The organism is Rathayibacter sp. VKM Ac-2856, assembly GCF_013205055.1.
GTDB lineage: Bacteria > Actinomycetota > Actinomycetes > Actinomycetales > Microbacteriaceae > Rathayibacter.
In genome coordinates this window covers 112,302-226,699 of record NZ_JABMLF010000004.1, presented here as the reverse complement: position 1 = coordinate 226,699, position 114,398 = coordinate 112,302, and the positions used below count along the sequence as shown (strand labels likewise).

Below are 114,398 nucleotides of genomic sequence, written 5' to 3'. Positions count from 1 at the left end.
CGCCTTCCCGCTCTACCGCAACCTCGAGCTGAGCCTGAAGGACTACACGGTCCGCTCCTTCGTCCAGGGCAACGCCCCGTTCGTCTGGTTCGACAACTACGCGCAGGTCTTCCGGGACCCGACGTTCGGCCCGGCGCTGCTGCACACCGCGGTGTTCACGGGGGTGTCGCTGATCTTCCAGTTCACGCTGGGGCTCGCGCTCGCCGTGTTCTTCTACCGCCGCTTCCCGCTCGCGAGCACGCTCCGGGCGCTGTTCCTGGTGCCGTGGCTGCTGCCGCTGATCGTCTCGGCCTCGACCTGGTCGTGGATGCTGAACAGCGACTCCGGGATCGTCAACGCGTTCCTCGAGTCGTTCGGGATCGGCCAGATCAACTGGCTGACCTCGCCGGCGACCTCGCTGATCGCGGTGCTGATCGCCAACATCTGGATCGGCATCCCGTTCAACCTGGTCATCCTCTACTCCGGGCTGCAGAACATCTCGCAGGACCTCTACGAGGCGGCCTCGCTCGACGGCGCGACCGGCGCGCAGCAGTTCTGGCGGATCACGCTGCCGCTGCTGCGCCCGGTGTCGGCGATCACGATCCTGCTCGGCCTCGTCTACACGCTGAAGGTGTTCGACATCATCTGGATCATGACGAAGGGCGGGCCGGCCGACTCGTCGACGACGCTCGCGACGTGGACCTACCAGCTCGGCTTCGGCTCGATGCTGCCGGACTTCGGCCCGGCCGCGGCGGTCGGCAACCTGCTGATCATCCTCGCGCTGGTCTTCGGCCTCGTGTACATCCGCGTCCAGCGCAAGCAGGCCGACGCATGACCGCGCGGCGCCCCTGGTGGCTGACCGCCGTCGGCGTCCTGCTCACCGCGGTGATGCTGTTCCCGGTCTACTGGATGATCAACGTCTCGCTCACGCCGACGGGGTCGATGCGCAAGGATCCGCCGGACTGGTTCCCCTTCGCCCCGACCTTCTCGGGCTACCAGGCCGTGGTGAGCGAGCAGCTGCCGTACCTCGGCACCAGCCTGATCGTCGGGCTCGGAACCGTCCTGCTGACCGTGGCGATCGCCGCTCCGGCCGCGTACTCGCTCGCGAAGCTGCGGCCGCGCGGCGGGCAGGGCCTCTCGTTCGTGCTGCTGATCGCGCAGATGATCCCGGCGATCATCATGGCGATGGGCTTCTACGCCATCTACCTCAACCTCGGGCTGCTGAACTCGATCCCCGGGCTGATCGTGGCCGACTCCACCATCGCGGTGCCGTTCGGCGTGCTGATCTTCACCGCGTTCATGTCGGGCATCCCCGACGAGCTGACCCAGGCCGCGCGGATGGACGGCGCGAGCGCGTGGCGCACCTTCACCTCGGTGATCATGCCGATCAGCCGCAACTCCGTCGTCACGGTGTCGCTCTTCGCGTTCCTCTGGGCCTGGTCGGACTTCATCTTCGCGTCGACCCTCGACAGCGGCGGGAAGCTCCAGCCGATCACGCTCGGCATCTACAAGTACATCGGCAACAACAACCAGGAGTGGAACTCGATCATGGCGACCGCCGTGGTCGCCTCCCTCCCGGCCGCCGTCCTCCTCGTCGTCGCTCAGCGGTACGTCTCGGCGGGCGTCACCGCCGGCGCCGTCAAGGACTGACCCTCTTCCTCCCTAGGAGATCCCGTGACCCTGACCACCTCCGTCGCCCTCGGCGGCCCCGTCGCGCCGACCGCCGGCGTCCTCCGTCCGCTCCGCCAGGACGAGATCCGCCTGACCGGCGGCTTCTGGCAGCACTACCAGCAGCTCGGCGCCGAGGCCGTGATCGGCCACTGCCTGAGCTGGATCGAGCGGGTCGGCTGGGCCGGCAACTTCGATCGCGCCGCGGCGGGCACGATCTCGTCGGCGTCCGGCGGCGACCAGCACGCGGGGATCGAGTTCGTCGACTCGGAGGTCTACAAGCTGCTCGAGGCGATGGCCTGGGAGCTCGGCCGCTCGCAGGATCCGGCGCTCGCCGCGCAGTACGACGCGCTGGTGCGGCGCGTCGCCGCTGCCCAGGACGCGGACGGCTACCTGCACACGAGCTTCGGCCGGCCGGGGCAGCGCGCGCGCTACTCCGATCTGGAGTGGGGGCACGAGCTGTACAGCTTCGGGCACCTGATCCAGGCGGCCGTGGCGCGGCTGCGCACCGGTCACGACGACCTGCTGCCGGCCGTCGCGCGGCGTCTCGCCGACCACGTGATCGACGTGTTCGGGGCGGAGGGGCGGATCGCGGTCTGCGGGCACCCCGAGATCGAGCCGGCGCTCGCCGAGCTCGCCCGCGCCACCGGCGACGGGCGCTATCTCGAGCAGGCGCGGCTCTTCGTCGAGCGACGCGGCACGGGGACGCTCGGTGCGGTGCAGTACGGGGCCGAGTACTTCCAGGACGACGTGCCGGTGCGCTCGGCGGACGTGCTGCGCGGCCACGCGGTGCGCGCGCTGTACCTGGCCGCGGGGGCGCTCGACGTCGCCGTGGAGACCGGCGACGCGGAGCTCGAGGCCGCCGTGCAGCGGCAGTGGGCGGCGACGGTCGCGCGGCGCACCTACCTGACCGGCGGGATGGGCTCGCACCACCAGGACGAGGCGTTCGGCGCCGACTACGAGCTGCCGCCGGACCGCGCCTACGCCGAGACCTGTGCGGCCATCGCGTCGAACATGCTGAGCTGGCGGCTCCTGCTGCGCTCGGACGACGCGGCCTACGCCGATCTGATGGAGCGGACGCTGCTGAACGCGGTGCTGCCCTCGACGCGCGAGGACGGGCGCGCCTTCTTCTACACGAACACGCTGCAGCAGCGGGTCGACGGGGTGGCGCCGGACGAGAGCGTGGAGACCGACCGGGCGCAGTCGAGCCTGCGGGCGCCGTGGTTCTGGGTGTCCTGCTGCCCGACCAACATGGCGCGGACCCTCGCGAGCGTCGAGCTGAGCTTCGCGACGGCGACGGACGACGGGGTGCAGCTGCACCAGTACGGCGCGTACCGGGTGACCACGGGCGACGTGGCGCTCGAGGTGGTGACGGACTACCCGGAGGACGGGGAGATCGCGGTGCGGATCCTGGCGGATGCGGAGTTCGCGCTGACGCTGCGGATCCCGCCGTTCGCGCGCGGGTCGGCGCTGCTGGACGGGCGGCCGGTGGACGGCGCCCTCTCGACGGTGACGGTGCGGCGGGCGTTCGCGGCCGGCGACGTGGTGCGGCTGTCGCTGCCGATGCCGGCGCGCTTCGTGACGCCGCACCCGCGGATCGACGCGGTGCGCGGCCAGGTCGCGGTGGAGCGCGGGCCGTTCGTGCTGGCGCTGGAGTCGCTGGAGCTGCCCGACGGCCTCGACACGGAGCACGTCGCGGTCGACCCCTCGGTGGAGCCGGTCGCAACCGGCGACGGCGCCCGGGTGGCGCTCGTCCGCCGCGACACCGCGGCGTCCGCGTGGCCCTACTCCGTGCCGACCGAGCTCGGCGACCACTTCACCGCGGACTTCCGCCCCTACTACCGCTGGGCCAACCGCGGCCCCTCCACGATGCGCATCTGGACCCCGACCCTCTGACCCCCTGCCTGCCCTCTCCCTCCCCGCGAGATGCCACTTGTGCTCGCCTTTCACGGCGTGTCGCGCGCACAAGTGGCATCTCGCGGCGCGGGGACGGGTGGTGTGGGCGGGGGCGGGGAGCGCGTGAGGGAATCGGCGAGCGACCGAGCTTGTTTTCACGCTGAAAGCATTCTTTTCTGTACAGTGAAAAAATGCGATCGCTGGACGACGTCGCGCACGAAGCGCTTGCACAGGCACTGCCGGAGTCGGTGGCGGTGCTGGAGACCGAGGGCGCAGGCGCTGTCGTACGACTCCGCACCGGCGAGCGGATCCCCGTTCTCGTCCGGTGGGCAGGAGCCGGCTACCCGAGGGACGTCGACCGCGCGTTGAGAAGCGGACCGACCGATCCACCTCTGCTTCTCGTTGCGGAAGCGATCTCTCCCGGAGCGCGAGAGATGCTGGCCGAGCGCGGAGTGGGGTGGGTCGGCCTCGACGGATCGATGCTGATCGAGCTGGACGGAAAGGTGTACATCGAACGCAGAACGGCCGCGGTCGACACGGGAGCGCGCCGTACTGGGGCCGTTCGATGGACGCCGTCCACGGCGGATGTCGCCGAGACTCTCCTGTCGAGCCTCGTGCCGACGGAGCCCGGCCGGCCGGCCGGTGATGTCGTCCCACTCGTGCAGTACCTCGCCGGTCGCTCTGCTCGCTCCCTCGGTGCCGTGTCCAGGGCGCTCCGGGATTTCGAGGATCAGGGCTGGATCGTCCCCTCTGACGAAGGAGCCGTGCGCTCGCGAGGACGGCGTCCGGCTCGCAGGATCGACGATCCGGGTGCGCTGCTGGACGCGTGGGCGGGCTATGAGAGAACCCTGTCGGGGGGTCGAGGCTTCCATGTCCTCGAACGCGACCCCGAGACGACCGCGGCACGCATCGCTGAGCTCTTCGGCGATGACGTCGTCTTCGGGGGCCTCCTCGCCGCGGACCGGATCGCGCCGTACTCGACCGGAATCTCGGTCGTGCGGTGTCATATCGACGGGCGGATCAACTCGCAGTCGTTCGACGAGCTGGCCAGGGAGGCAGGACTGACGCCGACGAGGGCTGGGGCCAGGGTCGTCGTCTCGACGGCTCGCCCTCCGGTCTTCACCGCTTCGACCGTCGACAGCGGGCTTCGCATCGTCGATCCGATCAGGGCCTACGTCGATCTGCTCCGCGACAGCATTCGCGGGGAAGAGCCCGCCGAGCACCTCCGACGTCTCGCGATCGGGTTCTGATCCATGACGCAGGCGGAGCGGAATCGTCGCACTCGCACCCTGGCGGAGAGGGCGCTGCTCCGCCTTCTCGATGCTGCGGGAGAGCATTGGCGGGATCTGGTCGTCATCGGCGGTCTCGTCCCTGACCTGATCGTCGAGTCCGACGACGTGCACCAGGGGACGAGTGACGTCGACGTGGTCCTCGACGTGGGGGTCGTCTACGACCGCGACGAGAAGGACTTCTCCTGGTTGGAGGCGGCGCTCGGTGCAGCCGGTTTCCTGCCCGTCGATGCTGCGGGGGACTGGAACGGGACGACGGAGGTCGAGGGCGCTGTCGTCGTCCTCCAGGTGCTCGTCGATGTCGACGACTCGCTGCTGCCGATCGTCCTGCCGGGTGCTCCGCGGGTCAACGCCATGAACGTCCGTGGCCCTCGTCCTGCGCTCCGCGACGCGCAGGTCGTCTCGCTCGCGGGACGGCAGGTGCGCGTCGCCGCGCTCGGCTCCTATCTCGCTGCGAAAGCAGCCGCGATCCTGGGCCGAGATGCCGAGAAGGACCTCTACGACTTCGCGTTCGTCATCATCCAGGCCGAGCGGTCGGATCCCGGTCGCGCGGCTCGGGCGGTGTCGGCGGCGACGGAGCATGATCGGCTGCTGCTCGTTCTCGCGGCGTGCGATCCCTTCGCCTCCGCTTCCGGTGACGGGAGTGAGGCGTACGCGCGGCTCGCCGCCGCCGCCGGCGTCCAGGACGAGACGGAGGCACTCGCGCTCGACGCGTGGGCCGCCGTCACGGCGTTCCGCTCGGGTCTCACCGCTTCGTGAAGCAGGATCACCTCACTTCGAGGGCCGATCGCACTGTCCGACAGGCAGGCGCACTCCCCGCGAGATGCCACTTGTGCACGCCTTTCACGGCGTGTCGTGTGCACAAGTGGCATCTCGCGGCGGGGGACGGCTCGCGGCGGGTGGGCGGGTGGGGGGGTCAGCGGTCGACGTCGGCGGGGGTCTCGAGGGGGGCGTCCTGGACGGTGGCGCGGTCGGACTTGGAGCGGTCGCCGCGGGTCTTCAGGAGGCTCGCGATCGTGGCGACGGCGATGGTGCTGCCGATGAAGGTGAGCGAGAACCAGATCGGGATCTCGGGGACCCAGAGCAGGGGCTCGCCGCCGTTGATGAAGGGGACCTCGTTGACGTGCAGGGCGTGGAAGACGAGCTTGACGGCGATGAAGCCGAGGATGACGGCCAGGCCCTGGCTGAGGTAGACGAGGCGCTCGAGGAGGCCGCCGATCAGGAAGAACAGCTGGCGCAGGCCCATCAGCGCGAAGGCGTTCGCGGTGAAGACGATGTAGGCCTCGCTGGTCAGGCCGTAGATGGCGGGGATCGAGTCGAGCGCGAAGACGAGGTCGATGAAGCCGATGGCGACGATGGTCAGCAGCATCGGGGTGACGAAGCGGCGGCCGTCCTTCTTCACGGTCAGCCTGTCGCCGTGGTACTCGTCGGTGACGGGGAGGACGCGGCGCACCAGGCGCATGAAGGCGTTGTCGGCCGGGTCGCCGTGGTCGCCCTTGATCTGCTGATAGGCGAGCACGAAGAGCAGGGCGCCGAAGAGGTAGAAGACCCAGGAGAAGTTCTCGATCAGGGCCGCGCCGACCGCGATGAAGCCGCCGCGCATGATGAGCGCGATGACGATGCCGATCATCAGCACCTTCTGCTGGTAGATCTTCGGCACCGCGAAGCCGGTCATGATGATGAGGAAGAGGAAGAGGTTGTCGAGCGACAGCGCCTTCTCGGTGAGATAGCCGGCGAAGTACTCGCCGCCGTAGCGCCAGTCGGCGACGAAGCCGATTCCGACGCCGAAGAGCAGCGCGAGGCCGATGTAGAAGGCCGACCAGCGGGCGGACTCCGCGATGGTCGGCTCGTGCGGCTTCCGCACGTGCGCGAAGAACTCGTAGACGAAGAAGGCGATCGTCACGGCGATCGTGATGAGCCAGATGAGGGGCGTGATCTGCACAGGGTGCTCCAAGGGGGTGGTCGACACGGGACCAAGGTCTCCTCCACTCCGGCCGACGACCTCTCGGAGGTGGTGGCGGAGCCGATGGCCCGGGATGCTCTCTCGCATCCGTAATGACGGGCTCACCGCAGACGGGAGTACTCCCCTTGCTGCCTGCGATTCTACTCAGGGACGGCGAGCGCGAGCCTGGGAGAGTACCGACACGTCGCTTCTGGATCCACCCGGGCCTATATTGGATCCAGCGACAGGGAGTCGCGGGGGAGGCGACGTATGGCGATCCAGACGGTCCTCGGCCCGATCGAGCCCGCGGGCCTCGGCGCCGTCTCGATGCACGAGCACCTGCTGACCGATGCGAGCGCGCTGCAGCGGCCCGGTGTCGAGGCGCTCGATCCGGACGCGCCGGTCACCGCCGGGCTCGCCGCCGCCCTGCGCTGGAGCCAGCTCGCGCTCGCCGACAACCTCCGTCTCGACGACGTCGAGCTGCTCGCCGACGAGCTGCGCCTCGGTGCCGCCGCCGGTCTCGGCCTGGCCGTCGACCTCAGCTCGCTCGGCTTCGGCCCCGACCGCACCCGCCTGCCCGAGCTGGCCGAGCGCTCCGACGTCGCGATCGCGGCCGGCTACGGCGCCTACCTCCCGCGGCTGCTGCCCGAGTGGTACCTCGCGCTCGACGTCGACGGCCGCACCGCGCTGTTCCTCCGGGCGCTGACCGAGGCGATCCCCGGGACCTCCTACCGCGCCGGGCTCCTCGGCCTGATGGGGACGACCGGCGCCTTCGCGACCGCCGAGGGGGAGCAGGAGCGGATCAGCCTCACCGCCGCGGCCCGCGCCGCCGCCGCCACGGGCTCGGCGATCACCGTCCGGCTCGCCGCCGACGCCCGCAACGGACTCGAGGTGCTCGCGCACGTGGTCGCCGAGGGAGTCGCGCCCGACCGCGTGGTCTTCAGCACGGTCGACGAGTTCCTCGACCTGGCCTACCTCCGCGACCTCGGCGGAGCCGGCGCCGTGCTCGAGCTCTGCTTCGGCAACGAGGGCGCCCACGTCGGCCGGATCCGCAACGCGAGCGACCCGCAGCGCCTGGACGCACTGCTGGAGCTGCTCGGCACCGACCCCGGCATCCGCTGGGTGCTCGGCCACAGCACCTGGACGAAGGGCCAGCTGCGCCGCTTCGGCGGGCACGGCTTCGACCACCTCGGCGCGCGGGTCCTCCCGGGGCTGCGCGCCCTCGGCGTCGCGGACGACCTGCTGCGCCGGATGAGCGTCGAGGAGCCGGCCCGGCTGCTGGACCGGCCGTGACCGCGGTCCGCGGACCCGACGACCGGCGGTGCCCGATGACGCCGACTCAGCTGACGCCGACTCCGATGACCGCCGATGCCGACCGATGCCGATGACCACCGATACCGACGACGGCCGCCGCCGATGACCGCCGCTGCCGGTGACCACCGATCCCGATCACGCCCCCGATGAGAGAGACGCAGACCCCATGAGAGACACGCTCGCCCCGCTCGCGCCGATCGAGCCCTTCCTCGTCGACGGCGCGTGGCTCGCGCCCGAGGGGGCGGAGATGCTCGACATCGTCGACCCCGCGACGGAGGAGCTGCTCACCCGCGTCCCGCAGGCCGGCCCCGCCGAGATCGAGGCGGCCGTCCGCGCCGCCCGCCGCGCGCACGACGACGCGCGCTGGAGCGGGATGAGTCCGCACGACCGCAGCCGCATCCTGAACCGCGTCGCCGACCTGATCGAGGAGCGCCTCGAGGAGCTCGCGGTGCTCGAGACCCGTGACAACGGCAAGCCGATCGAGCGCTCGCGCGCCGACACCGCGACGTCGGCGCGCGTCTTCCGCTACTACGCCGGCGCCCCCTCGCGTCTGACCGGCACCGTCGTGCCCGTCGACGCGCAGCACCACGTGTACACGACGCTCGAGCCGGTCGGAGTGGCGGCGCTGATCCTGCCGTGGAACTTCCCGATCATGACGGCGAGCTTCAAGCTGGCGCCGGCGCTCGCCGCGGGCTGCACCGTGGTCGTGAAGCCGGCGGAGCAGACTCCGCTGACCATGCTGCGCCTCGCGGCCCTCTGCGAGGAGGCGGGCGTCCCCGCGGGAGTCGTGAACGTGCTCACCGGCGACGGGCGGGTGGGCGCGGCGCTCACCGAGCACCCGCTGGTCAGCAAGGTGTCCTTCACCGGCAGCACCGAGGTCGGGCGGAAGGTGATGCGGGCCGCGAGCGAGGACTTCACCCGGCTGACCCTGGAGCTCGGCGGCAAGAGCCCGAACATCGTGTTCGAGGACGCGGACCTGGACGCGGTCGTGCTGACCGCGATGCGGGCGTCGTTCGGCCACTCCGGCCAGATGTGCACGGCGGGCAGTCGGCTGCTGGTGCAGCGCTCGATCCTCGAGGAGGCAACGGAGCGGCTGACCGCGGCGGTGCGGCGGGTCGCGCTCGGCGACGGGCTGGCCGGCGGCGTGACCGTCGGGCCGCTGGTGTCGGAGGAGCAGCGGCAGCAGGTGCTCGGCTACATCGCGCAGGGCGAGGCGGAGGGCGCGGTCGTCGCGGTCGGCGGCGGAGTGCCGGACCGGCCGGGCTTCTACGTGGAGCCGACGCTGTTCACCGGCGTGACGAACACGATGACCATCGCGCGCGAGGAGATCTTCGGACCGGTCGTCGGCATCATCCCCTTCGAGGACGAGGACGAGGCGGTGGCCCTCGCCAACGACCAGACCTACGGCCTCGCGGCGGGCGTCTGGACCCGCGACCTGTCGCGGGCGCACCGGATGGGCCGGCGGCTGCGCGCGGGGACGGTGTGGGTCAACACGTACAACCTGTTCGACCCGGCGCTGTCGTTCGGCGGCGTGGGGGAGTCGGGGCTCGGGCGCGACCTGGGCGAGGAGGCGCTGCGCTCGTTCTGCGAGCTGAAGAGCGTGGTCGTCGCGCTCTGAGCCTCGGTGCTCTGCCGCCTGTCCGATCTGCAGGCGATCCCCGCGGGAACGCGGTCTCCGCCGCGTCCGCGCGTCCCGTGCGCGGCGGATCGCCTGCACATCGGACAGCACGCCGCCGCGCTCCGACGTGCTCGTCCGATGTGCAGGTGCTCGTCCGATGTGCAGGTGCTTGTCCGTTGTGCAGGTGAGGACGGGGGCGGGAGGCGCGGATCGCCTGCAGATCGGACAGCACGCCTCCGTGCTGCGGGGTGCTCGTCTGTTGTGCAGGTGATCCGGCGTGGAAGCCGTTTACCGGTGCGAGGGCGGGAGGCAGGAGGCGCGGATCGCCTGCAGATCGGACATGCCGCCTCCACGCTGCGGCGCGCTCGTCCGGTGTAGGTGCTGGTGCGTTGTGCAGGTGCTTGTCCGGTGTGCAGGTGATCCGCCGGGGAAGGCGTGTGCCGGCGCTAGGGCGGGAGGCAGGAGGGGTGGATCGCCTGCAGATCGGACAGCACGCCTCCGTGCTGCGGCGTGCTCGTCCGGTGTGCAGGTGCTGGTGCGTTGTGCAGGTGCTCGTCGGTTGTGCAGGTGATCCGGCGGGGAAGGCGTGTGCCGGCGCTACGGCGGGAGGCAGGAGGGGTGGATCGCCTGCAGATCGGACGCCGGGTGGACGGCGGGGCGGCGGGTTGCGGGACGGCGGGGCTGCGGGTCAGATCCAGCCGTTCTCGCGGGCCTCGATGACCGCGCGCTGCCGGGTGTCGACGTCGAGCTTGCGGAGGATCGACGAGACGTGGTTGCGGACGGTGCCGGAGGAGAGGTGCAGCGCCTTCGCGATGGCGCCGGTGGTCTCGCCGCGGGCTCCGGCGCTCAGCACGTCCAGCTCGCGGTCGGTGAGCGGGCTGCGCGTCGTCGCGAGGGCGTCGGCGGCGATCTCGGGATCGACGTAGCGGCGGCCCGCGGCGACCTGGCGGATGACCTCCGCCACGTCCTCCACCCGCCGCGACTTGGGCAGGAAGCCGCTCACGCCGACGGCCAGCGCGCGACGCAGCACGCCGGGCCGCGCGTGCCGGGTGACGACGATGACGCGGGTCGCCGAGACGCGGCGCAGGCGCTCGGCCGCCTCGATGCCGTCCATCCCGGGCATCTCGACGTCGAAGAGGCAGACGTCGGGCTCGAGCCGCACCGCCTCGGCGACCGCCTCCGCGCCGTCGCGGCACTCGCCGACGATCTCGAGGTCGGGCTCCAGCCGGAGCAGGGCGGCGAGGGCAGTGCGGATCATGTCCTCGTCGTCGGCGAGGAGCACGCGGATCACGCGGCACCGCCGGGCACGCGCGCGTCGAGCTCGAAGGAGCGGCGCACCGTCCGGGCGCGCAGGGTGCCGCCGGCCCGCTCGATCCGCTCGGTCATGCCGACGACGCCGGAGCCGCCGGTGCCGCCGGTGCCGCCGGTGCTCCGCGTGCCCCCGGAGCTCCCGGTCGCCCCGGAGCCGCCGATCGCCGCCGCCTCCGCTCCCTCCGGCACGTCGTTCACCGCCTGGAAGCGCCACGACCCCGCCTCGCGCGCCAGCCGCAGACGCGCGGACTCGCCGCCGCCGTGCTTGAGGATGTTGGTCGTGCTCTCGCGGATCACCGGCCCGAGCACGTCGGCGGGCGCGCGGTCGGCGTCGGGATCGACGGCCAGCTCGACCCGCAGGCCCGCCGAGCGGAGGAGGTCGGCGGCGTTGGCGAGCTCGTCGGCGAGCGAGACGCTGCGGAAGCGGGTGGCCAGCTCGCGGGTGCCGGTGCGCGCCCCGTCGACCGAGCGCTGAGCGGCGCGCAGCTGCTCGAGGGCGCCGTCGGGATCGTCGCGGAGCAGCCGCTCGGCCAGCTCGAGCTGCAGGGCGATCACCTGCAGATGGTGCCCCTGCAGATCGTGCACGTCGCCGGCCAGGATGAGCCGCTCCTGCGCGGCCGCGAGGCGCCCCTCCGCGAGCCGCGCCCGGTCGAGCTCGCGGACGATGTCCCACCACCAGAGCATGCTGACGATCGAGAACGGCAGCCCGATCGCGAAGGCGAACAGCACCGGCGCGGCCTCGGGGGCGAGCGACAGCGGGGCGTCGCCGGTCACCCGCTCGAACTCGAGCCAGGCGCTCAGCAGGAGCAGGGCGGTGAGGAGCACCGTGACCCGCCAGCGGACCCCGCGCGGCCACGGCAGGAGCCCGACCAGGACGAACACCAGCGAGAGCGGCAGCGTCGTGCTGCCCGTCGCGAGACCGGTCGCCGCGGCACCGGCGACACCGAGCGCCGCCACTCCGAGCGCCCGCGCGCCGACCGCCCGCGCGCCGACCTGCGGGGCCTCGCCGTCGGCCCGGCGGTAATGCTGCGCGGAGACGGCGAACACCGCCGTCCAGACCGCCGCGCCGGCGAGGTAGCCGAGCACCCGCCACGGCTCCGCTCCGCCGACCAGCAGGGGCACCGCCCAGCCGAACAGCACCGCGAGGACGAACGAGCCGGCCGAGAGGAGCGTGTACCACCAGGTCGCGGAGACCCCTTTCCCGGAGGGGGGAGCGGCGGTGGTGTCGGCGGGGGCGGGCAGCGCGGTCGGCATGCGGCCCAGGCTACGACCATGACAGATGTCACCCCTCGGTCGGTCGTTCCTCCCGAGTCGCGGTGACGGGAGGGCACTGCCGGGCACCCCTCGCCGCGGGCTGGGATGGACACGTCCCGAACGACGGGGCGGCGGCCCGGCCGCACGGGAAGAAGGAGACAGCACCATGTCGACCATCGTCAGCGACGCGATCCTCGGATTCCAGGGACTCCTCCAGGAGGTCCCCGACCTCGTCCAGCCGCTCGTGGTGGCGCTCGCCGGAGCCGTGCCCTTCATCGAGGGCGAGGGCGCCGCGACGATCGGCATCGTCGGCGGCATCCACCCGGTCGTCGCCGCGGTGTCGGCCGCCGCGGGCAACTTCCTCTGCGTGGCGCTGCTCGTGCTGCTGGGCGCCGGCGTCCGCTCGGCGATCACCGGCGGGAAGCCGCGCACGCGCACGACCGCCCGCCGCGAGAAGTTCCAGCGGGCGTTCACCCGCTACGGCGTCCCCGGCGTGAGCCTGCTCGGCCCGCTGCTGCTGCCGACGCACTTCACCGCGGTGATGCTCGCCGGCTCCGGAGTCGCGAAGGGCCGCGTCCTGCTCTGGCAGGCCGTCGCGATCGTCCTGTGGACGACGGTGCTGACGGTGATCGCGACGCTCGCGCTGAGCGGCGCCGGCCTGGCGTGACGCGCGGGCTCCCCGCCCCGCCGCCCCCCCCACTCTCCAGAAGTTGTCGCACTCGACGCCCGAGTACGACAACTCCTGGAGGGTCGAGCGTCGGAGCGGCGGCGGGTGGCCTCGAGCGCGCAGGAGTTGTCGTAGTGGGAGGGCGAGTACGACAACTTTTGGAGCGTGGGCGTGGGCGTGGGCGTGGGCGTGGGCGTGGGAGCGGGAGCGGGCGCGGGCGCGGGGCGCGCGGGCTCAGGAGGGCGGCGGCTCCGCGGAGGCGACGAGGCGGCGGACGGCGTCGCGCGGGGCGTCGGCGACACGGGAGGACTCGGCGAGGAGGAGGGTCGCGCCGGACGGGGCGTACTCCGGCCAGTCGGGGCCGGGGTCGCCGGTGGCGGCGAAGGCGGACCAGCGGCGGGTGAGCTCGTCGCGGAGGGAGGCGGGGGCGTTGTCGCCGACCTCGGCGGGGGCGGCGGCGGAGTCGAGGGTCCGGAAGAGGAACGGCAGCTCGAGGGAGTGGCCGGCGCGGCGAGGTCCCGCGGCGGCGGGCTGCTCCCAGGTGAAGAGGTAGGCGCGGGTGGAGCCGGTCGCGCCCGCCCGGGCGTCGAGGAGGCGCCGGCTCGGCTGGCGGTAGATCGTCTCGGCGAGGCAGGCCTCGAGCTGCTCGGCGCCGGACACCTCGCGGCCGAGGTCGGCGCGCAGGGCGGCGGCGAACGCCTCCGTCCGGCTGCCGCGCACCGCGGGCCAGTGCGGCAGGAGCAGCGCCAGCTCGCGCTCGAGGAGCTCCGGCGCCGGGTCCGGGCCGCCCGGATCGACGAAGCCGGAGCCCTCGTTCACGTTCGTGCCGATGATCAGATCCACCGAGGAGGACGCACCGGCGGCGACCGCGTCGACCGGCGCGGCGGGCAGCACGCGGCCGTCGAGACTCGGACGGAAGACGGGCGTCGGGTTCGGGTGGCCGGCCGAGCGCCGCTCGATCAGCCGCTGCTGGGCGGCGACCACGTCCTCCCACGGCAGCGTGAGCAGCCGCGACGGCTCCTCCTCCGCGCCGAGGAGCGACAGCAGCTCGGCGGTGACGCCCTCGCCGTACTCCCGTGTGCCGATCCGCTCCGGGTTCCCGCTCTGCAGCACGGCGCGCGAGAGCAGACCGGCCGCGGCGGGGGCGGCGAGCAGCGCCGAGACCAGCACCGCCCCCGCGGACTGCCCGGCCAGCACGACCCGCGACGGGTCGCCGCCGAACGCCGCGACGCCCGAGCGCACCCAGCGGAGCGCGGCGATCACGTCGAGCAGGGCGAGGTTCGCGGAGTCGGCGTAGTCGGCGCCGAGGAGGTGCTCGAGGGTCAGCATCCCGAGGGCGCCGAGGCGGTGATTCACCGAGACGACGACCATCCGGCCCGCGGCGGCGAGGCGCGCGCCGTCCGACAGCGGCTCGGCGTTGGACCCGACGATGTGCAGGCCGCCGTGCACCCAGACGAGCACGGGCAGGTCGCGGGCGGCGGGCTCGGGGGTCCAGATGCTCAGATGCAGGGAGTCCTGCTCGGAGACGTTCGCATCGGCGAACGGCTGCGGCGCGACGGGCCCGGGCGAGGTCGCCGCACGCACGCCCGCCCACGGCTCCACCGCGACGCCGGGCCGGAAGCGCTCGGCCACCCGCTGATACGGCACGCCGAAGAAGGCGTGCGCCGCTCCGTCGGGCGTCGCGACCACCCTGCCGCGCACGACCCCGCCCGGAGTGACGACCTCGGTCATGCGGGCTGGTGCAGCACGGGCCCGTGGCCGGGCGAGAGGGTGCTCTGCAGCACGAGGGAGGAGGCGCCGATCGCCGCGGCGTCGCGCGGATTGGCGGACAGCTCGACGCTGATCGGGTGGGCGCGGCGGGCGAAGCGGCGGCTCTCGAGCCGGGAGCGCAGCGCCCGCGTGTAGATCGAGCCGGCGATCGCGACGCCCGGACCGGTCAGCACGAGCGCGTCGAGGTCGAAGAGGTTGGCGAGGGTGACCGCCCCGTCGGCGAGGTGCCCGGCCGAGCGCTGGAGCAGCTCCTCCGCGGCGGGGTGGCCGTTGATCGCGGCGAGGCTGAGCACGTCGAAGTCGCGAGCGTTCTGCTCGACCTCGAAGGTGAGGTCGAGGTCGGCGAAGGCGCTCCGATCCGCCGCGGCGTCCTCGACCACGACGGACGGTGCGGCGTAGCGCTCGAGGCAGCCGATGTTGCCGCAGAAGCACTCGCGGCCGCCCGGGGCGATGGTGATGTGGCCGATCTCGGCGGCGTTGGAGCTCGCGCCGCGGAAGAGCGCGCCGTCCAGGACGACGCCGGCGCCGATCCCGGTGCCGACGTAGATGCTGCCGAAGGTCTCATGCCGCGAGACGCCGCGGCTCCAGAACTCGCCGATGGCGGCCGCGGCCGCGTCGTTGTCGAGCAGGATCGGGATGCCGAAGCCGGCGCCCAGCTCCTCGCGCAGCGGGAAGTCGCGCCAGCCCTGCAGGGTGGGCGGCCCGAGGATCCGACCCGCGGCCTGGTCGATCGGACCCGGCGCGACGACGGCGACGCCGGCCAGGGCACGGCGGTCGAGGCCGGTGCCGCGCACGAACGCGGTGTAGCCGTCGACGATCCGGCGGGTGACCTCCTCGGGTGCCGCGAGGGCCGCACCGCGGATCTGCTGGCGCGCGATCACGCCGCCGCCGGCGTCCGTCGCCACGAAGGTGATCGACTCGAAGCCGAGCTGGACGCCGACGCCGATCCGCGCCCGGGTGTTGATCTCGAGCATCTGCCGGGGCTTGCCGCCGCTGGCCGTGGACCCGGTCTCGCGGACGATGCCGTCGGTCAGGAGCTTGCGCACGATCAGCGAGATCGACGGCTGGGTCAGCCCGGTCGCCGAGGTGAGCTCGACGCGGCTGATCGGACCGGAGGAGCGGATGATGTCGACGACGAGGGCGCGACTGCCCGGGGACGCCGGGGTCGCCTCACGACGCGCCATGCCTGCTCCTCACCGTCCGACCGACAGCGTACGGGACCGCGGCGCGGGGCCCCGCTCGCCGCCCGCGCCTACGCTGGTGCTGCCCGTTCGAGAGAGAGCTGCCATGACCGATCCGAGACCGCCGCGGCCCCTCGGGCTCGCCCTCGTCCGCGCCACCGAGATCATGGGCGCCGAGCCCTACTTCCACGAGTTCATCGCGGGCGTGGAGCACGCGGTCCGCCCGGCGGGGCACTCGGTGCTGCTGAACGTGCTGCCCGACCGCGACGCCGAGATCGAGACCTACCGGCGCTGGAGCCGCGACGGCGAGGTCGACGGAGTGGTGCTGGTCGACCTCGAGGTGGACGATCCGCGGCCGGCGCTGGTGCGCGGGCTCGGGCTGCCCGCGGTGATCGTCGGGCCGCCGTCCGCCGCGCGGGAGCTGCGCGCGGTGTGGACGAACGACGACGACGCGATGCGCGACGCCGTGCAGTTCCTCGCGGACCTCGGGCACGAGCGGATCGCGCACGTCGGCGGGCCGGAGGAGCTGCTGCACACGCGGATCCGGCGCGAGTGCTTCCTCAAGGAGTGCGCCGCTCGCGGGATCGAGGCGCTCGAGCGCTCGGGCGACTACTCGCGGGAGTCCGGCGCCCGCGCGCTGCACTCGCTGATCGCGGAGGCGCAGCCGCCGACGGCGACGATCCTCGACAGCGATCTGATGGCGATCGGCGCGCTCGACGGGGCCCGGCAGCTCGGTCTCGACGTGCCCGGCGCGATGTCGCTGCTGGCGTGGGACGACTCCGCGCAGTGCCAGCTCAGCGAGCCGCCGCTGTCGGCGGTCTCGCACGACGTGCAGGTGATCGGGATGCTGACCGGCCAGGAGCTGCTGAGCGAGATCGCGGCGTCGGCGAGCGGATCCGTCGCCAGCCCGCCGGTCGTCGTCGTGGCCCGCGGGACGACGAGCGCACCGGCGCAGGCCGCTGTGCAGCACGACGCGCAGGTCGACGCGCACTGAGCCGGACACCGGGCCGCGCACCGGGCCGCAGACCGAGCCGAGCCCTCCCGGGGAGCCGCGTCGTCGCAGATTCGCCATGCCTGATCTTTACATAAATTATTAATCTTTGTACTTGACGCGGGGCAGGAGCATCAGCGACTCTGGGCACGTCGCCGCGGTGATCGACTCCCGATCGGCTGCGGCGCCGAGACACGTCACCGGTCGAAGGAGCCTGGCTAACCCATGACACGTGCCCACAGCACCCCCTCCGCGTTCTCGCGGATCCCTCTGCGCCGCTCCCTCGCCGGAGCCGCCCTGCTGGCCGTCACGGCCGGCTCGCTGGTCGTCCTCGCCCCGGCGGCTGCGCCGTCGGCCTCGGCACGGACCGCCGCCGCACAGCCCGCCGCCCCCGTCGACTGGACGAGCGAGAACACCGCCTTCGTGCAGCGCGACGGCAGCGCCCTGACCCTCGACGGCGAGCGGTTCTGGGCGAGCGGCACCAACATCTACTGGCTCGGGCTCGACGAGAACGTCGGCGGAGTCGACTACCCCACCTACTTCCGGATCAAGGACGCCCTCGACACCGCGGCGCAGATGGGCGTCACGGTCGTCCGCTCGCACATGATGACCTCGACCGGCCAGAACGACGAGGACCCGCTGGCGCTGATGCCGCGCCTCGGCGAGTACAACGAGGAGGCCTTCCGCACCATCGACTTCGCCGTCGCCTACGCGGGCACCCTCGGCATCCGCCTGGTGCTGCCCCTCACCGACGAGTGGGCGTACTACCACGGCGGTCACCGCGACTTCACGACCCCGCTCGGGCTCGAGTCGGCGGACTTCTACTCCGACCCCGCCGCGATCGCCGCGTACCAGGACTACGTCGACGTGATCCTCGGCCACACCAACACGATCACCGGGACGCGCTTCGTCGACGACCCGACGATCATGGCCTGGGAGCTGGGCAACGAGCTCGAGGGGATGACCCGCGACTGGATCGACGCGCAGGTCGCGCACATCAAGGAGCAGGCGCCCGAGCAGCTCGTCGCCGCCGGCCGCCGCTTCGACATCGACCCGGACACCCTCGCGGCGCCGGACCTCGACATCGTCGACGTGCACTACTACCCGCCGACCGCGGAGCGGGTCTCGGCCGACGCCGCGACCGTCGCCGGCGCGGGCAAGGTCTACATCGCCGGCGAGTACGCCTCGACGGCGGCGAGCGAGGACCTGCTCGGCGCGGCGGCGGCGGACCCGAACGTCTCGGGGACCTTCTTCTGGTCGCTCTTCGGCAACAACGACCGCGGCGGCGTCGTGCCGCACGACGACGGCTTCACGCTGCACTACCCGGGCGGGACCCCGCGCGAGCGGGAGAGCGTCGACGCGATCGAGCAGTACGGCCGCGCGACGGGCAGCACGCCCGGCGAGCTCGAGCTCGGCTCACCGCTGATCACCGCGATCGACGAGGACTACGGGATCAACGAGATCTCGTGGCGCGGCACCGCAGGGGCCACCGGCTACCTCGTGCAGCGCTCGACCGGCGGCGAGTGGAGCGACGTGACGGACGGAGCGGTCTCCGCCTCGGCGTCGCCCATCACCGACTACGACTCCCCGGCCGGCGCGCGCTACCGCGTCGTCCCGGTGGGCGACGACGACCGTCGCGGCCCCGCCTCCGACGCGGTCGCCGCCTCCGCGGGCGGCGCCGTGCTGGTCGACCCGCTGCAGAGCTGGCTGCTGACCGCGGGCCACGAGAACGCGGAGATCGCACCGACTCCGACCGGCGGCGTCGTCATCGCGACCGGCGACGCGAGCGTCACCTGGCAGCGCGACGGGATCAGCGCGGCGGAGTTCGTCGTCTCGGACCCGTCCGCGGTCACCGTGGCGACGAGCAGCGACGGCGCGACCTGGACCGACGCCGCCACCACGACCACCGAGCGCGACGGTGCGAGCGTCGTCGCCGCGACCGGCCTCTCCGGCGAGCAGGTGCGGGTGAGCTGGAGCACCGGCACGCTGCAGCGGGCGACGATCACGAGCACCGCGGCGCGGGTGGCGCTCGTCGACCCGCTGAACGACTTCTCCCGGACGGCGGCGCACACCGGCAGCCTCTCCTTCGACACCGGCAACCCGGGGCTGTTCGGCGGGGACGCCTCGCGGGTGAAGCGCGACAGCGCCGATCCGGCGAGTCTCGAGTACGCCTTCGACGACATCAGCGGAGCCGACATCACGGCCTGGTACTGGCCCGACCAGCCGGTCGTGCCGCTCACGCTCGAGGGATCGGCGGACGGCACGACCTGGACGCCGCTCGCCGTCGAGACGCGCGGCGGCACCGGGAACTGGCGCGAGTACACGTACTCGGTCCGCGACCTGACCGGGGTCGACCGGCTGCGGATCTCCTGGCCGCAGGGGGCGGGCGAGGTCTGGACCCCGCAGATCGGCGCGGTCAGCCTGTACTCGCCGAACGCCGCGCCGTTCGGCCTGCCCGGGAGCCCCGTGCTCGCGGCGCCCGCCGACGGCACGGCGGACGTCACCGCGACGCCGACCTTCTCGTGGGAGCCGGCCGCGGACGCCGCCTACTACCGCTTCGTCCTCTCCGCCTCGAGCGATCTGGCGGACCCGCTGGTCTCGACGACCGGGCTCTCGGCCACCGCCTACCGCCCGCCGGTCGAGCTCGATCCGGAGACGCCGTACTTCTGGCAGGTCTCCGCGGTGAACGGCCTCGGCGCCACGGCATCGGCGACCCGGACCTTCAGCACGGCGGCGCTGCCGACCGAGCCGGTCGTGGTCGAGGACTTCGAGGGCTACGCCGACGACGCCGCGCTCCAGGCCGCCTACGTCCGCAACACCGGCGGCGGCGCGATCGCGCCGACGCTGGTGCCGGACGCGGCGACCGGCTCGACCGCGGCGCGCTTCGACTACGACACCGGCACGGCCGGTTACGCCGGCACGGTGCGGACGTTCGGCGCCGCGCAGAACTGGTGGGGCTACTCGGGCCTGTCGCTCACGGTCGACGCCGACCGGGCCGTGCCGCTCGCGGTGCAGTTCGTCGCGAACGGCGCGTACTGGGAGGCGACGGTCACCCCGTCCGCCGAGGGCGTGCAGCGGATCGAGATCCCGTTCGAGGACTTCGCGCCGCCCGCCTGGGCGCCGCAGGCCGACCTCGACCTCACCTCGGTCACGCAGTACGCGCTCTACATGAACGGCTCGGGCAGCGGCTCGCTGCTGCTCGACGACGTGAAGACCGTCGTGGCGGAGGCGACCACGCCGACGCCGACGCCGACGCCGACGCCCACCGCGACTCCGACCGCGACGCCCACGGTCGGCCCGACCGCGACGCCGACCGCGACGCCGACCGCGACGCCGACGGTCACGCCGACCGCGACGCCCACCACCCCGCCCACCACGACCCCGTCGCCCACTCCGACCCCCGCGCCCTCCGTGCCCTCGTGGCTGGAGTCGCTGGTGAAGAAGTACCTCCCCGGCCTCTGGCAGTGGTGGCTCGGCCGCCACTAGTCCCGACCCGCACCCCGCACCACCCCGCACCCCGCACCACCCCGCACCACCCCGCACCACCCCGCACCACCCATCCGTCCGCTTCACCACCTCCCGTCGCCGAAGGCGGCGACGGCCCACCGAGGAGAGATCCCGTGCACCGACCCACCACCCGCCGCACCACGCTGATCGGCCTCGCCGTCGCCGCGTCGGCCTCGCTCGTCCTGACCGGCTGCTCCGCCGGCGCGAGCAACGACTCCGGCGAGCCGGCCGGCGAGATCACCGTGCTGACCAACCGCACCGACCTCGTCGACACCACGTTCGCCGACTACGCCGCGACCTTCGAGGAGCAGTACCCCGGCACGACCGTGACGTTCGAGGCGCTCACCGACTACGAGGGCGACACGAAGATCCGCCTGAACTCGAAGGACTACGGCGACGTGCTGCTCATCCCGAGCTCGAACGTCACCAAGGACGACTACGCGGACTACTTCGAGCCGCTCGGCTCGACCGACGAGCTCTCGGAGAAGTACCGCTTCACCAACGAGGGCTCGTTCGACGGCACCGCCTACGGCATCTCGACCTTCGGCTCCGCGATGGGCTACGTGTTCAACCGCGACGTCTGGACCGCCGCCGGCGTCACCACTCCGCCCACGACGGAGGAGGAGTACCTCGCCGCCCTCGAGAAGATCAAGGCGACCGGCGTCACTCCCTATTACACGAACTACAAGGACGGCTGGCCGCTCGCGACCATCGAGGGCAACCTCGGCACGGTGCAGGGCGAGGACGTCCGCACCGAGATGATCAACGACGACGCGCCGTGGACCGAGGGCAACGACCAGTACAACATCGACGGTCTGCTCTACGACACGGTCGCGGCCGGCCTCAGCGAGGACGACCCGACGACCACGAACTGGGAGGAGTCGAAGGACCTCCTCGCCCAGGGCGAGATCGGCTCGATGGTCCTCGGCTCCTGGGCCGTCTCGCAGATGCAGGACGCCGCCGAGAAAGCCGGGAAGCCCCGCGACACGATCGGCTTCTGGCCGATGCCGTGGACACAGGACGGCGCGTTCACCTCGGTGACCGCCTCGGACAAGTTCCTCGCGATCAACAAGAACTCCGACAACAAGGCGACCGCCCGGGCCTGGATCGACTGGTTCACCGAGGACTCCGGCTTCGCCGCGAGCCAGGGCGCGATCAGCCCGGTGATCGCCGACCCGGCGCCCGACACCCTCTCCGACTTCGACGCGCTCGGCGTGACCTACCTCGAGCTCGCCCCCGACCCGGTGGGCGAGGAGGCCGTGATCAACGACATCGCCAACGAGGCCGAGATCGACCTCTTCGGCAACTCCTACCGCCAGAAGCTGATCGACGCGGCCCGCGGCGCCGGCGACGGCGACAAGCAGTCGCTCTTCGACGACCTCAACGCGCGCTGGGCCGCCGCCCGCGCCGAGGTGGCGGAGTAGCCACCGCCCGCTGAGGGGCGGTCCGCCACCCGCGGGCCGCCCCCTCCCCACCCCCTCACGACCGCATTCCCCGGGATGCCGAAAGGATCGACATGGCGATCACCGACGCTCCGCCCCTCGAGGTCGGAGCGAGCAAGCGGGCCGGCGGCACTCGCCGCGGCGACAGGCCGCCCGGCCGCCGGCAGCGCCTCACCGGGCGCCGCAGCACGCCCTGGCTGTTCCTCGCCGTGCCGCTGGCGTTCCTCGTCGTCCTGACCTACATCCCGGTCGCGAACATGTTCTGGTACAGCGTCACCGACTGGGACGGCCTCGACCCGGACAAGACGTTCGTCGGCCTCGAGAACTACGTCGAGATCTTCACCCGGCCCGAGATCTTCCAGGTCTTCTTCGTCAGCCTCTTCTACCTGGCCGGCGCGGTCGCGCAGCTCGGGCTCGCGCTGTTCTTCGCGACGCTGCTGAGCTTCCGGACCCGGTTCCGCAACTTCTTCAAGGGCGTCATCTTCTTCCCGTACCTCATCAACGGGGTCGCGATCGGGCTGATGTTCCTCTACTTCTTCCGGCCCGACGGCACCCTCGACGCGGTGCTCGGCGTCTTCGGCGTGCAGGACACCCCGCAGTGGCTCGGCGACCCCTCGGTCGTCAACGTCTCGCTCGCCGCGACCTCGGTCTGGCGCTACATGGGCCTGAACTTCGTGCTGTTCCTCGGCGCGATCCAGTCGGTTCCGGAGGAGCAGTACGAGGCCGCGGACATCGACGGCGCGACGTCGTTCGACAAGTTCCGCTTCATCATCGTGCCGAGCATCCGCCGGATCCTCGGGCTGTCCTTCATCCTCGCCATCGCGGGCGCCCTCTCGGCGTTCGAGATGCCGTACATCATGACCGGCGGCGCCAACGGATCCGAGACCTTCGTGATCCAGACCGTCGACACCGCGTTCCGCTACTCGAAGGTCGGCCTCGCCTCGGCGATGGCCGTCGTCCTGCTCGCGATCGTGCTGATCATCACCGCGGTGCAGCGCCGCGTGTTCCCCGACGAGAAGGCGGGCCAGGAATGACCACCACCCGGCCCCGGGCGGAGGCCGTCACCGGCCTGCCCGTCACCCCCGCCCGCCCCTCGCGCCGGCCCCGGCGCGGCTCGCTCCTCGGCGCGATCGGCAAGTACGCCTCGCTGATCGTCGCCTGCCTGTTCGCGCTCGTGCCGATCGTCACGATCGTCATGCTCGCGTTCAAGACCTCGACGGAGTACCGCAGCACCGGCCCGCTCGACCCGCCGAGCAACTGGTTCAACCTGGAGAACTTCGCCATCGCCTTCAGCCGGGGCGGGATGGTGACCGGGTTCCTCAACACCGGCATCATCCTGCTGGTGTCGGTGGCCGGGACCATCCTGATCGGCACCATGGCCGCCTACGCGCTCGACCGCTTCCGCTTCCGCGGCCGCGGTCTGGTGACGGGCCTCTTCCTGCTCGCGACCCTCGTGCCGGCGGTGACGACGCAGGTGGCGACCTTCCAGGTGATCAACGCGCTCGACCTGTTCAACACCCGCTGGTCGGCGATCCTGCTCTTCACCGGCACCGACATCGTGGCGATCTACATCTTCCTGCAGTTCATGCAGTCGATCCCGGTCTCGCTCGACGAGGCGGCGATGCTCGACGGCGCCAGCCGCTTCACGGTCTACTGGCGGATCATCCTTCCGCTGCTGAAGCCGGCGATCGCCACGGTCGTGATCATCAAGGGGATCGCGGTCTACAACGAGTTCTACATCCCCTTCCTCTACATGCCCTCGCAGGACCTCGGGGTCATCTCGACCTCGCTGTTCCGCTTCATGGGCCCCTTCGGAGCGCAGTGGGAGGTCATCGCCGCCGGCACGATCCTCGTCATCGTCCCGACGCTGATCGCCTTCCTCTTCCTCCAGCGCTTCATCTACAACGGACTGACCTCAGGAGCCACCAAGTGACCCACACCAGCACCGAGCGCCTCACGGCCACCCACCGCCCCCTGCACGACGGCTGGAGCGTGCGCGCCCTCCGCGGCCCGATCCCCGCGGAGATCGCGGGCGCGTCGGTCCCGGCGACCGTCCCCGGTCTCGTGCACACCGACCTCCTCGCGGCGGGCCTCATCCCCGACCCCTACCTCGATCAGAACGAGAAGAAGGTCACCTGGATCGGCGAGACCGACTGGGAGTACGCGTCCTCCTTCGCCTGGTCGCCCGACGGCCACGACCGGCACGAGCTGGTCTTCGAGGGCCTGGACACCGTCGCGACGATCACCCTCAACGGGCACGTCGTGGCGAGCACCCGCAACCAGCACCGCACCTACCGCTTCGCCGTCGACGGCCTGCTGGTCGAGGGCGACAACGAGCTCGTCGTGCGCTTCGCCTCGCCCGTCGCGGAGGCCGACCGCGCCAGCCTCGAGATCGGCTACCGCCCGCACACCTACTCGCACCCGTTCAACGCGCTGCGGAAGGCGGCCTGCAACTTCGGCTGGGACTGGGGCCTGGACGCCGCCTCGGTCGGGATGTGGAAGCCGGTCGCGCTGCACTCCTGGAGCGGCGTGCGCCTGGCCGCCGTCCGCCCGGTCGTGACCGTGGACGGCACGACCGGCCGCGTCGCCGTGCACGTCGACCTGGAGCGGACGGCGGAGGACGAGGTGGAGCTGACGGCGAGCGTCGACGGCGTCACCGCCTCCGTCACCGTGCCGGCCGGCGAGAGCTCGGCGACGCTCGAGCTCGCCGTGGAGGACGCGGCGCTGTGGTGGCCGCGCGGCTTCGGCGAGCAGCCGCTGTCGCTGCTGGACGTCGAGGCGAGCATCGGCGGCGCCGCGGTGGACGGCCGCACGCTGCGCATCGGCTTCCGGACGATCGAGGTGCAGCTGGACCGCGACGAGGAGGGCACCTCGTTCCGCTTCGTCGTCAACGGCGAGCCCGTCTGGATCCGCGGCGCCAACTGGATCCCCGACGACGCCTTCATCACCCGGGTCGACCGCGCGCGCCTGGCCCGGCGGATGGACCAGGCCGAGTTCGCGAACATGAACCTGCTGCGGATCTGGGGCGGCGGCTACTTCGAGTCGGACGACTTCTACGAGCTCTGCGACGAGCGCGGCATCCTCGTCTGGCAGGACTTCCTCTTCGCCTGCGCCTCCTACGCCGAGGAGGAGCCGCTGTGGAGCGAGGTCGAGGCGGAGGTGCGCGACAACGTGACGCGGATCATGCCGCACCCGAGCCTCGCCCTCTGGAACGGCAACAACGAGAACATCTGGGGCTACGAGGAGTGGGGCTGGGAGAAGCGCCTGCAGGGCCGCACCTGGGGCCTCGGCTACTACCTCGACCTGCTGCCGCGCCTCGTCGCCGAGCTCGACCCCGAGCGCTCCTACACGCCGGGCAGCCCCTGGTCGGGCGACACCGCGATCTTCGCGAACGACGTCGACCACGGCTCCGTGCACCTCTGGGAGCTGTGGAACCGGGTCGACTACCCGGCCTACCGCGACATCCACGCCCGCTTCGTCGCCGAGTTCGGCTGGCAGGGCCCGGCCTCGTGGTCGACGATCCGGCGCTCGATCTCGGACTCGCCGCTGACCCCCGAGTCGCCCGGCATGATCCACCACCAGAAGGCGGCCGACGGCAACGACAAGCTGACCGACGGACTCGTCGCGCACCTGCCGCTGCCCGACGACACCGAGGACTGGCACTGGGCGATGTCGCTCAACCAGGCGCTCGCCGTCACCCTCGCGATCGAGCACCAGCGCTCCGAGAGCCCGCGCTGCATGGGCTCCGTGGTCTGGCAGCTGAACGACTGCTGGCCCGTGACCTCCTGGGCCGCGGTCGACGGCGACGGGACGGCGAAGCCGCTGCTCTACGCGCTCAAGCACGTCTACGCGGACCGGCTGCTCACGGTGCAGCCGCGCGGCGACGGCCTCGCGGTCGTCGCGGTGAACGACGGCGTCGAGGAGTGGGCGGGCGAGGTCGTCGTGCGCCGGCTGCGCTTCGACGGCACGGTGCTCGCGGAGGAGCGGCAGGACGTGTCGCTCGCGGCGCGGTCCGTGGCCACGGTGCCTGTCGGGGTGGGCGCGGCCGAGGACGCGGCGGGCGAGCTGCTCGTCGCCGACTTCGCGGGCGAGCGCGCGTACTGGTTCTTCGCCGAGTACCGCGACTCCGCGCTCGAGGCGGCGCGCCTGAGCACCTCGGTGCGCGCGGTCGAGGGCGGCGCGGAGGTGACGGTCACCGCGGAGAATCTCGTGCGCGACCTGACCCTCCTCGTCGACAAGGTCGACCCGTCGGCCGTCGTCGACGACCAGCTGGTCACGCTGCTGCCGGGGGAGTCGGTGACGTTCCGGGTGAGCGGCGCCGGGCTCGACGCCGAGGCGCTCGTCTCGCCGAGCGTCCTGCGCACCGCCAACCAGCTCGTCGCCGACTGGGGCTGACGACCCGCACTCCGCGGCACTCGACGGAGCCGACCGGGACCGGCGCACGCCTCCCGGTCGGCTCCTCCGCGCCGCCCAGCACCTTCCGGAGGAAGAGATGACCCCGCAGCTCGCGCTCGCCGTCGACGTCGGCGGCACCAAGATCGAGGCGGCCCTCGTGCGCGCCGACGGCACGCTCGTGGACGGGTCGCGCCACCGGCGCCCGACCGGGGCGGCGCTGACCCCGGAGGGATTCGCGGCGGCCGTCGACGGGTGCGTGGGGGAGGCGCTGGCCGCGGCGGGCGGCTTTGGCAGCGGCTCCGTGATCGGCGCGGGGATCGGCTCCGCGGGGCCGGTCGATCTCGCCGAGGGGCGGATCCGGCCGAAGAACCTGCCGCTGCTGCACGGGTTCGCCCTGCGCGCCGCGGTCGAGCGGCTGCTGCCCGGGCGGCCGGTCGCGCTGCGGCTCGACGGCACCTGCATCGCGCTGGCCGAGCACTGGGTCGGCGCCAACCGCGGCGCCGACTCCTCGGTGAGCCTGGTCGTGTCGACGGGGGTCGGCGGCGGCATCGTGCTCGACGGGCGCGCGCTCGCGGGCCGCTCCGGCAACGCGGGGCACGTCGGGCAGATCCACGTCGGCGACGCGGAGGCGGCGGAGGGGAGCGACGGCACCCTGGAGAGCATCGCCTCCGGACCGAGCACCGTCGCCTGGGCGGTGCGCCGCGGCTTCGCGGGCTCGACCGGCGAGGAGCTGGGGCGGGCGGCCGCGGCCGGCGACCCGGTGGCGCTCGCCGCGGTGGCGCGCTCGGCCGCCGCGGTCGGCACGGCGATCGCCGACGTGGCGACGCTGCTCGACGTGCGCGACTTCGCGGTCGGCGGCGGCTTCTCCGGAGTGACGCCCGGCTACCTCGACCTCGTGCGCGCCGCGGCCTGCGACCGCGCGGTCTTCGACTACGCGCGCGGCCTGTCGATCCGCGCCTCCGGCCTCGGCGGCGCCGGCCCCCTCGTCGGCGCGGCGGCCCTCGTGCACCTGCCGGCCGGACCCATCGGTCTCGATACGCCCGCCGCCGGCGGGCTACTCGACCAGCATGAAGTGGTCGCAGCAGAGCTGCGCGACGTTCATGGTGCGGTCGCAGCGGAGCTGCGCGATGCTCAGGCCGGCCCCGTTCATGCTGATCGAGTAGCCGGCTCCGCCGGCGTATCGAGATCCACGCGTGCAGACACTGCCCACCACCCCCGCACGCCGTGACCGCGCGCGCCGCCGTCATCGACGCCGAGCACCCGCTCCGCTCCGCGCTCCGCCCGTCCCGAGGCCGCCTGGTCGTCGCCGCGCTCGCGTTCGCGGTCAAGGACAGCCCGCTCTGGATCCTCCCGCTCGTCACGGCCGCGGTCGTCGACGCCCTCGTCGCGGGCGATCCGCCCGAGGCGCTCCTCGCTCCGGCTGCCGCGGGCGCCGCCACCATCGCGATCAACATCGCCGCCAACGGCGTCTTCGTCCGCTTCTTCTCCTCCTCCGTGCGCTCGATGGGCGCCCGGCTGCGCGAGGCGCTGGCGGTGCGGCTGCAGCTGCTCTCGTTCGGCTACCACTCCCGCGGCAGCGCCTCCGTGGTCCAGACCAAGATCGTCCGCGACGTGGAGAACCTGGAGCTGATGCTCCAGCAGGCGTTCGGCCCGCTGCTCAACGCCGTGGTGATCCTCGTCGGCGCCGGCGTCGCGACGGCGGTGCGGGTGCCGCAGTTCCTGCCCGTGCTCGCGCTGACCCTGCCGCTGGCCGCCGGGCTGATCCTCTGGCTGCGCTCGCGCACCGCCGCGAGCAACGAGACCTTCCGCCTCGACGTCGAGACCATGTCCTCGGCCGTCGGCGAGATGTCCGCTCTCCTCGAGGTCACCCGCGCGCACGGCCTCGAGCAGGTCTCGGTGCGGCGGGTGGTCGACGCCGCGCACCGGGTCGAGCGGGCGGGCACCCGGCTCGACCGGCTGAACGGGCGCTTCGGCGCGCTGTCCTGGAGCAGCTATCAGGCGATCACCCTCGGCTCGCTCTTCGCGGCGGCGGCGGCGAGCGCGACCGGAGCACTCCCGATCACCGTCGGCGAGGTGGTGCTGCTGAGCACCTACTTCGCCCTGCTGACCGGCGCGATCACCGGCGCCTTCCAGACCGCGCCGCTGATCACCCGCGGCCTCGCCTCGCAGCGCTCCATCGCGGGCGTGCTGACCGACCCCGATGTGGAGTGGAACGAGGGCGGCGCCGTGGTCGACGCGCTCGAGGGGAGCCTCGCGTTCGAGGGCGTCTCCTTCTCCTACGGCGAGCGGCCGGTGCTCTCCGACGTGAGCCTCGGCATCGCCGCGGGCGAGACGGTGGCGTTCGTCGGCGCCTCCGGCTCGGGGAAGTCGACGCTCACGCGGCTCGCGCTGGGCTTCCTCCGGCCCTCGGCGGGCCGGGTGCTGCTCGACGGCCGCGACATCGCGACCCTCGACATGCGCACGGTGCGCCGCTTCGTGTCGGTGGTGCCGCAGGAGTCGGTGCTGTTCCGCGGGAGCATCCGCGACAACATCCTCTACGGCGCCGAGGAGCCCGACGACGAGCGCCTCGAGGCGGCGCTGCGGGCGGCGAACGCGGGCTTCGTCCTGGAGCTGCCCGACGGCTGGGACACGACGGTCGGCGAGCGCGGCGCGCAGCTCTCCGGCGGCCAGCGCCAGCGCCTCGCGATCGCCCGCGCGCTGATCCGGGACCCGCGCCTGCTGATCCTCGACGAGGCGACCGCCGCCCTCGACCCGCGCGCCGAGGCCGAGGTGCGCGGCGCCCTGGAGCGGCTGCGCGCCGGCCGCACGACCCTGATCGTCGCGCACCGCCTCAGCACCGTCCGCTCGGCCGATCGCATCGTCGTCCTCGACGGCGGCCGCGTCCTCGAGCAGGGCACCCACGAGCAGCTGCTCGCCGCCGGCGGCCGCTACGCCCGCATGACCGCCACGTCCTGACGCCGCCGCATCGAGATCCACCCTCTTCGAAACGACCCCCCCCCCGACGCGGCTCATCCGTCACGAACGGCTGCCGCTCCCGCCGGGAGGCAGCCGTTCGTGACGGATGGACGGGTGCCGCCGGGTCAGGGGAGCGTGAGCTCGCCCTGGTTCAGGACGCGCGGGTGGAAGTAGGCGCTCTGGATGGCGGCGTTCGTGTTGCTGCCGCGCAGCTGCTCCGACCAGATCATGAAGTACGACCAGCGCGTCTGGCTCTGCAGCAGCGACGCGTCGGGCACCTTCCCCATCTCGGCGATCGCGATCGGCTTCGATCCGGCGATCGACTGCATCTGCTGGTAGTCGCCGGAGCTCGGGAAGCCCTTGTACCAGACGTCCAGCGACACGACGTCGACGTAGTCCGCACCCGGGTAGTAGTCGGCCCAGCCGCCCGCGGGGTTGTCCTGCACGTTCCAGACCCAGATCAGGTTGGTCAGGCCCTGCGAGTCGAAGTAGTCGCGCATCTGCTGGTAGATCTTCGCGCCGCCGTTCGCGCCGGGCCGCGCGCCCCACCAGTTCCAGGACTCGTTCATCTCGTGGAACGGCCGGAACAGCACGGGCACGCCGGCGTCCTTCAGCTGCCGCAGGTACGGCACGACCTCGGCCATCCGCTGCTTCCAGGTGGCGTTCAGCGCGGTGCCGCCCGTGACGACCTGCTGGAACTGCGCGTCGCTGATGCGGCTCTTCACGCCGCCCTCGAACGTGCAGGTGCTCGGCCCGGTCGGCGGGCACACGTGCCAGGCGAGCGTGACGAGCGAGCCGTTGGCCCACTCCGTCTTCGCCTGGTCGACGACGCGCTGCCGATTCGCGGCGTCGGAGGCGGTGAAGAACAGGTCGCCGCCCCACAGCCCGGGGTACTGCCCGGTGATGTCCTTCACCTGCTGCGTGTACTGGGCGGGCGCGCTCGCCGGCTCCTTGTTGTGCTGGCCCGAGACGATGCTCGTGCCGGTGATCGACCGCAGGTACTGGAGGACGGTCGCCTTGGACGTCGCGGGGAACGCCTGCGCCGCATCGGGCGACGGCGCGACCAGCGGGGCGAGCAGGGCGGCGCCGAGCGCGGCGGCCAGGAGGGTGCGGCGCAGCGGGACGTGGCGGGCGCGGGCGGCGCCGGTGGCGCGAGCGGCGCCGGTGGTGACTCGTCGTCGAGTCATGGTGGTCCTCTCCGCGGACCCTCGTCGGTGAGCGCCCGCACGGTCACCCTCACCCCTCCGCGCGAAGCGGTCAACCCTTACATCGTTTATTAATGATTTCTCGCCCGGCGGACCCGCACCGCCGTCCGCCCCTCCGAATGTCGCCGAGCCGCTTGACCCTCTCACTAGTGGCAAGGTTCGAGACTGGAGGGACGTCACGACAACGGAAGGCACTCCCCATGAAGATCGGAATCATCGGCAGCGGCATGATCGGCGCCACCCTCGCGCAGCGTCTGGCCGGAGCGGGACACGAGGTCGCGATCGCGAACTCCCGCGGCCCCGAGACCATCGAGGGCAGGGCCCTCAGCACGGGAGCGCGCGCCGTCGAGGCCGAGTCCGTCGCGGACGGCGTCGACGCCCTCATCGTGTCGGTGCCGCTGAGCCGGCTCGACGACGTCGCCCCGATCGTCGCCGGAGCTCCGGAGGGCGCGGTCGTCCTCGACACGTCGAACTACTACCCGATGCGCGACGGCGCGATCGCGGAGCTGGACGGCGGGCAGGTCGAGAGCCTGTGGGTCGTCGAGCGGCTGGGGCGCCCCGTGATCAAGGCGTGGAACGCGATCATCGCGCAGTCGTTCGCGGATCACGCGTCCGCGGCGGGCGACGCCGACCGGATCGCGATCCCCGTCGCGGGCGACGACCCGGCGGCGAAGGCCCTGGCGCTGTCCCTGGTCGAGGAGACCGGCTTCGAGGCGCTCGACGCCGGCGCGCTCGCCGACTCGTGGCGCCAGCAGCCCGGCACCCCCGCCTACTGCACGGACCTCACCGCGGATCAGCTGCGCGACGCGCTCGAGCGGGCCGACGCGGAGCGGTCCCCGCGGCGCCGCGACCTCGTGATCGCCGTCGTGACGGAGCGGATGGAGGCCGAGGGAGCCGTCAGCGGCGACCGCCTCGTGCGCCTCAACCGCGCCGTCTACTGAAGCCCGACCGGGCGCTGCGCAGGCGCCGCTCGGTACTGTGGAGCGCGTCCCCGCACCACCCGCCCCGCCGAAGGAGCCCCCATGCCCACCACAGTGAGCGGCGTCATCGCCCGGTCGAAGGGGGCTCCCGTCGAGCTCGTCGACATCGTCGTCCCCGATCCCGGACCCGGCGAGGCCGTCGTCGACATCGAGACCTGCGGCGTCTGCCACACCGACTACCACTACCGCGAGGGCGGGATCAGCGACGACTTCCCGTTCCTGCTCGGCCACGAGGCCGCGGGCCGGGTCAGCGCGATCGGCGAGGGCGTCACCCACGTCGCGGTCGGCGACTTCGTCGTTCTCAACTGGCGCGCCGTGTGCGGCGAGTGCCGCGCCTGCGTCCGCGCGGAGCCCTGGTACTGCTTCAACACCTTCAACGCGGACCAGAGGATGACGCTCACCGACGGCACCGAGCTCAGCCCCGCGCTGGGCATCGGCGCCTTCGCCGAGAAGACGCTCGTGCACGCCAAGCAGTGCACGAAGGTCGACCCGGAGGCGGACCCGGCCGCGGTCGGGCTGCTCGGCTGCGGCATCATGGCGGGCCTCGGCGCCGCGATGAACACCGGCACCGTCACCCGCGGCGACTCCGTGGCCGTCATCGGCTGCGGCGGAGTCGGCACCGCGGCCGTCGTCGGCGCGAAGCTGGCCGGCGCGAGCACGATCATCGCCATCGACCGCGACCCGAAGAAGCTGGTCAAGGCCGAGGAGCTCGGCGCCACCCACGCGATCGACTCGAGCGGACTCGACGAGGACGGCGTCGTCGCGGCCGTGCAGGCGCTGACGAACGGCTTCGGCGCGGACGTCGTGATCGACGCGGTCGGCCGCCCCGAGACCTGGCGCCAGGCGTTCTACGCGCGCGACCTCGCCGGAACGGTCGTGCTGGTCGGCGTCCCGACTCCCGAGATGACGCTCGAGATCCCGCTGCTCGACGTCTTCGGCCGCGGCGGCTCGCTCAAGTCGAGCTGGTACGGCGACTGCCTGCCCGAGCGCGACTTCCCGATGCTCACCGACCTCTACCTCCAGGGCCGCCTGCCGCTCGACGAGTTCGTCACCGAGCGCATCGGCATCCGCGACATCGAGCAGGCCTTCACCACGATGGCCGGCGGCGACGTGCTCCGCTCGGTGGTGGTGCTCTGATGGCCGCCCGCATCGACCACGTCGTCACCAGCGGCACCTTCAGCCTCGACGGCGGCACCTGGGACGTGGACAACAACGTCTGGATCGTCGGCGACGACGCGGAGTGCGTGGTCATCGACGCCGCCCACGACGCGGGGGCGATCCTCTCGGCCGTGGGTGACCGCGCCGTCCGCGCGGTGCTGCTCACGCACGCGCACGACGACCACATCGGCGCCGTCGAGGCGCTGAGGGCCGCGACCGGCGCGCCGGTGCTGCTGCACGAGGCGGACCGGATGCTCTGGGACGCCGTCCACCCCGACTCCGCCCCGAGCGGTCCCCTCGAGAACGGCCGGGTCGTCCGCGTCGGCGGCACCGAGCTGGAGGTGCGGCACACGCCCGGGCACACCCCCGGCGCGGTCTGCTTCGTCGCCGCCGAGCTCGGCACCGTCTTCACCGGCGACACGCTCTTCCAGGGCGGCCCGGGCGCGACCGGCCGCTCCTACAGCTCCTTCCCGACGATCATCGACTCGATCACCGACCGCCTGCTGACCCTCCCGGACGCCACCGTCGTCCGCACCGGCCACGGCGACTCCACCACCATCGGCGCCGAGAAGCCCCACCGCGAGGAGTGGATCGCCCGCGGCCACTAAGCAGTGTGGACGATGTCGTCGTTTGTGCTCTCCAACGAATTGGAGGGATGGGCCGCGTCAGCCCACCCCTCCAATTCACTTTGACCAGGGATCTCCTGCCTGCAAGGCCTCAGGAGCGCTTGCGCTCCTCTCGCGCTCGAGCGGTGCCGATGAAGGTAAATGCGGTTGCTAGCAACATTCCTCCAATGCTGAAGGCGACGTTGCCGAGGGCAAAGCCCCAAATCATCAAGCAGCCCCATAGAGCTGCGAGAACAAAAGCGGCGATAGGTGTCAGGTTTGTTTTCATGAGATTGTCGAGCACCCCCACGCGGTGACAGCCAGTCCAGCTATCGCCCAGCCGACGGGCCCGCCCGCTGAGGCGGAAGCGGCGGTGAGACCGAGGGATGCCAGACATGCGCCAATTGCGCTGCGCTGACTCGCAGACACGATGTCACCTACCATGGTGTAGTTCTTTCCCGCGATCGTGACGCACCCAACCGACGGAGAACAGTAACCCGAGTTCGGGGTGAACTTCAGAATGCCGCATCCGCTCCTGCTTACAGGGCAGAACGAACTAGCAGGCGCCGTCACGCACTTTTTCGGCGAGCAGACGCGAATGGTGGTCCCTCCTTCGTCCACCCTTCTCGTCCCCACGCGCGCCAAACCAGGCGATTGTGTCGTGGAAGCCGAGGGCATGTCTGTATGGGCAGTGCTTGATCTCGAATTGATCGACGCTGCCTCTGCTGGCCCGGCTACCGCTAGGGGTGTCAGCAGAAGGATGGAGAGAAGAGCCAACTTTGTTATTCGTGCAAATTTTTCCACTTGATCACTCCGTTGTGAATGACGCTCCACAATCTGTGGTAGCGGCGAAGGGATCGGTTTTGCAGGCGGTCATAATCGATCGAAAGTCCGATGCTTTCCGGACGGCGATGACAAGAGATCGACTGGCTACCGCCGCCGATTTCTCGTTCGAGCCCAAGCTAGAGGTAGAAGTCGATGCAGGGTTAAAATGGCGCCGAATCGAGTGTCTGAGGCGGTCTGCGCAGGAATTTTGGTCGAATCGGTCGATTAATGCGGTTAGCTGACGCCGACGGTGGGCTGGTGCGAAATGAGCGCCGGGCCGGCGCCGACCGCCCGGCTCGGGCGGCGAAGCGAAGTGAATGAGATACGACTCGATTTTGATCGAGTGCAGAAAGCAGAATCGGTCGCGGAGACTGGCCGGTAGCTCCTGCGTTGACTCAGCCGGCTCCACGCGACAACGCGCTCCGCGCTGTGGAGGCAACTTTTCGTGAGCGATCAGCGTCGGCGGTGTGCCCGTCGACGCAAGACAACGGCGAGAAGGGCGAACGCGGCAGCCATGACGAGCCCGCCGATTAGGAACGGGGTGCTGCCGCTCGCCGCGCCCCAGGCGGCGAGCGCAGCCCAGAGCGCGGCGAGCACGAATGCGGTCCGGGGATTCATAGTGGTCCTCATGCCTCGATCCAACTCCCTAGGTACCGTATGCGCGACGTCGGGCGCCATCGATCCGTCACGAACGGCGGTGTCCGCGCGGCTCGGGCGACCGATCGTGACGGATCGCGGGACGCCTCAGCGGTTCGGGCGACCGTTCGTCAAGGATCGCGCGGTGCGAGGCCGGGTCAGCCGACCGTGACCGGGGCGGCCGACGGGCGGCGCCCCTCCTTCATCCAGACGAAGAAGCCGAGCAGGGTGAAGGCGCCGTAGAAGACGTACATCAGGCCGGACGCGTAGTAGCCGGCCGAGAACAGCAGCGGCACGCCGACGATGTCGACCGCCACCCAGATCAGCCAGAACTCGACCCAGCCCTTGGCCATGCCGTAGGTCGCGAGGAGCGAGCCGACGAAGATCCAGGCGTCGCTCCAGACCGGCTCGTAGGAGCCGAGCGCGCGGAACACCGGGGTCAGGATCGCGGTGCCGCCGACCATGCCGAGCACCAGCAGGCCGCGGGTGCGCCAGGAGGCCCAGCGCGGCGAGATCAGCGTCGTCTCGTCGCTGGGGCGGTGCGTCCAGCGGTACCAGCCGTAGATGCTGACGATGATGAACATGATCTGGCGGCCGGCCTGGCCGAGCAGGTTCACCGGGTTCGGGGTGTCGAACAGCGCGCCCATGAACACGGTGAAGAGCAGCGCGTTGCCGACGAGGCCGACGGGCCACGCCCAGACCTTGCGCCGCATGCCGCCGAGGGCGCTGAGCAGCCCGAAGACGTTGCCGATCACCTCGCGCCAGAGCACCGTCTGGTCGCCGATCACGATCTGCGCGTCGAACAGCCAGTCCACGATCTGCACGGGGAGCCTCCATCGGGCGTGTCGGAGCCCACCGGTGCAACCGCCGGCGCGGTCCCGCCATTCCGCGTGGCGCCGATCCGACGCTCACCGGTCGGTTCTGCAGGGCGACGGTCCGTTGTGCAGGCGATCCGGCGCGGGTAGCGCCTGCCGGGTGGGCGCCGGCGCGTTGTGCGCGGGATCACCTGCAGATCGCACCGGGTGGCCGCGCGTCGTGCGGTGGCAGTCCGGCCGATCCCGTCCGATCTGCAGGTGATCCGGCCTGAGCAATGCCTGCCGGGTGGTGCTCAGCGCGTTATGTGCACCATCGCCTGCAGATCGCACCGGGTGGCCACGCATCGTGCGGCGGCAGTCCGATCGATCCCCGTCCGATCTGCAGGCGATCCGGCCTGAGCAATGCCTGCCGGGTGGTGCTCAGCGCGTTATGTGCACCATCGCCTGCAGATCGGACCGGGGCGGCTGCGCGTCGTGCGGGTGGCGGTCCGTTGTGCAGGTGATCCGGCACGAGTAGCGCGTACCGGGCGGGGCTCAGCGTGTCATGCGCGAAATCGCCTGCAGATCGGACCGGGGGACCGGGTGCCGTCGGGGCCGCGGTCTGTTGTGCAGGTGATCTGGAGGGGGGAGTGCGTGCCGGGTGGGGCTCGGCGCGTTGTGGGCGCGATCGCCTGCAGATCGGACCCGGTGGCTGTTTGTTGCGGGGGTAGCGGTCTGTTGTGCAGGTGATCCGGCATGAGGAACGCCTACCGGGTCGGGCTCAGCGTGTTGTGCTCGCCATCACCTGCAGATCGGACCGGGTGGCCGCGCGCAGTGGCGGTGGCGGTCTGATGTGCAGGCGATCCGGCTCGGGGAGCGCGTGCCGGGTGGCGTTCAGCGCGTTGTGCGCGGGATCACCTGCAGATCGGACCGGGTGGTGGGGCGCCGTGGGGGTGGCGGTCTGATGTGCAGGCGATCCGGCTCGGGGAGTGCGCGCCGGGTGGGGCTCAGTGCGGCGTGGCTGGGATCGCCTGCACATCGGACGAGGATCGGGTGGACGCGGCGCGGGTGGACGCGGCGTGGGAGGACGCAGCGTGGGTGGACCTCCGCAGGACCAGGGCGGGGGGGGGGGCTACGCCGCGACGAGCGCGTGGGCCTCCGCCAGGAGCGCGACCGACCGGAGGCGGGCGGGCGTCGCGAGCGAGGCGTGGGCGACGATGACCTCGTCGGCGTCCGCGGTGCGGGCGAAGTCGGCGACGTACTCCGCGACCTGCTCGCCCGTGCCGACGCCGGTGTAGTGCGTCATGCTCGCGACGTGCGCGCCGACGGGGGCGCTCAGCAGGTGGTCGAGCTCCTCCTCGGAGAACTGCTGGTCGACGGGGATCTGGCCGCTCTGGCGCAGCAGCATCATCAGGCGGGCGCGCTTCATCTGCGCGAACTGCTCCTCCGCGTCCTCGGCGGTGTCGGCCGCGATGGCGTTCACTCCGGCGATCACGTAGGGGGCGTCGAGCTGCTCGGAGGGGCGGAATCCGCGGCGGTACTCGGCGACGGCCTGGTGCAGCGCGTCGGGCGCGAAGTGCGAGGCGAAGGCGTAGGGCAGGCCGAGGGCCGCGGCCAGCTGGGCGCCGAACAGCGACGAGCCGAGGATGTAGAGGGGGACGCGGGTGCCGGCGCCGGGCGTCGCGCTGACGCCGGGGATGCGGGACTCGCCGGCGAGGAAGCCCTGCAGCTCGACGACGTCCTGCGGGAAGCGCTCGGACGAGTCGTGCTCGCGGCGCAGGGCGCGGAAGGTGGCCTGGTCGCTGCCGGGGGCGCGGCCGAGGCCGAGGTCGATGCGGCCGGGGTGCAGGGTCTCGAGGGTGCCGAACTGCTCCGCGATGGTGAGGGGGGAGTGGTTGGGCAGCATGACGCCGCCGGAGCCGAGGCGGATGGTCGAGGTCTGCGAGGCGACGTGGGCGATCAGCACGGACGTCGCGCTCGACGCGATCGAGGCCATGTTGTGGTGCTCGGCGTACCAGACCCGCCGGTATCCGCTCCGCTCGGCCTGCTGCGCCAGAGCGACGGAGGCGGCGAAGCTGTCGCGCGCGGTCTCTCCGGGAGCGATGGGGGCGAGGTCGAGGATCGAGAGGGGAACGGTCATGAGAGAGCCAACGCGGGCGGCGCCCTCCGTGTTCCCGCGGCGGCGCGATCGGGCGACGGGGTGCCCGGCGGAGTAGCCTCCGGCTCGCGGAATCGGCTCCGGCTCGCCGGATCGGCTGGTTTCGGTGTGCCGGAGGTGGTTTCGCGTGCCGGAGGTGCGGGGTGCGGCCGGTGGGTGATGTCGGGCTCGCGGAATCGGGTCGGGCTCGCTGGATCGGCCCGATTCGACGTGCCGGAAGTGGTTTCGGGTGCCGGAGGTGCGGGGTGCGGCCGATGGGAGATCTTCGGCTCGTGAATCCCGGTCGGGCTCGCTGGATCGGTCGGTTTCGGCGTGCCGGGTGTGGTTTCGCGTGCCGGAGTCACGCGGTGCGGCCGATGGGGGGATGTTCGGCTCGTGATTCCGGGTCGGGCTCGCCGGATCGGCGGGTTTCGACGTGCCAGGGGTGGTTTCGCGTGCCGGAGGTGCGGGGCGCGGCCGATGGGGGGATGTTCGGCTCGTGATTCCGAGTCGGGCTCGCCGGATCGGTCGGTTTCGGCGTGCCGGGGGTGGTTTCGCGTGCCGGAGGTGGGGAGGCGGGAGGGCGGCGGCGAGGAGGCCGCGCAGCACATCAGCTGGGAGGCGGTCTCATCGCTGATGGGGGATGAGGGGGGCTCTCGGCTGATGTTCTGCGGCGCACCGAGGCCGCGGCGCCGCAGGACCGCCGCCGCCCGCCGCGGGTCAGCCCTCGATCGGCAGCAGGATGCCCTTCACCGTCTCGTCGGTGGCGAGGAACTCCTGCACCGCCGGGTCCTGGAAGGCGGCGACCAGCTTCTCGATGTTGGGGGTGTCCTTGTACTTCGAGCCGATGGTGAGCTGGCCGGCGAAGTCGTCGGGGGCCTGCGGCGCGAAGATCTGCTTCTCGATCGGGATGCCGGCGGCGAGGTAGTACTCGGTGTAGCCGACGGCCGCGTCGAGGTCCGGCAGCGCGCGCGACTGGGCGGCGAAGTCGAGCAGCGTGAACTTCAGGTTCTTCGGGTTGGACGCGATGTCGTCCTGGGTCGCGGTGCCCGGCTCCGTCCCCTCCTTCAGCGTGATCAGGCCGGCCGACTGCAGCAGCCAGAGGCCCTGGGCCTCGTTCGCCGGGTCGGAGTAGAGCGAGATCGTGCCGCCGTCGGGGATCTCGGAGACGTCGCCGTACTTGTCGCTCCAGAGGCCGAAGCCCCAGCGGAAGACGGGGGTCGCCGCCTCCTCCTCGAAGTCGGGGTTGGCCTCGAGCACCTGGCCGAGCCAGAGCTTGTGCTGGTACACCGTCGCGGCGACCTCGCCCTCGCTCACGGCGCGGTTGATCGTGTTGCTGTCCGAGAGTCCCTTGAAGGCGACGGTGATGCCGTAGCGCGGCGCGACCTCGTCCGCCACGAACTGGACCAGCGCCTGCTCCGACGCGTTGCCCTCGGCGGTCGCGACGTAGAGGGTCGCGCCCTCCTGCTCGTTCGCGGAGACGGCGGGCGCGAGCAGCGGGACGGCGACGACCGCGCCGATGCCGACCACGGCGACGGCGGCACCGGCGATCCAGGGCCAGCGGCGCTTCTTCTTCAGGGTGAAGCCGAGGTCCTCGGTGCCGGCGGTGCCGGGGTTCCCGGTGCCGGACTTGTCGGGGCCGACGTTCTCAGGGCCGTGATTCTCAGTGGACATGGCAGTGCCTTTCGAGCGGTCGCGGGCCGGAGCGCGGCGCGCGGGAGGGACGCCCGGGCGGAGGGCCCGGGGCGGGATCAGGGGGGAGGTGCGGCTAGACCGCGACGGCGACGCGCGGCGTGCGGCGCGAGCGCGAGGCGCTCGGCGTGGTCGCGCGGACCAGGGCGTCGCCGGTGAGCTGCACGAGGGCGACGGTCGCGACGAGGATGACGATCGTCGCGAGCATCACGGTGGTGTCGAACCGCTGGTAGCCGTAGGTCACGGCGACGTAGCCGATGCCGCCGGCGCCGATCGTGCCGGCGATGGCGGAGTACTCGATCATCGCGATGGTGTTGATGGTGAGACCGCCGAGGATCTGCGGCACCGCCTCGCTCAGCTGGGCCGTGCGGATCACCTGCAGCCGCGACGCTCCGGAGGCGCGGGCCACCCGGGTCAGCGCGAGCGGCACGCTGCGCAGCGCGTTCTCGACGATGCGGGTGAAGAAGGCGATGCCGGCGATCGACATCGGCACGACGGCGGCCGCGATCCCGATGTTGGTGCCGGTGATCAGCCGGGTGAACGGCATGATCGACGCCATCAGGATGAGGAACGGCAGCGAGCGGCCGATGCTGATGATCCAGCTGAGGCTCTGGTGGGCGGCGCGGCTCTCGAACAGCCCGCCCGGAGCGAGGTTGTGCACGGCGGCGCCGAGCGGGACGCCGACGAGGACGACGATCAGCATCACGATGCCGACCATGATCAGCGTCTCGCCGAGCGCGGGCAGCACGAGCGCGGGGATGTCGGCGATCGGGACCTTGTTGTCCAGGTGCAGGGAACCGGCCAGCAGCGCGCTCATGCCGCCGCCTCCTCGACGAGCGCGTCCGACCGGACCGCGCCGCGCCGCACCGACAGCCCGAGTCCCCCGGCCGCCTGCGCGAGCCGGTGCTCGTCGACCGGACCGAGGCCGATCGTCGCGTGCCCGACGGCCCGGCCGTCGACCGTCTCGATCGCCGCGCCGAGCAGGGCCACCGGCCCGACCGCGTCGGACAGCCGCGTCACCCAGTCGGCCGGCACTCCGTCGCGGGAGTAGCCGACGACCCACTCGTCCAGCCCGGCGGCGGGCAGCACCGACGGGCGGACGGGGTTCAGCGCGAGGCCGAGCGGCGAGGAGGCGTCGCGCAGCAGATCGACGAGGCGTCCCGACTCCACGATGCGGCCGTGATCGAGGCGCGCGACGGAGTCGGCGACCTGGCGGACCGTCTCCATCTCGTGCGTGATGAAGAGGATCGACAGGCCGAGGTCGTCGCGCAGCTCCTTCAGGAGCGTGGTGATCGCGGTGGTCGAGGCGGGGTCCAGGCCCGAGGTGGCCTCGTCCGAGAGCAGGACCGAGGGCCGCAGCGCGAGGGCGCGGGCGATCCCGACGCGCTGGCGCTGGCCGCCGGAGAGCTGGTGCGGGTAGTAGCGGGCGCGGTCGCTGAGGCCGACGCGCTCGAGCAGCTCCGCGACGCGGCGCTTCGTCTCGGCGGCGGTGACGCCGAGGTACTCGAGGGGGAGCGCGACGTTCTGCTCGGCGGTGCGCCGGCTGAAGAGGCCGTCGGACTGGAAGACGGTGCCGATGCGGCGGCGGGCGACCCGCAGCTCCTGCTCGGACAGCTGCGAGAGCGCGTCGCCGTTGACGACGACCGAGCCGGAGGTGGGCCGCTCGAGCAGGTTGACGCAGGCGGCGAGGGTGCTCTTGCCGGCGCCGCTCGGCCCGACGACGGCGAAGATCTCGCCGGTGCCGACGGAGAAGTCGAGGCGGTCGAGCACGGTCACGGCGTCGGCGCCCTGCCCGTAGACCTTGGTGAGCTGCTCGAGGCGGATCATGGCGTCGGTCCTTCCGGGAGGGGTGCGCGGGCGCGCCGGAGAGCGCCCGGTGCGGGGTGGGAGAGGGAGGGCGGAGCGCTCGGAGGAGGCGTCTGCGTCGTCGTGCTGATGATGATGGCGCGCCTCCCGGGCGGGCGCGACGCCGGCCGACGCTCGCCGTAACAGAGTCGCCGACGACTGTCGGCCAGCGCGGCTGCGGAGCGGCTTGCGAGACCGGCTCAGCGCGGAGGCGCCTCCGGAGCGCTCGCCGCAGCGCTCGCCGGACCGCCCGAGGACGCTCGGACGACGAGCGTCCCCTCCAGGAGCGTCGAGCCCGTGACCCCGCCGACCAGCCGGTCGAGGGCGGCCGTCGCCAGCTCCTCGAGGGGCTGGCGGAGCGAGGTCAGCGGCGGCGCGCTGTACTCCCCCTCCCAGGTGCCGTCGACGCTCGCGACGGCGACGTCGTCCGGCACGCGGAGCTGTGCGTCCCGGAGCGCGCGGAGCACGCCGATCCCGATCAGATCCGAGGCGGCGAAGACGGCGTCGGGCAGGGGCGACAGCCCGGCGAGGACGCGGCCGGCGGCCCAGCCGCCCTCCCGCGAGTAGGCGGCGGGGAGCGCGGGACCCGCGGGCAGGCCGGCGCCGAGGCACGCCGCCTCCCAGCCGCGCCGGCGCGCCTCGAACCGGCCGCTGTCGTCGCGCTCGACGTCGCCGACGAAGGCGATCCGGCGCCGGCCCGTCTCGAGGAGGTGGCGGGTCACCGCCGCCGCGCCGGCCTCGAGGTCCACGCCGACGCCGTTCGCCGCCGTCTCGTCGCTGCTGTTCAGCTGCAGCCAGGGGACGCCGTACGCGTCGATCGAGCTCCGCTCGACGCGGTCGCCCGCCAGGAGGAGCACCCCGGCGATCTGCCGGGCCGTGAGATCGCGGAGGCGGGCGTGCAGGGCGTCGGCGTCCGGGATCGACGTGACCACGAGCAGATCGAGCTCGCGGGCGCGCGCCGCGTCCTCGACGGCGCTCGCCAGCTCGGTGAAGAACGGATTGGTGAACACCCGCACGCTGCCGACCGGGGCGAGCAGCGCGATGGTGCGCGAGGTGCCGGTGCGCAGGGCGGCCGCGGTGGCGTTCGGCCGGTAGCCGAGCTCGGCGATCGCCGCCCGCACGCGCGCCGCGGTCGCCTCGGCGACGGGCGCCTTCCCCGTGAGCGTGTACGTCACGACGGCGTCGCTGACGCCGGCCAGGCGGGCGACGTCGCGTCGAGTGACCCGTCGCGAGGAGTTCATCTCAGCGAACCTACCCCGCCCGTGCCCAGCCCGCCCGCACCCGCCTGGGCCCGCGCCTCCCGAGCCCAGCCCCGCCCAGCCCGCCTCAGCTCGCGGCCGGCCGCACGCTCCCGACCCACGTCACCTCGTAGAGCACGCCCCGCTCCGGATGCAGCAGCGGCGGCACGAGTCCCGCCCGGCCGAGCAGGGCCCCGGACAGCTCGAAGGCCTCGCCGTCCTGCGGCCACCAGATCGCGTCCCGGACCGCGAGGCCCCGCGCGCCGACGACGACGGGGGCGACCCGGTAGACCGACTCGGGGTCGAGCCCGGGCAGGCGGACCCGCCCCGGCGAGACGACGCCGGCCCGGGCGAGGGAGACGTACGCGAAGACGGCCGCCGAGCGGTCGGGAGCGACGACGCCGTGCACCGCGATCGTCTCGTCCGGGTGGTCCAGCCGGACGAGGTCGCCGCCGTGCAGCAGCGGCCGGAGCCGCTTGTGCAGGGCGATCCACTGGCGCAGCTCCTCGAGCTCCTCGTCGCTCGCCGCGCGCAGGTCCCACTCGACGCCGAGGTGGCCGAACAGCGCCGTCACCGCGCGGAAGGACAGGTCGTGCACGCGGCCCGTCGTGTGCGAGGCGCCCGACGCGATGTGGGTGCCCATCAGCTCGGGCGGCAGCAGCTGGGTGGTCCAGCGGTTCATCTGCTGGCGGTCGAGCGGATCGATGTTGTCGGAGACCCAGACGCGGTCGGTCCGCTCCAGGATCTCGAGGTCCACGCGCGCTCCGCCCGAGGAGCAGGACTCGATCTCGAGCTCCGGGTGCAGGGCGCGGATCTCGTCCATCAGCCGGTAGACCGCGAGCGTCTGCCGGTGCACGCCCGGCGCTCCGTCCGGTCGCCGGCCCGCGTCGGTCAGGTCGCGGTTGTGGTCCCACTTGATGTAGCCGATGTCGTACTCGTCGAGGATCGCGAGGATCGCGTCGCGGATGTGCGCGAAGCAGTCCGGATCGCCGAGATCCAGGACCTGCTGCCAGCGCGACTCCGGGGGCATCCGGTCGCCGGTCGAGAGTATCCACTCGGGGTGCGCCCGGGCGAGGTCCGAGTCCGGGTTGACCATCTCGGGCTCGAACCAGAGCCCGAACTGCAGGCCGAGGGAGCGCACGTGGTCGACCAGGGGGTGCAGGCCGTCCGGCCAGACGTCGTCGGAGACGGTCCAGTCGCCGAGCCCGGAGTGGTCGTCCCGGCGGCTGCCGAACCAGCCGTCGTCGAGCACGAAGCGCTCGATGCCGAGGTCGGCGGCGCGGTCGGCCAGCTCGACGAGGGCGCCGAGGTCGTGGTCGAAGTAGACGGCCTCCCAGACGTTGATCGTGACGGGGCGCGCCGAGTGCGGGTGGCCCGGCCGGGCGCGGAGCTGCCGGTGGAAGCGCCGCGCCACCTCGTCGAGTCCGTCGCCGTAGACGGCGTGGATCCACGGCCCGGTGTAGGTCTCGCCGTGGGCGAGGCGGACCTCGCCGGGCAGCAGCAGCTCGCCGCCGCCGAGGGTCTGCACGCCGGTGTGGACGCGCTCGACCTGGTGCACGTGGTTGCCGGACCAGGCGGTGTGCACGCCCCAGACCTCGCCGCGGGCGAAGCCGAAGCCGGGCTCGCCGACGCTGAGCAGGGTCGCGGCGTCCGCGCCCGTCCGACCGTGCCGGCCCTCGCGGCGGTGCGCGCCGATGGTGACGGCCGAGCGCTGCGGCACGCGCTCCTTGCCCCAGCGGCCGGCGAAGTCGAGGATCTCGCTCGCCGCGGGCGGGGTGGGCAGGCTGAGCAGCAGCTCGTCCACCTGGTAGCCGTCGCCGCCGAGATTGGTGAGCGCCGCGCGCATCCGCAGCACTCCGGAGGGGTCGAGGACGATCACGATCTCGAGTCCGAGCTCCGCTGCGTCGTCCCGGGCGCGGACGACGAGGGTGCCCGCGCCGGAGTCCGCGACGACTCCGGCCGGCAGCTCGGCGCCGTCGAGCTCGAGCGCCGTCGTGCGGAAGGACGGTGACCAGGCCGCCCCCGCGCGGGAGCCGCTGAGGCCGGGCCGGCCGGTCCAGCCGGTGGAGTGCTCGAGGAGCAGCGCCGGGCGGATCGGCTCGTCGATGTCGTTCGGGCCGACCGGCGCGGTGCCCGAGAGCACCAGCGCGTCGAACGCCGCCCGATCCAGCGGTCCGCAGTCCGCGCCCCAGTGCGCGACCATCGGCAGCCGGGAGTCGCTGAGGTCCAGCACGAGGGCGACTCCGGCGGAGCGGAGGACGACTCCGGTCGAGGGGGTGGCGAGTGTCACGGTGGTTCCTGTTCTGCCCGGATCGGGGCGGACCCGTCCGAGCTGTTCTGCCCGATCAGGGCGCGAGCGGTCTGCAGCCGCAGGACTCCCGGAGGAGCAGCTCCCCGCGGAACAGCGTGTGGCGCGCCTTCTCGGGCGTGAAGTCGATGATGGTGTCGATCGCGGCGCGGGCCATCTCGCGGACCGGCTGCTTGAAGGTGGTGAGGCGCGGCACGCTGAACGCGGACTCCGCGGTGCCGTCGTAGGAGATGATCCGGAGATCCTCGGGGACCCGGAGCCCGAGATCGGCCGCGCCCCGGAGGACGCCGATGCCGAGGAGGTCCGAGCCGGCGAAGACGGCATCCGGCCGGTTCGGGGTGTCCAGGAGCATCCGCGCCGCCTCGATCCCGCCCTCGCGCGTCCAGGTCGTGGTGACCACCGGTCCGGGCTCGAGGCCGATCTCCTCGATCGCCTCCGCCCAGCCGAGCACGCGCGGATCGGTGGTGTCCTGCGAGCTCGCGCCGATGACGAGGCCGACGGAGCGGCAGCCGTGCACCTCGGCGAGGTGCCGGACCACCGTCCGCGCGCTGTGCCGGATGTCGACCCCGACGCTGGCGGCGCCGTCGGCCGGGTGGAACGCGTCGATCCACATCACGGGGACGGGGATCGCGTCCAGGGAGGAGCGGTCGCTCGCGTGCCGGACGCTCGAGAGCATCACGCCGTCGACCCCGCGCTGCGAGATCTCGTCGAGGAGCCGCACCTCCGTCTCGAGGCTCTCGTGCGAGTTCGCGATGAGCAGCGCGTAGCCCCGCTCGGTGGCCGCGGTCTCGAGCTGGAGGGCGTACTCCGAGAAGAACGGGTTGCTCACGTCGGCGACGATGAGCGCGAGGGTGTGCGTCCGGCCGGTGCGCAGGGCGCGAGCGGTGGAGTTCGGCCGGTAGCCGAGCTCCTCCATCGCGGTCCGCACGCGCTTCGCCGTCTCGGGAGTGACGTGCTTGGCCCCCGTCATCACGTAGCTGACGACGGCCGAGCTCACCTGCGCCCGCTCCGCGACGTCGTTGCGGGTCGGGCGCTTGCGCGGGGTGGTGATGTCCGGCACGGGGTGCCTCCTCGAGTAGAGCGACGACTGGCGGAGAGGGGGTCACGATCGCCCCTCTCCGCCAGTCTGGCCGACGGCCTACTGGAACAGCGCGTTGACCTGATCGTTGGCCGAGGACAGCGACGACGGGTCGGCCTGTCCCTCGAACACCGCGTCGACGGCCGGCACCATGATGCCGTTGATCTTCGCGGCGTTGTCCGAGATCGGGAAGAGGAACGTGGTCCCCTCGTCGACCTGGCCGGTGAAGGCCGTCACGTCGATCCCGCGCTCCGCGAAGGCGGCCTGGGCCGCGTCCGAGCCCGAGGGGATGGCCGGGAAGACGACACCGGCGGCGCCGATGACGTCCTGGCAGTCGGCGGAGGCCATGTACTCGACCCACTTGGCCGAGGCGGCCTTGTTGTCGGAGCCGGACCAGATGGAGTCGGCCAGGCCGTTGAACATCGTGGCGCGCGAGCCGTTGGGGCCGGTCGGGGTCGGGGCGGTGCCGACCTCGATGTCCTTGAGGCCGTAGAACGAGTTGATGTTCCACGAGCCGTTGGTGATCATCGCGTACTTGCCGGCGCCGAAGGTCTGCGTCGAGTCGCTGCCGGTGACGGCCGCGAGGGAGGGCATGTAGCCCTCGTCGATGACCTTCGCCATCCAGCCGATGGTCGCCTGGAAGCGCTCGTCGTCGTAGTTGTACTTCGTGCCCCAGGGGTTCTTGTCGGTGTAGGTCCAGCCGGTGGTGCCGGCGTACATCGACCACTGCGTCTGGCCGTTGCCGCCGCCGGACTGGCCGTCGAGGCCCAGGCCGTAGACGGCGACGCGGCTCTTGTCGAAGCCCTCCTCGTCGCCGCGGACGCCGTTGACGTCGACGGTGAGGTGCGCGATGGCCTTCTCGTAGCTGCCGCCGTCCTCCGGGTTCCAGTCCAGTCCGGCGATCTGCTCGGCGGTGTAGCCGCCGTCCTCGACGAGGGTCTTGTTGTAGAAGATCGCGGTGGTGTCCCAGTCCTTCGGCAGCCCGTAGCGCTCGCCGTCCTCGCCGACCCAGAGGTCCGCGAGGCCCTTCTGGTACTGCGAGACGTCGACGCCGTCCTTCTCGACGACGCCGTCGAGCGAGACGACCTGGCCGTTGTTCACGAAGTCCGCGAACTTCGAGAGGTGGTCGGTGAACACGTCGGGGGCCGTGCCGGCGACGAAGCCGTTGGTGAGCTTGGTCCAGTAGTCGTCCCAGGAGTACTGCGAGATGGTGACGCTCACGTCGGGGTTCGCGGCCGTGAAGTCGTCCGCGCACTGCTGGTAGGCGGCCTTCTGGTTGTTGTCCCACAGCCAGTAGTCGATGGTGCCGGAGGCGGAGCTGGTGTCGATGTCGGCGCTGTCGGCGCCGCCGGACGCTGCGCCGCCGGAGCCGCCGACGCAGCCGGTGAGGCCGAGGGTGAGGACGGTGGTGCCGGCCAGGACGGCGGCGGATCGTCGGAGGATGCGGGTCATGGTGCTGGTTCCTGTCTGCTGCTTCATTGCGAGGGAAGGGAGGTGGGCGAGGGAAGGGAGGTGGGCGAGGGAAGGGAGGTGGGGGAGAGGGGACGGGGACGGGGGAGGGGGCGTCACTTGACGCCCGAGAAGCCGATGGAGTCGACGATGCGACGACCGAAGGCGAGGAAGAGGAGGAGGACGGGGACGGCGGCGACGAGGGTCGCGGCCATCAGCCCTGCCCAGTCGGGGCTGCCGCCCGGGGTCTGCGAGCGGAAGACGCCGAGGGCGACGGTGAGGACCCGGCTCTCCTCGGTGTTGCCGGCCAGCAGGGGCCAGAAGTAGTCGTTCCAGGTGTTGATGTAGGTGAGGATGCCCAGCGTCGCGAGCGGCGCCGTGCTCATCGGCACGATCAGGCGGAAGAAGATCCGCAGCTTGCCGGCGCCGTCGAGCTCCGCCGCCTCCTCGATCTCGCGGCTGATGCCGAGGAAGAACTGGCGGAGGAAGAACACGGCGAAGGGGGTCATCAGCAGCGTCGGCAGCGAGAGCCCGATGAACGAGTTCAGCAGCCCCAGGTCGCGCATCAGGACGAAGTTGGGCAGGGCGGTGAAGATCGGCGGGACCATCAGCGCGGTGAGGAAGAGGAAGAAGACGGCGTCGCGGCCGGGCCAGCGCAGCCGGGCGAAGGCGTAGGCGGCGAGGGAGCAGAAGAGCAGCTGGCCGACGGTGACCAGGGTGGCGTAGGCGACCGAGTTGCGCAGGTAGAGCCAGAAGTTCACGGAGGCGCCGGACCCGCCCTCGGCCAGGGCCTGCTCCTGGGTGGAGAAGCCCAGGACCCGGGCGAAGGCGCCCCAGGTGAAGTCGACGGGCAGCAGCGAGGTGGTGTCGGTGGCGAGGGCGTTCCCGGTCGAGAACGCGGTGCGCACCATCCAGAAGAAGGGGAAGAGGGTGACGACGAGGGCGAGGATCAGCGCCGCCCAGGCGACGACGCGGCCGAGGGAGGGTCGGCGGGCCGGGCGGGTGCGCGGGGGAGCGGGCGCCGGGGAGGCGGCGGCGGCGGGATCGAGGGCGACGGGAGCTGCAGTGGTCATCGGCGTTCCTTACGCGAGGTCGGACTGATCGGCGCGCAGCAGCCGGAGCTGGATCAGCGCGACGCCGGCGAGGATGACGAGGAGGACGACCGAGATCGCACTGGCGTAGCCGAAGTCGTTCTCGCCGAAGCCGACCTGGTAGATGTAGTACTGCATGACCCTCGTGGCGTTGACCGGGCCGCCACGGGTGGTGACGGCGACCGTGTCGAAGACCTGGAACGAGCCGGTCACGGTGACCACGAGCACCAGCGCGAGCACCGGCCGCAGCAGCGGCAGGGTGATCTTCCAGAACGAGCGCCACTCGCTCGAGCCGTCGATCGCGGCGGCCTCGTAGACGTAGCTCGGGATGAGCTGCAGGCCGGCGAAGACCAGCAGCGCGGTGTAGCCCATGTGCCGCCAGACGTTGACGAGCGCGATCGTGGGGATCGCCCAGTTCGAGTCGGCGAAGAACGGGATGCGGGTGAGCCCGAGGCTCTCGATGACGCTGTTGACGAGGCCGAGCTGGTAGTCGAGCAGGAGGAACCAGATCATCGCGGCGATGACGTTCGAGATCAGGAAGGGCAGCAGGATCGCCCCGCGGATCACCACGGACTGGGTGAGGCGGTGCATCAGGACGGCGAGGCCGACCGCGACGACCGTCTGGACGACGATGTTGATCAGGACGTACTCGAGGGTGACGCCGACCGAGTTCCAGAACAGCGGGTCCGTCGCCAGGCGCACGTAGTTGTCGAACCCGATGTACGACGGCGCGCTCATCAGGTTGTAGTCCGTGAAGCTCAGGTAGATCCCGCGGATCGTCGGGACGACGTAGAACGCGCCGAAGCCGACGGCGGCCGGGAGGATGAAGGCGAGCGCGACGAGCAGCTCGGAGCGGCGGGCGCGGCGCCGGCCGGTGGACATCGTCGGGCGGAGGCGGACCGCGTCGGCGCTGCGGCGGGTGGTCCCCTCGCGGAGAGCCGTCATCGTGCGCACCCGGTCCGTGCGCACCCGGTCGGTGCGCACTCGGTCCGTCGCGCGTTCGAGCGTCGTGAAAGCAGCAAGAGATGACTCCTTCGTCATTGTCCGAGCAGGTGGTGAGGCGCCCGATCCGCGGTGAGGGGGAGCGTGCTGGAGAGGAAGCTACACGAGTAACCGGGAGGGAATCAACACTTGGGTGAATGTTCGGACATGACTACAGTCGTGCACGGTCCCGAGCAGTGCTGCCGGGCCGGAGAGAGGGCACCGATGACGACTCCGCTCGTGGATCCCGCACGCATCGCCGTGCAGATCGAGCCCGACGGCGCCTTCGTCGACGTCCCGGGCTCGGGTGTCGACGTCCGCCTCGGCGCGACCGCCACGGGCGGTCTGCGGGTCGACGTCGGCGCCGCCGCCGCCGTGTCGCGGGTGCGGCTGCGGTGGTCCGCGACGATCCCCGAGGACGGCCTGGTGCTCGGCGACGCCTGGGAGCGCTCCTACGGCGAGCTGGAGTGGCGCGCCGTCCGCGCCGAGCGGGTCCTCCCCTGGACGGCCCTCGTGCACCACCCCCGCACGGGCGCGACCGACGGCTGGGGCGTCGAGGTCGGCGGCGCGTCGCTCGCCTTCTGGCAGGTCGACCGGCGCGGGGTCACCCTGACCCTCGACCTCCGTAGCGGCGGCGCGGCGGTCGTCCCGGGCGACCGGACGCTGACCGCGGCCGTCGTGCACGCCGTGTCCGGCGGCGAGGGGGCGCTCGCCGTCCAGCGCTCGCTCCTGCGGCGGCTCTGCCCGGCGCCGCTCACGACGAACGGCCCCCTGGTCGGGGCGAACAACTGGTACTACGCCTACGGGCGCGACTTCGGCCTCGCCGCCGTCGTCCGCGACGCGCGCACGATCGCGGACCTCGTGGGCGACCACGCGGTGCGCCCGTTCGGAGTCGTCGACGACGGCTGGAGCTCAGCGGGGACGGCCGACGGCCTCGCGGCCTCGGCCGGCCCCTGGCGGGCGGGTCGACCCGATCGCTTCCCCGACATGGCCGAGGCCGCGGAGGCCGTGCGGGCCCAGGGCGTGCGGCCGGGGGTCTGGTTCCGTCCGCTGCTGACGCGGGACGGGTCGATCGAGGGCGTGCGCGCCCGGCGGGACGGCGCCCTCGCTCTCGACCCCAGCTCGCCCGCCGTGCTCGAGCTCGTCGAGGAGGACACGGCGCGCCTGAGCGGCTGGGGCTTCGAGCTGATCAAGCACGACTTCTCGACCTACGACCTCCTCGGCGCGTGGGGTCCTGACTTCGGCGCGGCGCCCGGCTCCGGGCCCGCGCTGCACGATCCGTCCGTCACCACCGCCGAGGCGCTCGTGCGCTTCTACGCGACGGTGCGCGCGGCCGCCGGCGACGCGATGGTGCTGGGCTGCAACGTCGTCGGGCACCTCGCCGCCGGGCTGGTGCACGCCCAGCGGGTCGGCGACGACACCTCGGGCCTCGACTGGGACCGCACGCGCCGCGTCGGCGTCAACGCGCTGGCGTTCCGGCTGGCGCAGCACGACGCGTTCTTCACCCTCGACGCGGACTGCGTGCCCAGCACGACCGGCACCGACTGGGCGCTCAACCGCCGCTTCCTCGATCTGATCGCCCGGAGCGGGACCGCGCTGTTCGTCTCCGTCGATCCCGCCACGCGGACCGACGCTGTGGACGCCGATCTCGCGGCGGCGCTGCGGCTGGCGCTGGACGGCGGCACGCCCGGGGGCGTCGCCCCGCTCGACTGGCTGCACTCGCCGACGCCGTCGCGCTGGTCGGCGGGCGAGGACGTGCTGGAGTACGACTGGCTCGGGCCGGATGGCGCCGACGCCTTGGAGCCGTTCGTCAGCGCGAGCCCGGACCCGGCGGTCTGACGCCGCGGGTCCGGGCTCGCGCTGCTCGGAGCCTCGGAGTCGTCAGAGCTTCGCGGCCACCGGGAGCGGCGCCCCGACGGCGACGGGGGCGTCGCCGTGGTCGGGGATGGGCAGCCGCGCCCCGTTCTGCCGTGCCGACTCCATCGCGACGAGCCCGGGCAGGGTGTAGCGGGCGGCGACCCAGGCGTTGACGGTCGGCAGGGTGCCGGTCGAGACGGCGCGGACGAAGTCGTCCACCAGGAGGTGGTGCGAGCCCTCGTGCCCGTTCGGCGCGCCCTCGAGCTCGCTCGGCAGGCGGGCGGCCTCCGCCTCGTGCACCGGCGCGTGGCCGCTGACGAAGGCGGCGCGCAGCGCGGGGGAGACGTTCTCGAGGCGCGGGTCGTCGTCCGCCATCGTCGCGGTCGTGGCGAGCTGCTCGGTGACGTCCTCGACGCCCTCGCCGGTCTGCCAGACGCTCGTCTGCACGAGCTGCTCGAAGACGCCGGTCGTGCCGAAGAAGCGGAAGCGGCTCTCGCGGAGGAAGGAGGGGTAGCCGACCCGGCGGAACTCGTTGATGCGCATGGACCCGCCGCCGTCGAGCTCGAACAGCGCCGTCATGTTGGAGAAGTCGTTGTCGAACATGCTCACGTCGGTGTCGAAGACCCCGTCGTCGAGGTGGTCGCGCATGCCCGTGCAGCTCACGCTGGTCGCGTGCATCGGCACGGCTCCCAGCACGCCGCCGATCGAGTGCGTCGGGTACCACATGGGCGGGTAGCTGGCGGTCGCCTTCCAGTCGTCGCCGCCGCTGTAGCGGTAGGCGTCGTAGAAGCCGTGGTCCATGTCGTGGAGGTAGTCGCCCTCGAGGTAGAAGACGCGGCCGAAGGCGCCCTCCTCGTGCTTCTTCCGCGCGAAGACCGTGGCCGGGTTGTACTGGCTGGTCTCGCCCATCATGTAGGTCAGGCCGGTCGAGGAGACCAGGTCGATGATCTCCGCGATCTCGTCGGCGTCGCTCGCCATCGGGACGGCCGAGTAGACGTGCTTGCCGGCCCGGAGCGCCCGGGCGACGAGGGGACCGTGGGTCCAGCGCTGCGTGAACAGGGCGACGGCGTCGACCGCCGGATCGGCGAGCATCGCCTCGAAGCTCTCGTGCGTCCCGGCGAGCCCCTCCGACTCGACGAGCGTCTCCGCGCGCCCCTCGAGGACGTCGGTCACGGTGATCGCACCGACTCCGGGGTGGCGGTGGAAGAGGTCGGCGAAGTGGCGGCTGAACTGGCCGGCACCGACGATTCCGAGCGTGAAAGTCATGGGTTTCTCCTTCGGCCGACGACGATCTGCGGCGCGGCGGATCCAGCAGAACACAGGGGTTTACTCGTGTCAATGTTTTGGCGCGGCTCTGCTGCGAATGAGGGCGCGGCCCATCAGCGGAGCGCGGCGAGGACGTCCTGCTCGGCGAGCGGGTCGAGCCCGGACCGGCGGCTCCGGTCGATGCCGCGGGCGCGCTCGTCGTCGAGCACGCGGTGCAGCGTCTCCTGCCAAGGCCGGTGCCGCCCGCCCGCGCGCAGGAACGAGCCGGTGCTGCGGCTGCTGAAGCCGATCGCGTCGGCGGGCAGCCACAGCGGGAGCGAGCGCGGCCCCGCCCAGTAGCGGACGTCGTGCGCGAGCAGCGTCTCGTCGTCGACGTGCACGACGTGGCCGGAGAAGCCCGCGAGCGCGGCGGCCTCGGCGAGGAACTCGCCCAGCGGGACGACCGGGCCGACGGCGTCGACCGCCCCGGTCGCTCCTGCGGTCCCGGCCGCGTGCAGCCGACCCGCCAGGTCGTCGACGTCGATCGCCTGCACGGTGCGGCCCGTCGTCTCGGGGGCGAGGACCGTGCCGCCGCGGGCGAAGCGGGCCGGCCAGTAGCCGAGGCGGTCGCTCGGATCGCCGGGCCCCGCGATCAGGCCGGGCCGCGCGATGAGGAGACGGTCCCCGAGCGCGTCGGCGGCGGCCCGCTCGGCCAGCACCTTCGCGTCGGCGTACTGCTCGGGGTCCGCCGGCTCGACCAGGGCGGCGGACTCGTCGGCGCCGGGCCGCGTGACGTCGACGTAGACCGAGACGGAGGAGACGAGCGTCCAGTGCGCCGCAGCCGACGCGAGGCGGTCGAGCGCCGGCCCGACGAGCCCGGGCGCGTGCGCGAGCTCGACGACCTCGTCCCACTCGCCGCGCACCCCGCCGTACGCGTCGCGGTCGCGCCGGTCGACCCGGACGTGGCGCGCGCCGTCCGGAACCGCCCCCGCCTCGCCGCGCGCCAAGCAGGTGACCTCGTCCCCCGCGGCGACCGCCCGCTCCGCCAGGCGGCGCCCCAGCCACCCGCTGCCACCGAGGACCAGGACTCTGCGCATCCCTCCACTGAACCGGACGGCATGCAGGCCGCGCACCCCTGTCCGCGCCCAGCGGAACGGCGGCCGCCCCTTGCGGAAGATCCTGGCGCGATGGATCCTGCCCGGACACGGAGAGCCGCGCCCGGGCGCCGCGGTCGCCGACCGACCGATTCCCGCCGACACGGATGTTGCACCGCCGCCGCAGCCGGACATGTACCTGTGACTCCGCGGAAGGGGAACCATGAGCATCCGCTCCCGAGACGACTTCTCCGAGCCGCGCAACGTTCAGCGAGTCAAATTAAACCCGGTTTAGGAATAGCACCGTCGACCCCAGCGACCAACGGCACCTACTCGAAGAACCTACCCACGGCTGTAGTCAGCTGCGGCGAGAGTGAGTCGGGTCTCGCTGCCAGCCTTCGTTACTTCCGTTAGGGCCGAGAGTGGCAGTCGGCTTGCCCGTGCGAGATACTCGGCGCTGTAACCCGCGTCGGCGAGCATTTCCATCGCCCGCCCGAGGGCGGCCGGTTGCTCGCGTGGTCCTAGGTTGCCGCGTTCGGGGTTGCCCTCTAGAGAGAGCTGTTTGTTCGCCCGCATGTAGGCTGCGTCGGTCCAGAGGCCTAGACGGTGCGCCCTGAAAACGAGTGCACGGAGGCTGATCTTCCATTTGGCCTTCGCCTCGAGCAGGGCGCTCCAATCGAGTTTGATGGGCAAGTCGTGCACGAGCTGATCGTCAGGTGCAAGAAATTGCGAGGCGAAGGTCTGGGCTTGTTCCTCGACAATTTTTGATCCTGGCTCAACGTCCGGGTGCATCACGAGATGACCGAGCTCATGCGCGGCATCAAATCGACTCCGCGCTCGGTCATTCTTCCCAGGCGAAAGGAGTACCAGGGGACGTTGCCCCGTGTCCGTCGAGAAGGCGTCAACCTCTCGCGAGTCGACGTTCTCCGGCATCGCAAGCACAATAACACCGGCGGCCTCGAGCGTTCGAACGACGTGGTTGATCGGGCCGGGCCCAATTTTCAGCGCCCGACGAACGTCGTTGGTGATGTTTGCGATCTCAGCGCTCGAGACGGTGCTGTCGACCACATGCGTCTCGATGTTCAACTCGGGAAAATCGACGTACTCTTCAAGGACGGTGACGACCGCAGCCGCAAGTTCCGCGAAAGCGAGCGCACGATCACGGCTGATAGCCGGCGTAGATCGTAGAGAGCGGAAGTGAGCATTCTGAGCCGGAATTCGTGGCACAGGCAGACCCTCTTCAAAAAAGTCCAGTGGCACTCCAAGAGCCAGGGCGAGCTTTGCGGCAACGGCCCGGGTGGGGTTGTTCTGTTCACGCTCGAATTGTGTGATGGCCGATGCGGAGACCCCCGCCTCCTGCGCCAGCGCCGTTCTCGGTAGTCGAGCCAGGCGACGCGCCAGTGAAAGTCTCCCCCCGTCGAAGTCAGTCATCGTCCCAGAGGAACGCCGAGCCCGAGCCCGCTGCAGGGCGTCCGACTCAGACGGCATCAACATGCTCCGATCTCCGCGCTGCCTTCATCTTGATCGGGACGTCTGGCTCCGTCTCGTCAGACGGGGCGTCATCCAGTTCGACCGGTGTGGCCAAAGTCGAACCACCGCCCTCGTCAAACCAGATCTTTTCGTGCGCGAGAACCTGCGCGTCCCTCAGGGTAGGCACCACGATCCAGCCTGCCGTCAGCGGGTTCTCGTCGAGTTCGCCAGCCCAAACAATGATGAACTCGTTGATGTCGTCGGCATTCCCGTACTCACCCAGCCCATCAGCGGAGATGAGCGGCTCCATACCGGTCTCTTGCACTGGGGTCGGGCGGACCTCGTCGACCCGCGCCGCAGCGTCGGCGCGGACGTTGCTCTGACTCGCCCAGGGGAAATCATGGTGCCAATCGGGTCGCCGTCGCGAGTCCTGGGGAACCTTTGCCAGATGGATCCGAAGACCGCGGTCTTCGATGAGGAGCGATCCACGGACGAACGTCACGGTAACCCCTGTGGCACGCCAGCGCTCAGACTCCTCCATGAGACGGAGCAGTCGAACGGTCAGGTTCTCCGCCGACTGAGTTGCGATGACCCGGACGTTGTCTCCGAGATCGCGATCGAATCTCGCCACATTCTTGTGCCATACATCTCGGACCAAATCGCCGAGGAGAGCCGCGAAGCCGTTGGCCTCGAGCATCTCGCGTGCCGCGACCAGCCGTACCTGAACCGCATCATCAGTCGTCATAGTTACACGGTACATCCAGCAACTCCATTCGGAGCGTGACACGCCGCGAAGCAGATCGGTGGCTAGGTTGTTGAGATATCAAGCAGGTGGGTGGTCCAACAAGCTGTTGGACTCCGCCCCGGGGTTACATCGTCCTGCTGTAGAAGCTCGACGATCCCGACGCCCGCCTCTGGTACGCGGCGGCCGCCGCCGAGCACGGCTGGTCCCGCAACGTGCTCGCGAACCAGATCATGAATCGCACCCGCGAACGGATCGGCTCCGCTTCCTCCAACTTCGCCGGCCAGCTCGCCCCCGCCGACTCCGACGTCGCGCGCCAGCTCGCGAAGGACCCGTACGTGTTCGACGTCCTCGTTCTCCCGATCATCCGGGCAGTTCTGCGGAGCGACGTCCGGCGCCAGGAGAACCTGCGTCTCCCTGCTTCATGATCGGCTTCTCCCCTGGACGGTCGCGGCTCGATGCGCGTCGATGCGGATCGTCGCCGCCTTCCCCGCAACGCCGCCGAGCTGGCGATGAGACGAGAACGAGGAGGTCGGTCGGCATGACCGAGGAGACGATCGCAGCCCGAGCGCGCCGCGAGGGGCGCTGGTGGGTGTTCACCATTCCCGCACTCACGAGCGAAGGTCCGACCGGCGCGGAGATCGTGGCGATGGGGCAGTCGCGCTCGCTCAAGGAGCTCGACGAGGACGTGCGCGACGCCGCGGCGCACTGGCTCGGAGTGGACAGCTGGGAGGGTGCGATCGACGTCGTGATCGAGCTGCCCGCCGAGGTATCGGGTCTTCTCACTGAAGCCGAGCACGCCGAGAGCGAGGGCCGTGCGGCGATGGCGCGCAGCGCTCGTCTGCGCCGCGAGGCCGCCCGAACCCTGCTCGCCGATCACCGGCTGACTCAGGCGGAAGCGGCGCGTGTGCTCCGTGTCACGCCGCAGAGGATGAGCCAGCTCGTCGCGCAGCGGAAGACGCCCGACGAGTCGCCCCGCTGACCCCGTCCCGGCGTTCCGCCGCGCCCGCCCTCAGCGCGCGAGCAGCTCGCCGTGCGGCATCGACAGCCAGCCGTCGTCGTCGCGGGCCCAGGCGCGCCAGGCCTCGCTGATCGCCTCGAGCTCGGCCTGCGTCGCGAAGCCGCGCTCGAGGGCGGTGGTCGCGAAGGAGGAGGAGACCGAGCGGTCCGCCCACATCCCGCCCCACCAGGCGCGGTCCTCGGCGTTCTCGAACACCCAGAGCGAGGCCGTGACCTCGACGGAGTCGAAGCCGGCCGCCCGCGCCCAGGCCTTCAGGCGGCGGCCCGCGTCGGGCTCGCCGGAGGAGGCGCGGTGCACGCGCTGGTAGAGCGCGGCCCAGGCCTGCAGGCCCTCGGTGAAGGGGTGGATCAGGACGCCGGCGTAGTCGACGTCGCGCGCGGCGACGAGGCGGCCGACCCGGCCCCACTCGCGCAGGGCGTCGACCGGGCGGGTGAGGTGCTGCAGCACCTGGTGGGCGTGCACGACGTCGAAGGAGTCGTCCGCGTACGGCAGCGCGTAGGCGTCCGCCACCTCGAACTCCGCGGGGGAGTCGAGCGCGGTGGCCTGCGCGATCACGTCGGCCGAGGCGTCCACTCCGACCACGCGGCCCGGGGCGACGCGCTCGGCGAGGTCGACGGTGATGGTCCCCGGGCCGCAGCCCACGTCGAGGATCGAGACGCCGGGCGCCAGGTGCGGCAGCAGGTACGCCGCGGAGTTCTCCGCGGTGCGCCAGCGGTGCGAGCGCAGGACGCTCTCGTGGTGGCCGTGCGCGTACCGGCCGGTCGCGGCGTCGGCGTCGGCGGGCGGGGCGGCCGCTGTGGGAGCGTCGGCGGGCGGGCGGGTCTCGGCATCCATGCCCGTCATTGTGCCGGGCGGCGCGGTGCCGACGCCACGCACGCTCCTGCTGCTCGCGGCGACGAGCGAGGCCAGCGCGATGATCGCCGCGCAGCAGAGCAGGACCGCCTCCGTGCCGACGAGCTCGGCGAGGGGGCCGACGAGCGCCTCGCCGAGCGGCACGGCGAGGAAGGAGCCGACCATGTCGTACGAGTAGACCCGCGCGAGCGCCTCGCGGGGGACGTGGGTCTGCAGCGACTGGTCCCAGGCGATGGCGAACACCTCGAGCGCGACGCCGCCGAGCGCGAAGGCGACGATCAGGGCGGGGAGCGCCGGGACGACGCCGAGGGCCGCGACCGGGACCGCGGTCACCGCCATCAGGGCGACCCCGATCACCAGCGCGCGCCGCGGTCGCCAGCGCAGGGCGATCACGGCGCCGATCGCGAGCCCGACTGTCTGCGCGGCGACGACCAGTCCCCAGGCCGCGCGCCCGAAGGACTGATCGGCGATCACCGGCCCGAGGACGGTGGTCGCCCCGACGAACGCCGCGTTGAGGACGGTGAACTGGGCTACGACGATCCAGACCCAGCGCCGGCGGGTGAACTCCCGCCAGCCCTCGCGGAGGTCCGCGAGCACCGAGCCGCCCGCGAGCACCGAGCCGCCTGCCCCCGCAGGCAGGCGCAGCCGCGAGTACAGCAGAGCGGCGAGCGCGAAGCCGGCCGCGTCGACCGCCAGTCCCCAGCCGGGCCCGACGAGCGCCACGACGCCGGCTCCGCCCGAGGCGCCGACGACCGTCCCGGCGTTCAGGCCCAGGCGGAGGAGCGCGTTGGCGGGCCGCAGCTCGCTGGCCGGCACGGTCTCGGGCACGAGGGCGGCCGCGGCGGGCAGGCTCATCGCCGCGACGGCGCCGTTCAGCACGCCGAGCACGACGAGAGCGGGGATGCTCGCGGTCCCGGTGATCACGAGTGCGGCGACGACCGCCTGGGTCGCGGCGGCGGCGAGGGAGGTGCCGACGAGGATCACGGAGCGGGGCAGCCGGTCGGCGAGGACTCCGCCGAGCAGCAGGACGGCGACGTTGGCGAGGGAGCGCGCGGCGACGACGAGGCCGAGGTCGGCCGGCGAGCCGGTGAGGTCGAGGACGGCGAAGGCCAGGGCGATCGGGGCGACGGCGTTGCCGAGCACGCCGGTCGTCCGGGCGGCGAGCAGCCAGCGGAACGGCGCGTGCGCGAGGGGCCCGGGCCGCCGCCCCACGGACGGCGCGGTCACGGCCGCCGCAGCGGGAACATCGCGGTCGTCATCGACACCGGGGCCGTCCCGGGGCTGCGCGGCGGGCGGGCCGCCGCATGCAGCAGCGCCGACGCCTCGCCGACGTGGCGGACGACCCGCCGCCAGGTCTCCGGATCGACCCAGAGCTCGGCGTCCGTCGACAGCTGCGGACCGTCGGCGCGCGCCGCGGACCGGCGCCGCAGCTCCTCGATCAGCGCGTCCAGGTGCAGCTGCCGCTCCTCCCGGGGCCCGGCCTCGACGGTCGCGGTCACGTCGAACGGCTGCCCGGAGGACTCGTGCCGGTAGCGCTTCGCCTCGCCGCCGCGCAGCCGCACGGTCTCGACGACGCTGACGAGTCCCGCCCGCTCGAGGACGCGGAAGTGGTAGCTCGCGGTCGCCTGCGAGAGCCGCAGCTCGCGCGCGGCCTCGGCGGCGCTCATCGCCGCCCCCGTCACCAGCGAGAGCAGCCGGAGCCGGATCGGGTGGGCGGTGGCGCGCAGCTCCTCGAGAGTGGACATGCGGCCATCGTCCTGCCCGGCTCCGCGGACCGTCAAACGGGCCTTTGGGGGTCGGGCGGCGGGGTCGCGCGCAGCCGCTCTACTGCGAGAGCTCCCGGTCGAGCCGGTCGAGCAGCACCTCGAGCGAGATCTCGAACTCCTCGTCGCTGTGGTCCTCGCTGAGCAGGCCGCGCAGCCGCCGCACCTCGGGCGCGACGTCGAGGGAGACGTTCCCGTCGCCCTGCGGGATGGTCGCGTCGCCCTCGTCGAGCGGGAGGTCCGTCGGCGAGGTCTCGGCGCCCTGGACCACGGCCTGCAGCAGCAGCTGGCCCAGCAGGAAGCTGCTGAACGAGCGGTAGGCGCCGACCGCCTGGGCGTCGGTCAGGCCGCTGCCGGTGAGGGAGCGGAGGAACGTGTTGACGGCCTCGATGCTGCGCAGCGGCGGGCGGAGCCACGGGGCCGCGGGGTGGCGGGTCGCGACCAGCGGGAAGGCCCTGGGGTGGTCGGTCGCGATGCGGCGGACCTCGTGGGCGGCCGTCTGCAGGAACTCCTGCCAGTGGTGGCTCTCGGCCTCGTCCAGGCGCACGGTCAGCTCCTGCATCAGCAGCGCGATGACGCCCTCGAGGAGGTCCTCCTTGCCGTGGACGTAGCGGTAGAGCGACATCGCCTCGACGCCCAGCTCCTGCGCGAGGGTCCGCATGGACAGGGCCTCGGGGCCGGTGCGGTCGATCATCTCGAGGGCGGTGGCGACGATCAGCTCGCGGCTGAGCTTGCGCGCGGGGGAGCCGCTGCGGCGGGCCCTGTCGTTCGAGGACTTCTCGCCGCCGGCCTTGTCGGCCGGGGCCTTCTCGTCGCCGGCCTTCTCGCTGCCGCTCTTGTCGCTCTCGGTCATGCGCGCCTCCTGGAACGCCCGCCCCGCCCGGATACCAGGTGCGGTGCCGCGGTGGCAAGCACTTCCACCGTAACAACGCTTACACCGTAAGCTCTGCCGAGGCTTACGCTGTAAGTGCGCCGCTGCCGGATCGAGATCCCCGCGATCCCCGCGCCGGTCCGCCTCGTTCCGCTTCGCCTCCGCACCGCCCTGCACCGCCCCCGGTGACCCCCGCCACCAGCGATCCCCGCGGCTCCGTCCCGGGAGAGAAGAGAGAGCACCATGATCGACAGCAGCAGCATTGACACCCTGATCGGCGCCGACGTCCACGGCACCGACGACGCCAAGATCGGCACCGTCGGCCAGGTCTACGTCGAGGACAGCACGCAGACCCCGACCTGGGTCACCGTCCGCACCGGCCTGTTCGGCTCCTCGGAGTCCTTCGCGCCGCTCGCGGATGCGAGCTTCGAGGGCGGCGTCCTCCACGTCGGCTACGAGAAGGCCTTCGTCAAGGACGCCCCGCGGATCGACGACGACGGCTCGCTCTCCGCCGACGAGGAGCAGGCCCTCTACTCCTACTACGGGCTCGGCGGCACGACCGCGCCGACCGAGGCGCCCCTCTACGACCAGGACGCGGACCGCGGCGTCGACGTCGACCGCTCCGTGGACACCGACCGCGGCACCGACCGCGGCACCGAGGGCCACGACACCTCCGGCCCGACGACCGACGACGCGATGACCCGCTCCGAGGAGCGCCTGCGCGTCGGCACCGAGCGGGTCGAGGCCGGCCGCGCCCGCCTGCGCAAGCACATCGTCACCGAGCAGGTCTCGAAGACGGTTCCGGTCAGCCACGACGAGGTCACCCTGACCCGCGAGCCGATCACCGAGGCGAACGCCGGCGACGCGCTCGCCGGCCCCGACCTCAGCGAGGAGGAGCACGAGGTGATCCTCACCGAGGAGCGCGTCGTCACCGCGAAGGAGACGGTCCCCGTCGAGCGCGTCTCGCTCGGCACCGAGACCGTCACCGAGCAGCGCACCGTCGAGGCGGACGTCTCGCACGAGGAGATCGAGCTCGTCGAGCCCGACGCCGACGGCACCCGCACCCGCACCGACACCACCCGCACCGACGAGGTCGTCGTCGACCGCGACGCGCGCTCCTAGCGCCACCCGGCGGCCGGTGCCCAGCGCCGGCCGCCACCCCCGCACGCCCTGCACCACTCCGCCCGATCCCGCCCGAAAGGCCCACCCATGGACTTCCCCGCCGCCCTGCAGAACGGACTGGCCGCGATCATCGCGTTCGTCCCGCTCGCGCTGCTCTTCCTGCTCATCCTCATCGTCGGCCTGATCGTCGCCAAGCTCATCGAGAAGGGCCTCTCGCGCCTGCTCACCAAGGTCGGCTTCGACCGCGCCGTCGAGCGCGGCGGCATCAAGAAGGCGCTGGCGAACTCGACCCTCGACGCGTCGGACATCGTGTCGAAGATCATCTACTGCACGCTCGTGCTCTTCGTGCTGCAGTTCGCCTTCGGTGTCTTCGGCCCGAACCCGTTCAGCGATCTGCTCCAGGGCATCATCGGCTTCCTGCCGATCATCATCGTCGTCCTCGCCGCCGCGATCGCCGCCGGGGCCAAGGGCCTCATCCAGAACACTCTGGGCGGCCTCTCCTACGGCAAGGTCCTCGGCAACATCGTCGCTATCTTCATCCTCTTCCTCGGCGTCACCGCGGCGCTGAACCAGATCGAGGTCGCCACGACGGTGACCACGCCGATCCTCATCGCCGTCCTCGCGATCATCGCGGGCGTCATCATCGTCGGCGCGGGCGGCGGGCTGATCAAGCCGATGCAGCAGCGCTGGGAGGCGATCCTCACGAAGGCCGAGGAGGAGGCGCCGAAGATCCAGCAGCAGGCGCAGAACGCGCCGTCCGTCACCGAGCAGGCCAAGCGCGCCGCCGACCAGGCGAAGCAGGCCGCCCCGGCGACCACCGCGCGCCGCCCCCGCTGACGCGCACGACCGCGGCAGCACCCGCGGCCGGCTCCGCTCGCTCCGAGCAGGGCCGGCCGCGGCCGCATCCGCTTCCCCCTCCGCGTCCGCATCCCCACCCGCACCCGCACCCGACCGAGGGGACCGCATGAGCGAGACACCGACCGAGCCGACCGCGACCGAGCCGACCGCCGAGGTCGTCCTGCACGAGGAGCGGCTCCTCGTCGGCACGCGCCGGCACGCGACGGAGCGGGTCCAGCTGCAGCGGGTCGTCGTGACCGAGCAGCGCACCGTCACCGTCGAGGTGCGCCGGGAGGAGCTGCGCGTCGTCCGCGAGCCGATCGCCGAGGGCCCGCCGCTGCCCGCCGCGATCGCGACCGCCCCCCAGGAGCCGATCGTCGTCGTCCTGCACGAGGAGCGGATCGACGTCGTCCGGACCGTCGTGCCCGTCGAGCGCGTGACGCTCCGGGTGGAGTCCGTCGCCGGGGCCCGCGAGGTCACGGAGGAGCTGCGCCGCGAGGTCGTCGACGTCGAGTCGTCGACGGCGCGGCAGCCGGAGGGCCCCGACCTGTTCTGATGTCGGACCCGGCCGCTACGGTCGGGCGATGACCTCGACACGACCCGGCTCCCCGGTCCCCGCCGTCACCGCGGAGGAGTGGGCCGACCTGCGCGAGCGCGTCCGCCGAACCCGCTGGTCGCCCGAGTGGCCGGTCGAGGGCTGGTCGGCCGGCACCGACCAGGCCGAGCTGCGGCGGCTGGCCCGGCGCTGGTCGGAGGAGTTCGACTGGCCGGCCGAGGAGCGGCGGATCCGCGAGCTGCCCTGGGCGCAGGCCGACCTCGACGGGACGCCCGTGGCCTACCTGCGCTTCGACGCCGAGACCGACGCGGAGACCGACGCGGAGACCGACGCCGGGACGCCGGGCCGCCTCCCGATCGTCCTGACGAACGGCTGGCCCAGCACCGCTCTCGAGCTGGTTCCCCTCGCCGAGCGCCTGTCCGCCCCGTCCCGCTTCGGCGGCGACCCGGCCGAGGCCGTCACCGTCGTCGTCCCCGCGCTGCCCGGCTTCCCGATCTCGCCGCAGCGGCCCGGACCCGACGAGCAGACGCACGAGCTCTGGCACCGCCTGATGACGGAGGAGCTCGGCTTCCCCCGCTACACCGCGCACGGCGGCGATCTGGGCGCGGGCATCACCTCGCGCCTGGCCGAGAGCCACCCCGAGGCGGTCGCCGGGATCCACCTGCTCGCCGTCGCCTCCCCGCGGCACGTCGACGAGACGACCCTCACCGACGAGGAGCGCGAGCACCTGGCGGAGCAGCGCACCTGGTTCGCGGACGAGGGCGCCTACGAGCACCAGCAGCAGACCCGGCCGCTCACCCTCGCGCCCGCGCTGTCCGATTCGCCGGTCGGCCTGCTCGCCTGGATCCTCGAGAAGCACCGCGCCTGGAGCGACTGCGGGGGCGATGTCTCGACCCGCTTCGACGACGACCACCTGCTCACCGTCGCGTCGCTCTACTGGTTCACCGACTCGATCTCCACGTCCCTCCGCCCCTACTGGGAGTACGCGACCGGCCGGACGGCCCGCGTCGGCCGGGTCGCGGTGCCCACCGCGGTCGCCGTCTTCCCCTTCGACCTGGTGCACCCGCCGCGCAGCTGGGCCGAGCGCAGCTACGACGTCGTCCGCTACACGCCGATGCCCCGCGGCGGCCACTTCGCCCCGCACGAGGAGCCGGATCTGCTGGCCGCCGACATCCGCGCCCTGCTGGCCCTGGTGCAGTAGCGAGCTCTCGCGGGTCGGCAAAAAGCCAACAGCCTGTTGGCCGATTGGGAAAGCGCGTGATTCAGGCGCCGCACCCTTCCCTTGCGGCCGCCCCCGCCCCGCGCGTACCGTCGAGGGGTACCCCGTCGCGAGCCGCGGCGTCGGCGCGGCCACCTCACCGGCCGGCGGATCGGCTCGCGGACACGGGGGCTCCCCGCAGGAAAGACGGTCTCGTGCGCATCAGCACCGGTACTGCGTCCACGACGCAGCAGCTGCCCTCGCACTGACGACCCCTGCTCCCGCCCGCTGACCCGGGTGGACGCGCGCTCCCGCCTCGGCGGAGCGCGGTGGTCGTCGTGCGCCGACGCGACCACCGGGAGCACCGTGCCCATCTCCTCACCGACCCCTCCGTCCCTCGTCCTCACCGACTGCTCGTTCGCCTGGCCGGACGGCTCGATCGTCCTCGACCGCGTCACCGCCGCCTTCGGCCGCGGCCGCACCGCCCTCGTCGGGGCGAACGGCGCCGGCAAGTCGACGCTCGTGCGGCTGCTCGCCGGCGAGCTCGCGCCCACGGCGGGCTCCGTCAGCACCACCGGCGCGGTCGATCTGCTGCCGCAGCGCCTGCCGCGCGGTGCCGACGACACCGTCGCCGATCTGCTCGGCGTCCGCGGGCGGCTCGACGCCCTGCACGCGATCCTCGCCGGCGACGTCGGCGCCGAGCGCTTCGAGGCCCTCGCCGACGACTGGGACGTCGAGTCCCGCGCCGTCGCCGCGCTGGGCGCTGCCGGCCTCGAGCTCGACGCCGGCGACCTCCTCCGGCCCGTCTCGATGCTCTCCGGCGGGCAGGCGGTGCTCGCGGCGGTGACCGGAGTCGCACTGCGGGGCCGACCGATCGCGGTGCTCGACGAGCCGACCAACGACCTCGACCGCCGCTCCCGGCAGCTGCTGCTCGCGCTGGTCGACGGCTGGCGCGGCACCCTCGTCGTCGTCAGCCACGACCGGGAGCTGCTCGAGCACGTCGACGAGATCGCGGAGCTGCGCGACGGCGACCTGCGCACCTCCGCGGGGACCTTCTCCGACTTCGAGGAGCGGCTCGCCGTCGAGCGGGCGGCCGGCGAGCGCGACGTCCGCGCCGCCGAGCAGGTGCTGCGGGCCGAGAAGCGGCAGCGGATCGAGGCGCAGACGACGATCGCCCGGCGCGCGAAGGCGGGGGAGCGGTCGGCACGGTCGATGCCGAGGATCGCCGCGGACTACCGCCGCGGCCGCGCGGAGGCGACGGCCGGGCGGCTCCGCTCGGGTCACGCCGACGCCGAGGCGCGCGCCCGGGAGCGGGTGGACGAGGCGTCCGGGCGCCTGCGCGACGACGACGCGGTGCGGCTCGACCTGCCGGATCCGGGGGTGCCCGCGTCGCGCCGGCTCGCCGAGCTGACCGTCCGCGGCCGGACCACGGTGCTCCAGGGTCCGGAGCGCCTCGGCCTGATCGGCGCCAACGGCACGGGGAAGACGCTGCTGCTCGAGCAGCTGGTCGGAGCGGAGCCGCGTCGCCCGCATCCGCTGCCCGACACGCACGCGCGGGCGCTCACCGACCGCATCGGCCACCTGGCCCAGCGCCGGGAGGACATGCTCGACGAGGACCGCACGGTCCTCGAGCACGTCGCCCGGGCCGCGCCCGACCTGCCGCTCCCCGCCGTCCGCGACGCCCTCGCGCGGCTGCTGCTGCGCGGCGCGATCGTCGACCGCGCGGCGTCGACGCTCTCGGGCGGCGAGCGGTTCCGGGTGGCGCTCGCCGGGATCGTCCTCGCCCGTCCGGTGCCGCAGCTGCTCGTGCTCGACGAGCCGACCAACGACCTCGATCTCGCGACGACCGACCACCTGGTGGACGTGCTGCGGGCCTGGCGCGGCGGGCTCCTCGTCGTCAGCCATGACGACACGTTCCTGGAGCGGCTGGACCTGGACGGGCGGGTGGTGCTGGACGGGCGGGTGGTGCTGGACGGGCGGGTGGCGCTGGACGGCGGGCGCGCCTAGGCGGCGGCCCCTCGGCCGGCCTCGCCGCCGAGGCCGAGCGCGGAGACCACCTCGGCGACCCGGGCGCGGGCGGCTGCGTCGAGGCCGCGGATCGGTCGGGGCAGGCAGCCCGGGGCGGCGAGGCCGAGGTGCTCGGCGACCGCGGCGATCACCCGGTAGCTGCCGCCGTGCTCGGCGAAGAGGTCCCAGAGCGGCTGGAGGCGGGCGGACTCGGCCTCGGCGGCCGCGTGATCGCCCGACTGCGCGGCCCGCGTGATCCTCAGCGCGGGGCCGGGGAGCGTGCCGCCGATCACCGAGTACCAGGCACCGCAGCCGGCGATCAGGCCGCGGGCGCCGGACGCGTCCCCGGAGACGCCGATCGTGACGCCCGCGCGCACGTGCTCCCGGATCGTCCGGACGCGCTCGGCCGCCGCGGCGGGGTCGGCGGGGACGCCGGGGATCTTGATCGAGGCGACCCGGGGCAGCTCGGCGATCGCCGCGTACAGCGCGTCGGTCATCGTGACGCGGGTGGTGCCGGGGTTGTCGTAGACGACGAGCGGGACGGACAGCTGCGCGGTGACGTCCTCGTACAGGCCGAGGACGTCGTCGTCGGTGAGCGGCTGGTAGCTGACGGGGGCGAGCAGCACCGCGGCGGCGCCCGCCTCCTGCGCGTCCTCGGCCAGCGCGAGCACCTGCGAGGTGCGCAGGGCGCTGATCCCGACGACGACCGGCACGGACCCCGCGTGCCGGACGGCGAGCGCGGCGACGCGGCGGCGCTCCCCGCGGTCGAGGTAGGCGGCGGAGCCGGTCGAGCCCAGGGCGCCGATCGAGTCGACGCCCGCCGCGGCGAGGCGCTCGACGAGGGTGGCGAAGGCCGGCTCGTCGACGGCGTCGTCGCGCAGCGGAGTGAGGGGGAAGGCGCTGAGTCCGGTGAGCACGGTGATCCGTCCGAGGGTCGTCGCGGGAGGGGCCCGGCCAGTGTGCGCCGCGCGGCCGGGCGCCCGCGACTCCAGAAGCCCGCGCGGCGGCTGGTCCACCGCCGGAGCGGCGGACGCCGGCGGTAGATTCGGTCGCGCCGGCGTCGAACGACGCGGGCAGCCCCTCACCCTCAGGAGCCCGGGATGACCGCCCCCACCGTCCTCTTCGTCTGCATCCACAACGCCGGCCGCTCGCAGATGGCCGCCGGCTACCTGCGCGAGCTCTCGGGTGGCGCCGTCCAGGTGCGCTCCGGCGGCTCCGAGCCGGGCGACAGCATCAACCCGATCGCGGTCGCGGCGATGGCGGAGGAGGGCATCGACATCTCGCAGGCCGTCCCGCAGCTGATGACCACCGAGCAGGTGCAGGCCTCCGACGTCGTCATCACGATGGGCTGCGGCGACGTCTGCCCGGTCTTCCCGGGCAAGCGCTACGAGGACTGGGACCTCGCCGACCCCAAGGGCCGCCCCCTCGAGGAGGTCCGCCCGATCCGCGACGACATCCGCGCCCGCGTGCAGGCGCTCGTCGCGGAGCTGCTGCCCGCGCGGCCGACGGAGTAGCGGCCTCCACATGCTGGTCGAGCAGCAGCCTCCGGCGGCCCCCATGCTGGTCGAGTAGCCGCCTTCGGCGGCGTATCGAGACCCGCCCTGCCGGACACGTGGATCTCGATACGCCCGCTCCGCGGGCTACTCGATCAGCATGCATGGGGCCCGCTGCGCGGGCTGCTCGATCAGCATGGGGCTGCTCCATCGGACGCGTGATGGGGTCCCGGCCGCGCGCAGAGCCCGGTCCGCGTCCACTCGGCTGCGCCGGGCTACGCGAGTGGACCCGTGTCGGGCCCTGCACCGGCGCCTGACCCCGTTACGGGTCCGGTCCGTCGGGCGGGCGCGCGCTTCATGCTGGTTGAGCAGTCGCCGGAGGCGGCGTAGCGAGACCCGTCCGCCGAGCGCCCGGATGAGTAGGAGACGTGTCGTATATGTTACGGTCGGCTCATGACGAGCCAGTTCTGGGACGACCTGCGGGCCGATCTGAAGGATCCCGAATTCGCGCGTGCCTACGCAGCAGAGTCGATCCGGGTGGCCACGATCGACGCGGTCGTCGATCAGCTCGACGTGCTCCGGGAGAGCGCCGAGCTCTCGAAGGCGGCGCTCGCGCGGGCGGTCGGAGTCGATCCGTCCGTCGTCCGTCGGCTCTTCTCGAGTGCGTCGCCGAATCCGACGCTCGGCACTCTCGCCGAGGTCGCCGCGGCATTGGGGATGAAGGTCGCGCTGGTTCCGATGGAGGCGGAGGAGCGGGCGCGGATCACCGAGCCCATGCTGGCGTCGGCCAGGTGACGCTAGAGCACCGATCTCGGTGTGCGTGACCGGTATTCGTCCCCCAGCTTCCGGACCTCTCGGTAGTCGGACGCCGCGAGTGTCGTCCTGAAGGGCTTGCTGCGACCGTCGACGATCACCAGGAGGGGCTTCTCGCGGTCGCCCGCGCTGTAGTCGAGCAGGCAGAACAGCCGGTGGTGGGTCCGTCGCGGACCGTCCACCCGGACCTCGAACCAGCCGGTCATCTCACCGTGCATCGCCTCCCAGTACCCTCCACCCGCGAACCGCTTCGGAGGGGCCGCGGCGACTGCGACGAGAACGGCGCGCATCGTCGCGCGCACCTTGGTGGGGAAGCTGCCGAGTGCGTCCCTGCCCGGTGTGCTCTCGAGCGGATCGTCGTCCCGGTGGCGCCGGAAGTAGACGATCTCGTGGGTGTCGTCCGAGGAGGGCCCGGTCGCGACGACCGGAGTCGTCGCCCGGCGGGAGCGGCCTCGGGGAACCATGCGGTCACCGTAGTGAAGCGCCGGGAGGGACCGCAGACCGGTGGCGCGCCGAAGCCGCACCTGCGGGAGGCAGCGGAGCAGCATGCAGAGGCCCGCTGCGCGGGCTGCTCCATCGGACGCGTGATGGGGTCCCGGCCGCGCGCAGAGCCCGGTGCGCGTCCACTCGGCCGCGCCGGGCTGCGCGAGTGGACCGGTATCGGGCTGCGCGCCGGCGCCTGGTCCCGTTCCGGGTCCGCTCGTCGGGCGGGCACGCGCTTCATGCTGGTCGAGTAGCCGCCGCAGGCGGCGTATCGAGACCCGCCCTGCCGGACACGTGGATCTCGATACGCCCGCTGCGCGGGCTACTCGATCAGCATGCAGGGGGCCCGCTGCGCGGGCTGCTCGATCAGCATGCAGGGGCCCGCTGCGGGGGCTGCTCGATCGGCGGCCGGGCGTCAGCGGATGGCGTGCCCCGGGTGCTGCTCGTCGTAGCGGTCGCGGGCCGCGGCGATCGCCGGCCGCTGTTCCAGCGACCAGTCGGCGAGGGCCTTCACCAGGTGGGTGAGGCTGCTGCCCGAGGCGGTGAGGGCGTAGGAGACCTGCGCCGGCACCGTCGGGAAGACGGTCCGCGCGACCAGGCCGTCGCGCTCGAGACGGCGCAGGGTCAGCGTCAGCATCCGCTGCGAGACGCCGTCGATCGCGCGCTGCAGCTCGCGGAAGCGCCGCTCGCCGCTCGCGAGCTCGACGATCACGAGCACCGACCAGGTGTCGCCGACCCGCGTCAGGACGTCGCGGATCCCGCAGTCGGGATGGTCCTCCCGGCCGCAGGGCTCGAGGTCGGCGGTTACTCCGGTGTGCGTGAGTGACACGAGAGTGCCTCCTTGTCGGGGCTGACGGGGCGCAGCACGATCAGAGCGTAGTCATCCCGCAGAACCCGTCCCGCAGAACCCGTCCTGCAGAACCACGAAAGGTGAGACCGTGATCCTCGTCACCGGCGCGACCGGCCAGCTCGGCTCCGCGATCCTCGACACCCTCCTCCTCCGCGGCGTCCCCGCGATCGGCAGCAGCAGGCAGGAGCGGCCGGGCCTGCGGAGGATCGACCTCGACGATCCGTCGACGGTCTCCTTCGCGGGCGTCGACACCCTCGTCCTCGTCTCGGCCGGCGAGGCGGAGGACGACGTCGTCATCGCCCGGCACGGGACGGCGCTCGCCGCGGCGGAGCGGGACGGGGTCGGGCACGTCGTCTACACGAGCGTCACGACGGCCGGCGATCACCTCGCCTTCGCCCTCGCGCACCGCTGGACCGAGCGCCGCCTCGCCCGCGGATCCCTCCGCTGGACCGTCCTCCGCAACGGCCTCTACGCCGACCTCTTCGGCTCGCTCCTCACGTGGTCCGGGCCGCGGCTCGTCTCGGCGTTCGGCCCGGGGGCGCTGGCCGCCGTCGCCCGCGAGGACCTGGCCGACGTCGCCGCGACGGTGGCCGCGGCTCCGCGCCGGCACGAAGGCCGCAGCTACGACCTGGTCGGGCCCGCGATCACGGCGACCGACGTGGCGGAGTGGCTGGGCGTCGCGCTCGACGACCTCGGCCTGGCGGAGCGCCGGGCGTCGTACGAGTCCGCGGGGCTGAAGCCGTTCCAGCCCGCGATGCTGATGTCGATCCACACGGCGGTCCGCCACGGCTTCCTCGGGGATCCGGGCGGCGATCTCGCCGCGCTCCTCGGCCGGGAGCCGATCGACACGGTCGGTGTGGCGGCGGCCGCCGCGCTGGCGTCGCGACCGGAGCGTGCTCAGGGGGCCTGAACGCCGGCAGGGGCCGAGCGCCGTCAGAGAGCCTGAGCGCCGTCAGGACGTCCGAACGCCGTCGAGCACCGCCAGGCCGAGGGCGGCGAGGGTCTCCTCGTTGCGCCGATAGTGCGACCACGGGCCGATCCGGGTGCAGGTGACCAGGCCGGCGCGCTGCAGGGTCGCCATGAACTGCGACGCCGTGGACTGCGACACCTCGGCGCGGGCCTGGATGTGCTTGAGGCACACGCCGACCTCCTCGGCCGGTCGATCCTGCGGGGGGAAGGAGCCCGGCTCCTTCAGCCAGCCCAATATCGCCAGGCGCGTCGGGTGCCCGAGCGCCTTGAACGCCGTCACCAGTTCCTCGTCGCTCAGCTCCGCCATGCTCCTACTGTATCGCCACATCGCGATATCCCGATGTCTGCTAGACAGGGGATCGTGAAAACACGATGTGAGGAGCCGGCATGACGAGGACAGCACTGGTGATCGGAGCGCGAGGGGTGATCGGGGGAAACCTGATCCGGCATCTCGAGCAGGACGCCGGCTGGGACGTCGTCGGCGTCTCGCGGCGGGGCGGCGCGGACACCGCCCGCGTCCGGCAGATCGCGGTCGACCTGCTCGACCGGGAGGCGACGGCCGCGGCGCTCGCGGGGGAGGCTGCGGTCACGCACGTCTTCTACGCCGCATACCAGGACCGGCCGTCCTGGGCGGAGCTGGTCGCGCCCAATCTCGCGATGCTCACCCACGTCGTCGACGCGATCGAGCCCGTCGCTCCGGACCTCGAGCACGTCTCGCTGATGCAGGGCTACAAGGTGTACGGAGCGCACCTCGGGCCGTTCGCCACGCCCGCGAGGGAGGACGACCCGCCGCACATGCCGCCGGAGTTCAACGTCGACCAGCAGCGGTTCCTCGAGCGCCGGTCGGCGGGCGCCCCGTGGTCGTGGTCGGCGCTGCGCCCGTCGGTCGTCGCCGGCGTGGGCCTGGGCAACCCGATGAACCTCGCGATGGTGATCGCGGTGTACGCCTCGATGAGCCGCGAGCTCGGGATCCCGCTGCGCTTCCCCGGGGCGCCCGGCGCGTACACGAGCCTGATCGAGATGACCGACGCGGACCTCCTCGCGAAGGCCACCGTCTGGGCGGCGACCGATCCGGGGAGCCGCGATCAGGCGTACAACATCACCAACGGCGACCTCTTCCGCTGGTCGTCGATGTGGCCGAGGATCGCCGCGTTCTTCGACCTCGAGGTCGCTCCGCCGCTGCCGATGAGCCTGACCGAGGTCATGGCCGACAAGGGCGCCCTGTGGCAGGCGATGATCGAGCGTCACGGGCTCGTCCCCACCCCCTACGAGGACGTGTCGTCCTGGCGGTTCGGCGACTTCGTCTTCGGCTGGGACTACGACGTCATCGCCGACACCTCGAAGTCGCGGCGAGCGGGCTTCCACGAGTACGTCGACACCGAGGCGATGTTCCTGCGCCTCTTCCAGGACCTCCGCGATCGCCGGCTGATCCCGTGAGCGGCGGGGCGACGTCGTACGGGGCGCCGGATCTCGATGCGCCCGCTCCGCGGGCTGCTCCAGTGGACGTGCGAGGGGCTTCGAGGCGTGCGCAGAGCCCGGTCCGGGTCCACTCGGCTACGGCGCGGTTCGCGAGTGGACCAGTATCGGGCGGTATGTCGGCCTCTGGCCCCGTTCCGGGTCCGGTCGGTCGGCGGAGTCGCGCTCATCATGCTGGTCGAATAGCCGCCGGGGGCGGCGTATCGCGACCCACCCGCCTGCACACGTGGATCTCGATACGCCCGCTGCGCGGGCTACTCGATCAGCATGCAGTGGGCCCGATGCGCGGGGGCGCGGCGTCCGCTGTCAGGGGGCCGGCTCCGGGCGGTGGACGCCGCGGGGGCGGTAGCCGAGGGTGTCGGAGGCGCCGAGGAGGTCGGCGAGGTACCAGAGGGTGGCGAGCCACATCTCGGTGCCCTGCAGGCCGGCGTCGGCGTCGTGCAGGCGGAAGGCGAAGCCGCGGCCCGGGCGCCACTGGCCGAGGATCTGCGCGAGCAGGGTCCGGGCCAGGGGCTCGACCTCGGCGTCGCGGTAGCCGGTGCCGCGGGTGAGCCAGAGCGGGTGGACGAGGTCGAGGGCGGCGCAGGCGTCGACGCGCTCGGGCCGGAACCAGCGGTCGTCGCGGGCGTGCCGGAGCACGGTGTCGCGGACCGCCTCGGGGTAGGGGAGCGGGAGACCCTGCTGCGCGAGGGTGCCGCGGGTCGTCCGGTACGAGCCGTTGACGAGCAGGAGCAGTCCGCGCTCGGCCGAGCCGTCGCCCCACATGCCGCTGCGGGGATCGGCGCGGGTGAGCAGCCAGCCGGCCAGCGCCTCCTCGAGGCCCGGCGGGATCGCGTCGCCGCGGCGGCGGGTCCAGTGCAGCGCGGTGCCGATCGCGTCGACGTGGTGGCCGGCGTTCCACGGGTCGTCCCGCCAGCGCAGGCCGTCGAGTCGCGCGACGAGGCCCTCGGGGGTCTCCTCGGTGACGGCGGTCAGCGGCTGCGCGAAGCCCGAGCCGAGCAGGTCGAGCGCGTAGCCCGCGCTGAGCACGCGGTACGCGGCCTCCGGATCGGTCCAGAGATCGGCGCCCGGGACCGGCAGTCCCCGGAGCCGGGCGACGGCGGCCGCGGGATCGACGCCGGGCGGCGGCGTGCCGAGCAGCAGGTCGGCGAGCTCGACCGCGTCGCCCAGCGCGCGGTCGCTCGGCGCGGCGCTCGGCCGGTCGCGGAAGGCGAGTCCGTCGTCAAGAGCGGCTCCGTCGACCAGCGCCCCGCGGAGGATCCCCGCGATCTCCTCCCGCGCCCGGTCCGCGAGGCGCGCGGCTCCCGAGACCTCCGCGTCGGCCGGCGGCACGCGCCAGCGCAGCCGCCGCGCGGGGTTGCCGCCGACGATCGCTCCGGCAGGCACGTCCTTCGTCACGACGGCGCCGGCAGCCAGCACAGCGTGGTCGCCGACCGTCACGCCGTCGAGCACGACCACGTGCGAGCCGATCCAGACGTCGTCGCCGATGCGGACGCCGCGCGAGGTCAGCGGCTGGCGGAAGACCTCCGTGCCGGGCTCCATCGAGTGGTTGAAGCCGAGGATCGAGGTGTGCGCGCCGATCCGGACGGCCGAGCCGAGGACGACGTCGCCGCGGACGACCGTGTAGGGGTTGAGCGAGCAGTCGGCGCCCACCTCGACGTCACCCGTCAGGTACGCTCCGGCGGCGATGTAGGAGCGGTCGCCGAGCACCAGGCGCTCGGGGTCGAGCGCGGCGGACTCGGAGACGAAGCAGTCCGCGCCGATGCTCCAGCCGGGATGCGCGGCGACGAGTGCGCGCTGCAGGCCGAGCTGGTGCTCCCGCCGCTCGGGCGAGGCCTCGGCCCAGAACGACCACGGCGAGTGCTCGTGGCGGTCGATCACCGCTCGCCGCGCTCCGGTCGCCCCGCATCGGACCGCCCCGTCTCGGGCCGCCCCGGCGCCGCCGTCGACGCGCGCACGATCAGGCTCGGGTTGAGCTGCACCCGGTGCACGGGCCGCTCCGGGTCCTCGATCCGCTGCACGAGCAGCCGGACCGCGGCCTCGCCGACCCCGGCGCGCGGCGGGCTGACGGCGGTCAGCGCGGGCGTGAAGAGCTGCGCGACCTCGTCGTCGTAGGCGATCACCGAGAGGTCGCCGGGCACGGAGATGCCCCGGTTGAGCGCGAGGTCGACGAAGGCCATCGCCTCCGGGTCGGAGTGCACGAGCAGCGCGGTGACCCCGGTCTCGAGGGCCGTCTCGAGGGCCGCGTTCACCACCTCGGAGAAGTCGGCGCTGGCGCGGTCGGGCAGCGTCTCCTCGAAGTGGTCGGCGGGGGTGAGGCCGAGCGCCTCGCAGGCCGAGAGCCAGCCCGCGGTGATCTTCCGCGAGGTCGGCGAGTTGCGCGAGAGGATCAGCCCGACCTTGCGGTGCCCGAGCTCGGCGAGGTGGCGCGCGGCGAGGACGGCGCCGAGCGCGTGGTCGGTGGTGACCGACTCCGCGGGCGTGCCCTCCGGCTCCAGGACGGCGTCGCGCTCGACCAGGACGGACGGGACGCCGCAGTCGGCGAGCCAGCGCAGGACATCGCCCGAGTGCTCGGTGTCGGTGTTCGGTGCGACGATCAGCCCCCGCACGTCGCCGGAGCGCAGCAGCCGCTCGAGCACGGGCCGCTCGTCCTGCAGCTCGTAGGAGGCGCCGCGCAGGACGACGTCGTAGCCGAGGCTGCGGCCGGTCGCCTCCATCCCGTGCAGGACGCCCGGCCAGTAGTAGTTGAGCGAGGGCACCAGGACGGCGATCGAGCCGAGCTCGACCTTCTCGGGCTCGGCGGCGGCAGCCGTGGCGCCGGCCGAGCCGGAGAGGACGACCGCACCGCCGTGGACGCGGCTGAGCAGGCCCTCGCGCTCCATCTGCACCAGGTCGCGGCGCAGCGTGACGGTCGCCACGCCGAGCGCCTCGGTCAGCTGGGAGATGCGGACGGCGCCGTCGACGCCGAGGGCCGCGAGGATGTGCGCCCGCCGCTCGGCGGCGAGGGGTGGGGACTGGGTCTGGTCGCTCATCGTTGGTCTCCGATCGGTGGGTCCAGGTCTATCGCGATCCGCAGCTCCCTGCGCGCCGTGGCGTCGATCTCGAGCAGCGTGAGCCGCTCGCCCCAGACGCTCGTGAGCATCGGATCCTCCAGGGAACGGACGACGATCCGGTGCTCGCAGGCCGGATCCCAGGCGATCCGCAGCGGGCGGGCGGCCCCGAGCGGACGGACCCGGGCGGCTCCGCGCTCGGTCACGACGTCTCCCGCGAGGAGCAGGCGGATCGAGGTGCCGGGCTCATCGTCATGATCGTCCCACGGGGCGAGGTCCCAGCGGTCCTCGAGCACGACCCTTGCGGACGGGCGATCGAGGGAGGGGCGGTCTAGGGACACGGTCCGGCGCCAGGAGCGCAGCCCCGTCCCGGGGTAGGCGGCGGCGAGCTCGGCGGAGAAGGAGGCGGACGCGTCGTCCAGCGTGACGGACACGTCGGCGGCGGCCGCCTCGCGACCGGGCGGCTGCCCGAGGCCGCGGACGACGGGCAGGTTGTGCCACTCGCTCCGCATCGTCCAGATGCTGTAGCGCTCCGGGCCGAAGGTGGCGGCGGTGTAGGTGGGGCGGCCGGCGTCGACGACGACGGGCACGCCGTCGCTCGCGACCTGGAACGACCCGACGTCGTTGTGGTTGTGGTGCTCGGCGTTGTGCCCGCCCTTGGCGACGAGGGTGAGACCCTCGGCCGAGCCCTCGGTCGTGCGCGCCAGGAGCACCTGCACCGACTCGAGCCAGACGTCGCGGGGGAGGGGCGGGAGTGCCGCGGGGGCCCCGGGCTGGACGGCCCCGGGCTGGACGGCGGAGACCCAGAGCGGGTCGGTCGCTCCGTGCAGGAGCCGGCCGAGTCCCTCCTTCTCGGACGCGGCGGGCTCGCCCGGCGAGCGCTGCGCGGCGGCGTGCGCCATCGCGGCGGCGTCGCCCACCCGGCGGCCCGCGCGGTGCACGGCGTGCCAGGGCTGGTCGCGCGACTGCAGGGCCTGGCCGTCGGCGTGCGCGACGTACCAGTCGCCGCCGAGGTGCGAGCGGTGCGGGAAGGCGACGGTCGCCCGCAGCGCCGGCACCGCCGAGGCGTCCCAGGCGCCGCCGGTCGCGTGCGCGAGGACGTCGAGCGCCTCGAGGGCGCGGCAGGCGCCGTTCCACCAGTAGGCGTAGCCCTCGTCGATCGCGCCGTCGTCCGGGAGCACGGCGACGTAGCGGTCGAGCGCGGCCACGGCGCGGGTGACGACGGCGGCGCGCTCGTCCTCCTCGCCCGGGCCGTCGAGCAGGCGGAGGGCGGCGACGAGCACGTTGCCGGTGATCCACGGGTTCCAGTTGTGCACGTCGCCGTCGAGGCCGAGCCAGTGCCAGTCGTCGCGGGCGAGGAAGGGGTCGAGCACGCGCCGGCGGGTCTCGAGGCGGATGCGGCGGCGGAGCCCGGGGTAGCGGTCGTCGAGGCGCTCGCCGAGGACGTGGTCGAGCCAGGCGAGCTGGCCGGCGACCTCGCCCGCCCCGAGATCGAGGAAGGGGTCGGCGACGTCGGCGAGCACCGAGCCGTGGCGGCGCAGCGCGTCGTCGTGGGCGGGCCAGCACCAGGAGCTCTGCTCGCAGAGAAGCTGCACCCCGTCGGCAACGCGGTCGAGCCAGAGGTCGCCGTCCGCGCCGGTGCCGGCGGCGCTCGCCGCGAGCAGCACCGCGCGGCTCAGCCGCCGCTGCCGCTCGAAGGCGCTCTGCTCCCAGCGGTCGCGGTTCCCGTCGCGGTGCACCCGGACGGCCTCGCTCGCGAGCGGCTGCGGCCACGGCACGAGCAGGTCGGCTTCGGCGCGCGCGGCGACGGCGGCGAGGGTCGGCGCGTCCGCCGCCGCCCACGCGTCGCGGTCGGCCGCGGTCGGCACCGGCAGCGACCGCTCCGGCGCGACGAGGACCCCGCGCGCCGACAGCGGACCGCTCGGCGAGAACGCGGCGGCGAGCGGTCCGCGGAAGGACTCGATCACACCCGGCGACGATGCCGGGTCGGGGTGCTGAGGCATGCAACCGATCATAATCAATCAATTTGCTCCAACAAAAACATTGAGGTGATCGATTCACGTATGTAAGCTCCTGTTCTGTTCAGCGCCGGACATGGCACTGCCGCCAGGCTCGATCGCTCGCGGCTGCTGGATGACACGATTCAAAGGAGAACCACCGTGGACGAGGGGAACCTCCGCGCCGACTGGACGCGCGAGCACTGGCTCGCCGTCGCGGACGCGCTGCTCGCCGCCGTGGCTCCCTACGCCAGCGCCGGTCACGGCCGGATCACCCTCCCCGGCGCCGAGGGCGGCTACGGCCGCGCGGTCGACGGCCTCGAGGGCTTCGCGCGCACCTTCCTCCTCGCCGGCTTCCGCATCGCCGGAGCGCGCGGCGAGGGTGTCGACGAGCTGATCGACTTCTACCGCCGCGGTGTCGAGACGGGCGTCGACCCCGACGCGGAGGACCGCTGGGTCCGGATCGACGAGCACGCGCAGGCCAAGGTCGAGGCCGCGTCGATCGCCCTCGTGCTCGACCTCACGCGTCCCTGGATCTGGGACCGCCTCGACGCCCGCACGCAGCAGCGCGTCGTCGAGTACCTCTCTCCCGTCGTCGGCGACGAGAGCTACCCGCAGACGAACTGGGTCTGGTTCCGCCTGGTCGTCGAGACCTTCCTCCGCTCGGTGGGCGGCCCGTGGTCGATGCAGGACGTCACCGCGGACCTGGCCCGGCACGACTCCTTCGTCCGCGAGGACGGCTGGCTCGCGGACGGCGCGGAGCGCGCCTTCGACCACTACGTGGGCTGGGCGCTGCACGTGTACCCGGTGCTCTGGTCGCGCATGACCGGCGCGGACGAGCTCGCTGCTGAGCTGGCGGACGAGCCGGCGACGCCGCGCACCGCCGCCGACGTCGCCCGGCTCGACCGCTACCTCTCCGATGCCCTCGCGCTCGTCGGCGGCGACGGCTCGCCGCTGCTGCAGGGCCGCAGCCTGATCTACCGCTTCGCCGCCGCCGCGCCGTTCTGGGCCGGCGTGATCGCCGAGGTGCCCTCGCACTCCCCGGGCCGCCTCCGCCGCGCCGCGAGCGCGATCGTCGAGCACTTCGCCGAGAACGGCGCGCCCGGCGAGGACGGCCTGCTCTCGATGGGCTGGCACGACCCGTGGCGCCTGCTCGCGCAGTCCTACTCCGGCCCCGGCTCGCCGTACTGGGCGGTCAAGGGCATGCTCGGGATCGCGCTGCCCGCGGATCACCCGGTGTGGGCGGCGCCGACTGAGCCGCTCCCGGCCGACCTGCTCCCGATCGAGCAGGGCGACGACCTCCGCGCGATCGTCTCGCCCGGCTGGATCGCCTCGGGCACGAAGGCGGACGGCATCGTCCGCGTCGTCAACCACGGCACCGACAAGGCCCTGCCCGGCGCGACGACCGGCGACTCCCCGCTCTACGCCCGCCTGGGCTACTCCACCGCCACCGCGCCGCTGCTCGACGAGCGCGGCTGGGCGGAGGCGCTCGAGCAGAGCGTCGCGCTCGTGGACGCCGCGGGCGACGCGACCCACCGCACCGGCATGGAGCTCACCGAGGTCCGCCTCGACGCGGACGGCCGCGTCGGCGTCGCCGGCTCGACCTGGGACGCCCACTGGATCACTCCGGAGCGCACGAGCCACCGCCACGGCGAGGGCCTGCGCGGCGCCGTCCGCGTCGCCGGCCGGATCACCGTGCACTCGCTGGTGCGCGGCCCGTGGGAGCTGCGCCTCGCCCGCGTCGACGAGCTCGCCGCAGACGTGAGCCCCGCGGATGTGCGGCTGCGGATCGGCGGCTGGCCGATCGCCGGCGAGCGGATCGACGCGCACACGGATGCGGACACCGCGACGGCCCGGGTGTCAACCGAAGGCCGCACGAGCACCCTCACCGCGCTCACCCCCGGCGCCGTCCCCGCGGTCGTCGCCCGTGACGGCGCCAGCCCGCTCGGCCCCGCCGTCGGCGTGCCGACCCTGACCCTCCCCGCGGAGGTCGGCGCGCTCGTCGTGGCGCTGGTCGGCCTGACCGCCGGAGCGGAGGCCCCGCTCGCGGGCCCCGCCCACGTGAATGTCGCCGACCACACCGACACCCACACCCTGTCCGTGACGGCGACCTGGCCCGACGGCCTCGTCACCGAGCACCGACTCGCAGATTCCGGACTTGCCGCGCGGCGGCTCCGGTACCCGAGGACCCGAGGTGGAGTCCCCGCCGCAGATGCAAAGGAGCAGCACGCATGAAGAGAAGACTCACCGCAGCCGGAGTGGCCCTGGTCGCCGCCCTGTCCCTCACGGCCTGCTCGAGCGGCGGCGGAGGCGGCGACGCCCCCGCCGCCGACGGCCCGATCACGCTCAGCCTGTCCGGCTGGAGCCTGAGCACGACGCCCGAGTTCCAGGCGCTCGCCGACGCGTTCCACGAGAAGGACCCCGACGTCACGATCGAGGTCAAGGAGTACGACGCGGCCAACTACGACACGCTGATGACCGCGGACCTCGCGGCCGGCAGCGGCCCGGACATCGTCACCCAGAAGAACGTCAAGAACGTCGTCACCTACCAGGCCGGCGGCCAGCTGCTCGACGTCTCCGACATCGAGCTGCCCGACGAGCTCGGCGGCGCGGAGGCCTACGAGGTCGACGACAAGCAGTGGGCGACCCCCTACCGCCAGGACTCGTGGGTCCTCTTCTACAACAAGGCCCTCTTCGACCAGGCGGGCGTCGCCTACCCCGACGGCTCCTGGACCTGGGACGACTACCAGGCCACCGCGGAGCAGCTGACCACCGCGCTCGCCGCGGCCGGCAGCAGCGCCGTCGGCACCTACGAGCACAGCTGGCAGTCGACGGTGCAGGGCTTCGCGAGCGCGCAGACCCCGGACATCGACATCCTCGACGCCGACTACGGCTACCTCGAGCCCTACTACGAGCGCGCCCTCGCGCTCCAGGACGCGGGCGCGCAGGCGGAGTACAACACCGTCGTCGCGAACAAGCTCACCTACCAGGCCGAGTTCGGCAAGCAGAACGCGGCGATGATGCCGATGGGCACCTGGTTCGTCGCGTCGCTGATCGCCCAGCAGGCGTCCGGCGACTCGGACACCTTCGACTGGGGCTTCGCGCCGATCCCGCAGTTCGACGAGTCGACGACCGGCATGGACCAGACCCCCGTCACCTTCGGCGACCCGACCGGCTTCGGCATCAACGCGGGCATCGACTCGGGCAAGCAGGCCGCGGCCAAGGAGTTCCTCGAGTTCGCGTCGAGCGAGGAGGGCGCGGAGGTCGTCGCCTCCCTCGGCATCACCCCCGCCCTGACCAGCGACGCGGTCGCCGAGGCCTACTTCGCGGTCGACAGCGCGCCGACCGACGAGGTCTCGAAGTTCGCCTGGTCCACGCACGACACCAAGCCGGAGAACCCGACCTCGGCCAAGACGGCCGCCGTCCAGAACGTGCTCCTCGACCTGCACACCGCCGTCATGTCGGGCTCGACGAGCCTCGACGACGCCGTGAAGAGTGCCGAGGACCGCGTGAAGAACGAAGTCGGCACCGACTGATCCCCGTGGCGGCCGGCCCCGCGCGGGCCGGCCGCCGCCCCCTCTTCTTCCCCCCTCGGACCCTGGAGGTCTCATGACGACCCTCGCCGCCGCGGACGCCGGCACGTCGACTCCGCCGACGCCGTCGCCCCTGCCGCCCCGACGACGCCGCTCCGCGTACGCCGTCCGGAACATGCTGATCGGCTGGACCTTCATCCTCCCGAACTTCCTGGGCTTCGCCGCGCTCACGCTCGTGCCGGTGATCACCCTCTTCTACATGTCGATGACCGACTGGAACGTCTTCGGCCAGGCGAACTGGGTCGGCATCGCCAACTTCCAGCGCCTGATCGGCGACGCGAGCTTCCGCATCGCACTGCTGAACACGCTCTACTACGCCGCGCTGCACATCCCGCTGACGCTCGTCGTCTCGCTCGGTCTCGCACTGCTGCTCAACAACAAGCTCCGCGGCGTCGCGTTCTTCCGCACGGCCGCGTTCTTCCCCTACATCACCTCGATCGTCGCGATCGCCGTGGTCTGGAACCTGCTCTTCAGCCCGGAGTACGGCCCGATCAACCAGCTGCTCGGCCTGATCGGCATCTCCGACCCGCCCGGCTGGCTGACCTCCTCGGAGTGGGCGATGCCCGCCGTCGTGATCATCAGCACCTGGCGGGACATGGGCTACTACATGATCCTGTTCCTCGCCGGGCTGCAGACCGTGCCGCGCGAGCTGCACGAGGCCGCCCGCGTCGACGGCGCGAACGTGTGGCAGCGCTTCGTCAACGTGACGATCCCGGGGCTGCGCCCGACCACCTTCTTCGTGACGGTGATGCTCACCATCAACTCGTTCAAGATCTTCGACCTGATCCTCGTGATGACGCAGGGCGGTCCGGGCCAGGCGACGCTCGTGCTCTCGCAGTTCATCTACCAGAAGGGCTTCCAGGAGAACCAGTTCGGCTACGCGTCGGCGGTCTCGGTCGTGCTCTTCCTGCTCTGCATCCTCGTGACGCTCGTCCAGTTCTTCCTCAACCGAAGGAGCGAGTCCCGATGACCGGACTTCTCATCCCCGACGGCGCTCCCGCTGTCGTCGGCGTGAACGAGCCGCTTCCCCCGCGCCGCAAGGAGGCCGGGCGCACCCCGGCCCGCCGGGTCGGCCGCGTCCTCGGCTACGCGGTGATGATCATCGCCGCCGCCGCGCTCCTGCTGCCGTTCTTCTGGATGATCACGAGCTCGGTGAAGACGCCGAACGACGTGTTCTCCGTGCCGGTGAAGTGGTTCCCGGAGACCTTCGTCTGGAGCAACTACGTCGAGATCTGGACCCAGTCCGGCATGCTCACCTGGATCCGCAACACACTGCTGCTCGCGGTCGTCGTCACGGTGCTGCAGGTGCTGACCGGCTCGTTCGCCGCCTACGGCTTCTCGCGGATGCGCTTCCCCGGTCGCGACGTGCTCTTCCTGGTCTACATCGGCACGATCGCCGTGCCGTGGCAGTCGTACATGATCCCGCAGTTCATCCTGCTGTCGAACCTCAAGGTCTCGAACACCCTCTGGGCGATCATCCTCATCCAGGCCTTCGGCGCGTTCGGCGTCTTCCTGATGAAGCAGTTCTACGAGACCATCCCCGAGGAGCTCTCCGAGGCCGCGCGACTGGACGGCCTGAGCGAGTACGGGATCTGGGCGCGGATCATGGTGCCCCTCTCGATCCCCGCGATCGCGAGCCTCACGCTGCTCACCTTCGTCGCCACCTGGAACGACTACCTCGGACCGCTGATCTACCTGCGGAACCCGGACCTCTGGACGATCCAGCTGGGACTGCAGAGCTTCGTCAGCACCCTCTACGACGCCAACTACGCGCTGCTGTTCGCCGGACTCGTGATCTCGGTGGTCCCGATCGCCGTGATCTTCCTCCTCGGCCAGAAGTACTTCGTCGAGGGCATCGCGACCAGCGGACTGAAGGGCTGATCGTGCGCCGCATCCCGAACGGCCTCTACGCCTCGCTCTTCGGCGTCGCCTACCTGATCCTGGTGACGAACGTGCTGCTCCTGGTCGCCTGCCTGCCGCTGGTGCTGCTGCTGGTGACGACGGATCCGGTGCTGTCCTGGCCGCTGCTCGCCGCGGCTCTGCCGCTCTGCGCGCCGGCCCTGATGGGCGCCGCCGCGGTCTTCGCGGCGCACTCCCGCGGCGAGACCGCGGTCGTGCGGATCTTCTGGCGGGCCTGGCGCGGAGGGTGGCGCCGCCCGGTCGGGCTGCTGGCCGCGGCCACCGCGGTCGTCGCCCTGGTGCTCGTCGACGTGCGGTTCCTCGCGCCGACCCAGATCGGCGTGGTCGTCATCCCGTTACTCGGGATCATCGCGCTCCTCGTCGTCGGCTGCGTCCCCGTGGCGCTGGTCGCCCTCGCCGAGTCGGGCTCCTCGACGCTGCGCCAGGCGGTCAAGGCCGCGGTGTACCTCGCCGCCCGCCGCTGGCACCTCTCGGCGGTCTCGCTGCTGGTGCTCGCGTTCCAGGCGTACCTCTTCACCGCCTCGCCCGCGCTCGCCCTCGGCGTCTCGGCCGCCCCCGCGCTCTACCTCGTCTGGGCGAACGCCCGCTTCACCCTCCGCCCCGCCCTCGCCGCCGACCAGCCGGTCGCGGCCTGACCTCCCACGAAGGACTCTCCCCATGACGACCACTCCACCCACCACGGGGAGGACGACCACAGAGCAGAGCATCGTGCAGGCCGTGGCGGACGCCCTCGAGGTCGTCCGCCGCATGATCGCGGTCTTCGGCTCGAGCTACCCCGACGACACCACCACGGACGGCCGCTACCCGATCCGCCCGGCGGCGCAGGGCTTCGCGGCCGGCGCCAACCGCGGCTGGACGACGAGCTTCTGGCCCGGGATGCAGTGGATCGCGTGGGAGGTCACGGGGGAGGACGTCTTCCTCGACGCCGCCCGCGGCCACCTCGCCGACTTCGCCCGCCGCGTCCGGGAGGGCGAGGACCTCGAGACCCACGACCTCGGCTTCCTCTACACGCTCTCCTCCGTCGCGCCCTTCCGGCTGCTCGGCGACGAGCTCGGCCGCACCGCCGCCCTCGAGGCCGCGGACCACCTGATGACGCGCTACCTGCCCACGGCGGGGATCGTCCAGGCCTGGGGCGACCTGCGCGATCCGAAGCAGCGCGGCCGCACGATCATCGACTCCCTGATGAACATGCCGCTGCTGACCTGGGCCGGCGAGCAGACCGGCGACCCGCGCTACGCGGAGGCGGTCGCGCGCCACATCGAGGCGCTGCGGCAGAACATCCTCCGCCCGGACTCCTCCACCTTCCACACCTTCTACTGGGACGCCGAGACCGGCGAGCCCCTGCGCGGCGGCACCGAGCAGGGCGCGTTCGACGACTCCTGCTGGGCGCGCGGCCAGGCCTGGGGCGTCTACGGCTTCGCGATGGGCTTCCGCGTGCTCGGCGACGAGGGGCTGCTGGCCGCGTCGCGCGCCTGCGCCGAGTACTTCCTCGCGCACCTGCCGCAGGACCTGATCCCCTACTGGGACCTCGTCTACGCGGAGGGCAGCGACGCGCCCCGCGACAGCTCGGCCGCGGCGATCGCGGTCTGCGGGCTGCTCGAGCTCGCCCTGGTCGAGACGGACGCCGAGTGCGCCGAGCGCTGGCGGGGCGCCGCGCACCGGATCCTCGCGGCGCTGATCGAGGAGTGCGCTCCCGAGAGCCCCGAGGCGGCCGACACGGTCCTCCTCCACAGCGTCTACGACCTGCCGAAGAACGTCGGCGTCGACGAGGGCACGCTCTGGGGCGACTACTTCTACCTGGAGGCGCTGATGCGCGTCTCGCGACCGGAATGGCGGCCCTACTGGTGAGACTCGTCAGATTCGAGAGCGCCGAGGGCGCCCGGACCGGGGCCGTGCTGGACGGCGACCGCGTGCTCGACCTGGGCACGGCGACGGTCGTGGAGCTGCTGGCCGACCGCGCGCTGCTGACCGCGGCCCGGGCGGTCGGCGCTTCGACCCTCCCGCTCGACTCCCTCCGCCTGCTGCCCCCGGTCATGCCGGGCAAGATCCTCTGCATCGGCTACAACTACCGCGGCCACGTGCCCGCCGGCGGCGAGGACCGGCCCGTGCCGACGACGCCGGACGTGTTCGTCAAGACGCCGAACACCCTCGGCGCCCCCGGCGACCCGGTAACCCTGCCGCTGACCGCCACCGACGTCGACTACGAGGGCGAGATCGCGCTCGTCATCGGTCGCGGTGGTCGCGACATCCCGCTCGAGGAGGCGGCCGCGCACATCGCCGGCTACACCCTCGTGAACGACGTCTCCGAGCGCACCTGGCAGGGCCGCTCGAGCCAGTGGACGCTCGGCAAGTGCTCCGACGGCTTCGCCCCGCTCGGCCCGTGGCTCGTCACGCCGGACGAGATCGCGGACACCGGCGACCTCCGCGTCGAGGTCGTCCGCGACGTCATCGCCACGGGCAGCCCGCAGAAGCTGCCGGAGGCGCTCGCGGCGCACCGCCCGCTGGCCGACGGCGACGCGGTGACGATCCGCGTCGACGGCATCGGCTCCCTCACGACGACCTTCCGAAAGGCACGACCATGACCGACGCTGGATTCACGCCCGCCGCCTTCACCGTGGACGCCTTCCGCCTCGACGGCCGGGTCGCCGCCGTCACCGGGACCAGCCGGGGCATCGGCCGGGGCGCCGCGCTGGCGCTCGCCGGGGCCGGCGCCGACATCGCCCTGATCGACCGGGGCGACGCCAGCGAGACCGCCGAGCTGATCCGCGGGCTGGGTCGTCGGGCGCACCTCATCCGCCGCGACTTCGCGACCGCCACGCCCGAGGAGCTGCACTCCGCGATCGACGAGGTCGTCTCCGAGCTCGGCCGGATCGATGTGCTGGTCAACAACGCCGGCACGATCAAGCGCACCCCCGCGGCCGAGCACAGCGCCGCGGACTGGGACGAGGTGCTGAAGGTGAACCTCGACTCGGTCTTCCACCTCACCCAGGCGGCCGGCCGGCGGATGATCGAGCAGGGCTCGGGGCGCATCATCACCGTCGCGTCGATGCTCTCCTTCCAGGGCGGCATCACCGTGCCCGGCTACACCGCGTCGAAGCACGCGGTCGCCGGTCTCACCAAGGCGTTCGCCAACGAGTGGGCGGCCTCCGGAGTGACGGTCAACGCGATCGCCCCCGGCTACCTCGCCACCGACAACACCGCCGCGATCCGCGCCGACGAGGCCCGCGAGGCGTCGATCGTCGCGCGCATCCCGGCCGGCCGCTGGGGCACCCCGTCCGATCTGCAGGGCGCCTTCGTGTTCCTCGCCTCGGACGCCGCCGCGTACGTCACGGGGACGATCCTCCCCGTCGACGGCGGCTGGCTCGTGCGCTGACGCGAGCACCGCCGCCGCACCCCGCACTTCGCAGAACCGACCCGACAGGAGCATCCGACATGGAGCAGCGCTACGCCACCAACCCCTCGCAGATCCCGGGCATGACCACGGAGGACCTGCGGCGGGAGTACCTCGTCCCCGAGGTGTTCGTCGCCGGCGAGATCCGCCTGGTCTACACGCACCACGACCGCATCGTGCTCGGCGGCGCCGTCCCCGCGGGGCAGCGTCTCGAGCTCACCGGCTACGAGGAGATCCGCAGCGACACCTTCCTCGAGCACCGCGAGCTCGGGATCGTCAACGTCGGCGGCACCGGCACGGTGACCGCGGACGGCGAGACGTACACGCTGGTCTCGGGCGCCTGCCTCTACCTCGGTCGCGGGATCGAGGCGGTGGTGTTCGAGGACGCCGCCGGCGGTTCGGGCTCCGGCTCGGACGCCGGCGCCCAGTTCTACCTCTTCTCCGCCCCCGCGCACACGACGTACCCGTCGGTGCTGGTCGCGCCGGGCGAGGGCACCGTCCGCGAGCTGGGCGAGCAGGCGACGAGCAACCGCCGCACGCTCAACCAGTACATCCACGAGAACGGCGTGCGCAGCTGCCAGATCGTCATGGGCGTCACGACCCTGCACGAGGGCTCGATGTGGAACACCATGCCCGCGCACACCCACGACCGCCGCACCGAGTGCTACCTCTACTTCGATCTGCCCGAGGACGCGCGCGTGATCCACCTGCTCGGGGAGCGCCAGGAGACCCGGCACCTCGTCGTCGCCGACCGCCAGGCGATCCTCTCGCCGAGCTGGTCGCTGCACTCGGGCGTCGGGACCGCCGCGTACTCCTTCGTCTGGGCGATGGCGGGCGAGAACCAGGCGTTCGACGACATGGATGCGGCGCCGGTGAAGGACCTGGCGTGAGCGCAGGATCCGCCGGGCCGGGAGTGCTGCTGGCCATGGGGGAGACCATGGCCGTGCTGGTGCCCTGCGGCGGGTCCGTCGCCGACGCGGACGACTTCCTCGTCGACGCGGGCGGAGCGGAGTCGAACGTGCTCGCGCACGCCGCGGCGCTGGGGGTGCCTGTCCGCTGGCACAGCAGGCTCGGCGCCGACGCGCTCGGCGAGCGGGTGCTCCGGCAGCTGGCGGCCCGGCGGATCGACGTCTCGCGCGTCGTCCGCGACCCGGAGCGCCCGACCGGCCTCTACGTGAAGGATCCCGGCCGCGGCGTCGCCTACTACCGGGCGGGCTCGGCGGCCTCGCGCCTCGACACCGCCGACGCCGACTCCGCGCCCTTCGACGGCGTGGCGCTGCTGCACCTGTCCGGGATCACCGCGGCGCTCTCGCCGGGCGCCGACCGGTTCCTGCGCCGGGCCGCCGTCCGGGCGCGCGAGCTCGGCATCCCGGTGAGCCTGGACGTGAACCACCGCGCCGCGCTGTGGAGCGCCGCCGACGCCGCCCCCGTGCTCGCCGCGCTGGTGCGGCTGGCCGACGTGGTCTTCGTCGGCCGCGACGAGGCGGAGACCCTCTGGGGCACCCGCACCGCGGAGGACGTCCGCGCGGCGTTCCCGGACGTCGCCGAGCTGGTCGTCAAGGACGGCCACATCGGCGCGACGGCGTTCTGCGCCGGCGCCGTCTTCGAGCCCTCGCACGAGGTGGAGGTGCTCGACGCGGTCGGCGCGGGCGACGCCTTCGCCGGCGGCTACCTGGCCGCCCTGCTGCAGGGCGCCGACCACCGCGACCGCCTGCGCCGCGGCCACGACCGCGCCGCCCTGACCCTCGCCGTGGCGGGCGACTCCCTCGACGAGAGAACGGCACGACCATGACCAGCCCCTTCGACGACATCTTCTCGGGCGCCCCGCTGATGGCGATCCTGCGCGGGATGGGCGTGGAGCGCTCGATCGCCCTCGCCACCACCGCCTGGGACCTCGGCATCGACTCGGTCGAGGTGCCGCTGCAGACGGCGGAGGACGAGATCGCCCTCCGCGAGGTCGCGCGCCTCGGCACCGAGCGAGGGAAGACCGTCGGAGCGGGCACGATCGTCCGCCCGGAGCAGGTCGCCCTCGCCCGCGAGGCCGGCGCCGGCTACCTCGTCTCGCCCGGCCTCGACCAGCGGATCCTCGCCGCCGCCGGAGCCGTCGACCTCCCGCTGCTGCCCGGAGTGGCGACGCCCTCCGAGGTGCAGCTCGCCGCCTCCCTCGGCCTCACCTGGCTGAAGGCGTTCCCCGCGACCTGGCTCGGCGCCGGCTGGTTCAAGCACATCCGCGGCCCCTTCCCCGGCATCCGCTTCGTCGCCACCGGCGGCCTCGACGCCGGCAACGTCGCCGAGTTCCTCGACGCCGGCGTCCGCGTCGCCGCCGTCGGCTCCGCCCTCGAGGACGCCGCGCAGCTCGAGCGCCTCGGCGCCCTGCTCGCCGCGTCCCGCGCCTGACCGCCCCCGCTGCATGCTGATCGAGTGGTGTCGAGATCCGCGCGCCCCGAGGACCGCCGGCGTCAGAACGGCGCCGGCGCGTCGACGAACCGCGGCCGCGGGGGCGGGTCCGGCGGACGTCCGGGGAGCGGGGGCGGCCGGGTGCTGATCCGTCTGCCGGTCGGAGTGGACCAGGCGATCGTCCCGTCGTCGGCGAGCTCGTAGGTCCAGCGGTCGCCGTGGCGGACGTGGTGGTGCGCGGTGCAGAGGGTGGCCAGGTTGCCGAGCGAGGTCTGCCCGCCGTTGCGCCACTCGACGGTGTGGTCGGCCTCGCTGGTCGCGGCGGGCCTGGTGCAGCCGGGGAAGCGGCAGGTCTGGTCGCGCAGCTGCAGGTGCAGGCGCATCCGGGGCGGCGGCACGCGCCAGGTCCGACCGACGGAGGTGACGGCTCCGGTGTCCCGGTCCGTGAGCACGCGGGTGAAGGAGGCGGCCGTGCGGATGAGCTCGCGCGCGACCTCCGCGGGGACGGGACCGTAGCCGTCGAGATCGGCGGGGACGTCGTCGAGGCCGGCGGCGGTGGACGCGGGCAGCGTGAGGCGCACGTCGGCGCGGACGCCCGGCACGAAGGTCGGGTCGGGGCGCTCCCCGTCGAGGGGCGTGGTGCCGGTGACGTCGCCGTCGCAGAGCAGGTCGACGGCGGCGTCGGCGCTCAGCTGCTGCAGGGTGCGCGGGTCGCCCTCGTCGCGGAGGACGCGGGCGATGCGGCGGAGTCGGTCGTGCGCCCCGAGCACGACGGGCGCGGGAGCGTGCAGGCAGAGCGTCGCCATGCCGTCGACCTCGGGGGTGACCCAGACGGCGCGGTCCTCCCGGGCGCGGGCGTGACGCTCGGCGAGGGGCTGCTCGTGCAGCTCCTCGCGCCAGCGGCGGAGGGAGCGGCGCAGCTGCGTCGGCGTGAGGGTGAGGGCGGCGTCCGCAGCGCGCTCGTCGAGGACCGCCCTGGACTCGGCGGGCAGGCTGCCCGCGGTCCGGCAGATTGCCTCGCCCGCCTCCCAGTGGATCCGAGCGGCGGCGAGCAGCGCGCGGGTGAGGGGGAGGTGCTCCATGAGGAGCTGCGCGTTCTCGAGGCGGCGCGAGGCGTCCTGCTCGGAGACTCCGATCGCGGCCGCGAACTCGGCGCGGATGGACCGCTCGACGAGGTCGCGGGTGTCGCCGCGGGACAGCCCCCGGGAGAGCCCTCGCGCGAAGGCCTCCGGGTGGGCGAGGGCGAGGCGGTAGCCGACGTGGAGCTGCTCGGCCTCGGCGAGGCGCTGCGGAGCGGCGGCGCGGGCGAAGAGCGCGGCGCGATCGCCGCAGGCGCGCACCCGGGCGAGGGGCCCCTCCGCTGTCTCGTTCTCGGTCATACGCGTATTGAATCAGGGACCACCGACAGCGGGAGGGCTGGGGGGCGCAGACGGGGAAGTCGGAGGCGGATCGGGGGGTGTGGAGGAGGTTCGGGCGCTCGGAGTGCGGTGATGGTGGGTCTCGATACGCCCTTCGGGCTGCTCGACCAGCATGGGTGGCGAGCTCGGCTGCAGGTGCTCGCCGCCGCCTGGTCATGCTGATCGAGTAGTCCGCGGAGCGGACGTATCGAGATCCGCATGCTCGATCACGTGGGTCTCGATACGCCCTTCGGGCTGCTCGACCAGCATGAGGGGGAGGGGGTGTGCACTCCCACAGGCGTTGGGTATCGTGGCGCGCTCCCGACCGAAGGAGTGCTCGTGAACCGTCACCACGCCGCGGCAGGGGCCGCCGGGATCCTGCTGCTCGCGCTCGCCGGATGCAGCTCGCCGGCCGATCCGCCCGCGTCCGACCCGCCCGCGCCGATGCCCACGACAGCGCCCACCACGACAGCGCCCACCGCGACCGCCGCCGCCACCGGCGGGCTCGGCGTCGCCGTGACCTCCACCTGCGAGTACGGCTCCGACCCGCAGTGCCTCGACGTCGCCGGCCAGTACGTGCTCGTCGACCCCGCGGCCTTCAGCCGGGCGGGCGTCGCCTCGGTCGAGGTCACCGGCTCCGACGACGGGCAGGCCGACGACGGGCAGGCCGACGACGGGCAGGCCGTGAGCGTGCGCTTCGACGAGGAGGGCGCCGCGCTCTTCCGGGAGGCGACCGCCGAGGCCGCCGAGGCCGGCGGCGACGCCCGGCTGCTGCTGCGCGCCGGGGACGTGGTCGTCTCGGCCGTCACGGTCCTGCAGGAGATCGAGGGCGACACGGTGCAGATCCTCCCCGGCGACGAGGACGCGCAGGACCTCGCCGACCGCATCCTCGCGGGCTGACCTCGCCGGGGGGATCCGCCCGCCACGGCTCACCCGCCGAGCCCCGCCCTACGACTCCGCGGCCTCCGCCCCGAGCCGCACCGCCAGCTCCATGCAGCGCAGGCGCGCCGGCGAGAAGTCGTAGGGCATGCTCCGGACGACCTCCGCCGCGCTCCTGGCGCGCGCACTCGCGGCCGGCCCGGCGGCGGGCGCCTGCCCGCTCGCCCCGCCGTCGTCCTCCGGCGGGTGCCGCTCGTCCCACGCGGCGAAGAGCGCGTCGTCCTCCTCCGCCTGCCCGGCCTCGTCGCAGGCGCGCATCAGCGCGGTCTCGAAGGCGTGCCGCCCGGCCGCCACCCGCTCCACCCGCGGGTCGTCCACGGCGACCGTGTCGTCCAGCGCCTCCTCGGCGGCGTCGACGCGGTCGGACTCCGCCCGCAGCTCCGGATCGCCGGCGAGCGCGACGAAGCGGCCGGCCTGGACCGCGGCGCCGAGCGGACCGAAGACCCGCTCGGTGACCAGCAGGGCGTCCAGGTCGTCCTGGCGCAGCGAGCCCTCGGGCGCGGACTCGAGCCGGCCGGACACGAGATCGTCCAGCAGCCCCAGCCGGGGGCCGAGGGTCCGCATCCGCTGCACCGACGCCCGCTTCCGCCGCAGCTCGGCCTCCTGCGCGGCGAGCGCGTCGTCCAGCCGCGCGAGGACGTCGGCGACCTCGTCCGCCCCGCCGCCACCCTCCGCACCGCCGCCACCACCCGGCGCGGCGCCGTCGAAGGCGTCGCGGATGTCGTCGAGCGCGATCCCCGCGTCGGCCGTCCGCCGGATCCAGAGCAGCCGGATGATCTCCTCGTAGCCGTACCGCCGCCGCCCGTCGGCGCCCCGCTCGCGCTCGGGCAGAAGTCCCAGCCGGTGGTAATGGCGGATCGCCCGGGGCGTGATGCCGACGAACGCCGCGGCGTCGCCGATCAGGACCTCTCGGGGCGGACTCGGGAACGACGGCATGGCGGGCCTCTCGACGCGGGCGGAACAGGACGTGCATCGAGCAGACCACATGACGCTGCGGCAGGAGCAAGCCGGGGACGGGGCCGCGACCGGGAACAGGACCGGGAACGCCGACGCCGCCCCGCCGGAGGGCGGAGCGGCGTCGGCACGGGCCGTGCAGCGCGTCAGCGCATCAGCAGCTCAGCTCAGCATCAGCAGCTCGCCGCCGCGTACTCCGCCGTCTGCTCGCGCGTCACGTCCTCGCCGTCGACCGTGCCCGTCACGGTCAGCTCGACCGCATCCGCCGGCACCGCCTTGGCCCGGGTGGTGAAGGAGTGGAACGCGCTCTTCCCGGGGGCGACCGCGGCGAACGCCTTCTCGCCGTACGGCGTCGTCATCGTGATCCCCACCGGCACGTCGGCCGTGTTGGTCGCGGTGACGCCCAGCTGCACCTTGCCGGCGACGCATCGGCTCTGCACGCTGACGCCCAGGTCGGGCAGCGCGGGAGCGGTCGGCGCGGCCGCCGCGACGCCGAGCCACGAGATCACCGGCTTCTCGCCGCCCGCGCCCTCGTTGGTCACCCGGTACTCCACCGTGGTCGCCGCGTCGAGCGTGAAGGTCAGCGCCCCGGTGAGCGGCGAGTTCGAGCCCGACAGCGGCACGTTGCCCTTCGCCAGCTCCGCGCCGTTCGCCGTGACCGTGTGGTTCATGGTCCGGCTGAGGCCCCACCACTCGGTGAACCCGCCGGTCAGCGTGTACGTCCCGGCGGCCAGCGGCAGTCGGTAGATCAGCTGCGTCGTGTCCTGGTAGAGACCGGTCGAGAACTTGTCGTTCACGTCCGTCCCGGACTTCACCTTCATCCCCTCGGGTGCGAAGCCCCACTGGTCCGCGGCGGTCGAGGCCCGGTCCGACACGGCGTTCAGCAGCGACGGGACGGCCGCCTGCACCGCGCCGTACTGCGGCGAGGAGGTCGCCGCGGTGCCGGAGTCGATCCAGTAGACGAGCCCCTCGGGCACGATCTCGTAGCGTGCGCTGACCGGCGCCCCGTTCGCGAGCGTCCCGCGCAGGGTGATCGGCGCGTAGTCGGTGCGGGTCTGCGCCGCGGACTCCGCGTCCCAGGTGATGCCGACCGAGGCTCCGTCGACCGTCACCGCGGTCGGCAGCGCCGCGCTCGCGGTGAGCGCGCCCTGGTAGCCGAGGTCGCGGGTGACGCTCTGCACATAGACCAGGGCGAGCCGCGCGTTGTAGCCGCTCGTGCCGTCGGTGCCGAAGGCGACGTCCACGACGCCCGGCGCCGCGAGGGTGACCTGCTGGCGCACCGGAGTGGCCGCCCCGGTCGAGACCGCGGTGGCGCGCTTCGTGGTGCCGGCCGCGGTCACGGTCGAGACGACGTTGGTGGTCAGGCCGGGTCGCGGCGCCTGCACGGCGACGATGTCGAACGTGCCGGCGGGCAGGGTCAGGTGCGTCACGACGGGCTTGCCGTAGTCGGCGGGCACGAAGGAGGAGCTCCAGTCCGCGGGGCTGCCCGCGACGACCGCGCCGGTGGACGTGGTCGAGGTGCCCCAGGTGCTGCCCGCGGCGACGCCGTCCCACTTCCTGTCCGCGGCGTCGTTGAGCAGGTCCGGACGGCTCGCCTTCACGGCCGCGAAGGCCGAGCCCGCCGCGGCTCCGGTGGAGCCCGAGTCGACGAAGTAGCGCAGGTCGGCCGGAGTGACGAGCAGCGGCACCGAGAAGCGCTGGAAGACGCCGGTCGCGTCGACCTTCTCGCTCGTGCGGCCGGTCAGCCGCACCGTGCCGAGCTCGGCCGTGCCGGCGAGGGCCTGCGTGGCGCCCGCGTCCCAGGTGACGGCGCGCTCGGCGCCCTCGAGGGTCAGGGTCGCGGGCAGTCCGGCGGCGGTGGTCCCGGCGATCAGGCCGAGGTCGCGGACGTCCGTGCTCACGCCCTCGGGCACGAGCTCCGCGGCGGTCCGGCCGAGGCGCAGCGCCAGGGCCGCGGCCCCCTCCGCGTCGAGGCCGTAGGCGGCCGGGTCGGCCAGCGCCGCCCGGGCATCGCCCAGGACGCTCGCGAACGGGGCCCACGACGCGGGGCTCCACTCCGACTCCTCGAACCGCTCCGCCGTTGCCAGCGCCGCCGCCAGGGCGGTCGTGTCCACCGCGGCCGAGTCGGCGTTCGCGACCACCACGGCGACCGCGTCGACGTTCAGGACGCCGTCGTTCGCCGTCTCGAGCCGCACCGTGTGCTCGCCGTCCGCGAGTCCGCGGAGCTGGAACGCCGTGCGCTCGCTGCCCGCGGCCCAGGTCGGCGCGTTCGTCGCCACGCGGACGCCGTCGACGGTGACGTTCAGCGTCGCTGCGCCGGTGTTGCTGCCGAGGACGTCGAGGCCGGTCCCGGTGAAGGAGTAGGTCAGCGCCGCGCCCTTCCCCGTGCTCTTGGAGGCCGTCCGCTGCCACTCGAACATGCCCTGGCCGTTGACGTGCGTCCACCGGTCGTCGAACTCGAGGATCGGCGTCGAGGTGTCGCTCCAGCTGGTCTGGTGCATGCCGTCGACGACGCCGGAGTAATAGGGAGTGAATCCGGGCACCTGCTCGACGACGAGGTCGTCGAACTGCGTGAAGGTGAACGCGGAGCCGAGCTGCACGCGCCCCGCGGCCTGCGGCGTCGGGTCGGTGTACGCCGCGATCTGCACGCCGTTGAGGTACGCGGTGTAGCGGTCGCCGGCGACCTGCACGGCGATCCGGTTCCACACTCCGGTCCCGGTGCGGAACGCGGCGCCCGGGGTCGCCGAGGCGGTGCCCGACGCGACCGAGGTGCCGTAGCGCAGCAGGCTCCAGGCGCCCGTCGCGTCGACCCGCAGCTCGGCCGCGGAGACGTTCTGGCCGTTGGCCGTGCCGCCCTGCTCCCGCGCGCCGATCGTCGCGTACGGGGTGCCGCCGTCCTCGAAGAGCACGTCGACCGAGGCCCGGTAGTTCGCCCAGCGGTAGTCGCCGATGGTGGTCTTCGGGTCGCCGCCGTTCCAGGCCGCGCCGTTCATGCCGGTGCCGACCTGCTGGCGCAGCACGCGATCGCGCGCCGCGTCCCCGGTGGCCACGGACTCGAAGGCGCCGTTGGTGTCGTTCGTGTAGCGCGGGATCGCGCCGCCGTCCTCCGGCTGGACGCCGGGCGTGCCGGCGGGCTTCGCCTTCGCGCCGCGGCTGTCGAGGAAGGACTCGCCGGAGTCGCCGAGCGCCCCGGTCGCCGGGTCGTAGGAGCGGATGTCCGCGGCCTCGGCGTAGTCGAAGTCGTCCGCGTAGAGGACGGAGTCGGTGGTGACGCCGTTGACGTCGCCGCTCGCGTCGGTGTCGAGCACGTCGCGGCCGCCGTCGGCGTCGGTGTACTCGGGCGCGGTCGGCAGGGTCGAGCCGTAGCCCTCGCGCGGGGTCAGGGTGCCGTCGGCGCTCGCCGCGGCGTGGTCGAGCGTGGTCGCCGTCGCCGTCGACCAGGGCTTCACGGTCACCGTGTAGACGCCGCCCTCGGCCGACAGCTCCTCGACGGGCACGACGTAGTTCGCGTCGTAGGCCTCGCCGGCGTCGGCCGCGCGGGTCTCCCAGACCTCCATCGTGCGGTCGTCGCCGAGGTCGAGGTCCTCCGCCGAGATCGCGTAGGTCTTCTCGAACGCGCTGTCGTTGACGATCACCGTCGAGAAGTCGGAGCCGTCGGGCGCGGCGAGCGTCGTGTACGACACCGCGCCGGTCTGCGCGCCGCTGGGCGGGTTGCCGCCGCCGAGCGCGCTGCCCGAGGCCTGGGGGATGCCGCGCCAGACGCCGGCGGTGTTGTCCTCGTTCTCCCAGCCGAGCTGCGCGAACTGCGTGTACTGCTCGACCGCGGCCAGGCCGCCGTCGTAGTACAGCCAGCCGGACCACGGGTCGCGGGCGCTGACCAGCTCCTTCGAGGAGTACTGGAAGCCGTCGTAGAACGAGCCGATCGCCGGCTGGAAGATGTTGAGCGTCCGGAGCGACTTCGCGAAGCCGGAGGTGACCCAGTTGCTCATCTCGAGCGCGCTGTTGGTGCCGCCGAACTCCGTCCCGGTGCCGCCCTGGCCGTCGGGGTTGGTGTTGTTCGGGCGGTCGGCGGAGTTGGAGAAGGTCGCCTGGCCCTCGGAGTTCCAGATCTCCTTGTCGTAGGTCTGCGCGAACTTCTTCAGGTTCCCGTTCGCGTCGTCGGAGGTGGCGTAGTGGAAGCCGACGACGTCGACGGCGTCGCGGAGCGAGGAGTCGGTGGTCGAGGTGAGCTGGTCCCCGAAGGAGGTCGGGGGAGTGCCGACCGTGTCCGCCGCGACCGTGCGGATCGCGCGGTACCGCTCGCCCTCGTCCGCCGAGGCGAAGCCGTTGCTGGGGTCCTCGGCGCTCGCGCCCTCGTAGCCCTTCGTGTCGGTGCGCAGCCAGGTGGAGAACTTCTTGTAGAGCGCCGCGTTGGGGTTCGAGGTCTCGTTGGTGTCCGGGTTGATCGAGTCGACCATGATCCCGTACTCGCGCTCGGCGGCCAGGACGGTGTTCTTGAACCAGATGTACTGGTCCTCGTCGCTCGTCACCCAGGTGGGCCGGCTCCAGCGCAGGATGCTCACGTGCACGTCGCCCTCGGCGACCTTCTGCGCGTCCGCCGCCAGCTGGAAGCCGGGCTCGCGCTGCACGTTCGGGTACTCGTCGCGCGAGCGCATCGTCGCGACGTTCGGCCCGGTCGACGTGTTGCGGTCGTTGCCCATCTCGATCTTGATCGTCGTCATGATCGGATTCGCGCCGCCGAAGAGCGTCTCGATCAGCTCCCAGTACTTCTCGGGGTGCTGCGACTTGTAGTCGAGCAGCAGCGCGCTGGTCGAGTTCGCCGAGAGGATGCCGAAGCCCTTGAAGGTGAGCGCGTTGACGCTCTCCGCGGCGGCGGCGACGTCGGCCGCGGTGACCGTCACGGCCTGGACGTCGGTGGGGGCGGCCTGGGCCGGCGCGGCCTGTGCGAGCCCGGACGCGAGCCCGGACGCGAGCAGAGCGCCGAGGGCGGTCGCCGCGACGAGTCCGCGGCCCCTGGTCCGTCCGCCCTCCCCTCGGCGGCGGGTGTGCGGCTCGGACTGCGAGCCTCGAGCGTGCCGGGAAGAGCGATCGAGCATGGTGCGCCTCGTCTTTGAGTCGGGGTGGTGGCAGTGGAGTGGTGGGTGATGCTGAAGGTGGAGTGCGAGAGCGATCCGACACATTCGATCATGAACGCGCAGAGCGAGATCAGTCGCTGTGGTCACCGTAACCGAGGCGTTCTGCGGACGCAACGGTCGGAAGTGGCGGATCGGCGGGGGTCTTCTCCTCGTCGGAGCCGCGAGGTAGTCTGATCGGCGACGCACGGCGCCTGTCATTGATGATCGTTTCTGATCGTTATACCCGGCCGCGACGCGTCCTGACGAGTCGGCGACGATGCCGACCGGAGAACGGAGAACCCCTGCCATGACCACCCGCTCCACCCGGATCCGCCCCCTCCTCGCCCGCGGGACCGCCGGCCTCGCCGGTGGCCTGCTCCTGCTCGGCGTCGCCGGCACCGCCTTCGCCGACGAGGCCGAGCTCGGCAACGACGACGTCGACGTGAACGTGCAGATCGCGCCGCTGACCTCGCCGGGCTCGCTGTCGATGACCGTCGCCAGCGACGCGACGGCGCTGACCGAGAACGGCTCCACGGGAGTGATCCGGCAGTTCACCGGCACGCTGCCGACCGTGACGGTGACGGACACCCGCGACGCCGCCGACATCCCGGCCGGCGCCGGCTGGTACGTCCTCGGCACCGCCAGCGACTTCACCTCCTCGACCGGCGACATCATCGGCGCGGAGAACCTCGGCTGGGCCCCGAACCTGATCGACGGCGGTGAGTCCGGCCTCGTCGCGGAGGGCGACGTCGTCGACACCGCCATCGACGGCGGCCCGGACGGAGTCGGCCTGGTCGACCAGGAGCTGCTCGCCATCACCAACGACTCGGCCGGCGTCGCCGAGGAGGGCTCCTGGACCGCGAACGCGGCCCTGACCCTCAAGACGCCGACCACGGTCGACGCGGGCGACTACAGCTCCACCCTCACCCTCTCCCTCTTCGAGTGACCCCATCGGCGGAGTGGCCGCCTCCGGCGCCCGCACCCATGCTGGTCGAGTAGCCGCCCCGGCGGCGGATCGAGACCCACCCGCCTGCACACGTGGATCTCGATACGTCCGCTCCGCGGCCTACTCGATCAGCATGAGGGGGCGGCGTCCCGCAGGCGCTTCTGCCCGCGTGCCTGGGGGCTGCGTGACCGCATCAGCACGTCGGGCTCCGCACAACGTCAGCTGAGAAGGGGTGGCCTCGGCTGTCAGAGGAGGCCACCCCGTCTCAGCTGATGTTGTGCGGAGCTCCGCCCGCGGATCTCGATACGCCGCGCTCCGCGGGCTGCTCGATCGACCCGGCGAGCCTGCTCCACGGCTGCGCGACCAGCGCGGATCCCCGAGCGGACCCGCGACGGGCCCCGCGCCCCGAGCAGGCCCCCGTTCGCGTCCACTCGGCGGGGTCGGCTCGCGCGAGTGGACGCGCAGCGGGGCCTGCGCGTGGGCCGGAGCCCGGTCCGGGTCCACTCGCGCAGCGGGCTGCGCCGCCTGGAGGTGCGCGTGGCGTCCTCGTGCTGGTGACAGGAGGAGGCTCCGCACCCGGAGTGGGGCCCGTTGGCGCGAATCGTTGCCCGATCGAGGCCCTTCCGGAGGCGCCGGTCCGCTAGCGTCGAGACGCTCGGCATCCCGGACCTCCCGCCCGGCGTCCCCTTCTTCCCCGATCCTGGCGGGGGAGCGGCAGGACCCCCGTGGGACCCGGGCTCGGCGCGTCCCCGGACGCGGCCGCGACGCCGGCTCCCGCGTGACCCGGCGCGGGAACGAAGAACCCGAAAGGCGTCCCCGATGGACCCCGACTCCACCCCGCGCTCCCCCCTGCGATCCGCACGACGCCCGATCGCACTCCGCGCGCGAGCCCCCCGCCCGCGAGCCACCCACCCGAGCGCACCACACCCGCACGCTCGCCGCGGCCGCGGCCGCGTCCGCGCCTCGCTCCTCGCCGCCGCCGCCGCGCTCGCCCTCGTCGTCGTCGGCGTCGTCGTGCCCACCGCGAGCGCCGAGACCCCGTGCGCGACCGGGCAGAACGCCATCGTCTGCGAGAACTCGCGCCCGGGCGCGGACCCGTCGGTCTGGGACGTCACCGGCGCCGGCGACCCGTCGATCCAGGGCTACTCCACCGACGTCAGCGTGAACGTCGGCAAGCGGATCGACTTCAAGATCGACACCGACGCCGCCGCCTACTCGATCGACATCTACCGCACCGGCTGGTACGCCGGGAAGGGCGCGCGGCTGATCACCTCCGTCACCCGCAGCGCCGCCCTCCCGCAGACGCAGCCCGAGTGCCTCTCCGACGTCACCACGGAGCTCTACGACTGCGGCACCTGGGCCGTCTCCGCCGGCTGGGACGTGCCGAGCACCGCCGTCTCCGGCGTCTACGTCGCCCTGCTCACCCGCGCCGACACCGGCGGCCGGAGCCACATCACCTTCGTCGTGCGCGACACCGCCAGCACCTCGGCCGTCCTCTTCCAGACCTCCGACACCTCCTGGCAGGCCTACAACACCTACGGCGGCTCCAACTTCTACAGCGGCGGCGCCAATGGCCGCGCCTACAAGCTCAGCTACAACCGCCCCGTCACCACCCGCGGCGACAACCAGGGCCGCGACTTCTACTTCGCCAACGAGTACCCGCTGGTCCGCTTCCTCGAGCGCAACGGCTACGACGTCAGCTACTTCAGCGGCATCGACACCGACCGCTTCGGCTCGGCGCTGAAGCAGCACCGCAGCTTCCTCTCCGTCGGCCACGACGAGTACTGGTCCGGCGCCCAGCGCGCGAACGTCACCGCCGCGCGCGACGCCGGCGTGAACCTGCAGTTCCTCTCCGGCAACGAGAACTACTGGCGCACCCGCTACGAGCCCTCGCCGACCACCGGCGGCGCCGCCTACCGCACCGTCGTCACCTACAAGGAGACCTGGGCGAACGCGAAGACCGACCCCGCGACCGAGTCCACCGGCACCTGGCGCGACCCGCGCTTCGCCTCCGTCGCGAACGGCGGCGGCCGTCCCGAGAACTCCCTCGCCGGCACGCTCTACATGGTCAACTACTCCGACCTGCCCGTGACGGTCAGCGCGCTGGAGGGCAAGCTGCGGCTCTGGCGCAACACCACGCTCACGAGCCTCGCCACCGGCACCAGCGCCGCGCTCGCCCCGCACACCATCGGCTACGAGTCGAACGAGGACGTCGACAACGGCGCCCGCCCGCCGGGCCTCGTCCGCCTCTCGACGACGACCGGCCCGGTCGCCGAGTACCTGCAGGACTTCGGCACCACCGTCCTGCCCGGCACCACCCGGCACAACCTCACCCTCTACAAGGCGGCCAGCGGCGCACTCGTCTTCTCGGCCGGCTCCGTCCAGTGGACCTGGGGCCTCGACCAGGAGCACGACGGCGACGGCGCCCCCGCCGACGTCCGGATGCAGCAGGCGCAGGTGAACCTCTTCGCCGACATGGGCGTGCAGCCGACCACGCTGATGACCGGCCTGCGCGCCGCGACGAAGAGCACCGACACCGCGGGCCCGACCGTCTCGGTCACGAACCCCTCCGGCGCGAGCAGCAAGGCCAACGGCAGCAGCGTCACCGTCTCGGGCACCGCCTACGACTCCGCCGGCCGGGTCGCCGGCGTCGAGGTCTCGACCGACGGCGCCACCTGGCACCCCGCGTCGGGCACCACGTCCTGGACGTACAGCTACGTCCAGCACGGCACCGGCACCGGCACGATCCGGGTGCGCGCCGTCGACGACAGCGCGAACATCGGGCCCGTCACGAGCCGAGCCGTCACCATCACCGGCACGGCGAGCGTCTTCGGCGCCGAGGTGCCGAGGACCGCGGACTCCGGCGACTCCGGATCCGCGACGCTCGGCCTGCGCTTCACCCCCACCGCCGACGGCTTCATCCAGGGCGTCCGCTTCTTCAAGAGCGCGGCCAACACCGGCGCCCACACCGGCGCGCTCTGGAGCGTCGACGGCCGCCAGCTCGCCACCGTCGCCTTCCAGAACGAGACGGCCAGCGGCTGGCAGACCGCCACGTTCGCTGCGCCCGTCGCCGTCACGGCCGGCACCACCTACGTCGTCGCGTACACGACCCCGACCGGCCACTACTCCGCCTCGGACTGGTTCTTCGCGAGCGCCGGCTCCGACGCCGCCCCGCTCAAGGTCGCCGGCGGCTTCGGCGCCGCGCCCGCCGGGGTCTACAGCACCACCGGCGGCTTCCCGACCGACAGCTACCGCGCCAACAACTACTACGTCGACGCCGTCTACAACACGGTCGACGCGACGCCGCTCAGCGTCTCCTCGCAGACCCCGCTGGCCGGCTCCTCGAGCGTCGCGCCGTCGACGACCGTGTCGGCCGTCTTCTCCAAGGCGGTGACGGCGAGCACGGTCGCGATGACGCTGAAGACCGCGGCGGGCGCGAGCGTCGCGGGCACCACCGCCTACAACGCCACCACCCGCACCGCCGTGTTCACGCCGAGCGCCCCGCTCGCCGCGACCACCGGCTACACCGCCACCCTCGCCGGCACCGCGACCGGCGGCGGAGCGGTCACCGCCGGCGGCAGCTGGACCTTCACCACCCAGGCGCCGAACGCGGTCGTCGGCACCTGCCCCTGCCGCCTCTTCGACGACTCGACGACCCCCGGGATCGCCCAGGTCGCCGAGGGCACCCCGGTCACGCTCGGCGTCCGCTTCGCCCCGCTCGTCGACGGCACGGTCACCTCGCTCCGCTTCTACAAGGGCCCCGGCAACACCGGCACCCACGTCGGCACCCTCTCGAACGCCGACACCGGCGCCGAGATCGGCCGCGCCACCTTCGTCGGCGAGAGCACGAACGGCTGGCAGGAGGTCGCCTTCGCGGCCCCCGTCGCCGTGACGGCCGGCACCGACTACGTCGCCGCCTACACGACGACCACCGGCAGCTACTCCGCCACGATCAACGGCTTCGGCTCCGGATCCACGCGCGGCCCGCTCGTCACGGCGAGCGACTCCGGCGCGTACACCTACGACGGCGGCTTCGCCGGGCAGCGTTCAAGCACGAACTACCTGGTCGACGTGTCGTTCACGCCGTCCGCGACGCCCACGCCGACGCCCACGCCCACGCCGACCGCGACCGGCACGCGCCTGTTCGCCGACGCGACCCCCGCGAGCGCGTCCGTCGAGGACTCGTCCTCGGTCGAGGTGGGGATGGCCTTCACCGCCTCCGCCGCGGGCAGCGCCACCGGCATCGCCTTCTACAAGGGCTCCCGCAACACCGGCACCCACGTCGGCTCGCTCTGGGACGCCTCCGGCACGCGGATCGCGCAGGTGACCTTCACCGGCGAGACCGCGACCGGCTGGCAGAGCGCCGCCTTCGAGACACCGGTCGAGCTCGTGCCGGGCGCGCGCTACACGGTCTCGTACCTCGCCCCGGCGGGCTACTACGCGGCCACCGGCGCCGGCCTCGCGTCACCCGTCACGAACGGTGCCCTGACCACGGCGTCCGGCGATAACGGCGTGTACCGCTACGGGTCCGGGGGAGTCATGCCCTCGTCGTCGTACAACTCCACGAACTACTTCGTGGACGTCTACTTCCAGGCGAAGGGGTAGGGGCGGGGGACGGCCGGTGGGTCGTCGCTTCGACGTGTCACCGGTCTCCCGACCCGCTCTCTCCTCGAGTCTGTGGGGTGTCTCTCGCGTCGACCGACTCGACCTGCTGCAGCTCCGAGATCGTCTGCTGGAGCTGCACGAGGGTGTTGCGGGTGGCGCTCTCCCGCCAGGACGGACTGGCGCCCAGGCGGCGCAGCTGGCTGGCGAGGTCGACGTCGCCCAGCTCGAGGAGGTGCTGGAGCAGGCTCGCGCCGTCGTTCCTCGGGTGGCCGTGGCGTGCGGCGAGGGGAGCGAGCAGCGTCGTGAGGTGCTCGAGGTCGACGGCTGCGTGCCGCACGGCGTCGGCCAGGACGTCGGCGACCAGGCTGACGTCCTCGCGGTCGTCGAGGAGGTCGGCGATCGTCCGCTCGATCGTCGTCGTCGGCAGTCCGGCGCGGACCGTCACCTCACGAGGATCCTGGCGGCGGTGCCGGTAGCGGAGGTCGACGCGCCGCGACTGCCGGCGCACGGGTGTCGCGAACTCGTAGGGATCGGGAGGCAGGTCGCCGAAGCCGTGCAGGAACGAGGCCGTGCGTCCCCCGACGACCGCCCCGGGGTCCCGCGACGCGATCCGTTCTGCGGCGGTCCGGGTCGGGTCGGTGCTGAGCCATGCGGCGCGGAGGCCGTCGAACTCCGCGGGCGCGCTCGCCGCGTTCCGGTAGACGCCGTGGACGAGGCGCTCCAGATGGCCCTGCTGCGTGAGTCGCGTGAGCTGCACCCGGCTGACCCCGACCGCGACCGCCTGGGCGCTGGTCAGCATGCTCCACTGCCCCGCCGACACCGCAGCCAGGGAGCTGAGGGCGGTGGCGGTCGACATGTGACGATTGTTTCATCGGAGACGAAACAAACGCAGCTCTCGACCGAAGATGTAGCGCTTCGGCGCGAAGCGCGTCCTGGTCCGGCCAGGAGGGAGAGTCGCCGCACAGTTCCGCGACCGCCCCTCACGCCCGCCCGACGACGTTCACGGGCGGCTCCGCGCGCAGGAGCGCCTCGATCTGCCGGCGCAGCAGCGCGATGATCCGCGGCGTCATCGCCGAGGAGGCGCCGCCGACGTGCGGGGTGAGGATCGTGTTCGGGGTGCTCCAGAGCGGGTGCGAGCGGGGGAGCGGCTCGGGGTCGACGACGTCCAGCGCCGCCCGCAGCCGTCCGCTCTCGAGGTGGCGGACGAGGGCGTCCGTGTCGACGACCGCCCCGCGCGACACGTTCACGAGCAGGGCGCCCGACGGCAGCGCGGAGAGGAAGGCGTCGTCGACCAGGTGATGCGTCGACGCGTCGAGGGGGACGGCGAGGAAGACGACCTCGACGTCCGCGGCGAAGGAGGGGAACGCGGCGATCGGATGCACCGGCCGCTCGGAGTCCTCCCGCGCCGTCCGGGCGAAGCGCAGGACGTCCACCTCGAAGCCCGCCAGGCGCCGCTCGATCGCGCGCCCCACGCCGCCCGAGCCGATGATCGCGACCGTCCGGTCGGCGAGGCTCTCGCCCGGGACCTGCTCCCACGTCCCCGCCGACGCTGCGCGCACGTACTCGTCGATCCGCCGCAGCGACGCGATCGCCAGCCCCACGGCGAGCTCCGCGGTGGACGACTCGTGCACCGAGCTCGCGTTGGCCAGCAGCGCGCCCGGCGGAACAGCGGCCAGGACGCCCTCGGTGCCGATCGTCTGGGCCTGCACGAGCCGGCAGGCGACGGCCGTCAGCGCGTCCAGTAGCGCGGGGTCGCCTTGATGGGGCAGCACGACCAGGTCGTAGGCCTCGCGGGGCGGCGGACCGGTCAGGTCCCAGAGGTCGAGCTCGTACGAGCCGTCGGCCGGCTGGAGGGCGTCGAGCAGGGCGGTGCTCGGGACCGAGATCGTGAGGGGGGAGCGCGTCATGCGCCTCAGCCTTGCCTACATCGTGGGTTCATGTCCATAATCTAGGATTGCTTGCCGGCGCGACAGCGCAGCGCACGACAGCGCAGGAGCGGGAGCACTCACCCGATGGGACGACGATGACGTCAGACACTCTCACCCTCGTGATCACGGCGGTCGCCATCCTCGGCGTCGTCGTGCTGATCACCCGGTTCCGCCTGAACCCGGTCGTGGCGCTCGTGCTCGGCTCGATCTTCCTGGGCCTCGCGATCGGCCTGGGCCCCGCGGAGACGATCGGCACCGTCACCGAGGGCTTCGGCTCGATCATGACCGAGGTGGGCCTGCTCATCACCTTCGGCGTGCTGCTGGGCTCGATGCTCAGCGAGATGAACGCCATCCAGCGGCTGGTGTCCCACCTGCTGCGGATCTTCGGCGCGAAGGGGCTGCCCTACGCCATGGGGCTCACGATCGGCACGCTGCTGCAGTCGATCTTCCTCGACGTGCTCCTCGTCATCTCCGCCCCGCTGGCCCGCAGGATGGCGCCGCACATCGGGAAGAACGGCATCCCGCGCATCGCGACGGCGATGGCGATCAGCCTCGAGTGCGGCATCGTGCTGATGGTCCCCGGAGTCGCCGCGCTCGCGCTCGCCGGCGTCCTCGGCGTGCCGCTCGGGACGATGCTGCTCTTCGGACTGATCGTCGTCGTGCCCACCATCCTGATCTCGATCCTGATCATGAGCACCCTCTTCCGCCTCGGCTTCTGGAACCCGGAGAAGGACGAGGCGCCCGTCGAGGACGAGACCGCCGCAGGGACCGGCACGGACACCGCCCCCGAGCCCGTGCCGCTCGACACGTCCGCGGTGCCCGTCTCCGAGCGGCTCAGCAAGGTCGGCGGAGTGCCCCGCGGCATCGCGGTCGCCCAGCGCGAGGCCGTGCGGACCGAGCCCCGGCTGATCCTCCTCTTCGCGCCCCTCCTGCTCTGCCTGGCCCTCATCGCCACCGGCGCGATCCTGCAGATCGCCGAGGTGTCGATCGCTCCGCTGGATCTCGTGACCGACCCGGTGTTCGCGCTCCTCCTCGCCGTGCTGGGGACCAGCGCGGTCGGCCGCTTCACCATCGGGCGCCCGCGGGTGGAGAAGTCGGTGGTCGCGGGATTCCGCGAGAGCGGGCAGATCCTGATCCTGACCGGCGTCGGCGGCTCCCTCGCCGCGGTCGTCGCCGCGACCGGGCTCGGCGACATCCTCGGCCAGGCCTTCAGCGCCAACAGCTTCGCGCCGCTGCTGATCGTCTGGGCGATCGCGGCCGTGCTGCACGTGGCCGTCGGCTCCGTGACCATCTCGGCGATCACCGCGGCGGGTATCCTCGCCCCCATCGCGCCGGTGATCGGGCTCGACCCGATCCTGATCGCCCTCGCGGCCGGCGCCGGCTCGCTCTTCGCCGTCCACGTCACCAGCAACACCTTCTGGCTGCTCCAGTCGCTCCTCGGCCAGACGACCAGGGGCACGCTGAAGACCTGCACGATCGGGGTCTCGGTCGCCTCGGTCGTGGCGCTGGGCGTCACCCTCGTCCTCAGCCTCTTCGTCTGACCCGACCGATCCCCATCGACCCGACCGGAAGGCGGATCATGACCACCGAATCCCCCACCGCATCCTCCACAGCACCTCCCGCCGCACCCGGCATCGCCCCGCTCGCCGGGCTGCGCGTGCTCGAGCTCGGCAACTTCATCGCGGCGCCCACCGCCGGCCGGCTGCTGGCCGACTTCGGCGCCGAGGTGATCAAGGTCGAGCGGCCCGGCACCGGCGACGAGCTGCGGAAGTGGCGCCTGCACGCGGGCTCGACCACCTCGATGCTCTTCCACGCGATCAACCGCAACAAGAAGTCGATCACCCTCGACCTCCGCACCGAGGAGGGACGCGACGCCGTGCGCCGCCTCGCCGCCGAGTGCGACGTCGTGCTCGAGAACTTCCGCCCCGGCACCCTCGAGAAGTGGGGGATCGGCCCCGACGTGCTGAACGAGGCGAACCCGGACATCGTCATCGGCCGGATCTCCGCGTTCGGGCAGACCGGGCCCCTCTCCGAGCGGCCGGGCTTCGCCGCCGTCGCCGAGGCGATGGGCGGGTTCCGCCAGCTCGTCGGCGACCCCGACCGGCCGCCGGTGCGCGTCGGCATCTCGATCGGCGACTCGATCGCGGGCCTCTACGCCGGCTACGGCGTGATGATGGCGCTGTTCCAGCGGCAGACGCGGCGCGCTGCGGGTCTCGGCCCGGCTCCGCTCGAGGAGCGCGTCGTCGACGTCGCGCTGAACGAGGCGATGTTCTCGATGATGGAGTCGCTGATCCCCGACTACCAGGCGCACGGCATCGTCCGCGAGCGGGTCGGCGGGCGGATGGAGGGCATCGCCCCGACCAACGCCTACACCTGCTCCGACGGGTCGAGCATCGTCGTCGCGGGCAACGGCGACGCCATCTTCCAGCGCTTCATGGGGATCATCGGGCGCGAGGACCTCGCCGCCGACGAGGGGCTGGCCACGAACGACCTGCGCTGGAAGCGCCGCGACGAGCTCGACGCGGCGATCGGCGCCTGGACCGCAACGAAGACCTCCGCCGAGGCGCTGGCCATCCTCGACGAGAGCGGCGTCCCCTCCGGCCCCATCTACACCGCCGCCGACATCAGCTCCAGCGAGCAGTACGCCGCGCGCGACATGATCCAGAAGTTCGACGTCGATACCGGCGCGGGCACCGTCTCGGACGTCGGCTTCCCCGGCGTCGTCCCCGTGCTCGGCGGCCGGTCCCTGCCCATCCGCACCCTCGCCCCTGCACTGGGGCACGACACCGAGGAGGTTCTGGCGATGCTCCGGAGCAGCACCCCGACCAGCAGCACACCGACCGCACCCGCCACCGAGGCGGACGCCCGATGACCGCCGCGGCCCCGACGACCGCCGTCCCGACCCCCGCGACCGCCCGTCTGCGCGACGTCACCCTCCGCGACGGCCTCCAGCTCACCGGCCGGATGCTGTCGACGGAGCGCAAGGTGCGCCTCGCGCGCTCCCTCTTCGCCGCCGGAGTGCCCGAGCTCGAGATCGGCTCGATGGCGCGCGGCGACGTGGTGCCGCCGATGGCGAACACCCTCGAGGTGATCGAGGCGCTGACCCCCGAGGAGCTCGAGCGGAGCTGGGTCTGGGTCGCCACTCCCCGGCACATCGAGAAGGCCGCCGCGGCCGGGGCGCGCAACTTCCAGTACTGCTTCTCCGCCTCCGACTCGCACAACCGGGCCAACATCGGCCGCCCCACCGAGGCGAGCCTGGACGCCATGCCCGACGCGGTCGCGCTGGCGCACGGCGTCGGCGGGCGGATCCAGCTGTGCATCGCCACCTCCTTCACCTGCCCGTTCGAGGGCATGGTCCCGGAGGAGCGCGTGCTCGCGATCGCGAACGACCCGCGGGCCGAGGGCGCCGAGGACATCGTCATCTGCGACACCCTCGGGCAGGCGCACCCCGGTCAAGTCGCGTCGCTCGTCTCGCGGGTCGCCGCGGAGACGCCCCCGCGCGAGATCGTCTTCCACGGCCACGACACCTGGGGATCCGGCGTCGTCAACGCGCTGACCGCCGTGCAGGCCGGGGCGAGCGTCGTCGACGGGGCCCTCGGCGGCCTGGGCGGCTGCCCCTTCGCGCCGGGGGCGAGCGGCAACACCGCGTCCGAGGATCTCCTCTTCGCGATGCGGCCGGAGTGGCTCGACACCGACGCGTTCGCGCAGCTCGTGCGCGCGTCGGAGAGCCTGCTCGAGGACCTCGGCGAGCCGAACCGGTCGAAGGCGCGCCAGGGTGCGCGGTCGACGGCGGCGGCGTTCCCGTGGGTCGTCCCGGCTGACGGGGTCGTCTCCGCCTAGGGGTCGTCCCGGCCGAGGTCAGCCGACCGAGGCCGGCGCCCGCCCGCCGAGCCGCCGCGTCGCGCTGGCGGCCGCGTCGCGGACGAGGGGCGTCCAGCGCTCGAGGTCGTCGGGTGAGATGCGGGCGACCGGGCCGCTGACGCTGATCGCCATGCGGACGCGGCCGTCGGGGTCGAAGACCGGGGCGGCGATGCCGGTGAGCCCGTCGACGCGCTCGTTGCCGGTGATCGCGTAGCCCAGCCGCGCCGTCTCCGCGACCGCCGCGGCGAGGGCCGCCGGATCGGTGATGGTCGCGTGCGCCAGGTCCGGGATCGGCCGGCCCAGCACCTGCGCGCGCAGCTCGTCGTTCCACGCCAGCAGCACGCGGCCCGCGGAGCCGACGGTCAGCGGGGCCACCTTGCCGACGTAGCTGTCCTGCCGCAGCTCGTGGTGCGTCTCCTCCAGCCCGATGCAGACGCGGTAGTCCTCCTCCGAGCGGAAGAGGCTGGCCGTCTCGCCGGTCGCGTCGCGCAGCTCCTGCAGGAGGGGCGCGACGACGTCGACCGCGCGGATCCCGCGCACGGCCGGCCCCGCCCAGTACGCCATCCGCAGCCCGATCCGGTAGCGGTCGCCGTCACGGTCGAGGAAGCCCTGGGAGACCAGGTTCACGACCAGCCGCTGCGTCGTCGAGACGGGCAGGGCGGTCGCCTCGCGGATCTGCGTGAGCGTGAGGGCCGGCGACTCGAGCGTGAAGGCGTCGAGGATGCTCGTGATCTTGGAGAGGACGAGCAGCGGACTCGGCCCGGGTGCCGATCCCGCTGCGCTCACCATCCCTCGAATCTAGGGCATGGGTCTCCGGGGCGGACCGGCCGCCGGAGCGCCCGGCGAGGACGCCCATGTTGATCGAGTAGCCCGCGGAGCGGGCGTATCGAGATCCACCAGCGTCGGACGGCGGGTGTGCAGACCCGCCTACGGACGGCGGCGGGTCTCGATACGCCGCTGTGCGGCTACTCGACCAGCATGAATCGCGCACGCCTCCGCTGCTCGGCCCCCCGGAGCCTCTGCGCTCAGCTTCCGCTGAGCCCCTCCTCCTCCGCTGCGACGTTCTTCTGCACCGCGAACTGCGTGCGGTGCAGCTCCTCGTAGCGGCCGGCGGCGGCGAGCAGCTCCTCGTGCGTCCCGCGCTCGACGATCGTGCCGTCCTCGATCACGAGGATCAGGTCGGCGCTGCGAATGGTGGAGAGGCGGTGGGCGATCACCATCGCGGTGCGGCCCTCGAGTGCCTCGCTGAGGGCGGCCTGCACCGCGGCCTCCGAGGTGGAGTCGAGCGCCGCCGTCGCCTCGTCGAGGATGACGACGCGCGGCTGGGCGAGAAGCAGTCGAGCGATGGTCAGGCGCTGGCGCTCGCCGCCGGAGAGGCGGTAGCCGCGCTCGCCGACGAGGGTGTCCAGCTGGTCGGGCAGCGAGCGGATGAGCGGCTCGAGGCGCGCGCGGCGCAGGGCGTCCCACACCTCGTCGTCGGTCGCCTCCGGCCGGGCGAGGCGCAGGTTGGACAGGATCGTCTCGTGGAAGAGGTGGCCGTCCTGCGTCACCATGCCCAGGGTGTGCCGCATCGAGGCGAAGGTGACGTCGCGGACGTCCGTTCCGCCCAGGCGCACCGCGCCGCTGTCGACGTCGTAGAGGCGCGAGAGCAGCTGCGCGATCGTGGACTTGCCGGCCCCCGAGGTGCCGACGAGCGCGACGGTCTGCCCCGGCTCGATCCGGAACGAGACGCCGTGCAGCACCTCCTCGCCGCCGCGGGTGTCGAGGACTGCGACCTCCTCGAGCGAGGCGAGCGAGACCTTGTCGGCGGACGGGTAGGCGAAGCGGACGTCGTCGAACTCGACGGCGACCGGTCCCTCGGGCACCGTGCCCGCGTCGGGCTTCTCCTGGATGAGCGGCTGGAGGTCGAGCACCTCGAAGACGCGCTCGAAGCTGACGACCGCGCTCATGATCTCGACACGCGCGTTCGCGAGGCTGGTCAGCGGCGCGTAGAGGCGGGTGAGCAGGAGGGCGAGGGTGACGACAGCGCCGGTGTCGAGCTGGCCGCCGAGCGCGAGGACGCCGCCGAGCCCGTAGACGAGCGCGAGGGCGAGCGCGGAGACGAGGGTCAGCGCGGTGACGAAGACGAGCTGCAGCATCGCCGTCCGGACGCCGATGTCGCGGACGCGGGCGGCCCGGACGCGGAACTCCTCGGCCTCCTCGTCGGGCCGGCCGAACAGCTTCACGAGGGTGGCGCCGGGCGCCGAGAAGCGCTCGGTCATCTGCGTGCTCATCGCGGAGTTGTGGTCGGCGGCCTCGCGGCGCAGCGCGGCGAGGCGGCTGCCCATCCGGCGGGCGGGGATGAGGAAGATCGGCAGCATGATCACCGCGAGCACCGTGACCAGCCAGGACGTGCTGAGCATGACGATCAGGGTGAGGACGAGCGCCACGATGTTCGTGACGACGCCGGAGAGCGTGCCGCTGAAGGCCTGCTGCGCGCCGATCACGTCGTTGTTGAGCCGGCTGACGAGGGCGCCCGTGCGGGTGCGGGTGAAGAACGCGATCGGCATCTTCTGCACGTGGTTGAAGACGGCGGTGCGGAGATCGAGGATGACGCCTTCGCCGATGCGTGCGGAGTACCAGCGCGTGACGAGCGAGACCCCGGCGTCGGCCACCGCGACTACGGCGATGACGACGGCGAGCTGGACGATCGTGCCGACGGCGCCGCGGGCGACGATGGTGTCGACCACGCGGCCGGCGAGCACCGGCGTCGCGACAGCGAGGAACGCGCCGACGACGGACAGGCCGATGAAGAGGAGGAGGCGGGCGCGGTAGGGGACCGCGAACGTCATGATGCGGCGGACCGAGGCGCGGGAGATGCCGTGCTTGCCGTTCTGGGCGGAGGAGATCCGGTAGAGGGAGCTCCAGGCGACGCCTTCCATGCTCATGTGTGTGGGTCCTTCTGTGGGGGTGGGGCGAGGGGCGGATTCCGTGGGATTCCGCGACTGATGCAGTGTGCGCCTGAATCGAGGGACGCTTCGTCTCGGGATCGCGGATTCGCGGCAAACTGGGCTGATGAGTGCGGAGCAGCCGGGCAGCGGGGGAGTGGTCGCGGAACCGGTCGGTGAGCGGCCGTATCGAAAGCGGTCGCACCTGCGGTGGATCGTCCCGCTGGTGTCGGCACCCGTGGCGTTCGTCGGCTTCGGCTGGTCTCAGTATCTCCTATCGCTCTCGGCCGCCGAGGGGGACCTGCAGTCCCTTCTTCTCCAGCTCGCCCTGCTGGCCGCCGCGATCCTCGTGCCGGTCGCCGCCGTGATCGTGGCGATCATCCAGGCCGTGCGAGTCCACGGGCGCGCGCGCCGGGCGAAGGGGCGCTTCACCGCGACGGAGAGGGCCGCGATCGAGACGCGGGAAGCCTCGGACCGCGGGTGGCGCGCCGCCGTCGACCTGCGCGAGATGCTGCTGGCCCGGCAGCTGCCCGCCGAGATCCGGGTATGGGACGTGGTCCCCGGACCGGGCGAGGTCTTCTTCCTGGACATCCTGGCCGACTACTTCCGGTACTACGGCCAGGACGTGTCCTACACCCGCACGTCGGGCTTCTACGTGGGGCGACCGGCTTTCGTCGCGGCGGGCCTCTTCGCCAACGCGGTCAGCAATACGGTCAACGCCTCGGTCGCGCATGCTCAGGCGCGGGCACAGTGGCGGGATCGTCAGCAGGTCCGCCTGCTCGTGTCGAATCAGCGGCTCGTCTGCCAGGTGAGCGGCGGCCGCTGGCTCAGCTTCCACTACAGCGCCATGACGGCGGTCCATCCCGAGGTCGACTCCTGGACCCTCGTCACCCAGTTCGACTCGGCCGAGCCGCTGATGCTCCGCGGCGTCGATGTGCCGGCCGCGGCGGTGGTGACGGTGAGGATGACCCATGGCGAGGATGCGCTGGTTCGGCATCCGGGGTTGATGTCGCTCGAGGATGACTGAGATTTGATTCGGCCGAGTGCTTAGAGCAGTTCGGTGGCTACGGGGGAGTGAGGTCGGCCGGTGGCGCTGAAGACCGAGGGACGTCCGGTCCTTAGCTTGTGTTCACTGACTAGGAACAGCGGGCGTTCCGCAGCGTCGAACTCAGCCCGTCACTACCGCCTGCCACGCCTCGAAGTCAGGGTCGTCCGACGCCCCCAGCCAGGTGATCTCGAACGCCGAGTCGCTCGCCTCTCCGGTGTTGTAGTCGAAGCCTCCGGCGTAGGAGGCGAGCCACCCCGTCTTCTCGATCTCCGGGATCGTCTTCAGTGCGTAGTCCAAGCCGCGCTCCGCGATGAACGCCTCGTAGGTCGAAGGGGACTCCGCGAGTGCGATGTCCCTGTCGCCGACGACCTCGACGAAGAGCGAGCTGGATCCCTCGGCGCGCGCGACATCGTTGACGATCGCCTTGATCTGATCGCGGCCGGCCGTGGTGGACGCTTCGAGTCCTTCGGCGAAGACCCAGTACTGAGTCAGACCGGCACTGCTCTGATCGCGGTCCGTCGACACGATCTCGTAGGGCACGCCGCTGTAGGTGGAGACGTCGGCGGGCTCCTCGGTCGGTACTGCCGCTGGCGCCTGCGTCGGATCTGACGTCGGGGTCTGTGCTGGCGCGGCCGACGTGGGTGCGGCTGAAGGAGCTGCGACCTCCTCGTCGTCCCCCGTGATCACGCTCATGACGGTGATGACGGCCGCGAGGATCACGAGGATGCCTCCGACTCCTCCGATGAGGAGCCACGGCGGCTTCGGCTTCACGCGTCGGAAGGTGAGGCTCGTCCGGAGCATCGGCTGCTCCTGCTGGGAGACGAGTTCCCAGCCCTCCTTCTCCCACTTGGTGATCGAACGGCTTTCAAGGCCTCGGATGGTGATGACTGTCTTGGTCTCGTACCGGATCTCCCCGTCGGGCATTGCCTACTCCTCAGGTGCCGCCGATGTGGTCATCGCGCATGCACCCGCTCGAGCATAGAGAGGAGCCTCGCGCTTGGGAGCCACAGCGCGCTCGGCCGCTGCATACGGGTCTCACCTCGGGCGCCGACGATTTCGACCGTTTGACGGGCGCACATCGGCACCGCGACACAGGGCAATGCGCCCAAGGATGAACCCAATGAGGAGCAGTCGTGATGGAATGGTAGAGGGCGGCGGCCGTGATCCGCCGCACTATCTGAGCCAAACATCGTGCGTGCCGCTGAAGGCCTGCTGCGCTCCGATGACGTCGTTGTTGAGCCAGCTGACGAGGGCGCCCGTGCGGGTGCGGGTGAAGAACGCGATCGGCATCTTCTGCACGTGGTTGAAGACGGCGGTGCGCAGGTCGAGGATGACGCCCTCGCCGATGCGCGCGGAGTACCAGCGCATGACAAGCGAGATCCCGGCGTCGGCCACGGCCACTCGACGCGGGTGCTCGCCGGGCGGGTAGTCGACACCGTCGACGTCCGAACTCGCGAAAGAGGCACATCTGACTCGCTTGCGGTGGCCGACGAATGTGACCTGTCGGCGAGTCGTGGGGTGCATCGCGGCCCGCAGGGACATACGAAGTGAGCCCCTGCGCCGCATCATGACGACACGGTCCCCTACCGCGCCCGCTATGAGCACGGCAACCGACCGAAGTACCTTCGCCAAAATATCGGCAAAGCGGCTACTTCACCGCACTCGGGAACTAGTCGGCGCGAGTCCTGTCAGGATTGCGGAGCGTTCGCACCCGACCTAATACCTACTCAGAGCGTGTACAAACGAAGTTCATTCTCAGGGCTCCTTGAACTTTGATTGACGTGGCGGCAGCACGACTGGCTCGCGCCGACAGCGCCGAGAATAGTCCAACGCTTGCGCTAGGGCGCCTCATCGCGGCATTGTTCTACCCACTTCACCCGCGCCTCTGCGCAGGAGAACCCCAACCCGAAACGCACTCTGCTTGCAATGTGCCATTGTGTCGCCGTGAACCGAAACACTCCCTCAACTACATCGATCGCGGTGGCCAAATGTCGATATGCAGAAGTCACTCGGCTCAATGTTCGTCGCGAATCTTGCGAAGTTTCGCATCAGGCAAACCTGCTGAGGAATTCCTCAAGCCAGTTCTTACGCCTCTTCTTGCGATTCACCTCTTCCAATCGAAGTCGCATCTCGGTTTCGAAACCTTGAGCGGCGGTAATTAGCCGTTCTGCCAAGATTGGATTCCACGAATCTCGTCGAATCTCAGAGACTGCGCCGTTTCGAAGTCGCTGGCACCTATCCCACGCCGGGCCAGCGGGCAGAATTGTCGACAACACTCCCCAGGCTTCTTTCTCGAAGGATTCGCGCTTCAATGCTTCGTGCAGGTAGGGAAAAGCTTTGTTCCAACCCTCTTGGCGCACATCCATTTTGGGAGATCCCGCTGCTGTTACGAGCGTGATCGCAGCGAGTCT

At 72.5% G+C, this 114,398-nt stretch carries 90 protein-coding genes and 2 pseudogenes (2 of these 92 cut by a window edge); 49 read left to right on the top strand and 43 right to left on the bottom strand.

Translation table 11 applies throughout. From position 1 onward, the window contains the following. The 5 genes from HQQ82_RS13990 to HQQ82_RS13970 all read left to right on the top strand — a co-directional run. Window positions 1-814 carry the 3' portion of a carbohydrate ABC transporter permease gene (locus HQQ82_RS13990; RefSeq protein WP_173234239.1) on the top strand. Its footprint begins 161 nt before the window's first position, so only the last 814 of its 975 coding nucleotides appear in the window; its start codon lies off the left edge, out of view; the stop codon is at window positions 812-814. Further along, window positions 811-1,629 carry a carbohydrate ABC transporter permease gene (locus HQQ82_RS13985; RefSeq protein WP_173234237.1) on the top strand — a complete coding sequence of 273 codons (819 nt, stop codon included), beginning with the start codon at window positions 811-813 and terminating at the stop codon, window positions 1,627-1,629. The genes HQQ82_RS13990 and HQQ82_RS13985 overlap by 4 nt, the downstream gene beginning before the upstream one ends. Window positions 1,630-1,653: 24 nt before the next feature. Further along, on the top strand, window positions 1,654-3,543 hold the full coding sequence (locus HQQ82_RS13980; protein ID WP_173234235.1) for a beta-L-arabinofuranosidase domain-containing protein: 1,890 nt from the start codon (window positions 1,654-1,656) through the stop codon (window positions 3,541-3,543). Window positions 3,544-3,734: 191 nt separating this feature from the next. Then, entirely contained in the window at window positions 3,735-4,793 is a 1,059-nt protein-coding gene (locus HQQ82_RS13975; RefSeq protein WP_173234234.1) for a hypothetical protein, read from the top strand. A gap of 3 nt (window positions 4,794-4,796) precedes the next feature. Continuing rightward, a complete protein-coding gene (locus HQQ82_RS13970; protein WP_173234232.1) occupies window positions 4,797-5,591 on the top strand; it encodes a hypothetical protein in 795 nt (264 codons plus the stop codon). 157 nt (window positions 5,592-5,748) lie between these two features. Here the strand turns inward: HQQ82_RS13970 and HQQ82_RS13965 are convergent, their stop codons facing one another. Then, window positions 5,749-6,774: a TerC family protein gene (locus tag HQQ82_RS13965; RefSeq protein ID WP_173234230.1), complete on the bottom strand. Its 1,026-nt coding sequence runs from the start codon at window positions 6,772-6,774 to the stop codon at window positions 5,749-5,751. A gap of 270 nt (window positions 6,775-7,044) precedes the next feature. Here HQQ82_RS13965 and HQQ82_RS13960 point away from each other — a divergent pair, with 270 nt between their 5' ends. Together HQQ82_RS13960 and HQQ82_RS13955 are read left to right on the top strand one after the other, a co-directional pair. Further along, a complete protein-coding gene (locus HQQ82_RS13960) occupies window positions 7,045-8,067 on the top strand; it encodes a phosphotriesterase (protein ID WP_173234228.1) in 1,023 nt (340 codons plus the stop codon). 187 nt (window positions 8,068-8,254) lie between these two features. Next, window positions 8,255-9,706 carry an aldehyde dehydrogenase gene (locus HQQ82_RS13955; RefSeq protein ID WP_173234226.1) on the top strand — a complete coding sequence of 484 codons (1,452 nt, stop codon included), beginning with the start codon at window positions 8,255-8,257 and terminating at the stop codon, window positions 9,704-9,706. A gap of 688 nt (window positions 9,707-10,394) precedes the next feature. On the opposite strand, the gene HQQ82_RS13950 is transcribed toward HQQ82_RS13955, so the two are convergent. Together HQQ82_RS13950 and HQQ82_RS13945 are read right to left on the bottom strand one after the other, a co-directional pair. Then, entirely contained in the window at window positions 10,395-10,997 is a 603-nt protein-coding gene (locus tag HQQ82_RS13950; RefSeq protein WP_173234224.1) for a response regulator transcription factor, read from the bottom strand. Next, on the bottom strand, window positions 10,994-12,271 hold the full coding sequence (locus tag HQQ82_RS13945; protein ID WP_173234222.1) for a sensor histidine kinase: 1,278 nt from the start codon (window positions 12,269-12,271) through the stop codon (window positions 10,994-10,996). Before HQQ82_RS13945 ends, HQQ82_RS13950 begins: the two co-directional genes overlap by 4 nt. Before the next feature lie 166 nt (window positions 12,272-12,437). On the opposite strand from HQQ82_RS13945, the gene HQQ82_RS13940 reads away from it, so the two are divergent. Next, complete coding sequence (locus tag HQQ82_RS13940; RefSeq protein WP_173234220.1) at window positions 12,438-12,938, top strand: small multidrug efflux protein; 501 nt, start codon at window positions 12,438-12,440, stop codon at window positions 12,936-12,938. A gap of 234 nt (window positions 12,939-13,172) precedes the next feature. On the opposite strand, the gene HQQ82_RS13935 is transcribed toward HQQ82_RS13940, so the two are convergent. Both HQQ82_RS13935 and HQQ82_RS13930 read right to left on the bottom strand, forming a co-directional pair. Continuing rightward, window positions 13,173-14,669: a carboxylesterase family protein gene (locus HQQ82_RS13935; RefSeq protein ID WP_173234218.1), complete on the bottom strand. Its 1,497-nt coding sequence runs from the start codon at window positions 14,667-14,669 to the stop codon at window positions 13,173-13,175. Beyond that, window positions 14,666-15,892, bottom strand: a complete 1,227-nt coding sequence (locus HQQ82_RS13930; protein ID WP_173234216.1) for an ROK family transcriptional regulator — start codon at window positions 15,890-15,892, stop codon at window positions 14,666-14,668. The genes HQQ82_RS13935 and HQQ82_RS13930 overlap by 4 nt, the downstream gene beginning before the upstream one ends. A 103-nt stretch (window positions 15,893-15,995) precedes the next feature. Here HQQ82_RS13930 and HQQ82_RS13925 point away from each other — a divergent pair, with 103 nt between their 5' ends. The 8 genes from HQQ82_RS13925 to HQQ82_RS13890 all read left to right on the top strand — a co-directional run bounded on the left by HQQ82_RS13925 (window position 15,996) and on the right by HQQ82_RS13890 (window position 29,179). Next, the gene (locus tag HQQ82_RS13925; protein WP_173234214.1) at window positions 15,996-16,883 is read left to right on the top strand and encodes a LacI family DNA-binding transcriptional regulator; all 888 of its coding nucleotides are present in this window, start codon (window positions 15,996-15,998) and stop codon (window positions 16,881-16,883) included. A 222-nt stretch (window positions 16,884-17,105) separates the two neighbouring features. Further along, window positions 17,106-20,366, top strand: a complete 3,261-nt coding sequence (locus HQQ82_RS13920; RefSeq protein ID WP_173234212.1) for a carbohydrate binding domain-containing protein — start codon at window positions 17,106-17,108, stop codon at window positions 20,364-20,366. Window positions 20,367-20,500: 134 nt separating this feature from the next. Beyond that, entirely contained in the window at window positions 20,501-21,811 is a 1,311-nt protein-coding gene (locus HQQ82_RS13915; protein ID WP_173234210.1) for an ABC transporter substrate-binding protein, read from the top strand. 92 nt (window positions 21,812-21,903) lie between these two features. Beyond that, entirely contained in the window at window positions 21,904-22,863 is a 960-nt protein-coding gene (locus tag HQQ82_RS13910; RefSeq protein WP_173234208.1) for a carbohydrate ABC transporter permease, read from the top strand. After that, complete coding sequence (locus tag HQQ82_RS13905; RefSeq protein ID WP_173234206.1) at window positions 22,860-23,762, top strand: carbohydrate ABC transporter permease; 903 nt, start codon at window positions 22,860-22,862, stop codon at window positions 23,760-23,762. Before HQQ82_RS13910 ends, HQQ82_RS13905 begins: the two co-directional genes overlap by 4 nt. Further along, window positions 23,759-26,224 (top strand): glycoside hydrolase family 2 protein, encoded by a 2,466-nt coding sequence (locus tag HQQ82_RS13900; RefSeq protein WP_173234204.1) that lies wholly within the window; start codon window positions 23,759-23,761, stop codon window positions 26,222-26,224. The genes HQQ82_RS13905 and HQQ82_RS13900 overlap by 4 nt, the downstream gene beginning before the upstream one ends. A 97-nt stretch (window positions 26,225-26,321) precedes the next feature. Next, the gene (locus tag HQQ82_RS13895) at window positions 26,322-27,452 is read left to right on the top strand and encodes an ROK family protein (RefSeq protein ID WP_173234202.1); all 1,131 of its coding nucleotides are present in this window, start codon (window positions 26,322-26,324) and stop codon (window positions 27,450-27,452) included. After that, window positions 27,449-29,179: an ABC transporter ATP-binding protein gene (locus tag HQQ82_RS13890; protein WP_173234200.1), complete on the top strand. Its 1,731-nt coding sequence runs from the start codon at window positions 27,449-27,451 to the stop codon at window positions 29,177-29,179. Before HQQ82_RS13895 ends, HQQ82_RS13890 begins: the two co-directional genes overlap by 4 nt. A 125-nt stretch (window positions 29,180-29,304) precedes the next feature. Here HQQ82_RS13890 and HQQ82_RS13885 read toward each other — a convergent pair whose 3' ends face one another. After that, the gene (locus tag HQQ82_RS13885) at window positions 29,305-30,366 is read right to left on the bottom strand and encodes a glycoside hydrolase family 26 protein (RefSeq protein WP_173234198.1); all 1,062 of its coding nucleotides are present in this window, start codon (window positions 30,364-30,366) and stop codon (window positions 29,305-29,307) included. 218 nt (window positions 30,367-30,584) lie between these two features. Between HQQ82_RS13885 and HQQ82_RS13880 the strand changes: the two genes are divergently transcribed. The 3 genes from HQQ82_RS13880 (at window position 30,585) to HQQ82_RS13870 (ending at window position 33,130) form a co-directional block, all read left to right on the top strand. Beyond that, on the top strand, window positions 30,585-31,325 hold the full coding sequence (locus HQQ82_RS13880; RefSeq protein ID WP_173234196.1) for an NADPH-dependent F420 reductase: 741 nt from the start codon (window positions 30,585-30,587) through the stop codon (window positions 31,323-31,325). A gap of 81 nt (window positions 31,326-31,406) precedes the next feature. Continuing rightward, window positions 31,407-32,501: an S-(hydroxymethyl)mycothiol dehydrogenase gene (locus HQQ82_RS13875; protein WP_173234194.1), complete on the top strand. Its 1,095-nt coding sequence runs from the start codon at window positions 31,407-31,409 to the stop codon at window positions 32,499-32,501. Next, entirely contained in the window at window positions 32,501-33,130 is a 630-nt protein-coding gene (locus HQQ82_RS13870; protein WP_173234192.1) for an MBL fold metallo-hydrolase, read from the top strand. The genes HQQ82_RS13875 and HQQ82_RS13870 overlap by 1 nt, the downstream gene beginning before the upstream one ends. 109 nt (window positions 33,131-33,239) lie before the next feature. Here the strand turns inward: HQQ82_RS13870 and HQQ82_RS13865 are convergent, their stop codons facing one another. From HQQ82_RS13865 to HQQ82_RS13810, 12 genes are all read right to left on the bottom strand, one after another. After that, window positions 33,240-33,431 carry a hypothetical protein gene (locus HQQ82_RS13865; RefSeq protein WP_173239183.1) on the bottom strand — a complete coding sequence of 64 codons (192 nt, stop codon included), beginning with the start codon at window positions 33,429-33,431 and terminating at the stop codon, window positions 33,240-33,242. A 1,315-nt stretch (window positions 33,432-34,746) separates the two neighbouring features. After that, entirely contained in the window at window positions 34,747-35,412 is a 666-nt protein-coding gene (gene pnuC / locus HQQ82_RS13860) for a nicotinamide riboside transporter PnuC (RefSeq protein ID WP_173234188.1), read from the bottom strand. A 1,102-nt stretch (window positions 35,413-36,514) separates the two neighbouring features. Beyond that, window positions 36,515-37,522 carry an LLM class flavin-dependent oxidoreductase gene (locus HQQ82_RS13855; RefSeq protein ID WP_173234186.1) on the bottom strand — a complete coding sequence of 336 codons (1,008 nt, stop codon included), beginning with the start codon at window positions 37,520-37,522 and terminating at the stop codon, window positions 36,515-36,517. A 717-nt stretch (window positions 37,523-38,239) separates the two neighbouring features. After that, on the bottom strand, window positions 38,240-39,193 hold the full coding sequence (locus tag HQQ82_RS13850; RefSeq protein ID WP_173234184.1) for a MetQ/NlpA family ABC transporter substrate-binding protein: 954 nt from the start codon (window positions 39,191-39,193) through the stop codon (window positions 38,240-38,242). A 94-nt stretch (window positions 39,194-39,287) separates the two neighbouring features. After that, window positions 39,288-40,028 (bottom strand): methionine ABC transporter permease, encoded by a 741-nt coding sequence (locus HQQ82_RS13845; protein WP_173234182.1) that lies wholly within the window; start codon window positions 40,026-40,028, stop codon window positions 39,288-39,290. Continuing rightward, entirely contained in the window at window positions 40,025-41,038 is a 1,014-nt protein-coding gene (locus HQQ82_RS13840) for a methionine ABC transporter ATP-binding protein (RefSeq protein ID WP_173234179.1), read from the bottom strand. Before HQQ82_RS13840 ends, HQQ82_RS13845 begins: the two co-directional genes overlap by 4 nt. Window positions 41,039-41,256: 218 nt before the next feature. Next, window positions 41,257-42,297: a LacI family DNA-binding transcriptional regulator gene (locus tag HQQ82_RS13835; RefSeq protein WP_173234171.1), complete on the bottom strand. Its 1,041-nt coding sequence runs from the start codon at window positions 42,295-42,297 to the stop codon at window positions 41,257-41,259. An 85-nt stretch (window positions 42,298-42,382) separates the two neighbouring features. Beyond that, the gene (locus HQQ82_RS13830; protein ID WP_367947954.1) at window positions 42,383-44,584 is read right to left on the bottom strand and encodes an alpha-galactosidase; all 2,202 of its coding nucleotides are present in this window, start codon (window positions 44,582-44,584) and stop codon (window positions 42,383-42,385) included. A 55-nt stretch (window positions 44,585-44,639) separates the two neighbouring features. Further along, on the bottom strand, window positions 44,640-45,662 hold the full coding sequence (locus HQQ82_RS13825; protein ID WP_173234169.1) for a LacI family DNA-binding transcriptional regulator: 1,023 nt from the start codon (window positions 45,660-45,662) through the stop codon (window positions 44,640-44,642). A 78-nt stretch (window positions 45,663-45,740) separates the two neighbouring features. After that, window positions 45,741-47,132 (bottom strand): sugar ABC transporter substrate-binding protein, encoded by a 1,392-nt coding sequence (locus HQQ82_RS13820; protein WP_173234167.1) that lies wholly within the window; start codon window positions 47,130-47,132, stop codon window positions 45,741-45,743. Between the two features lie 113 nt (window positions 47,133-47,245). Next, on the bottom strand, window positions 47,246-48,202 hold the full coding sequence (locus HQQ82_RS13815; protein ID WP_173234165.1) for a carbohydrate ABC transporter permease: 957 nt from the start codon (window positions 48,200-48,202) through the stop codon (window positions 47,246-47,248). A gap of 9 nt (window positions 48,203-48,211) precedes the next feature. Further along, complete coding sequence (locus HQQ82_RS13810) at window positions 48,212-49,102, bottom strand: carbohydrate ABC transporter permease (protein ID WP_173234670.1); 891 nt, start codon at window positions 49,100-49,102, stop codon at window positions 48,212-48,214. A 324-nt stretch (window positions 49,103-49,426) separates the two neighbouring features. Between HQQ82_RS13810 and HQQ82_RS13805 the strand changes: the two genes are divergently transcribed. Beyond that, the gene (locus HQQ82_RS13805; RefSeq protein WP_216848609.1) at window positions 49,427-51,040 is read left to right on the top strand and encodes a hypothetical protein; all 1,614 of its coding nucleotides are present in this window, start codon (window positions 49,427-49,429) and stop codon (window positions 51,038-51,040) included. A 42-nt stretch (window positions 51,041-51,082) separates the two neighbouring features. On the opposite strand, the gene HQQ82_RS13800 is transcribed toward HQQ82_RS13805, so the two are convergent. From HQQ82_RS13800 to HQQ82_RS13785, 4 genes are all read right to left on the bottom strand, one after another. Then, the gene (locus tag HQQ82_RS13800) at window positions 51,083-52,324 is read right to left on the bottom strand and encodes a Gfo/Idh/MocA family protein (RefSeq protein ID WP_173234163.1); all 1,242 of its coding nucleotides are present in this window, start codon (window positions 52,322-52,324) and stop codon (window positions 51,083-51,085) included. 113 nt (window positions 52,325-52,437) lie between these two features. After that, on the bottom strand, window positions 52,438-53,400 hold the full coding sequence (locus HQQ82_RS13795) for an NAD-dependent epimerase/dehydratase family protein (RefSeq protein WP_173234161.1): 963 nt from the start codon (window positions 53,398-53,400) through the stop codon (window positions 52,438-52,440). A 339-nt stretch (window positions 53,401-53,739) separates the two neighbouring features. Next, complete coding sequence (locus tag HQQ82_RS13790; RefSeq protein WP_254071523.1) at window positions 53,740-54,828, bottom strand: ImmA/IrrE family metallo-endopeptidase; 1,089 nt, start codon at window positions 54,826-54,828, stop codon at window positions 53,740-53,742. A gap of 46 nt (window positions 54,829-54,874) precedes the next feature. Continuing rightward, window positions 54,875-55,612: a hypothetical protein gene (locus HQQ82_RS13785; RefSeq protein ID WP_173234157.1), complete on the bottom strand. Its 738-nt coding sequence runs from the start codon at window positions 55,610-55,612 to the stop codon at window positions 54,875-54,877. Between the two features lie 230 nt (window positions 55,613-55,842). On the opposite strand from HQQ82_RS13785, the gene HQQ82_RS20650 reads away from it, so the two are divergent. After that, window positions 55,843-56,037 carry a hypothetical protein gene (locus HQQ82_RS20650; RefSeq protein ID WP_367947955.1) on the top strand — a complete coding sequence of 65 codons (195 nt, stop codon included), beginning with the start codon at window positions 55,843-55,845 and terminating at the stop codon, window positions 56,035-56,037. A gap of 113 nt (window positions 56,038-56,150) precedes the next feature. Then, window positions 56,151-56,591 carry a hypothetical protein gene (locus HQQ82_RS13775; RefSeq protein WP_173234155.1) on the top strand — a complete coding sequence of 147 codons (441 nt, stop codon included), beginning with the start codon at window positions 56,151-56,153 and terminating at the stop codon, window positions 56,589-56,591. Window positions 56,592-56,621: 30 nt separating this feature from the next. Here the strand turns inward: HQQ82_RS13775 and HQQ82_RS13770 are convergent, their stop codons facing one another. From HQQ82_RS13770 to HQQ82_RS13755, 4 genes and pseudogenes are all read right to left on the bottom strand, one after another. Further along, entirely contained in the window at window positions 56,622-57,356 is a 735-nt protein-coding gene (locus tag HQQ82_RS13770; protein ID WP_254071546.1) for a methyltransferase domain-containing protein, read from the bottom strand. A 171-nt stretch (window positions 57,357-57,527) separates the two neighbouring features. Beyond that, window positions 57,528-58,694: pseudogene (locus HQQ82_RS13765) on the bottom strand (MFS transporter); the annotation flags it as partial. 11 nt (window positions 58,695-58,705) lie between these two features. Then, the gene (locus HQQ82_RS20075) at window positions 58,706-59,227 is read right to left on the bottom strand and encodes a helix-turn-helix domain-containing protein (RefSeq protein WP_173234153.1); all 522 of its coding nucleotides are present in this window, start codon (window positions 59,225-59,227) and stop codon (window positions 58,706-58,708) included. A gap of 79 nt (window positions 59,228-59,306) precedes the next feature. Further along, entirely contained in the window at window positions 59,307-60,098 is a 792-nt protein-coding gene (locus HQQ82_RS13755; RefSeq protein ID WP_173234152.1) for a TetR/AcrR family transcriptional regulator C-terminal domain-containing protein, read from the bottom strand. 261 nt (window positions 60,099-60,359) lie between these two features. On the opposite strand from HQQ82_RS13755, the gene HQQ82_RS13750 reads away from it, so the two are divergent. The 5 genes from HQQ82_RS13750 (at window position 60,360) to HQQ82_RS13730 (ending at window position 65,836) form a co-directional block, all read left to right on the top strand. Next, a complete protein-coding gene (locus tag HQQ82_RS13750) occupies window positions 60,360-61,238 on the top strand; it encodes a DUF2382 domain-containing protein (protein ID WP_173234150.1) in 879 nt (292 codons plus the stop codon). A gap of 87 nt (window positions 61,239-61,325) precedes the next feature. Beyond that, a complete protein-coding gene (locus HQQ82_RS13745; RefSeq protein ID WP_173234147.1) occupies window positions 61,326-62,075 on the top strand; it encodes a hypothetical protein in 750 nt (249 codons plus the stop codon). 127 nt (window positions 62,076-62,202) lie between these two features. Beyond that, window positions 62,203-62,631, top strand: coding sequence for a YsnF/AvaK domain-containing protein (locus tag HQQ82_RS13740; protein ID WP_173234145.1), 429 nt, complete (start codon window positions 62,203-62,205; stop codon window positions 62,629-62,631). 28 nt (window positions 62,632-62,659) lie between these two features. Then, complete coding sequence (locus HQQ82_RS13735) at window positions 62,660-63,832, top strand: epoxide hydrolase family protein (protein WP_173234143.1); 1,173 nt, start codon at window positions 62,660-62,662, stop codon at window positions 63,830-63,832. 363 nt (window positions 63,833-64,195) lie between these two features. Continuing rightward, window positions 64,196-65,836: an ATP-binding cassette domain-containing protein gene (locus HQQ82_RS13730; protein WP_173234142.1), complete on the top strand. Its 1,641-nt coding sequence runs from the start codon at window positions 64,196-64,198 to the stop codon at window positions 65,834-65,836. Here HQQ82_RS13730 and HQQ82_RS13725 read toward each other — a convergent pair. Next, window positions 65,833-66,753 (bottom strand): dihydrodipicolinate synthase family protein, encoded by a 921-nt coding sequence (locus HQQ82_RS13725; RefSeq protein WP_173234140.1) that lies wholly within the window; start codon window positions 66,751-66,753, stop codon window positions 65,833-65,835. The genes HQQ82_RS13730 and HQQ82_RS13725 overlap by 4 nt on opposite strands. 183 nt (window positions 66,754-66,936) lie before the next feature. Here HQQ82_RS13725 and HQQ82_RS13720 point away from each other — a divergent pair, with 183 nt between their 5' ends. Then, complete coding sequence (locus HQQ82_RS13720) at window positions 66,937-67,350, top strand: arsenate reductase ArsC (protein ID WP_173234138.1); 414 nt, start codon at window positions 66,937-66,939, stop codon at window positions 67,348-67,350. Between the two features lie 432 nt (window positions 67,351-67,782). After that, a complete protein-coding gene (locus tag HQQ82_RS13715; protein WP_173234137.1) occupies window positions 67,783-68,124 on the top strand; it encodes a helix-turn-helix domain-containing protein in 342 nt (113 codons plus the stop codon). 2 nt (window positions 68,125-68,126) lie between these two features. Here HQQ82_RS13715 and HQQ82_RS13710 read toward each other — a convergent pair whose 3' ends face one another. Both HQQ82_RS13710 and HQQ82_RS13705 read right to left on the bottom strand, forming a co-directional pair. Next, complete coding sequence (locus tag HQQ82_RS13710) at window positions 68,127-68,606, bottom strand: hypothetical protein (protein ID WP_173234135.1); 480 nt, start codon at window positions 68,604-68,606, stop codon at window positions 68,127-68,129. Window positions 68,607-69,040: 434 nt separating this feature from the next. Then, the gene (locus HQQ82_RS13705) at window positions 69,041-69,454 is read right to left on the bottom strand and encodes a helix-turn-helix domain-containing protein (protein ID WP_173234133.1); all 414 of its coding nucleotides are present in this window, start codon (window positions 69,452-69,454) and stop codon (window positions 69,041-69,043) included. A gap of 109 nt (window positions 69,455-69,563) precedes the next feature. Between HQQ82_RS13705 and HQQ82_RS13700 the strand changes: the two genes are divergently transcribed. Continuing rightward, window positions 69,564-70,385: an NAD(P)H-binding protein gene (locus tag HQQ82_RS13700; RefSeq protein WP_173234131.1), complete on the top strand. Its 822-nt coding sequence runs from the start codon at window positions 69,564-69,566 to the stop codon at window positions 70,383-70,385. Between the two features lie 42 nt (window positions 70,386-70,427). Here HQQ82_RS13700 and HQQ82_RS13695 read toward each other — a convergent pair whose 3' ends face one another. After that, a complete protein-coding gene (locus HQQ82_RS13695) occupies window positions 70,428-70,751 on the bottom strand; it encodes a helix-turn-helix transcriptional regulator (protein WP_173234129.1) in 324 nt (107 codons plus the stop codon). 80 nt (window positions 70,752-70,831) lie between these two features. Here HQQ82_RS13695 and HQQ82_RS13690 point away from each other — a divergent pair, with 80 nt between their 5' ends. Beyond that, on the top strand, window positions 70,832-71,881 hold the full coding sequence (locus HQQ82_RS13690; RefSeq protein WP_173234127.1) for an SDR family oxidoreductase: 1,050 nt from the start codon (window positions 70,832-70,834) through the stop codon (window positions 71,879-71,881). A gap of 345 nt (window positions 71,882-72,226) precedes the next feature. Here HQQ82_RS13690 and HQQ82_RS20385 read toward each other — a convergent pair whose 3' ends face one another. The 3 genes from HQQ82_RS20385 to HQQ82_RS13675 are packed head-to-tail and all read right to left on the bottom strand — an operon-like array spanning window position 72,227 to window position 76,973. Then, the gene (locus HQQ82_RS20385; protein ID WP_173234125.1) at window positions 72,227-73,801 is read right to left on the bottom strand and encodes a DapH/DapD/GlmU-related protein; all 1,575 of its coding nucleotides are present in this window, start codon (window positions 73,799-73,801) and stop codon (window positions 72,227-72,229) included. After that, window positions 73,798-74,952, bottom strand: a complete 1,155-nt coding sequence (locus tag HQQ82_RS13680; protein ID WP_173234124.1) for a substrate-binding domain-containing protein — start codon at window positions 74,950-74,952, stop codon at window positions 73,798-73,800. Before HQQ82_RS13680 ends, HQQ82_RS20385 begins: the two co-directional genes overlap by 4 nt. After that, window positions 74,949-76,973 (bottom strand): heparinase II/III family protein, encoded by a 2,025-nt coding sequence (locus tag HQQ82_RS13675; RefSeq protein WP_173234122.1) that lies wholly within the window; start codon window positions 76,971-76,973, stop codon window positions 74,949-74,951. The genes HQQ82_RS13680 and HQQ82_RS13675 overlap by 4 nt, the downstream gene beginning before the upstream one ends. A 156-nt stretch (window positions 76,974-77,129) precedes the next feature. On the opposite strand from HQQ82_RS13675, the gene HQQ82_RS13670 reads away from it, so the two are divergent. From HQQ82_RS13670 to HQQ82_RS13620, 11 genes are all read left to right on the top strand, one after another. Beyond that, entirely contained in the window at window positions 77,130-79,202 is a 2,073-nt protein-coding gene (locus HQQ82_RS13670) for a DUF2264 domain-containing protein (protein WP_173234120.1), read from the top strand. Beyond that, entirely contained in the window at window positions 79,199-80,503 is a 1,305-nt protein-coding gene (locus tag HQQ82_RS13665; protein ID WP_173234118.1) for an extracellular solute-binding protein, read from the top strand. The genes HQQ82_RS13670 and HQQ82_RS13665 overlap by 4 nt, the downstream gene beginning before the upstream one ends. A gap of 73 nt (window positions 80,504-80,576) precedes the next feature. After that, a complete protein-coding gene (locus HQQ82_RS13660; protein ID WP_173234116.1) occupies window positions 80,577-81,530 on the top strand; it encodes a carbohydrate ABC transporter permease in 954 nt (317 codons plus the stop codon). After that, complete coding sequence (locus HQQ82_RS13655) at window positions 81,527-82,441, top strand: carbohydrate ABC transporter permease (RefSeq protein WP_173234114.1); 915 nt, start codon at window positions 81,527-81,529, stop codon at window positions 82,439-82,441. The genes HQQ82_RS13660 and HQQ82_RS13655 overlap by 4 nt, the downstream gene beginning before the upstream one ends. Before the next feature lie 2 nt (window positions 82,442-82,443). Further along, complete coding sequence (locus tag HQQ82_RS13650; RefSeq protein WP_173234112.1) at window positions 82,444-83,115, top strand: ferredoxin-NADPH reductase; 672 nt, start codon at window positions 82,444-82,446, stop codon at window positions 83,113-83,115. A 22-nt stretch (window positions 83,116-83,137) separates the two neighbouring features. Next, window positions 83,138-84,328 carry a glycoside hydrolase family 88 protein gene (locus tag HQQ82_RS13645; RefSeq protein ID WP_173234110.1) on the top strand — a complete coding sequence of 397 codons (1,191 nt, stop codon included), beginning with the start codon at window positions 83,138-83,140 and terminating at the stop codon, window positions 84,326-84,328. Continuing rightward, window positions 84,325-85,062, top strand: a complete 738-nt coding sequence (locus HQQ82_RS13640; protein ID WP_367947956.1) for a fumarylacetoacetate hydrolase family protein — start codon at window positions 84,325-84,327, stop codon at window positions 85,060-85,062. Before HQQ82_RS13645 ends, HQQ82_RS13640 begins: the two co-directional genes overlap by 4 nt. Further along, window positions 85,059-85,853 carry a 2-dehydro-3-deoxy-D-gluconate 5-dehydrogenase KduD gene (kduD, locus tag HQQ82_RS13635; RefSeq protein WP_173234106.1) on the top strand — a complete coding sequence of 265 codons (795 nt, stop codon included), beginning with the start codon at window positions 85,059-85,061 and terminating at the stop codon, window positions 85,851-85,853. The genes HQQ82_RS13640 and kduD overlap by 4 nt, the downstream gene beginning before the upstream one ends. 59 nt (window positions 85,854-85,912) lie before the next feature. Then, window positions 85,913-86,761: a 5-dehydro-4-deoxy-D-glucuronate isomerase gene (kduI, locus tag HQQ82_RS13630; RefSeq protein ID WP_173234104.1), complete on the top strand. Its 849-nt coding sequence runs from the start codon at window positions 85,913-85,915 to the stop codon at window positions 86,759-86,761. Next, window positions 86,758-87,663 carry a sugar kinase gene (locus tag HQQ82_RS13625; RefSeq protein WP_367947957.1) on the top strand — a complete coding sequence of 302 codons (906 nt, stop codon included), beginning with the start codon at window positions 86,758-86,760 and terminating at the stop codon, window positions 87,661-87,663. The genes kduI and HQQ82_RS13625 overlap by 4 nt, the downstream gene beginning before the upstream one ends. Next, entirely contained in the window at window positions 87,660-88,268 is a 609-nt protein-coding gene (locus HQQ82_RS13620) for a bifunctional 4-hydroxy-2-oxoglutarate aldolase/2-dehydro-3-deoxy-phosphogluconate aldolase (RefSeq protein ID WP_173234102.1), read from the top strand. Before HQQ82_RS13625 ends, HQQ82_RS13620 begins: the two co-directional genes overlap by 4 nt. Window positions 88,269-88,330: 62 nt before the next feature. On the opposite strand, the gene HQQ82_RS13615 is transcribed toward HQQ82_RS13620, so the two are convergent. Then, complete coding sequence (locus HQQ82_RS13615) at window positions 88,331-89,647, bottom strand: HNH endonuclease signature motif containing protein (RefSeq protein ID WP_173234100.1); 1,317 nt, start codon at window positions 89,645-89,647, stop codon at window positions 88,331-88,333. Window positions 89,648-90,004: 357 nt separating this feature from the next. Here HQQ82_RS13615 and HQQ82_RS13610 point away from each other — a divergent pair, with 357 nt between their 5' ends. Then, window positions 90,005-90,565 (top strand): hypothetical protein, encoded by a 561-nt coding sequence (locus HQQ82_RS13610; RefSeq protein WP_173234099.1) that lies wholly within the window; start codon window positions 90,005-90,007, stop codon window positions 90,563-90,565. 48 nt (window positions 90,566-90,613) lie between these two features. Here the strand turns inward: HQQ82_RS13610 and HQQ82_RS13605 are convergent, their stop codons facing one another. Then, entirely contained in the window at window positions 90,614-91,540 is a 927-nt protein-coding gene (locus HQQ82_RS13605; protein ID WP_173234097.1) for a MerR family transcriptional regulator, read from the bottom strand. 191 nt (window positions 91,541-91,731) lie between these two features. After that, complete coding sequence (locus HQQ82_RS13600) at window positions 91,732-96,654, bottom strand: family 16 glycoside hydrolase (RefSeq protein ID WP_173234095.1); 4,923 nt, start codon at window positions 96,652-96,654, stop codon at window positions 91,732-91,734. Between the two features lie 325 nt (window positions 96,655-96,979). On the opposite strand from HQQ82_RS13600, the gene HQQ82_RS13595 reads away from it, so the two are divergent. Both HQQ82_RS13595 and HQQ82_RS13590 read left to right on the top strand, forming a co-directional pair. Further along, the gene (locus HQQ82_RS13595; protein ID WP_173234093.1) at window positions 96,980-97,618 is read left to right on the top strand and encodes a hypothetical protein; all 639 of its coding nucleotides are present in this window, start codon (window positions 96,980-96,982) and stop codon (window positions 97,616-97,618) included. An 819-nt stretch (window positions 97,619-98,437) separates the two neighbouring features. After that, window positions 98,438-102,223 carry a DUF4082 domain-containing protein gene (locus HQQ82_RS13590; RefSeq protein WP_173234091.1) on the top strand — a complete coding sequence of 1,262 codons (3,786 nt, stop codon included), beginning with the start codon at window positions 98,438-98,440 and terminating at the stop codon, window positions 102,221-102,223. A 37-nt stretch (window positions 102,224-102,260) separates the two neighbouring features. Here HQQ82_RS13590 and HQQ82_RS13585 read toward each other — a convergent pair whose 3' ends face one another. Then, window positions 102,261-103,079 (bottom strand): type IV toxin-antitoxin system AbiEi family antitoxin domain-containing protein, encoded by an 819-nt coding sequence (locus HQQ82_RS13585; RefSeq protein WP_173234089.1) that lies wholly within the window; start codon window positions 103,077-103,079, stop codon window positions 102,261-102,263. A gap of 124 nt (window positions 103,080-103,203) precedes the next feature. Next, entirely contained in the window at window positions 103,204-104,130 is a 927-nt protein-coding gene (locus tag HQQ82_RS13580; protein ID WP_173234087.1) for a 2-hydroxyacid dehydrogenase, read from the bottom strand. A gap of 116 nt (window positions 104,131-104,246) precedes the next feature. Between HQQ82_RS13580 and HQQ82_RS13575 the strand changes: the two genes are divergently transcribed. Genes HQQ82_RS13575 through HQQ82_RS13565 form a run of 3 tightly spaced genes read left to right on the top strand, consistent with a single transcriptional unit; the run spans window position 104,247 to window position 107,991 of the window. Continuing rightward, window positions 104,247-105,692 carry a GntP family permease gene (locus HQQ82_RS13575; protein WP_173234085.1) on the top strand — a complete coding sequence of 482 codons (1,446 nt, stop codon included), beginning with the start codon at window positions 104,247-104,249 and terminating at the stop codon, window positions 105,690-105,692. 38 nt (window positions 105,693-105,730) lie between these two features. Next, on the top strand, window positions 105,731-107,023 hold the full coding sequence (locus HQQ82_RS13570) for a CaiB/BaiF CoA-transferase family protein (RefSeq protein WP_173234083.1): 1,293 nt from the start codon (window positions 105,731-105,733) through the stop codon (window positions 107,021-107,023). Continuing rightward, window positions 107,020-107,991, top strand: a complete 972-nt coding sequence (locus tag HQQ82_RS13565) for a hydroxymethylglutaryl-CoA lyase (RefSeq protein WP_173234081.1) — start codon at window positions 107,020-107,022, stop codon at window positions 107,989-107,991. The genes HQQ82_RS13570 and HQQ82_RS13565 overlap by 4 nt, the downstream gene beginning before the upstream one ends. A gap of 18 nt (window positions 107,992-108,009) precedes the next feature. Here HQQ82_RS13565 and HQQ82_RS13560 read toward each other — a convergent pair whose 3' ends face one another. Together HQQ82_RS13560 and HQQ82_RS13555 are read right to left on the bottom strand one after the other, a co-directional pair. Then, entirely contained in the window at window positions 108,010-108,801 is a 792-nt protein-coding gene (locus HQQ82_RS13560; RefSeq protein WP_173234079.1) for an IclR family transcriptional regulator, read from the bottom strand. 236 nt (window positions 108,802-109,037) lie between these two features. Continuing rightward, entirely contained in the window at window positions 109,038-110,939 is a 1,902-nt protein-coding gene (locus tag HQQ82_RS13555; RefSeq protein ID WP_173234077.1) for an ABC transporter ATP-binding protein, read from the bottom strand. A gap of 127 nt (window positions 110,940-111,066) precedes the next feature. Here HQQ82_RS13555 and HQQ82_RS13550 point away from each other — a divergent pair, with 127 nt between their 5' ends. Further along, window positions 111,067-111,966 (top strand): hypothetical protein, encoded by a 900-nt coding sequence (locus tag HQQ82_RS13550; RefSeq protein ID WP_173234075.1) that lies wholly within the window; start codon window positions 111,067-111,069, stop codon window positions 111,964-111,966. A 141-nt stretch (window positions 111,967-112,107) separates the two neighbouring features. Here the strand turns inward: HQQ82_RS13550 and HQQ82_RS13545 are convergent, their stop codons facing one another. The 3 genes and pseudogenes from HQQ82_RS13545 to HQQ82_RS13535 all read right to left on the bottom strand — a co-directional run. After that, the gene (locus HQQ82_RS13545; protein ID WP_173234073.1) at window positions 112,108-112,911 is read right to left on the bottom strand and encodes a hypothetical protein; all 804 of its coding nucleotides are present in this window, start codon (window positions 112,909-112,911) and stop codon (window positions 112,108-112,110) included. Between the two features lie 270 nt (window positions 112,912-113,181). Then, window positions 113,182-113,388 (bottom strand): annotated as a pseudogene (locus HQQ82_RS13540) (ABC transporter transmembrane domain-containing protein); the annotation flags it as partial. Window positions 113,389-114,035: 647 nt separating this feature from the next. Continuing rightward, window positions 114,036-114,398, bottom strand: the end of a protein-coding gene (locus HQQ82_RS13535) for a hypothetical protein (protein WP_173234071.1). Its footprint extends 1,035 nt past the window's final position; the window shows 363 of its 1,398 coding nt (coding positions 1,036-1,398); its start codon lies off the right edge, out of view; its stop codon occupies window positions 114,036-114,038.

What these genes read in the sequence shown, in the direction of transcription:
- HQQ82_RS13985 (WP_173234237.1), top strand. Translation starts at nt 811, where the DNA reads ATGACCGCGCGGCGCCCCTGGTGGCTGACCGCCGTCGGCGTCCTGCTC.
- HQQ82_RS13975 (WP_173234234.1), top strand. Translation starts at nt 3,735, where the DNA reads ATGCGATCGCTGGACGACGTCGCGCACGAAGCGCTTGCACAGGCACTG.
- HQQ82_RS13970 (WP_173234232.1), top strand. Translation starts at nt 4,797, where the DNA reads ATGACGCAGGCGGAGCGGAATCGTCGCACTCGCACCCTGGCGGAGAGG.
- HQQ82_RS13960 (WP_173234228.1), top strand. Translation starts at nt 7,045, where the DNA reads ATGGCGATCCAGACGGTCCTCGGCCCGATCGAGCCCGCGGGCCTCGGC.
- HQQ82_RS13955 (WP_173234226.1), top strand. Translation starts at nt 8,255, where the DNA reads ATGAGAGACACGCTCGCCCCGCTCGCGCCGATCGAGCCCTTCCTCGTC.
- HQQ82_RS13945 (WP_173234222.1), bottom strand. Translation starts at nt 12,271, where the DNA reads ATGCCGACCGCGCTGCCCGCCCCCGCCGACACCACCGCCGCTCCCCCC.
- HQQ82_RS13940 (WP_173234220.1), top strand. Translation starts at nt 12,438, where the DNA reads ATGTCGACCATCGTCAGCGACGCGATCCTCGGATTCCAGGGACTCCTC.
- HQQ82_RS13935 (WP_173234218.1), bottom strand. Translation starts at nt 14,669, where the DNA reads ATGACCGAGGTCGTCACTCCGGGCGGGGTCGTGCGCGGCAGGGTGGTC.
- HQQ82_RS13930 (WP_173234216.1), bottom strand. Translation starts at nt 15,892, where the DNA reads ATGGCGCGTCGTGAGGCGACCCCGGCGTCCCCGGGCAGTCGCGCCCTC.
- HQQ82_RS13925 (WP_173234214.1), top strand. Translation starts at nt 15,996, where the DNA reads ATGACCGATCCGAGACCGCCGCGGCCCCTCGGGCTCGCCCTCGTCCGC.
- HQQ82_RS13920 (WP_173234212.1), top strand. Translation starts at nt 17,106, where the DNA reads ATGACACGTGCCCACAGCACCCCCTCCGCGTTCTCGCGGATCCCTCTG.
- HQQ82_RS13910 (WP_173234208.1), top strand. Translation starts at nt 21,904, where the DNA reads ATGGCGATCACCGACGCTCCGCCCCTCGAGGTCGGAGCGAGCAAGCGG.
- HQQ82_RS13905 (WP_173234206.1), top strand. Translation starts at nt 22,860, where the DNA reads ATGACCACCACCCGGCCCCGGGCGGAGGCCGTCACCGGCCTGCCCGTC.
- HQQ82_RS13895 (WP_173234202.1), top strand. Translation starts at nt 26,322, where the DNA reads ATGACCCCGCAGCTCGCGCTCGCCGTCGACGTCGGCGGCACCAAGATC.
- HQQ82_RS13885 (WP_173234198.1), bottom strand. Translation starts at nt 30,366, where the DNA reads ATGACTCGACGACGAGTCACCACCGGCGCCGCTCGCGCCACCGGCGCC.
- HQQ82_RS13880 (WP_173234196.1), top strand. Translation starts at nt 30,585, where the DNA reads ATGAAGATCGGAATCATCGGCAGCGGCATGATCGGCGCCACCCTCGCG.
- HQQ82_RS13875 (WP_173234194.1), top strand. Translation starts at nt 31,407, where the DNA reads ATGCCCACCACAGTGAGCGGCGTCATCGCCCGGTCGAAGGGGGCTCCC.
- HQQ82_RS13870 (WP_173234192.1), top strand. Translation starts at nt 32,501, where the DNA reads ATGGCCGCCCGCATCGACCACGTCGTCACCAGCGGCACCTTCAGCCTC.
- HQQ82_RS13855 (WP_173234186.1), bottom strand. Translation starts at nt 37,522, where the DNA reads ATGACCGTTCCCCTCTCGATCCTCGACCTCGCCCCCATCGCTCCCGGA.
- HQQ82_RS13850 (WP_173234184.1), bottom strand. Translation starts at nt 39,193, where the DNA reads ATGTCCACTGAGAATCACGGCCCTGAGAACGTCGGCCCCGACAAGTCC.
- HQQ82_RS13845 (WP_173234182.1), bottom strand. Translation starts at nt 40,028, where the DNA reads ATGAGCGCGCTGCTGGCCGGTTCCCTGCACCTGGACAACAAGGTCCCG.
- HQQ82_RS13840 (WP_173234179.1), bottom strand. Translation starts at nt 41,038, where the DNA reads ATGATCCGCCTCGAGCAGCTCACCAAGGTCTACGGGCAGGGCGCCGAC.
- HQQ82_RS13835 (WP_173234171.1), bottom strand. Translation starts at nt 42,297, where the DNA reads ATGAACTCCTCGCGACGGGTCACTCGACGCGACGTCGCCCGCCTGGCC.
- HQQ82_RS13820 (WP_173234167.1), bottom strand. Translation starts at nt 47,132, where the DNA reads ATGACCCGCATCCTCCGACGATCCGCCGCCGTCCTGGCCGGCACCACC.
- HQQ82_RS13815 (WP_173234165.1), bottom strand. Translation starts at nt 48,202, where the DNA reads ATGACCACTGCAGCTCCCGTCGCCCTCGATCCCGCCGCCGCCGCCTCC.
- HQQ82_RS13810 (WP_173234670.1), bottom strand. Translation starts at nt 49,102, where the DNA reads ATGTCCACCGGCCGGCGCCGCGCCCGCCGCTCCGAGCTGCTCGTCGCG.
- HQQ82_RS13805 (WP_216848609.1), top strand. Translation starts at nt 49,427, where the DNA reads ATGACGACTCCGCTCGTGGATCCCGCACGCATCGCCGTGCAGATCGAG.
- HQQ82_RS13800 (WP_173234163.1), bottom strand. Translation starts at nt 52,324, where the DNA reads ATGACTTTCACGCTCGGAATCGTCGGTGCCGGCCAGTTCAGCCGCCAC.
- HQQ82_RS13795 (WP_173234161.1), bottom strand. Translation starts at nt 53,400, where the DNA reads ATGCGCAGAGTCCTGGTCCTCGGTGGCAGCGGGTGGCTGGGGCGCCGC.
- HQQ82_RS13790 (WP_254071523.1), bottom strand. Translation starts at nt 54,828, where the DNA reads ATGACTGACTTCGACGGGGGGAGACTTTCACTGGCGCGTCGCCTGGCT.
- HQQ82_RS13785 (WP_173234157.1), bottom strand. Translation starts at nt 55,612, where the DNA reads ATGACGACTGATGATGCGGTTCAGGTACGGCTGGTCGCGGCACGCGAG.
- HQQ82_RS20650 (WP_367947955.1), top strand. Translation starts at nt 55,843, where the DNA reads ATGAATCGCACCCGCGAACGGATCGGCTCCGCTTCCTCCAACTTCGCC.
- HQQ82_RS13775 (WP_173234155.1), top strand. Translation starts at nt 56,151, where the DNA reads ATGACCGAGGAGACGATCGCAGCCCGAGCGCGCCGCGAGGGGCGCTGG.
- HQQ82_RS20075 (WP_173234153.1), bottom strand. Translation starts at nt 59,227, where the DNA reads ATGTCCACTCTCGAGGAGCTGCGCGCCACCGCCCACCCGATCCGGCTC.
- HQQ82_RS13755 (WP_173234152.1), bottom strand. Translation starts at nt 60,098, where the DNA reads ATGACCGAGAGCGACAAGAGCGGCAGCGAGAAGGCCGGCGACGAGAAG.
- HQQ82_RS13750 (WP_173234150.1), top strand. Translation starts at nt 60,360, where the DNA reads ATGATCGACAGCAGCAGCATTGACACCCTGATCGGCGCCGACGTCCAC.
- HQQ82_RS13745 (WP_173234147.1), top strand. Translation starts at nt 61,326, where the DNA reads ATGGACTTCCCCGCCGCCCTGCAGAACGGACTGGCCGCGATCATCGCG.
- HQQ82_RS13740 (WP_173234145.1), top strand. Translation starts at nt 62,203, where the DNA reads ATGAGCGAGACACCGACCGAGCCGACCGCGACCGAGCCGACCGCCGAG.
- HQQ82_RS13735 (WP_173234143.1), top strand. Translation starts at nt 62,660, where the DNA reads ATGACCTCGACACGACCCGGCTCCCCGGTCCCCGCCGTCACCGCGGAG.
- HQQ82_RS13720 (WP_173234138.1), top strand. Translation starts at nt 66,937, where the DNA reads ATGACCGCCCCCACCGTCCTCTTCGTCTGCATCCACAACGCCGGCCGC.
- HQQ82_RS13715 (WP_173234137.1), top strand. Translation starts at nt 67,783, where the DNA reads ATGACGAGCCAGTTCTGGGACGACCTGCGGGCCGATCTGAAGGATCCC.
- HQQ82_RS13710 (WP_173234135.1), bottom strand. Translation starts at nt 68,606, where the DNA reads ATGGTTCCCCGAGGCCGCTCCCGCCGGGCGACGACTCCGGTCGTCGCG.
- HQQ82_RS13695 (WP_173234129.1), bottom strand. Translation starts at nt 70,751, where the DNA reads ATGGCGGAGCTGAGCGACGAGGAACTGGTGACGGCGTTCAAGGCGCTC.
- HQQ82_RS13690 (WP_173234127.1), top strand. Translation starts at nt 70,832, where the DNA reads ATGACGAGGACAGCACTGGTGATCGGAGCGCGAGGGGTGATCGGGGGA.
- HQQ82_RS13680 (WP_173234124.1), bottom strand. Translation starts at nt 74,952, where the DNA reads ATGAGCGACCAGACCCAGTCCCCACCCCTCGCCGCCGAGCGGCGGGCG.
- HQQ82_RS13675 (WP_173234122.1), bottom strand. Translation starts at nt 76,973, where the DNA reads ATGCCTCAGCACCCCGACCCGGCATCGTCGCCGGGTGTGATCGAGTCC.
- HQQ82_RS13665 (WP_173234118.1), top strand. Translation starts at nt 79,199, where the DNA reads ATGAAGAGAAGACTCACCGCAGCCGGAGTGGCCCTGGTCGCCGCCCTG.
- HQQ82_RS13660 (WP_173234116.1), top strand. Translation starts at nt 80,577, where the DNA reads ATGACGACCCTCGCCGCCGCGGACGCCGGCACGTCGACTCCGCCGACG.
- HQQ82_RS13655 (WP_173234114.1), top strand. Translation starts at nt 81,527, where the DNA reads ATGACCGGACTTCTCATCCCCGACGGCGCTCCCGCTGTCGTCGGCGTG.
- HQQ82_RS13645 (WP_173234110.1), top strand. Translation starts at nt 83,138, where the DNA reads ATGACGACCACTCCACCCACCACGGGGAGGACGACCACAGAGCAGAGC.
- kduD (WP_173234106.1), top strand. Translation starts at nt 85,059, where the DNA reads ATGACCGACGCTGGATTCACGCCCGCCGCCTTCACCGTGGACGCCTTC.
- kduI (WP_173234104.1), top strand. Translation starts at nt 85,913, where the DNA reads ATGGAGCAGCGCTACGCCACCAACCCCTCGCAGATCCCGGGCATGACC.
- HQQ82_RS13620 (WP_173234102.1), top strand. Translation starts at nt 87,660, where the DNA reads ATGACCAGCCCCTTCGACGACATCTTCTCGGGCGCCCCGCTGATGGCG.
- HQQ82_RS13615 (WP_173234100.1), bottom strand. Translation starts at nt 89,647, where the DNA reads ATGACCGAGAACGAGACAGCGGAGGGGCCCCTCGCCCGGGTGCGCGCC.
- HQQ82_RS13605 (WP_173234097.1), bottom strand. Translation starts at nt 91,540, where the DNA reads ATGCCGTCGTTCCCGAGTCCGCCCCGAGAGGTCCTGATCGGCGACGCC.
- HQQ82_RS13600 (WP_173234095.1), bottom strand. Translation starts at nt 96,654, where the DNA reads ATGCTCGATCGCTCTTCCCGGCACGCTCGAGGCTCGCAGTCCGAGCCG.
- HQQ82_RS13595 (WP_173234093.1), top strand. Translation starts at nt 96,980, where the DNA reads ATGACCACCCGCTCCACCCGGATCCGCCCCCTCCTCGCCCGCGGGACC.
- HQQ82_RS13590 (WP_173234091.1), top strand. Translation starts at nt 98,438, where the DNA reads ATGGACCCCGACTCCACCCCGCGCTCCCCCCTGCGATCCGCACGACGC.
- HQQ82_RS13585 (WP_173234089.1), bottom strand. Translation starts at nt 103,079, where the DNA reads ATGTCGACCGCCACCGCCCTCAGCTCCCTGGCTGCGGTGTCGGCGGGG.
- HQQ82_RS13580 (WP_173234087.1), bottom strand. Translation starts at nt 104,130, where the DNA reads ATGACGCGCTCCCCCCTCACGATCTCGGTCCCGAGCACCGCCCTGCTC.
- HQQ82_RS13575 (WP_173234085.1), top strand. Translation starts at nt 104,247, where the DNA reads ATGACGTCAGACACTCTCACCCTCGTGATCACGGCGGTCGCCATCCTC.
- HQQ82_RS13570 (WP_173234083.1), top strand. Translation starts at nt 105,731, where the DNA reads ATGACCACCGAATCCCCCACCGCATCCTCCACAGCACCTCCCGCCGCA.
- HQQ82_RS13565 (WP_173234081.1), top strand. Translation starts at nt 107,020, where the DNA reads ATGACCGCCGCGGCCCCGACGACCGCCGTCCCGACCCCCGCGACCGCC.
- HQQ82_RS13560 (WP_173234079.1), bottom strand. Translation starts at nt 108,801, where the DNA reads ATGGTGAGCGCAGCGGGATCGGCACCCGGGCCGAGTCCGCTGCTCGTC.
- HQQ82_RS13555 (WP_173234077.1), bottom strand. Translation starts at nt 110,939, where the DNA reads ATGAGCATGGAAGGCGTCGCCTGGAGCTCCCTCTACCGGATCTCCTCC.
- HQQ82_RS13550 (WP_173234075.1), top strand. Translation starts at nt 111,067, where the DNA reads ATGAGTGCGGAGCAGCCGGGCAGCGGGGGAGTGGTCGCGGAACCGGTC.
- HQQ82_RS13545 (WP_173234073.1), bottom strand. Translation starts at nt 112,911, where the DNA reads ATGCCCGACGGGGAGATCCGGTACGAGACCAAGACAGTCATCACCATC.